The organism is Nocardia sp. NPDC059195, from assembly GCF_042754695.1.
GTDB lineage: Bacteria > Actinomycetota > Actinomycetes > Mycobacteriales > Mycobacteriaceae > Nocardia.
Window position 1 is genome coordinate 57,672 of sequence record NZ_JBHZBG010000001.1, and the last position, 113,454, is coordinate 171,125.

Genomic DNA, 113,454 nt, shown 5'->3' on the forward strand with positions numbered 1-113,454 from the left:
CGACCCGCAGACTCCCGCCGACCTCACATTCGAGGCCGCGACCGAGCTACTGCACCGGCGCGGCGGACTCTTCACCGTCCTCACACCCGAGCATCTCGCAATCCTGCACCGCGATTACACCCGGCTCGTCGATCTCACCTGGAAACACCGATCCGCCCTCTTCGACGGTGACCTGCTCTTGTTCACCGCCGCCGCACAGGAAGGCGAACGCCCTGCCGATACCGCCGCGTTGCGCAACCATATTACCGGCCACATCACCAACCACCACATTCCCACCCGGCACGAGCACATGACCGATCCCGAGGCACTACGCGAGATCGGACTGGCCATCACCGAGCACCTCCATTCCACTCATCGCGGCCGACCTTTCGATCTCACCTCGGCACAGAGGCGGCGATCATGAGCAACGGAATTGTCGGGACACGCTCCGGCATGCGGCCGACCAACCTGTTCTCCACCGATCCGGCAATTCGTGGCGCCGAACATCCCCGCGCCGCCGAATTGCGCCGATGGATTCGCGAATACCTCTGCCGAACCCATCGTGACCTAGGCCGATCCGGCCCGGTCTGCCCCTATATCGGCCGCGGTATCGCACTACAAAACCTCTGGGTCTCATTCGTCGAAGGCCGCCACATCGGCACTCAGTGCATAACCGCAGTCGTCGACGACTTGAACGACCTGTTTTCGACCATGCCACCCCACCGCGAACCCGACAACAAACACAAGGCCATCCTCGCGGTCTTCCCCGACCTCACCGAATACGCAGACCTCGACGCTGTCCAAGACGAGCAGAAATCCCGGTTCGTCGACAATGGGCTGATGCTCGGCCAATTCTATCCGGGCTGCACCGCCGCCGGGTTGCACAATCCGAGATTCCCCGCACTCGATGCGCCCCTGCCCAGCCTCGCCGTGCGCAACATGGTTCCCACCGACTTTCCATTCCTCAATTCCCGCCACGAATGGATCGATACCTACCTCGGACTCTTCGCTCCCACCATCCCCGGCTTCATCAGCAATTCCATCGCCGCCAAGCTCGTCGAGACCCCGGCCACCCGCAACACCTCGGCGGAAAGGATCGACAGCTCCACGTCATAGTCAGGGACGACCACGCACGAGTTGGGATCCAGTCACAGGCCGGATTCCGCCAGGTCAGCAATAGCAGAGGCGGTATCGAGGTCGGCGTAAGCGGCTGAATAGCGTTGGGCCAGCGCCAGCGCAATATCGGGGCGTTGCCAGAATTCGCCCGCGCTGGCGGTGCACAGCCACAGTGTCAGACCGTGTGCGACCGAGGCGCGGTAGCCGTGACGGATCTGTTCGGGAGTCGGCTTCTCCCTGGCGGGGAGGTCCAGGGCATCGCGGTAGTCCCCCAAGAGGCGGTCCTCGGCTGCACGGCGGTCCTCGATCGTGAGTGCACCTTGCAGGAAGTAGCCCAGGTCCAGTGACCAGTGTCCGCGGCGGGCGACCTGCCAATCCAGGAAGCCGATGTGGGTGTCGTCGATGAGGTAGGTGTTGCCGATATGGGCGTCTCCGTGCAGCAGTGTTTGCGGTCCGGAGGTGAGGCTGTGAATGTAGGGCTTCCAGATATCATTGATCAGCTCACCGATGCTCAGCCTGGTCACCGCGGGTGGGCACTCCGGTCCGAGGCGGTCCAACGCGGCTTGGAGTGGGGCGATCTCCATTCCGTCCCATGGCACGAACGGTTCCAGCCATCCCAGAGCGGGGTGACTATCGAGTCGTTCGCCCCAGAAGCTGCTGTGCAGGCGCGCCAGTGCGCGGACTCCGCTCGCGGCCTGTTCGATCGTGAGGGGGCGGGTGGCGTCGCGCGGGTCGGCGTCGCGGAGGGTGAGGTCCTCCATGACCAGTAGGAAGTTCTCGGCTTCCTCGTCGATGAGTGCGGCGAAGACGGCGGGATGCTCTACGGGCAGGGCCACGCCACTGCGGAAGAGGCGTGGTTCGTGGAACATGCCGCTGGTGAGTGTGATGAGTTCCTTGTGGGCTGGGTCGGCGGCCTTGACGAATACCGAGGCCGGGCCCTGCTCCGCGCTGTCGTAGGTGAGGGCGAGTCGTGCCCGCCGATTTGTGCCGTCGTCGCGCAGTGCGATGTCGACCGTGGCGACCCGGACTCCTGGGTGGTGGCTGTTCAGTGCGGTGGTCATCCATTGCGGGGTGATGTGGTCCCAGTCGCGGGGGATCGGCAGATGCTCGACGGTCAACAGGGATCCTCCACTCGAAGCGTAAGTAAGATTCTCTGGTGGGAGAAGCAGATTCTCAGGCTACTCGCACATGTAGACCAACGTCCAGAAGTTCTCGCTGTCGCGACGACAGTCGCCGCCGGGCTCGGGTGGAGTTGAAGGGGGCTGAGGTTTCTACCAGGTTGCTAGAACAGAGATCCTGTCGAGAATCCTGAACCACCCCCACCGCTGCTGGGCGGGGGTACGTAGCCGATGGGTCGGTTGGGCGTCGACCGAGAAATCGGTGATGGGGGTGAACGTTCGGGCTCTGGCTGTCCGGCGCCGGTGGGCTGCTCGGGCTGCCGAAGTGCGCTGCTGGTCCCGCTGCGGAGTTTCCTTCGCAATGCCGAGCGGACGACGATGTGAACGAGCACGATCATCGGCAGGACGATTGCGACGAGATAAAACAAGATCGCGACGGCGGTACCGAACACGTTCTGCTCCAGTGCATTCGAGCTCATTGTCAAATTGTAGTCGCGTGCACCGACGTGTTCCAGCAGGTGGGCTTTTGCGGTCTCCTCCGCGATTGGCCGGCAGCTAATGCCTAGCCGTTAGTGTCACCGGCGGATGCCGAGCAGGCCGAGGGCGAAGTCGGCGTAGTCGGTGGCGATCTGCTCCGGTGTGGCCGGGCCGTCGAGACGGAACCACTGCGGCAGGGCGGTGCACATCGTCGCGATCGCGCGTCCGGCGGCCCTCGCGTGCTCGGTGCTGCTTTTCGCCTCGATGAGCGCCGTGTCGATGTCTTCGTCGAGGAGGTGCTGGAGTTCGTTTCGGGACACGGTGATTCGCTGTCGATTGCCGGGGTTGAGGCTGCGCATTTCGCTGGCGCCGATGAAGGCGAGTGCGTGGCGATGAGTGTGGAACAGGGCGAGTGCTTCGACTACTCGGGTCACCCGGTCGCGGCCGGTGCCCGCCTCGCGCCGGGCTGCGCCGACCCGCCAGTGCAGCTCGTCCATGGTCAGGTCGAGTGCCTGCACCAGCAGGTCCTGTTTGTCGCGGTAGTGGTGGTAGACCCCCGGCACGCTCATGCCGGCTCGCTGTGCGATCGACCGCATGGTGGCGCCGTGGTAGCCGGTTTCGACGAAGGAGTCGATCGCGGCGGCCAGTACGGGATCGATATCCAGTGGCGGGAACTCGCGCCACACGCGAGCCGCCTCGCCGACCGGATCGACGGCGCCGCGCTGCCGGGGCGGTGGCGTCCGGGCCGGTAGCTCGCCGATCAGCCACTGCGTCGTGGTGCCGAGTTCGGTGGCAAGCAGTCGGAGTCGGGGCACCGAGACGCCCGTCTTGCCGGTCTCGACGGCGCTGAGCGTGGCCGGGCTGACATCGATGCGACGCGCGGTCTCCCGCAACGACAGACCTGCCGCGAGCCTCGCCTGTCGCAGGCGTGCACCCAGATTGGCCGGTTCACCGTCTGGGATGTTCACAGTGTTCAGAATATCTGAACACCATTGCTGCCGCAATTCGGGCGCTTGACAGGAGTTATCGTCTCGTGTCAGTGTCATTTCTGTTCCATGCCGAACGAACGCTCGGCCTGCGATTATAGGAGTGGATCCGTGGCGATCGATCTATCCCATACGCCCGAGGTGCAGCGCCTGGCTGAGCGCACCGCTCACTTCATTCGTGACCGGGTTATCCCGCTCGACGACACGCACGACGGCGACATCGCCGCTGCGGGCGGCGACGCATTGCGTATCGACCTGCAAAAAGCTGCGCGCGAGGCCGGTGTGTTCGCACCGCATGCGCCGGTCGAATACGGTGGCCACGGCCTGGGGATGGCGGACCGCGCCCCGATCTTCGAGGAAGCGGGCTATTCCCTGTTCGGCCCGACGGCACTGAACATCGCCGCACCGGACGAGGGCAATGTGCACATGCTCGCCCATATCGCTGATCCCGCGCAGAAGGAGCAGTTCCTCGCACCGCTCGCACGCGGTGAGGTGCGCTCGGCCTTCGCGATGACCGAACCGGCGCCGGGAGCGGGCTCGGACCCCTCGGCACTGGCCACTCGTGCGGTGCGCGCCGAGGGCGGCTGGCGGATCACCGGCCACAAGTGGTTCATCACCGGCGCCGACGGTGCGGGGTTCTTCATCATCATGGCCCGCACCTCCGGTGAGCCCGGCGAGCGCGGCGGCGCGACCATGTTCCTCGCCCCCGCCGACAGTCCCGGTATCCGGGTGGGCAGGCATATCGACACCCTGGACCGGTCGATGGTGGGCGGTCACTGCGAGGTGTTCTTCGACGACCTGCTCGTCCCGGATTCCGCGGTGCTCGGCGCGGTCGACCGCGGCTTCGAGTACGCCCAGGTGCGACTGGGTCCTGCCCGCATGACGCACGTGATGCGCTGGCTCGGCGCCGCGCGGCGGGGCCACGATGTGGCGGTGGCGCAGGTGGCGCAGCGGCGCGGATTCGGCTCGCGGCTCGGCGATCTCGGCATGATCCAGAAGATGATCGCCGACAACGAGATCGACATCGCCGCCACCCGGGCACTGCTGATGCGCGCCTGCTGGGAACTCGACCGCGGCGAATCGGCGGCGAATGCCACCTCGATCGCGAAAACCTTTGCCGCCGAGGCGATCTTCCGGATCATCGACCGCAGCATGCAGATGTGCGGTGGCCTCGGCGTCTCCGCCGACCTGCCGCTGGCCCGGCTCTCGCGCGAGGTCCGTCCGTTCCGGATCTACGACGGTCCGTCCGAGGTACATCGGTGGGCCATCGCCAAGCGCGCGGTGAGCGCGGCCAAGCGCGCCCAGCAGGACGCCGGATGAGCCTGCCCGGTATGGATATCCCCGCACTGCAACGATTCCTGCGCGAAAGCGGCGTGCCGGTCCGGGGTGAGCTGCGGGTGGAACTGATCAGCGGCGGGCGCTCGAATCTGACCTACACCGCCGCCGACGACGACTCGACCTGGGTGGTGCGCCGTCCGCCCGTCGCCGGGCTCACCCCGTCCGCGCACGACATGTCCCGCGAATTCACCGTCACCGACGCACTCCAGGGCTCGGCGGTGCCGGTCGCGAAGACCGTCGCATTCGATGCGCACGGCACCGCACTCGGGGCCCCGATGACCGTGGTCGAATACGTCGACGGGCTGGTGATCCGCGACCAGGACGACCTCGCAACCCTGACCGACGACCAGGTCGAGGCGAGTGTGGCCGAGTTGGTGCGTGTTCTGGCCCGGCTGCACGAGGTCGACCCGCACGTGGTGGGGCTCGACAATTTCGGGCGCCCCACGGGTTTCGTCCAACGCCAGGTGAATCTGTGGGCGTCGCAATGGGATCGGGTGAAGACCCGGGAACTCGCCGATGTCGCGGCGCTCCACGCGGCACTGTCGGAGGCGGTGCCGCGTGAATCGGCGGCCTCGATCGTGCACGGAGACTTCCGCATCGACAACACGATTCTGGACGCGGCCGACCCGGGTAAGGTGCGCGCCGTCATCGACTGGGAGATGTCGACTCTCGGAGATCCGCTCACCGATGTCGCCCTGATGTGCGTGTACCGCTCGCCGGCGTTCGACCGCGTCCTCGGCTCGTCTGCGGCGTGGACCAGCGAGCGGATGCCGACCGCCGACATCTTGGCGCAGGCTTACGCGATGGCCTCCGGACGTGACCTCGGCGACTGGGGCTTCTACCTCGCGCTCGCCAACTTCAAACTCGGCGTGATCGGCGAAGGCATCACCCACCGCGCGCTACAAGGCTCCGGTGCTGGTGCCGCCGCCGAACGCGCGGCCGAGGCGACCCCGGAATTCATGGCGGCCGGACTGCGTGCGATGAAAGGACACCGGAGATGACCAAGTCCGCGCTGATCAGCGGCGCTTCCCGGGGCATCGGCCTCGGCATCGCGAATCGGCTTGCCCAGCAGGGTTATTCGCTGACCATCACCGCGCGCGATGCCGACCGACTGGACACCGTCGCCGCGGACCTGCGTGCCCGCGGCGCAGCCGAGGTGATCGCGGTCGCCGCCGACATGTCCGATGAGGAAGGCGTCGCGCGGGTACTCACCGCGCACATGGACCGGCACTCGACGATTGAGGCGGTCCAAGGGATTCAGGCGACGGATCAACCATCCGCCGGGCAAGGTGGATCCGAGCCATCTGATCAATGGGCCAGGGCGGTGCCCGGGGTGCCCCAGCGCTGATCCGGAAAGTGTTGAGTCACTGTTGAATTCGAACGGTAGCCACGCTACTTCGTCAAGGTTCGGACAGATCGGAATGTGGGCTTCCACCAGTTGGCTCTCCCCATCAGGACGACGGTCGCGGGTACCAGGAGCATGCGAATCGCTGTCGCGTCGAGCGCGATCGCCAACGCCATGCCGAGACCGGCGATTTCATCGAGCTCATGTGCGAGAGTGCCGCAGCCCCGGTAACGATGAGCAATACAAATGCGGCAGCGGTGATGATGCGACCGGTTTCGGCGATCGACTCTCTGATCGCCTGTGCTGTGTCGGTGCCCCTGTCGTGGGCTTCGATCATCCGGGACACCAGGAATAGTTCAAGCACGGCCTGTCTGTGCACTCCAGCCGGGGCACCGGCGTGATCGCGAGTTGGTGTGACGTAGATTGCCTCAGTACAGTCTGCCCGCTGTGGTGACCTCGTGGTTCGATCCGATGAGGGGTATTGGAATGCGATGTGCGATAACAGGTGCCACCGGGTTCCTCGGCATACACCTGATGCGGGAGTTGCTTTCCGGTGATGGCGGATTCACATTTCTGACCCGCCGCGATCCTGTGGCGACCATGGTCTCGTTGACGGAATCGCTGAATGCGATTGGAACGCCGGCTGAGCTTGTTGAGCAGCTGCCGGAGCGCTGCTCGGTGGTTCGCGTGGAGCTGACGAGCCCGCATTTCGGGCTGAGCAGCAGCCGATTTCATGAGCTGGCCGACAGCGTCGACGCGGTGTGGCATGTGGCGGCGTCGACGGAGCTTGCCTCCACACTCGAGGACATGCGCGCGGTCAATGTGACCGGCACCGCGCGTGTCCTCGAATTCGTCAGCGTGGGTCGGCGGCGCCCGGACCTCTTTCATATCGGTACGGCTTTCGTTGCCGGGCGTCGCGCGTTGCACGGCCGGGTCTTCGAGGAGGAACTCGACGACAGCGCCGGATTCGAAACCACGTACGAGCACTCGAAATATGAGGGCGAGGTCCTGGTGCGGGAATTCGCGCGCAGCAGCGGTCGACGGGTCGTGGTCATGCGGCCGAGCATCCTGATCACGGATCGCGCCCCGCATCCGGCGATTCCCGTGCACACCCTGTTGCAGCTGAACAGCAGCGCCGAGGCCGGCAAGCGGCTGCGCGGATTGTCCGGCAGTCGATCGCGCGCCAGCTTGCCGCCGCTGCGCTTGGTAGGCGACCGTCGCGGGCATTTGAACTTCATGCCGGTCGAAGAGGCAGCGAGCGCCATGGTCGGCCTTAGTCGCACCGCGCCATCCGGGCTCACTACCTGCAACATCGTGCATCATCACGACGTAGCAGTGCCCGTGGTGACGGAGCTGCTGCAGCGTATGTCACCGCTCCCGCTGACTCTGGTCTCCGAACCGCTGACGAATCCGAACCTGTACGAGCGCAGTGTCATTCGTAGCCCTGCTCGCGTCGTCATCCCCTATTTGGCACACCGCCGGACATTCGACGACACCACGTCTCGCCGGTTGATCGGCCCACCGACTCGTGAGACCACAGTCGACCTGAACTACCTGCTCTCCGGTATCGGGTTCGACCGCGAAATCGCGGAGACAGGCGCAAACGAGCCAGCGCCGGACCGCATCGCTGCCCGCACGATCCCAGCCCCGCAACCGATCCCGGCACCGCCACTGATTCGGGACGTTACGGCCGTCCGGGGGCTGACATTCGTGGTCACCACAGGCCGCAGCGGATCCACCGCCGTCTCACGCATTCTGCGCGCGCATCCAGATGTGTTGAGTCTCAATGAGTTCTTTCTGTCGGTACGGACCTCGACAACTCCCGACACCATCCTGACCGCCGAACAATTCTGGCAGGTCCTGGCCGATCCGCATCCGTTGTTCGACCCGATGATTCGCGGCGGTTCCGGCATACCCGAACTGCTCTACCCCCATCTGTCCGGCACTCGGTTCGACGCAGACTCCACAGGCATCCCCGCGATCAGTCTGATGACACTGCCCCACCTGTCCGACACACCCGATATGGCCTTCGACGAACTGTCCGTCGAGGTCTCCGGGTGGCCCGAACAGCGTGTCGCACAACACTTCCGCTCACTGTTCGGGTGGCTTGCGGCACGCTTCGGCGGATCGGTCGTCGTCGAACGCTCCGGCATGTCACTGGGCTGGGCCACCTGGTTGCGCCACAGCTTCCCCGACGCGCGCTTTGTCCACCTCTACCGAAACGGTCCCGATACCGCGCTGTCCATGAGCCGCCAGACCGGCTACCGCATGATGGCCCTCATCCAAGACGGGCTCGACCTACTTGCCCTCGGTGATGCCGGGACTGAACGGTACTGGCAGTTCGACCCAGCGGCTATCCCGGCCGAGGCCGCCGAACTGCTCGGCGACCGCATCGACTCCGATTACCTCGCCGACCTCGACATACCCCTGAGCCGATTCGGACGGATGTGGTCACAACTCGTCCACATCGGCACCACCGCCCTCGCAGACCTGCCACCAGACCGGCATCTCCCGCTGTCCTTCGAGCGCCTGCTCACCAGACCGACCGAAGAACTGACGCAGCTGGCCGCATTCCTCGATATCGACCCCGATCCCACTTGGCTTGCCCGTAGCGCCGCCACCCTCGATACCACCCGCATCGGTACCGCCCATCAGCTCACTGCCGACGACTACCGTGCATTGATCGAAACCTGCGATCCCGGAACACAACTCCTGTCCCTCTGAGTTCCGCGGACGTGCTGAACTCGCGGCTGATCTGTTCTCGCCGCTTCGCATGATCATGTCCTTGGCTCGGGTAGGCCAGGCTGAGGTACCGGACCGGGGTTGTCTCAGCCGAGCTGGATGGAGCGTTTGGACAAACCCAGCCAGAAGTCGTCGATGACGGTGCGCTGGGTGGTGATGTCGTCGGCGCCCGCGCCGAGTGTGACGAAGAGTGGGGCGAAGTGTTCGGTGCGCGGATGCGCCAATCGTGACGCGGGGGCTTTGTCTTCGAAGTCGAGCAGCGTGTCGATGTCGCCCGCGGCAAGAGCGCGGTGGCCCCAGTCGTCGAACTCGGTCATCACCGGATGCACCGAGCCGTCATGGGTCAGCGCGCGCAGATTGTGGGTGAAGAACCCGCTTCCGATGATCAGTACGCCTTCTTCTCGCAGTGGTGCCAGTTTCCGGCCGATTTCCATGAGTCCGACAGGGTCCAGTGTCGGCATCGACATCTGCAGGACCGGTACCTGTGCGTCCGGGTACATCTCCACCAGTGGCACGTAGGCGCCGTGATCGAGTCCTCGGTGCGCGGCATCCTGCACCGATCGCCCGGGTCCGCGGAGGAGTTTGCGTACCTTCTCGGCCAGTTCCGGCGCTCCGGGTGCGGGGTAGGTGACCTCGTAGTAGTGCTGCGGGAAGCCGCCGAAGTCGTACACCAGAGGCACGGTGGTCGTCGCGCCGAGAGTGATCGGAGCGTCCTCCCAGTGGGCCGAGATCATGAGGATTGCGGTGGGTTCGGGTAGCTCGGCGGACCAGGCGGCGAGCTGGCCCGGCCAGATCGGATCGTCGGCCAGCGGTGGCGCACCGTGGGAGAGGTAGAGCACCGGCATCGGGGCGGTGTTGTCTGCGTTCATGTTCTTCTCTCACCCTCCGGTCATGTTGTTCGAATTTGAACTACATAGTCGAAGGTACATCATTATTCGAATTTGAACAATGTGCGTTAAGCTGGGGTAATGGATCAACCGAGGTGGCTGAACGAGGACGAGAGCCGCGCCTGGCATGCCCTCATCGCCGGGTGGTCGTTGCTGAACCGGCAGATCGAGGCTCAGCTCAAGAACGACGCCGGGCTCTCCCACGTCCAGTACGAGGTGCTCGTCCGTCTCGACGCGGCACCGGGCCGGCGACTGCGGATGACCGAGCTCGCCGACGCGCTGTTCAACTCCAAGAGCGGGCTGACCTATCAGATCGGCCAGCTGGAGAAGGCCGGGCTGGTCCAGCGCGAGTTGTGTCCCACCGATGTCCGGGGCGTCAACGCCAGGCTCACCGATGCCGGTCGCGATGCCCTGCGTCAGGCGGCCCCTGGCCATGTCGGCCTCGTCCGCGAGGCCTTCATCGATGTGCTGACACCCGAGCAGCTCACCGCCATCGCGGAGGGTCTGGGGAAGGTAGCTCACCGCATGCAATCACCCACTGCCGAACGCCCGGGGCGTGATGGCCGGTCGAGGTGATGATCCTGATCAGCGGCGCCCGCGCGTAGCGTCTAGCGACATGGCCGCGCGACCCGAACACACCCCGCCCCCGGCGGGCACCAGGCAGTTGGTGGCCGCGTGCCGAACCGAGATTCCTGGGCTGACCCGGCAGCTGATCGCCGCGATCTTCACCGACATCCCGGAGTGGACCGACTACTCGCCGGTCAGCCGGGACGACCTGCGCCATGCGTGCTGCCGCTATCTGACCAGGGTGCTCGATCTTGTCGCCGGCGACGTGACCGGCCCGGACCGCGACGATGTCGCCGCGGCCATCGGCCGCAATCGCGCGGCGCAGGGCGTGCCACTGGAGGTCATGTTGCGGACGTTCCGGCTCGGCGGTCAGATCGTGTGGGAGGCGCTACTCGACAGGGCGGGCGAACTCCCGCCCGGCGAGGTCCGCAAGATCGGGGTGGCCACCTGGTCGGCCATCGACGGCATGTCGTCGGCGTTGGTCACCTCCTATCGCAGCACCGAACTGGAGCAGGTACGTCGCGACGAGCGTCGTCGACACGGGTTGATCGAGGAGCTGCTGGCGGGCAGCGCGCGCGACGCGACGTTCGCCGCGCGTGCGGCGCGCGAGCTGAACCTGCCCGCCCACGGCGGGTACCTGGTGGTCGCGGTGCGCGGCGACCGGCCGAATGTGGAGATCGGGACCGAGACCGCGTTGGCGGCCTTGGGGATTCGGTCGGTGTGGCACGATCGCGTCGACACCGTGGTGGGGCTGGTCTCGCTCGAGCAGCGGGATGGTTCGGCTGTGCTGGACCAGGTGCGGAATCGGATCCGGGGCCGGGCAGCGGCTTCGCCCGTGGTGCAGGGATTGGCGCACATCGAGACGGGGCATGCGCTGGCGATGCTCGGCTTGGAGACCGTGCCCGCGGCGGCGGGGGGTTTGGTGTCGTTGGAGGAGCGCTACCCGGAAGCGCTGTTGCTGCGCTCGCCCGACCTGACCGCGCTGATGATCGCTCGCACCCTCGGCCCGGTGCTGGCACTGCCGGCGAAGGAGCACGAGATCTTGTTGCGCACGCTGGCGATCTGGCTGGAGGAGAACTGCTCGGCGGCGAATGCCGCGCCCCGGCTGCACTGCCATCGCAACACCGTGATCAACCGGCTCCAGCGGATCTCCTCGCTGTTGGGTCGGCGACTGGAAGGACAACGGTCCTACCTGGAGCTTTCCCTCGCCTTGGCCGCACTGGAGATGGGCGTGAACACACCCGGCTGAGTGCCACGCCGCTGCGACCGATTGGGCGCTGCGCCCATTCTCTAGCCCCGAATTCTGGGCTGTCGGTAGATTGTTTGTGCATTTGTGGACCACAAGACTCGACAGATGACCCGAGCCGCAACCGCGGAGGGGTTGATCGTTCGAGCTGAGGAGCACCACGAGTGCCGGAATTCGATCTATTGGTGATCGGTGGTGGACCGGGCGGATACGTGGCCGCGATCCGCGCCGCGCAACGCGGCCTGAAGGTCTGTGTTGTGGAGAAGGAGCGCCCCGGCGGTGTATGCCTGAACTGGGGTTGCATCCCAACCAAAGCGATGCTGCGCTCGGCAGAGGTGTTCCAGACCCTCGCCACCGCAGCGGAATTCGGCGTTTACGCCGATAATGTGCGCTACGACTTCGCCGCGGTGCGGCAACGCAAAGACGGCATCGTCAAAGAGCTGACCGACGGTGTCGCGGGCCTGTTGAAGGCCAACGGGGTCACGGTGATCGAGGGCCATGCCCGGTTCGTCGAATCGACCGTCGTGGAGGTACACGAGGTCGGCGCCTCGCCGATCTTCGACGGCGGCCCCCGCTACGCCGCCGCCGCGGGAAACGCTGTGCGCCGGGTGAGCGCGCGCGACGTGATCGTCGCGACCGGCTCGGTGCCCGCACAGCTGCCCATCCCGGGCGCGGGATTGCCCGGCGTCGTCACCTCCGATGGCGCGTTCGGGCTGACCGAGGTGCCGCAGCGGTTGGTGATCATCGGCGGCAGCGCGGTCGGGGCGGAATGGGCCAGCCTGTTCGCCACGTTCGGTAGCCAGGTGACGGTCGTGGAGATGCAGGACCGCCTGGTTCCGTTGGAGGACAAGGAGATCGGTGACGCGCTCGGCCGGTCGTTCCGCAAGCGCGGCATCACCGTCCTGACCGGCGCCACGGTCACCGCCATCACCGAGGGCGACGCGCTGCGGGTGTCGGTCGGCGGTTCGGCGGCACAGGACCTCGACGCCGACGTCGTGCTGGTCGGCGTCGGGCGACGTCCGAACACTTCTGAGCTAGGCCTCGACGTGGCCGGAATCGCCACGGACGCACGCGGTTTCATCGAGGTCGACGATCAACTACGCACCGGGGTCGAGCACGTGTACGCGATCGGCGATGTGACCGGGCGGGCCCTGCTCGCCCACGTCGCCTCACACCAGGGCATCACCGCGGCCGAGGTGATCGCCGGCCACGACGCCCACATCGACTACTCGGTCATCCCGGCTGCGACGTTCACCCACCCGGAGATCGCGAGCGTCGGTCTCACCGAAGAAGCCGCCCGCGCCGCCGGCCACGAGGTGATCACCGCGAAGTTCCCGTTCGCGGCGCTGGGCCGGGCCAAGACTTTCGGCGAGACCGAGGGGTTCATCAAAATCGTTGCGGGGCAGGCACATCAGGAAGTGCTCGGCGTGCACATCATCGGTCCCTCTGCCAGCGATCTGATCGCCGAGGGCGCACTCGCGATCTCGCTGGAAGCCACACTCGACGAGCTGGCCGACACCATTCACGCCCACCCCACTCTCGGCGAGATCGGTATGGAGGCGGCCATGGCCGGACTCGGACTGCCGGTACACATCGCGCCACGCAAGCGTTGAGGAGCTCGACCATGACCACGACCACCGTGCGGAGTAAGCCAACCCGCAAGCCGACGAAAACCGATCCCGTGACGGACGTCGAATCCGCTGTCGCGGTAGAAGATCCCGAGACCCTTCGTGGCCTCTACCGCGACATGCTGTTCGTGCGACGCTTCGAGGAGCGCACCGCACAGAGCTACCAGCAGGCCAAGATCGGCGGCTACTGCCATCTCAATCTCGGTGAAGAAGCCACCGTGGTCGGCCTGGGTGCCGCGATGCGCCCCACCGACTACCTGTTCACCAACTATCGCGAACACGGATACGCACTGGCCAAGGGCATCGAGCCCGGTCGAGTGATGGCTGAGCTCTACGGCCGCACCACCGGCACCTCGAAGGGCTGGGGTGGCTCGATGCACATGTACGACACCGCGACCCGTCTGCTCGGCGGCTACGCCATTGTGGGCGGACAGGTTCCCCTGGCCATCGGCGCCGCACTGGCCATCGACTACAACGACGGCGACGACGTCGTGGTGTGCCAGATGGGGGAGGGCACCACCAACATCGGCGCGTTCCACGAGTCGCTCAATATCGCGGCGCTGTGGCGGCTGCCGGTGGTGTTCCTGGTGATCAACAACCAGACCGGCATGGGCACCACGGTCGAGAAGTCCTCGGCCGAACCGGATCTGTGGAAGCGCGCCGCCGCCTATCGCATGCGTGGTGAGCGGGTCGACGGCACCGATGTGCTGGCCGTGCGCGACCTGGCGAGCGAACTCATCGAAGACGCCCGCCGCGAAGGCAAACCCGCACTGCTCGAAGCGGTGAGCTATCGCCTCAAAGGCCACTCGGTCGTCGACCCGGCCAAGTACCGCAGCACCGACACGGTCGCCACGGCCCGCGAGCACGATCCGATCGTGCTGTGGGAGCAGCGTCTGCTCGCCGCCGGGGTGCTCACCGAACAGTCGCTGGCCGATCTCGACCGCGAGGTGGCCGACGGGGTCGCCGCCGCCGTCGAATTCGCCGACTCGAGCCCACATCCGGAGCCGTCGAGCTTGTTCGACTACACCTACGCCACCCCGGTGCCGGGCGATTCCCGCCGTCTGCCCGCCGATCCGCTCTTCACCCACTGAGGACTCCACTGTGCCTGTCATGACCTATCGCGAAGCGCTGCGCGAAACCCTGCGCGAAGAGATGCGACGCGATGACGACGTTTTTCTGATCGGTGAGGAGATCGGCGTCTTCGAAGGCTCCTACAAGATCACCGCCGGTTTGCTCGAGGAGTTCGGCGAGAAGCGGGTGCGCGACACCCCCATTGCCGAGGAAGGTTTCGTCGGTGCGGCGATCGGCGCCGCGATGCTGGGGTTGCGTCCGGTCGTGGAGATCATGACGATCAACTTCTCGCTGCTGGCGCTGGATCAGATCGTCAACCATGCCGCGAAGATCTACGGCATGTTCGGCGGGCAGACCAACGTGCCCATGGTGATCCGGACTCCCGGTGGCGGCGGCCAGCAACTCGGGGCGACCCATTCGCAGAATATCGAGCTGTACTACGCCTTCGTGCCCGGTCTCAAGGTCGTGGCACCCAGCACTCCCGCGGATGCGCGGGCATTGCTCAAGGCCGCGATCGAGGACGACGATCCGGTGCTGTTCCTGGAGAACCTGTCGCTCTACAACACCAAAGGCGAAGTTCCCGAGGATCTTCCACCTGTCCAGATCGGCAAAGCCGCGGTCACCCGGGAAGGCACCGACATCACGCTGATCGGCTATTCCCGCATGGCCACCGTCGCCACCGAGGTCGCACAACGCCTTGCGGCCGAGGGTATTTCGGTGGAGGTGATCGATCTGCGCAGCCTGCGTCCGCTGGACCGCGACACCATCGTGGCCTCGGTCCGCAAGACCGGTTGCGCGGTCATCGGCGAGGACGACTGGCTCACCTACGGTATCGGCGCGGAAATCGCGGCATCGATTTCCGATGGCGCGTTCGACTATCTCGACGCGCCTGTTCGTCGCGTCGCGATGGCTGAGGTCCCGCTGCCCTATGCCAAGCCGTTGGAGAAGCTCGCCCTGCCGTCTGCGGAATCGCTCTATACCGCGGTGACGGAAACCCTGGCGGCCGTCGGCCGGCGGCGCTGAGAACCAGGAATAGGACGGACACAAGTCATGCCTGAAATCGTCATGCCCCGGCTCTCCGACACCATGGAGGACGGCGTCGTCTCCGCCTGGCTCAAGCAGGTCGGCGACCAGATCACCCGCGGCGAGATCGTCGCCGAGATCGAGACCGACAAAGCCCTGATGGAACTCGAGGCCTACGACGACGGAGTCCTCGAAAAGATCCTCGCCGAGCCGGGCGTTCGTGTCCCGATCGGCGAACCTATCGCGATCGTCGGAGATGGCACCACATCGACTGCGGATTCCGTGGTACGAGGCACCGCTCCTGCGGTCACGCAAACGAGCGTCGCACCCTCCGGCGTCGGCTCGACCGCCCAAGACACTGGGCCGCACCGTGATTCGCACAGTGAGACCGGCTCTGGCTCGCCCCGGACCGGCGTGGTCAAGTCCTCGCCCCTCGCCCGCAAAATCGCACGCGAGTTGCAGGTCGATATGGGCACTGTCGTGGGCACCGGTCCCGGCGGGCGGGTCACGAAACGAGACGTGGAGGCCGCTCACAGTGCCGGCGCCGCCACTCCCAGTGCCATCGCGACGCCGTCACGCGAAACGAGTGCGGTTGCTGTGCACCCTGTTCCGGTGTCAGGGGAGTTCGAGGAGGTCGCGCTGACGAACATTCAGCGCGTCTCGGCCATTCGGCTCACCGAGAGTAAGCAGCAGGCGCCGCACTTCTACGTGACCAGCGCGATCGACGTGACCGAGTTGTTCGCCTTCCGTGGCCGGATCAACGCGACGCTGGACGCGGCGGGCGAAGGCAAGGTCAGTGTGAACGATCTGCTTGTCAAGGCCGTAGCCGTCGCACTGCGAAAGAATCCCTCGATCAACGTCAGCTTCGCGGGTGACAAGCTGTTGCGTCACAAGGGAATCCATCTCGGCGTCGCCGTGGCGACCCCGGCCGGGCTGCTCGTTCCGGTGATCCGTGACGCGGACCGCAAGAGTGTGTCCGAGATCGCGACCGAGAGCCGTGACAAAGCGACCCGCGCCCGCGATCGCAAGCTCCGCGCAGACGAGATGTCGGGCGGCACGTTCACGATCTCCAACCTCGGCATGTTCGGCATCGAGCAATTCACCGCGGTCATCAACTCGCCCGAGTCCGCGATCCTCGCGGTCGGAGCGGCGGCCGACGAGCTACGCCTGGATGGCGACAATGTGGTCGCCCGCAAGATCCTTCGCGTGACTCTGTCAGCGGACCACCGCGCTATCGACGGCGCGGTCGCAGCCCAATTCCTGGCAAATCTGAAAGAACTGGTCGAAAACCCGCTGCGGATTGTGGCGTAACGACGGGCGACTGGCAACGTCGACCTGATCGACGACTTCGGGTGGGGCCGGCCAACAGTGTGTGGGTTGGTCGGTGTCGCCGCCGGTGGCGCGGTTCAGTCGTGGATGGGGGTTCGTTTCCGGCGCGGTGTCGTCTGTTCGATACGCGGATCCTCGGTTACCGCAAAGTGTTTCACGTACTCGGACAGGAACGCCTGCAATGTCGCGGTAGCCGGGATGGCCAGGAGCGCACCGACCGCTCCGAGAAGCGCGCCACCGGCCAGCACGGACAGCAGGGCGATCGCGGCGTTGACGTCGACGGTGCGCGCGGTGATCCGAGGCTGCAGCAAGTAGTCCTGGAACCACTGGTAAACGACCGCGAACAACAGGATCCACACCGCGTCGAGCGGGTCGACCGTCAACGCCACGAACACCGGGACGATCGCGGCGATGTAAGTACCGATGGTCGGGATGAACGCGGAGATCACGCCGAACCACACACCAAGGGCGATGGGGTTGGGGATGTGGAGGATCGACAGGAACACCCCGTGCGCGACGGCGGAGATGATTGCCAGGATCAGCCGCGAGAACAGGTAGCCGCCGGTTTTGTCGATGGCGAGGTCCCAGGCGTGCAGAAAGGTCTGTTGACGGGCAGGCGGTAGGAGCGAACACACGGTGCGCCGCACCCGCGGGCCGGCCGCGGTGAGGTAGACGCTGAACAGTGCGATGGTCAGGATCTGGGCCAGGCCGCCCAAGACCGTTGTCGACACGCCCCAGGCGTTGTCGGCGGCGGCGTGAGCGTAGCCCTCGATCAGGTCGGACTCGTGGAGCAGCCGTTGGCTCAGGTCGTGCACCGTGAAGTGCTGACCGAAGGTGTGATTGACCCAGGCGACGCCCTCGTTGAGCAGGCGCGGCGTCTCATGGGCCAGGTTGGTCGCCGTCTCCACCAGCAGCGTCACCAGCGCGGCCAGAAAGGCCAGGACACAGGCGAAGGTGCCGACGAACACCAGGCCGGTGGCGAGTCCGCGCGGGACACCCCGTCGCACCAGCACCGCGACGGCCGGCTCCATCGCCAGGGAGACGAAGAATGCGACGAACAGGATGATCAGAAGGCCGGTCAGCCGGTGGAAGGCCCAGTCGGCGAGCAGGAACAGCCCGAAGAACACCAGAGCCAGCACCATCGCCCGGGGCACCCACTTCGGCATTCTGGTCCGTGCGGGCGCCTGCGGGGCGTTGTCCGGGGAGTCGATGTCCACGGCTCCCAGTGTCGCCCCGGATCGGCCCATTTCCCGGCACCAACGCGGGCTCGGCTCGCAAGGTAATGGCTCAGCCGTCGAGTAGGTGCGGTAGGCCGGCGCGGAAGCGATCGGCATCGATGGCTTTGGCGGCAGCGAACGCGGGCAGGGATACCAGCGGGAAGATCTGCGCGCGGGGACTCGGATCGTCGGCGGCATCGAGGATGGCGTTGGCAGCGGCGCGTCCGGATTCGTTGGCACCCTCCATGGTGGCCAGATCGATGTGGTTGCGGACGTGATCACCGCCGAAGTAGAGGTTGGGGATCGCGCAGTGCGCATCGGGGCGATTGTCGTAGGAGCCGACCGTATTGACCAGGAGTGGGGTTTCGTTGTGGATGCTGCCGCCGGACCAGGTGATACCGGGGTCGAGGTGCCAGGAATGGATGTCCTCGTCGCGTAGCCACTCGGTGCCGGTGTTGAGCCAGGCTTTGAGCTGAGCCCAGGTCTCGGTGGCGATCTCGTGCGCGGTGCACTCCTTGGCAGTGCGGCCGAAGCGGATTCCGGGTGTGTCCCAGTCGGAGATGTCCACCGACAGACATTCCAGCACCGAGCCGTCGCCGTAGGTCGCGGCGAAATCACCCACCCACATCGGAGCTTGGCGCAGGGCGGTGAGGGCCCAGGGGGAGCCGAGTGCGGCGATGTGTCCTTCGGGTATATCGGTCGTGCGGCGGAGGAAGAACTGGATGCCGACCATCCAGTCGGTGACGAGGTTTCGCATCCCGCCCAGGCGTGGATCGGCGTCGATGATCGCTTCGTCGAGGAGATCGACGGTGCGGTCGACGGGCATGGCGCACAGATAGTGGTCGGCGGTCACCGAAGTGCTCCCACTCGTGCCGGTGATCGTTGCCGATGCGATGCGGCCGCCCGCCATCTGGAGCGCGGCAACTCCATGACCCATCACGAAGCGGACCCCGAGTGATCGCAAGTACTCGACCCACGGATCGATCCACGCGATGCTGGTCGGGCGGTTGAGAATACGGTCGACACCACCGGCGAACTGCGGGACCGTGCCGGACGCGGCGAGGACGAGTGCCTCGCCGATAGTGCCGATGGTGCGTGCCGAGCTGGTCTGTGGTTTCGCGGCGACGGTGATCCGGGTGAGCGCGTTCACCAGATACTTCCGGTAGGCGGGCGACTTCCCCTCGGCATGCATGATCTGTTCCCAGGTCACGTATTCCCACTGGCCGAAGCGCCGTTCGGTGCTGGAGGTGAACCACACGAGCATCTGTTTGGCGAAGAACGCCAGCTCGTGTGCCGGTAGGTCGGGGATGAAGCCGAGCGCGCCGATGATGCTGTTGCGCACCAGTTCCGGCGTCAGTTGACTCAGTCCACCGATCTCGACCGGGGCGAAGATCGGCGGGAGATCCTGGAATCCGGCGACGGTCCCCTCGACCCGCACCAGGTTGTCGAGCACGCCGTTCGGGTTGCCGGGGAACGGGATTCGGCGCATCGTGTCGGGAACGTGCTGATAGCAGCCGGGGAAGAAGCGAAAACCGTGCTCACCCGGCAGTTCCTGTCGACCGGGCGACGCCGTCCCCGGCACACCCATGCTGCGCGCTTTGCCGCCGAGGAACGCGGGTTCGTAGACGGTGATGTCGTATCCGCGCTCGGCCAGTTCGTGAGCCGCGCTCAGCCCGGCCATGCCGCCACCGAATATCGCCACCGTCTTACCGACGGAGCGCAACAGTGGCGTGCGCCGGGCGCTCGGCGCGGCGGCGACCGGGGGAGCGACGGCGAGTGCGGCGCCGGCGACGAGACCGGCGCGCAACGCGGTGCGGCGGGTGATCGGTGCTGACAACGGTATCGGCTGATCAGGCATGGTGTTCTCCTGGACCTGCGATGGTGAGGGTAGCGCGCGGCGTGGATGGTGCCGCGGAGTGCGGTGCGTTGCCGCGCAGGGTCGTTCGTGTGGTGCGCCATTCGCGGGTCGAGTCGCGGATCTCGCGCGCCATGTCGGTGAGGACGGCGGGCAGGTGCGCTCGCTGATGGCGCAACGCGCGGACCGCGAGACCGAGCGCGCGTGCCGGGGTGTAGAGCTCGGCGGGCCGGTGGGTACGAGAGAAGATGCCCACGGTGATCTCCGCCAGCTCCGGATTACCGACGGCGCTGCGGTAGAGCTCGATCTCCAAGGGCCGCATGTTCTCACCACGGGCCAGCCGGTTGGTCCAGTGGAAGATCTCGCGGCACTCGATGACGCGACGGCGCTCCCACTCCGACAGCGCCGCGTCGAGTGCACGCGGGTCGTCGAGAGCTTCGACGACGGACTCGGCGAGCGTGCGTCCGTAGTGCAGTGCGTCGCGGATGCCCTGCGCGGTGACGGGATCCTTGAAATGTCCGGAGTCGCCGGGCAGGGCCCAACCGGGGCCCGCGGAACGACGGAAATACGAGGAGATGCCGGTGGCGGAGCGAACCCGGCTCACCCGCTCACAGCCGCTCAGTCGGGTGGTCAGGTCCGGAATCCGGGCGAGGGCCTCGGCATAGCGGCGTTCCGCCGAGCCGGGACCGCGTCCGTGTTCGCTGACGGAGGGTGGCTGCACCAGGCTGAGCACCAGGCCGTCATCGCAGGGGAAGGCCGTGCCGAGGTCGGCGCCCGCACGCCACTGGGCGGCGAGGTGGCGTGGGGCGTCGGCGGTGTCACGCCAGTACGCGAAGTAGCAGTCGCGCCCGCTGGGCACGGTCAGGAACGGCTGCTCGGCGCCCACCGCCCTGGCGATGGTGCTGCGCCGCCCGTCCGCGCCGACGACGAGCGCGGCGCGAAGTTCCACGATCTGGCCCGCGGCGTCGAGATAACGCACACCGGCGCAACGGTTTCCGTCCCACACCACCGAGGTCACCCGACAGCGTGGCCGCACCTCGGCGCCCGCGGCCTCCGCCGTGCGCAGCAGCGCGGCGTCGAGTCCGGTGCGGCGCACGCACATCGCGTAGTCGATGCCGTCGACCGGCGGAAAGCCGGAACCGACACCGTATCCGGCGCCCTGTGCGTAGGCCCGCGTCAGCCGTGGCGCACCGAGTGCCTCGACGGCGGCCAACGCGTCGAGGCGCTGGAGTTCGGCCAGGCCGGCCGGCCAGAGCAGATGGGTGGACAGTGTGTCCGACGGCAAGGTGGCGGCGTCGAGCACGACGACGTCGCGGCCCGCCCCCGCCAGTGTCGCCGCGGTCGCCGATCCCGCGCAGCGCGCGCCGACCACGACGACGTCGACCCGTTCGACCGCGGTGGCAAGGGCATCGACCATGGGAACCGCCTCGGTCACTAAGTCTCGGACAGTGTGTCCGATTGATGATGAGACGGGCCGCGCACAGGTGTCAATAGCCAACCAGGACAGGGGGATTGCCGCGGCGCGTACCCCGCCGCCACGGCGGCCCGCTGCGCTACGGGCACAATGGGGCCATGGTCAATGCCAGCGCACCGGGTGCTGCCACGGCGACGGTTCGCCGATGTCTTCGCTGACCCGTGTCCCGCGAGCAGCGCGCAAACCCACCGACGACCGGCGGGCCGAATTCGAGCGTCGTGTACTGGCCGCGGTCGAAGACCTGCTCGCCGACGGAACGCCGTTCACCGAGATCGCCGTGCAGAAGATCGCCGCGGCCTCCGGGTCGGCCAGGTCAACCTTCTATCGCTACTTTCCGGACAAGAGCAGATTGCTGATCCGGATGGCCGAATTGGCGACCACCGATCTGTTCGCGGCGGCGGAATTATGGTGGAGTGCCGAGCACACCGATCAGCAGGCCGGCGTCGTGCGCGCGATGCGCGCGATGATCGGCGGATTCCGCGACCATCGCTATCTGCTGCTCGCGCTCAGCGAAGTCGGCTCCTACGACCGGGAAGTCGGTGCCTACTGGCGTTCCAGGGTGGCGACCTTCGCCGAACTGGTGCGCGCGCGGCTGGAGGCCGAACAGGCAGCGGGCCACGTTGCCCAGCAACTCGATCCCCGGGCCACCGCGCTGGTGCTCACCTCGATGGTAGAACGCACGATCTCCGTCGCCTTCGCCGCCGAAACCGGTATCGGCGAGGAGGAATTGGCCGAATCGCTCGGGCGCGCGATCTGGCTCGTCATCTATGGGGACGCGCCTTAGTGCTCGATTCCGATCAGCCGAGCGCCTCGAGTTCTCGTTCGATAGCTGCTGCCGCATAGTGCATTCCGGTGCCGCGCAGGTGCTCGATCCTGATGTGTACTTTGTCGATCCCGTACGACCGGACGACCTCGGCGATCCCGACCCTGCCGCACGGATCGGCGACGAATCCCGCGGTCATATCACTCATTCTCATTGCAAGCCCCTCCCAACCGATCCCCTCCGAGTCTACTGGTATGCACGTGCATCTGCACGTGCAGGGAGTTGAGTATCGGCGTGTAAGAGGTTGTGGCACACTCAGGTTCGCGAAGCTTGTTGCCGACAGGAGTGGTCGTGAGTGAGGATTTGAGCGCTGTCGTCGGCGCCTGCACGGGTCCGGATCCGGATGAAGATCCCGCTCTGCTGCGCCGGGTGCTCGGGGTGCGTTTGCGGCGCTTGCGTGAGGCCGCCGGCATCAGCGGGGACGCTGCCGGTCGGATGATCCGCGCCTCGCACTCGAAGATCAGCCGGCTCGAAGCCGGCCGAGTCGGCTTCCGTGTCGCGGACGTCGACGATCTGCTGACGGCGTACGGAGTCCGTGATGCCGAACTGCGCGACGAATACCGGCGACTTGTGCAGCGGGCCAATCGGACCGGACGATGGCAAGCCGGTGCGGATCTGACGGTCGCGCGACCGGATACCTATCTGGCACTCGAGGATGCCGCCGCGATGATCCGTTGCTACGCGCCGAACTTGCTGCCCGATGTGGTGTGGACGCCCTCGTACGCGCACACGGTCTTCGCGATCGCCGATCGGCAACCGGCCACCGACATCCAGCGCCGCATCGAATTGCTGGCCCGGCGGCAACGACTGCTCACCCGTACCGATCCACCCCGGGCGTGGTTTGTCATCGAGGAAGCCGCGCTGCGCCGCCCGATCGGCGGGGCCGAGATCTGGCGGGGACAAATGGAACATCTCGCCGAGTTGTCGGAGCGTCCCAACATCACTGTGCAGGTGCTCCCCGATTACATCGGCGGCCCCGCCATCAGCGGCACCCCGTTCACCATGCTGCGGTTCGCGGCACCCGAGTTGAGCGATATCGCGCACTTTCTGCACCTGTCCGGCCCCCAGTTCCTCGAGAAGCCCAGCGAACTGGACCGATTCAATGCGGTCTGGGATCGGCTGTGTGTCTGCGCCCTTCCGCCCGAGCAGACCACTGCGCTCCTGGACACGCTCCGGACGGCCCCCTCTACTGTCGACCTCTCCTCGTAAACACCGATCAGAACAGAGATCCAATGTCCGACAACGCCTTCGGTGCATCACTGTCCACCGATGTCGATACCACCATCGCCCACGAAGCACGCGTCTACGACTACTGGCTCGGGGGCAAGGACAACTACCCCGCGGACCGGGCACTCGGCGATGTCATCGCTGAGCATGTCCCTGCCATCAAGACGATGGCGCGCGCCAACCGCGCCTTCCTGAGCCGAGCGGTCCGGCACCTGGTCAGTGAAGCGGGGATCACCCAATTCCTCGATATCGGTACCGGAATACCCACGGCCGGAAACACGCACGAGGTCGCCCAGCAGCTCGACCCCAATGCGCGGGTCGTCTACGTCGACAAAGATCCGATCGTGCTCGCCCACGCCCGAGCGTTGATGAGCAGCACCGAGCAGGGCAGCACCCGATTCATCCACGCGGACCTGCACGACCCGCGGTCCATCCTCGACCACCCCGACCTCGCCAGCACCCTCGACCTCGACCAGCCGGTTGCCATCATGCTCGTCGCGATCATGATGTATTTCGCGGACAGCGACCGCCCCCAGGACGTCATCGCCGAGCTGCTCGACGCGGTCCCCGCCGGCAGCTACGTCGTCATCACCCACCCCACCGGGGATTTCGCACCCGAGGCGATGGCCGGAGTCAAGGCGGCCGCGGAAGCCTCGGGCATCTCCTTTCACCCCCGCAGCAACTCCGAAACCAGCGAGCTGTTCGCCGGAACCACCCTCATCGAGCCGGGGCTGGTCCCCGTCGCCGCCTGGCGACCCGAACTCGTCGACCGTCCCGTCGCCGTCGCCGAGGCCGACAGTGCTTGGTACTGGGCAGGTATCGGTCGCAAATCCTGATTCCTGGTAGGCGCTCTCGAGCGACAGCGACGATCCCGGAACGCGCGGCGGTCTATCCCCAGATGCGCCGTGTCGCGGGCATATCGGCGTTTCCCGTTGCTTCCGGGACGACGCCGAGTACCTGGTGAATTCCGAGTCCGCCGTCCTCGAAGCCCAAAGCGGAGGCGGCCATATAGAGCCGCCATATTCGTGCACGCCCTTCGCCGACGAGTGAAACCGCTTGTTCCCAAGCGGTTTCCAGATTCGCGACCCAATGGCGAAGGGTCCGCGCGTAGTGCTCGCGCAGGGCCTCGACATCGCGAACCTCGAATCCGGCGCGTTCCATGGCCAGGACGACTTCGCCCACATCGACGAGTTCACCGTCCGGGAAGACATAGCGTCCGACGAAGGAACTGTTGCGCATGACGGAGCCGCCCGGCGAGGAGATGGCGTGGTTGAGCAGCCGTCCGCGCGGGCGCAGCAATGCGCGCAGGGTGTCGAAGTACTCCGCGGCGCGCTTGGAGCCGACGTGTTCGAACATGCCGATCGAGGAGATGGCGTCGAACTCTTCGCCGCGCAGGTCCCGATAATCGGTCAGCCTGATCTCGACACTGCCCGACAGCCCCGCGTCGGCGACTCGTCGGCGGGCGAGCTCGACCTGAGCACTGCTGATCGTGACGCCGACAACCTTCGCCCCATAGGTCGACGCCGCGTGCATGGCCATGGACCCCCAGCCGCATCCCACGTCGAGCAGTCGCATACCCGACTGCTCGGCCAAGCCCAATTTGCGGCAGATCAGGTCGTGCTTGGCGCGCTGGGCGTCCGCCAATGAGCTGTCGTCGTCCGGCACGAACCGGGCGCAGGAATAAGTCATGCTCGGTCCGAGCACCAGCCGGTAGAAGTCGTTGCCGACGTCGTAGTGATGACTGATCGCCGCCGCGTCGCGATGTTTGGTGTGCAGGGGTCCGCGTGCTGGTCGCGCTTCCTCCGGTGGTCGTGGCGGGCGGCGACCGAGCGCCCCGAGTTGCCGGGCCGCGCCGATGGCCTGCCAGGCGGCGCCGAGACCGAGGCGGGCGTCGTTCGGCGCGGTCGACTGGAGTGCTCGGAGCATCAGGAAGATGTCGCCGTCGAGATCCACTGTGCCGGAGACGAATGCACGCGCCAAGCCGAGTTCGCCGGGCGCCCAGACCAGGTGGCGCAGCGCATCCTCGGATCGCACACGCATCGTGCCGGGGCTGTCACCATCGGGTTGGATCGTGCTGCCGTCCCAGAATTCGAACCCCACCGCGGGGTGTGGGCCCAAGGAGGCTCGCAGCAGAGGTTCGAACGCGGCGGCGATCGTGGCCTGATTACCCATCCGACCACTATGGTCCGCGTCGCGTTGCTGGTGTGGCAACGACGCGGCGCCATCCGCTGGATCAGCGTCCGATCAGGGCGAGTCCAGCACGCTCACCGGTACGCCGTAGGGGAGAAACCGCACCCGACGGCGGTCGTCGGTGTTGTCGCGGTGGGCGCGTAAGGCTTCGAGCTCGTTCGGGAACACCTGGTCGATCCTGGCCTGACCGGCATCATCGACGGTGTAGATCGCCCACACTCCGCTGCCGGTCTCACCGGTGGTTTCGCCCTCGGGTGCCGTTGAACGTGGGCGTTGCGGCTGGACGAACTGGCCGAGCAGCGACGACAGCGCACCGACGCCGACCTGATCCACGCGATCCAGGTATCCGGCGGCTTTCCCGAACAGTTCGTTGAGTTCGGCTCCCGTCCCACGTAGTGCGCGTTCGAAGTCTTCCGGATCGATGCCGAATGGCCCGGTGTTTGCCATCGTGTGTCCTCCTGCGGACGAGTTGGCTTGTCTCTCCACAGTGTGCTCGCCGAATGGCGGATTCGCCACGATGTCGCTGGCCGGTCCGCGGGTCGGTGCCAGGGATATGTCCGTTTTACTCGTAGGTTGATCACAGCCGTACTACTTCCACTTCGAGAAGGGGCTCACACGTGTCGACTCACAAGATCGCGGTCGCCACCGGCATCGTCACCGCTTTCCTGACCGCGGGCACTGTCTCCGCTCAGCCATCGGCACCCGTCCCACACCAGCAACACAGTGAGGTCGCCGGGAACGAGAATGGTGGCAAGGCCGGCAACGCGGACGATCCCGGGAGCGAAGCCGACGAGAAGGGCAAAGGTAAGGGGAAGGGCAAGGGCAAAGGCCAGGCGGATCGATGACCGCGATCGGATTGGTCTTCACCGGCGTGGCGGTGCTGCTGCACGGCTACATCTTCGTGATGGAGTCGCTGCAGTGGACGGCGGCGCGGACGCGAGCGACGTTCGGGATATCCGCGGCGGATGCGGAGGCCACCAAGGAGATGGCCTTCAATCAGGGGTTCTACAACCTCTTCCTGGCCGTTGTGGCGGCGTTCGGGATGGGGTTCACCGCGTTCGGCGACAAGGGAATCGGGCTCGCGCTGGTACTGGCCGGTGCAGGTTCGATGGTGGCGGCCGGCGTGGTACTGCTGGCGTCGTCACCAGGCAAGGCGCGTCCGGCCCTGATCCAGTTGGTCCCGCCGCTGATCGGTTGTGTCGCTGTGGTGATCGCCCGGCTCTGAGCATATCCGCGGCGAACGGCTGACCAGGCTATGCGCTGAGGTCGGGTGATGTGGCTGAGTCGGGTGATGGGGGGCCCACGGCTTCACCGATATCGGGTTCGTCTGTTTCTGGTCGTGAACCGGTGGCAGCGTCGATCTGCTCGCCGATGTAGCGGATCACCACCGCGACCATCGCGACCACCGGTACCGCGAGGAAGGCGCCGGTGATGCCGTAGAGCGAGCCGCCCGCGGCGACGGCGAGCAGCACGATAACGGCGTGCAATTCCATGCTGCGACTCTGGAGGACCGGTTGCAGCACATTGCCTTCCAGTTGTTGCACCGCGATGACGACGCCGAGCACGATCAGCGCTGTGGTGAGCCCGTTGCCGACCAGCGCGACGAGGACCGCGAGTGCACCGGCGACGAAAGCTCCGACCATCGGGACGAATCCACCGATGAAGGTGATCACCGACAGCACCAGCGCCAGCGGAACGTCGAGGATGAACAGCGCCGCGCCGATGAGTACGGCGTCGACCATGCTGACGATCGCCTGCGTACGGATGAATCCGCCCAGGGTCGCCCAGACTCGTTCCAGGACGGCTTCGACGTGGCGGCCACTGCGGTTGCCGAACACCCGATGCATCCAGGGCAGAAAACGTATGCCGTCCTTCAGGAAGAAGAACACCAGCACCAAGACCAGGAACACGGTGATCAGGACCGAGGTGGCCGTAGACACGCCGGTGAACACACCGTTGGCGATCTGCGCGCCGCTGGACTGGAGTCGTCCCACGATCGCTTCGACCGCGGAATCGAGTTGCTCGTCGCGAATGCGCAGCGGTGGTCCCTGAATCCAGTTGCGTACTTGGTTGACTCCGGCGGTCGCCTTGTCGGCGAGTTGGGGTGCCTGATCGGCCACCGAGGGCACGATCAGCGCGATGACCCCGGCCAGCAGTGCTACGAACGACAGCAGGGTGATCGACGCGGCCAGCGCGGGCCGCAGCTTGTGCTGGGTCAGCCAGCGGGTCGGCGGCCACAGAATGGTGGTCACCACGATCGCGAGTGCGACGGGCAGGATCACCACCCAGAGCCGGGCGGTGACGGTACCGAGTACCCACGCGCCCGCCGCGATCGCCACGATGCACAGTGACCATTTGGCCAGCCACAGGATCCCGCCGCCGATCGCGTCGCCGCGGTCACGCGACGGCTTTCCGTTCGGTTGTGCCCCACTGGTTTTCTGCACCGGCCCGCTCACGTTGCTAGTCTGGCACGCTCGCCGGATCAGTGCGTCGTCGACGGCGGCTCGTCCTCGACCCGATCGAGTTCTTCGTCGAGCGCGATGGCCGCGGTGATCAGGGCCAGGTGGGTGAAGGCCTGAGGGAAGTTGCCCAGCTGCTCGCCGGAGGGACCGATCTCCTCGGCGAACAGGCCGACGTGGTTGGCGTAGGTGAGCATCTTGTCGAAGGCGTAGCGGGCCTGTTGCAGGCGCCCGGTCCGGGCGAGGGCTTCGACATAGAGGAAGCTGCACAGGTTGAAGGTGCCTTCGGCGCCGCGCAGGCCGTCGGGTGATGCCGCGGGGTCGTATCGGTAGACCAGGCTGTCACTGACCAGCTCCTTGTCCATCGCGTCGAGCGTGCTCAGCCACATCGGGTCGGTGGGGGAGAGGAACCCCATTCGGGGCATGAGCAGCAGCGAGGCGTCCAGTACGTCGGTGGCGTAGTGCTGCACGAATGCCTGGCGTTTGTCGCTCCAGCCCCGTTCGACGATCTGCCGGAAGACCGCGTCGCGTTCGGCTGTCCAGCGGGTCACGTCGGCGGGTCTGGCGTGCTCGGTCGCCATGCGGATGCTGCGGTCGAAGGCCACCCAGGTCATCAGTCGGCTGTAGGTGAATTCCTGGCGACCGCCACGGGTTTCCCAGATACCTTCATCGGGGCGGTCCCAGTTGTCCGCGAGCCAGTCGATGAGGCCGGTGAATGTCCGCCAGCCGGCAATGGCGGCCATATCCGATGCCTGCGCCAGCGCGTCGGCTGCCTCGCCGTAGATATCGAGCTGGATCTGGTCAGCTGCCCCATTGCCCACCCGCACCGGCGCCGAGCGCTGATATCCCTCCAGATGGGTCAGGGCCACTTCGTCCAGGTGGGGGTCGCCGTCGACGCGGTACATGATCTGCAAGGGTTCGCCGGAGGCGGTGCCGCCTGCTTCGGCCCGTTCGCGCAGCCAGCGACGGAAGGCATAGGCCTCTTCCGTGAAACCGAGGTCGACCAGCGCGCGCACCGACAGCGAGGCGTCCCGGATCCAGGTGTAGCGATAGTCCCAATTGCGTTCGCCCCCGATCTGTTCGGGCAATCCCATGGTGGCTGCGGCGATCGGCGCGCCGGTCGGGGCGTAGGTGAGCAGTTTGAGGGTGATCGCGGAACGGTTGACCATGTCGCGCCAGCGCCCGCGGTAGGTGGACGAGCGCAACCAGGTCTGCCAGAACAGACGGCACTGGTCGAATTCGTGGGCGATCGATGTCCACGCCGGTGCCGACGAGACTCCCGCGCCGGCCGAGCTGGTGGTCAGCACCACCGCCGCTCGCTCACCAGCGGACAGTGTGAATCGCGCGGTGATGTCCGCGCCGTCGGCGTGCAGGGTGATCGGGTCGGTGGACTGTAGGTGCAGATCGGCGGTGGCGGAACGGAAGACGGCGGTTCGTTCGTCGACTAGATCGAGGGTGTGGGTGGCGCGTGCGTAGTCGAACCGGGGGCGGCACGCGAGGGTGAACGTCAGACTGCCGCGTACCACTCGCACGACCCGTACCAGCCTGTGCCGTGCGGCGGGTTCGGTGCCGCGAATCGGTTCCATGAAATCGGCGACCTCGCCCACGCCGTCGGGTCCGGAGAACCGCGTCAACAGGATGGCGGTATCCGGAAGGTAGAGCTGCCGGACGGTCACCGCACTGGTTGGTTCGACGGCGAGCGAACAATGTCCGCCCTTCTCGCTGTCGAGCAGCGAGGCGAACACGCTCGGTGAATCGAATCGGGGAGCGCACCACCAGTCGATCGTCCCGGCGGCCGACACCAGCGCCGCGGTCTGCAAATCGCCGACGATGCCGTGCTCGTCGATCGGCGGGTACGTGTTCACGAACGCTCCTCGCCTCGGACCGCCCGTCCGTGCGGGCGGCGAGATTCAGCAAACCAGCCGACGTCGGCGACGCCCTCACCCGGAACGGGTGAATCCCCGCGCCAGGTCCGTGGACGACGGCTCGACGAGGTTGGCGCGTTCGGCACGAGATTGGCGCATTCTGTCCTTGTCGTGGCCCCGATGGAATTCGACACTTGCTTTCGTATTGTCGGTCTGCGAACGATGGGAGTGCGCGGTGTCGGTTACGAGGGAGAGCGCCACCGCCTATGTGATCTCCGCGCTGGAAGCAAAAGGAACCGCGACCCGTGACGATTTCGACGTCGCCGGGATAGTCACTGCGTTCCGGGACATCATCGATGGGTGGGATTTCCGGCTGTTGGAACGGGATACGTTCTGGCGGATCGCCTCGACCTACCTCAGGACGTGATGGCCCGGACCGGATGGGCACCCGCCGACCAGCGTCGGGCCGCCCTGCGCAGCGAGCCCGCATCGGAGTACCCGAGTAGCTCGGCTTGCCTGGTGCCGCTGAGCGACACCGCTTGCGATAACCGGGCGCTGCGGGCGCGGTCCAGTTCGGCCCGCCAAGTCGTGCCCGATTCGGTCAGCCGTCGTTGCAACGTTCGGGGGCTGACGTTGAGGATCCGGGCGACAGTATCGAGGGAGACCACCCCGGCCTCGATCGCTTCGTCCAAGGCGTCGGCCACCCGTTCGGGCCAGGCCGAGGCCAGGGTTGGTGGGGGTGCCAGCGCGGCGGCCAGCGGCTGCAGGACGGCGGCAAGTACTGGATCCGCGGTGGTCAGTGGCAGATCCAGGTCAGTCGCGCGGAAGGTCATGGAATCGGCTGGTGCGTCGAATTCCAGCGTGGCGGAACCGAAGACGGCGCGAAACCCGCCGACGCGCGCGGGAGCGGCCTGGCGCAGCGAGATGCGCACCGGGTTCAACGGATCGTCGACGACCCGGCGCGCGCGGCTCAGGACGGCCGACAATCCCCACAGTTGGGTGTGGTCCCTTCCACGACCTTCACCATCGAGCATCTCGAGGTACAGGGTGGACTCGCCCTCGGCCTCGGACACCAGGTCGAACCGGTGATTGGTGGTGACCGCGGTGATGTAGGGACCGCAGGTGGCGAGCCCGGCGCCCAGCGTCGGCGCGGACGCGAACAGGTAGTCGTACAGGCCCAGGCTGGACAGCTTGTAGCGCCGGGCGACCTGCAGGGCGACGTCCGGGCCGAGACGATGTTCGCCGATCTCCCACAGCCGGGAGAACGTCGCACTGGGTAGATGCACGTCGTGGCCGGTCATCGACCAATCCGGGACCCCGGTGTCGCGAATCAGCTGCGCGCGATCCAGCCCGGCAGCGTCGAACTGGGAGATGACGAAACGATGCAGCAAACTCTGGTCGGTAGCCATGACGTCTCCTCGTGGCAGCATGCCGATCGGCGAACGGGTCGCGGCTGCAGACGTCGACCGATAGGGGAGAGTCCGTCGGTCAACGTCTGTCGTTTCGAGATCGGCACCTTTGGTGTGATCCGGTTCTACAGTATTCGACCGTGTCATGTTCGTAGAGGGCCGGATATTCTTGGTCCCGAGTAGCCTGTGCCCGCAAAACGCGTGACGCATCGGCACCGGCCCCTCGTCCAGAAAGCTGGCTTATGACCGCTGAACTGTGCTGCCTGACCGTCCGCATAGACACCGGTCGATGGAGCGAAACCGTGCTCACGGAGGTCGACCTTGTTGTGCCTGTCGGTGAGATCACCGCCGTGCTCGGCGCGCCCGGTGCCGGCAAAACAATGGTTGGTTCGGCTCTCACAGGACGATTGCCCGCCACGGCGCGATCGCAGGGGCGTGTCGTGATCAATGGTGAGACCGTGACCGGTGAGCGATGGCCGGCTCTGCGTGAGCGTGTCGTCGGCTACGTGCCTCAAGAGGGTGTGACCGCCTTCGACACCGACAAGACGGTGGGCGCCCAGTTGCGAATTCTGGAGCGACGGCACCGAGCGTGGACTGTCGAGCGAGCATGCGCCGCGGCGCACTATCCCACCGACACCTTGGACCTTCTCCCGCATCAACATTCAGGAGGCCAGATCCAACGAGCCGCACTGGCCGCCGCGCTGCTACCCGCTCCGTCCATCCTCATCGCGGATGGACCTACCAATTCCCTCGATAGGGGAACGGCGTACGGGGTGTGGAGATCTTTGCGCGACTACGCTGACTCCGGCGCGGCGGTACTCGTGGTCAGCAACGAGGTGCGGATGCTGACTCAGGGCGGCTTCGCCGACCGAATGGTGATTCTGCACGCGGGCCGAGTCCTTGCCGCAGGGACGACCGCGGAGCTGACCAACTCGACCGATACGTTCGTGCGGGCCCTTCTCGGATCAAGCCTCTGATTCTGCTGGCCGGCACGAACCGCGGGTGACGAAAACGCGTTCCAGCAGGGCGTAGAGACAGTCCCGGTCTCGGTCGGTGAGTCTCGTCAGGCCTTCTTGGGTGGCGCGCATCTTCGCCCGGATCGAATCGGTGACCTGCTCGCCCTCGGGCGTGATGACGAGATGGGTGACGCGGCGGTCGGAGGCGCTGGCCTCGCGGCGCACGAGGCCACGCTTCTCCAGCCGGTTGATGATTCCGGTGACATTGGACGCGTCGCAGCCCAAGGTGTCGGCCAGGGCACGCATCGCGACGGGGCCTCGGCGCAGCACGGTCAGCGTTTTGCCCTGGCTCGCGGTGAGGTTCTCACTCGCGGCCGCGGCGGTGAAGTCCCCGTAATAGACCCCGAGCGACACCGAGAGCAGCTCCATGAGCTGGGCCGAATCGATGCGCGGAGCGTCTTCCATGAGGGTCAGCTTATCCGCAGAAACTTGACTATCTCAAATATTTGCCTCTAGCGTGTGGGCATTGCTTGAAGTTCTCAACCATCGATGTTGTCAAGTAGCTCTGAGGAGTAGCCAGTGATCGTCACCCCGTCCGAGGTCTCCCGCACGGCCGAGATCCTGTCACGGCCCGTCGCGCTGAACGGTCTGACCGTCCCGAACCGCATCGTGATGGCGCCGATGACGCGAATGTTCTCGCCGGGCGGCGTTCCCGGTGACGACGTGCGGTCGTACTACGCCCGCCGCGCCGCCGCCGGCGTTGGCCTGATCGTCACCGAGGGGACCTATGTCGGCCACGATTCGGCCGGGCAGAGCGATCGTGTGCCGCGGTTCCACGGCGAGGAGCAGTTGGCGGGGTGGGCCAAGGTCGTCGAGGACGTACACGCGGCGGGTGGCACGATCGTGCCGCAGCTGTGGCACATCGGCATGGTCCGCAACCAGGGCGAACCGCCCTATGTCGACGCGCCTGCCGTCGGCCCCTCCGGCATTCGCGTCGATGGCACCGAGGGCACCGGCAAGGCGATGACCCAGCGTGACCTGGACGACGTCATCGGCGCGTTCGCCGAGGCCGCCGCGGCCGCCGAGCGCATCGGCTTCGACGGCGTCGAACTGCACGGTGCCCACGGCTATCTCCTCGACCAGTTCCTCTGGGCGCGGACGAACCGTCGTGACGATGTCTACGGCGGTGACGCGGTGGCCCGGACGAGGTTCGCGGCCGAGATCGTGGCCGCCGTCCGGTCGGTGGTCTCGCCCGAGTTCCCGGTGATCTTCCGCTACTCGCAGTGGAAGCAGGAGGCCTACGACGCGCGGCTCGCCGAGTCCCCGCAGGAGCTGGAGGCGATCCTGGCCCCGCTCGCGGCGGCCGGTGTCGACGCCTTCCACGCCTCCACCCGCCGCTACTGGCTCCCGGAGTTCGATGGCTCGGACCTGAACCTGGCCGGCTGGACCAAGAAGCTCACCGGCAGGCCGACCATCACCGTCGGTTCGGTCGGCCTCGACGGTGACTTCCTCCGTGCGTTCTCGGGCCAAGGCGCCGAGCTCGGCAGCCTGGACAACCTCCTCGACCGCATGGAGCGCGACGAATTCGACATGGTCGCCGTCGGCCGCGCCCTTCTCCAGGACCCGGAGTGGGCGTCCAAGGTCCTGGCGGGGCGGATCGACGAGGTGAAGGCGTACCACGGAGCGGCGCTCAACACACTGAGCTGAGCGACCATCGACGCCCTGATCCCCGCGCGGTGGCCGTGGGGATCAGGGTCGCGGGTCAGCCGGTGACGGCGCCGTGCGCGGCCGAGCTGACGAGCTTGCGGTACTTCGCCAGCACGCCCGAGGTGTACTTGGGTGGGAGCGGTTCCCAGCCGACCTTGCGCGCGGCGAGTTCGCTCTCGTCGATCTCGACGTCGAGGATGCGGTTGGCGACGTCGAGGACGATCGGGTCGCCGTCGCGGACGAAGGCGATCGGACCGCCGTCCACGGCCTCGGGCGCGACATGGCCCACGCACAATCCGGTTGTGCCGCCGGAGAATCGGCCGTCGGTGAGCAGCAGGACGTCCTTGCCGAGGCCGGCACCTTTGATCGCGCCAGTGATGGCGAGCATCTCGCGCATGCCGGGTCCGCCCTTCGGCCCTTCATTACGGATGACCACCACATCACCGGCCACGATCGTGCCGTCCTCGAGCGCGTTCATCGCCCCACGTTCCCCGTCGAACACCCGAGCCGTGCCGCGGAAGACATCGGAGTCGAATCCGGCGCTCTTCACGACGGCACCTTCGGGTGCGAGCGAGCCGTGCAGGATGGTGAGTCCGCCCGTCCGGTGGATCGGCCGATCGAGGCGCCGAATGACATCACCGTCGAGGCCGAGTTCGATATGGGCGAGGTTCTCGGCCATGGTCGCGCCGGTGACGGTCATGACGTCGCCGTGCATGAGACCCGCGTCCAAGAGGGCTTTCATCACGACGGGAATGCCGCCGACCCGGTCGACATCGTTCATGACGTAACGACCGAAGGGCTTGAGATCGCCCAGATGCGGCACCTTGTCACCGACGCGGTTGAAGTCGGCGAGGGTGAGGTCGACACCGGCCTCACGGGCGATGGCCAGCAGGTGCAGCACCGCGTTGGTCGACCCGCCGAGCGCCATGACAACCGTGATGGCGTTCTCGAACGCCTCCATCGTCATGATGTCGCGTGCGGTGATCCCCTTGCGCAGCAACCCGACGACGGCTTCTCCTGACTTCTCTGCGTAGTCGTCACGACGACGGTCGGGGGCGGGCGGGGCGGCCGACCCGGGCAGGCTCATCCCGAGTGCCTCGGCCGCCGAGGCCATGGTGTTGGCCGTGTACATGCCGCCGCACGCGCCTTCACCCGGACAGATCGCCCGCTCGATGCGATCGACCTCCGCACGGGTGATCAGCCCTTTGATGCACGCGCCGACAGCCTCGAAAGCGTCGATGATCGTGACGTCCTTGCCATCGATATTGCCGGGCAACGTCGAACCCGCGTAGAGGAAGACACTGGCCAGATCCAGACGCGCGGCGGCCATCAGCATGCCCGGCAGGCTCTTGTCGCAGCCCGCGAGCAGAACCGAACCGTCGAGGCGCTCGGCCATCATCACGGTCTCGACGGAGTCGGCGATGATCTCGCGGCTGACCAGCGAGAAATGCATCCCCTCGTGCCCCATCGAGATGCCGTCGGACACCGATATCGTGCCGAACTCGAGCGGATAACCACCCCCGGCGTGCACGCCGCGCTTGACCGCCTTGGCCAGCCGGTCGAGCGAGAGGTTGCACGGGGTGATCTCGTTCCAGCTGGAGGCCACACCGATCTGTGGTTTGACCCAGTCCTCGTCACCCATGCCGACAGCGCGAAGCATGCCGCGGGCGGCAGTTTTCTCGAGTCCGTCCGTGACATCGCGCGAGCGTGGCTTGATGTCGACGGGCTGTTCGGTGTCGTGTGCCATAGCGCAAGCCTACGATCCCGGGTCGCGAAATCGCCACGATGGCGCAGCGACGAACGGTGCGGTCTACCCGATGGCAACCGAGGACGATGACGTCCCGATAGCGCCCAGGTCCGCGGGACCTCGGGCATCGGCGATGGAACTGACTGTCGCGGTACCGAATACGCCTTTGCGGTCATACATCGCCGCAGTGCCGACCGCGATACCGTCCTGGGATATCCGGTCGAGGCCGACCAGGCCTGCTTCGTCCCCTTCGGGAAGCCGGGTCAACGTGAGCGTGGTGTCGGCGTTGATGTATTCCAGGCCGCTGCTGCCGAGGTTGGTGACCACATTGGTCACATCGGCCAGCCCTGCGACGAACTGGAAAGGAGTCGGTTGCTCACCGACCACGACCGCGATCGGATGCTGCCAGATGCCCCCGGTCTGAGAGTCGGCGATACGTCAATGATGCGCCCACCGGAAGTGGGCGGCCACTCGGCCGCCGAAGATCACACGGATGAACTGTGCGGGAACAACTCTCGGGGTTAGGCTCGGATATGGCCCGCCGATCCGATGTTCTCGGTGCGATGCTCATCGCGGTGTCGTTGCTCAGTGCGTGCACTGTGTTCGGGCGGGGAGAGAACGATCCGCCCGCCGCGCGTGACGCGGACGTGTTGGTGTCGATCGCGGAGTCGCCGGGGTTCCTGCACACCGAACGAGTGGGGAGCCGACGCGTACCCTTCTTCGAATTGCGGCGCGACGGTACGGTTTTCACCAACGTGGACGACGGCGCCGAGCAGAGCGCGTTCGGCGTGTACTGGGCCCGGCTCACCGAGGAAGGTATCGAGCAGGTTCGGGCGTGGTTCGACGAACTCTCCTTCAACGATGACCACTACCGCGAACTCTCACCGTCCACGGACCAGCCCACAACATCGGTGTACGCGAACTTCGATGGGCCGGTCGGTGTGTCGGTCTACGGCTTGGACACCGAGCCCGGTGCGCGATCGGGCAATGGTGAGGTGCGCCGGTTGGGGGGCGTGATCGATCGCTTGCGAGCTCTGCCCGACGACGAACAGCTCACGGTGCAGCGACGTGCGCCGTACACCCCGACCGCCCTCGATGTGGCGTTCCAGCCCGCGGTCCCCGAGGACGACGAGCAGTTGCCCGCACCGATCAGCTGGCCGTTCGCGATCCCGCTGACGCAGCGCCCGCTGGGTGTCGGCGGCTATGGGACGGTGCTGTGCGCCACGATCGATGGCGACGAAGCGGCCACGGTCATCGAGCTCATGGCAGACAACGACCAAGACAGCCCACCGCACTGGTCGACCGGGGCGGCACCGGGATCCGGACAACCCACCTCGGTCTTGGTCACCCTTAATGCGCTTCTGCGCGGTCAATCCGGTTGCAGCGCGGCGAAATCCGCCCCGACGGCGTCGAACCGCGTTGTCGTCGAGCCGCTCCAGGACGTGGTACTCGCCGATCCGGCAGCTTGGAACGGCCCGTATCCGGCGGACCGGTTCACGACCGCGGCCAGCCTGGAACTCTATGCGGCGGTGCCGATTCTGGTCCGCGAACTCGAGACCAGGGAAGCGATCGAGGACGCCAACGGCACCAGTGACAGTACCGAACTCCATGTGCCGACCGGATCGGACCTCACCTGGTACGACTACCGATTCGTGGCCGCCGAAGTGGACGGCGCCCGCTATATCGACCTCGAGGCCCGCTATCAGGGGATGGCCCCCGATCCGTGGGAGCCGCCGACCTGGCATGCCCGTATCGCTCTCGACCCCGAGACCGTCACCGACCTCGACCTGCGTTGACAAACTGGGTGGCGCCGATTATCAACGCCAGCACGATAAGTCGGACATTCGTCAGGTCGCTGCCGATTGTTCGCGGCACATCGGAGGGGCGCGGGGTGCGAGTTCGATTCAGGTGTTCACCCACAATTCAGAATGGCTGCTGATCGGGTTCGATATCGAGATGGAACGGGAACAGGCTCACGGTCCAGGCGGCCACCGCGGTCGACGCCAGTACGTGGAGCAGGTAGACCGAGCCGACCAGGCCGATGCCGTAGTCGCGCATCCAGGCGCCGAGCGGAATCAACGCCACCAGGTCGAGGCCGAGCATCAGCATCGAGAACAGTAGGGCGGGCGCTGCCCACGACGGCGGCCCCGGTTCGGCCGGCGAGTCACGCTCGGTCGAAGTCTGGGCGGGTGTGGCATCACAGGGGTTCTCGGTGACCATGTTGTCCTCACAAGCAAGCCGGTGTTGCGGGTGGAGTGGTCGACACCTCATCGTGCGTCCGATGGCGGGATGCTGCGTACTTGCTGATCTGTCAGGTATTCGGGGTCGCGGACGGCCTGGATCGGCGGGCGAGGTGAAAATCTCGGCATCCGCAATCGATCGGCAACATGGACACGAAGGCGTGCCATGCGGGCAGCATCCGGCTCCGAGTGTTCGATGGGACCCGTTGTCTCACAAGGCGGCAACCTTGACGAATCGGCACCGATCGGAACTGCGGTCGATCGGAAGATGGGTTGGTCCCGGATTTGCCGCCCGTGTCAGGCGCGCGAGCCCCCTCGCTGCTTCCCCCTTCTACTGTATACACGATTCCGGGCCCTCATGAGGCGCTGATTCCTGGTCCATAATCGCTCGCGAAAGACCGAAACCACCAGGTGAGGAGTAGCGGGGATGGCCTTTGTGCTCGGGTTCAGCGAGATCGATCGGACGCAGGTCGCGATCGTCGGCGGTAAGGGTGCGAACCTCGGTGAATTGTCGCGAATCGACGGTGTCGAGGTACCGGACGGCTTCTGCGTCACGACCGATGCCTTCGCACGGACGGTGGCGGGGGCGATGTCGCTCGACGATCGGCTCGACGAGTTGTCGCGCGTCGAGCCGGGGGATCGGGCGGCGATTTCCGCGCTGAGCGCCCAGCTCCGGCGCTCGGTCGAGGAACTGGTCGTGCCCGCCGAGGTAGCGGAGGCGATCCTCGCCGCGCATGCTCGGCTCGGAATCGACGGCGCCTACGCCGTGCGATCCAGTGCCACGGCCGAGGACCTGCCCACCGCGTCGTTCGCCGGTCAGCAGGACACCTTTCTGAATGTGATGGGATCGGCGGCGATCCTCGAGCATGTGCGCCGGTGCTGGGGTTCGCTGTTCACCGAGCGGGCCGTCACCTATCGACTGCGAAATGGCTTCGACCAGAAGAAGAGTCAGATGGGCGTCGTTGTGCAGCGGATGGTATTCGCGCGCGCCGCGGGCATCCTGATGACGGCCGACCCTGTCACCTCCGACCGGACCGTCGTGTCCATCGACGCCGGTTTCGGTCTCGGTGAGGCGCTCGTATCAGGGCTCGTGAACGCCGACGTCTATCAGGTTCGCGACGACCACATCATCGGCAAGGCGATCGCGACCGAGAAGGTCGCCGTGGAGCCGGTGCCGACGGGCGGAACGCAGGTGAGCGAGATCGCGCGGGAGCGCCGAAACGAGCCGGTGCTCTCCGATGTCGAGGTGCTGCGACTCGCACAGCTCGGCCGCCGTGTCGAAGCGCATTTCGGGAGTCCCCAGGACATCGAATGGTGTTCGGACGGTGATGATTTCCGCATCGTGCAGAGCAGGCCGATCACGACGCTGTTCCCGATCCCTGCCGCCGCCGACGGGGAGAACCACGTCTACGTGTCGGTCGGCCATCAGCAGATGATGACCGACGCGATGAAGCCGCTGGGGATCTCGGTGTGGCAGCTGACGAGCAATGCGCCGATGCGCGACGCGGGCGGCCGGTTGTTCGTCGACGTCACCGCGATGGTGTCGTCACCCGCGAAAGGCGCCGCCTTGGCAGCGCGCCTCGGCAAATCCGACCCGTTGATGGGGGACGCGCTACGGGCGGTGCTCGAACGCGGCGATTTCGTTCGTCAAGTCCCAGAAGAGGATTCCGGCACACCAGCCGCGCCGTTCGGTATTGCCCCCGCACCGATCGAGACCGATCCCGATATCGTCACCGGACTGATCGCCGAGAGTGAGGCGTCTCTCGCGGCCATGAAGCGCGACATCGGGGACCTGTCCGGACCCGCGCTGCTCGACTTCATCCGGTCCGATATCCAGGAGGAACTGCGCCGGGTCCTGTTCGCGCCGAGGGGTTTACAGGTGATCATGGCCGCGATGGATGCCACGGAGTGGCTCAACGATCGGTTGCGAGAATGGCTGGGTGAGAAGAGCGCCGCCGACGCCCTCACCCAGTCGGTTCCCGGGAACGTGACATCGGAAATGGGTCTGGCACTGCTGGAGGTCGCCGACGTGATCCGACCGCACCCGGAAGTGGTGGCGTATCTGGAGCAGATCGGGGGCGACGATTTCCTGATCGGTCTGGCCGACTATCCGGGCGGCGACGAGGCGCGGGCCTCGATCGAGGACTTCCTCGACACGTATGGCATGCGCTGCACCGGCGAAATCGACATCACCAGGCCGCGATGGAGCGAGAGCCCCGCCACGTTGGTGCCGACAATCCTCGGCAATATCAAGAACTTCGGACCGGGCGCGGGTAGACAGCGTTTCGAGGACGGCTTGCGCGACGCCGAGCAGAAGGGACAACAGATCCTGCGACGCCTGCGCGCCCTACCCGACGGGGAGCAGAAATCCGTCGAGACCGAGCAGATGATCGAGCGTGTCCGCATCTTCGCCGGATATCGGGAGTACCCGAAGTACGGCATGGTCAGCCGCTACTTCGTCTACAAGCAGACGCTGTTGCGCGAGGCCGAACGACTCGTGGAGTCCGGGGTACTACGCGAGTCCGACGACATCTTCTACCTCGGATTCGATGAGCTGCACGAGGTAGTTCGCACGCAGCGAGCCGACCTCGAACTCATCGACGCACGAAAAGACGCGTTCCGTTCGTATGAGTCCCTCACCGCGCCAAGAGTGCTCACCTCCGACGGCGAAGCGCTCACCGGGGCGTATCGGCGTGAAGACCTACCCGTCGGCGCACTGGCCGGCTTGGCCGTGTCGGCCGGGACGATCGAGGGCCGCGCCCGCGTCATCTCCGATATCGCACAGGCCGACCTCGAATCGGGTGACATCCTGGTCACCGCCTACACCGATCCGAGCTGGACCCCGCTGTTCGTCGCGATCGCGGGACTGGTCACCGAAGTGGGCGGCCTGATGACCCACGGTGCGGTGATCGCCCGCGAATACGGCCTGCCCGCTGTTGTCGGCGTGGAACACGCCACCGAGCGGATCCGCGACGGGCAGCGGATCCGGGTGAACGGCACCGACGGCTACGTCGAGATCCTCTCGCAGCCGTAGTTATGGGAGCTTTGAACGATGGCGGACATGCGCGTAGGTGTGGCTGATCAGTTTCTCGGCGGTCGTCGCGCCGCCGGACGGGCTTGTTCGATGCGGGCGGCCAGGTCGACGAGGTCGGCCGCGGGGCCCGATGGTGGCGTGCGGCGGTGCCAGATGGCGCGGAATTTTCGGGTCAGAACTATCGAGTCGGCCAGGTCCACCTCGTGCAGGGTGCCCGCGCGTAGCTCGTGGGCGACGATCAGACGGCTGACCACCGCGGGGGCGAGGCCGCTGCGGGTGGTCGCGAGAATTGCTGCGGCGGAACCGAGTTCGGCCGCAGGTCGCGCGGGGGTACCGTGAATTTCGAGCGCCGCCCAGACCGTGTCCCTGGTTCCGGAGCCCTTCTCGCGCCACACCAGGGGCGTGTCGGCGAGTTCGCGCGGACTCACCGGGCGAGCGCGGGTCGCCCACGGATGGGTCGGTGCGACAACGACGACGAGCTCGTCGGCCACAAGTACCCGGCTACCCAATCCCGAGGGCGCCTGCGGTCCCTCGACGAACCCGAGCACGACCTCGCGATCGCGGACCGCCGTGGTCACCTGGAGAGAATTCGCCACATCCAGTTCGACGGCAAGCTCGGGTCGAAGCTTCCGCAATGCCGCGAGCCACTGCGGAATCCGGTGGTCGGCAATGGTTTTCGAGGCGATCACATGCAGTTGTGGTGCCAGCTCACGGTGCAGGTTCGCGACGCCGTCCATCAAGGCAAGGCTCGCGGCCAGCACCGGGCGACCCAATTCGACCACCGCTGAACCGGCATCGGTCAATGCCGAACCGGTGGGTCCGCGATCGAGCAGCCGCAGACGCAGTCGCCGTTCCAACGCGCTGATCCGCATGCCGACCGCGGGTTGGCTGATGCCGTGTCTGCGCGCGGCGGCACCGAGGCTGCCCAGCTCCGCCACCGACACCAGGAGCTCGAGCACCTCCAGATCAGGTGTTCCCGGCGGCAAGCTCATAAGGAAACCTTACGAGGTGGTGGGGATCGGGGTCTACCGGGCGGTGCGCACTCGCACCAGGATCAGCATTACCGCAAGTCGCGGGTCACTACAGCTGAGGAGAACACCGTGACGTTCGTGATCGGCGCCGCCTGCGTGGACATCCTGGATCGGGCCTGCATCGAGGAGTGCCCGATCGACTGCATCTTCATCGGCAATCGGATGGCCTACATCCAGCCCGACGAGTGCATCGACTGCGGGGCGTGCGAACCGGCTTGCCCGGTCGAAGCGATCTATTACGAAGACGATCTGCCGCCGGGCCAAGAACAGTTCATCACTGAGAACGCCCGCTTCTTCCACGAACCACTGCCCGGCCGAGCCGAGCCACTCGGTCAGCCGGGTGGCGCGACATCGGTCGGGGTACTCGGCGTCGATACGGCCTTTGTGCGGGAGTTCGAGGTGTAGTTCTGCGAATCGAGGCGGTAAATCCCGCAGGTCGGTCTAGTTGTGCGCCAGAATGTCGCCATGCGGACATTCGCCAAGGTGTTGCACGCCGTCACTGTCGGAGTTCTGATCGTCGCCGCTGGTCACGGCGTTGCGGCCGCTGCACCCTCCGGGAGTGCCGACGGTCTGCTGCCGTGGCCGGCGGCCGGGCCGGACGGTGTGCAGGCGTCAGGTGCGGCGCTGGCGGACGGGCTCACCGGGACGGTCGTGTGGTCGCGCGAGGCGAACACCCCGGTTCCGATCGCCAGTATCGCGAAGGTGATGACGGCGGTGGTCGTGATCCTCAGCGGGGACCTCGAACGGCCGGTGACGGTGCCGCAGGAAGCGGGTGCCTACTGTGCCAGGGAAAACGGAAGCACCGCGGGGTTGGTGCCCGGCGAGGTGCTCACCGCGCGCCAGCTCTTGTACGCGCTGCTGCTGCCGTCCGGCTGCGACGCCGCCTACACCGTCGCCGAGTCGTTCGGTCCCGGCCAGGGCGGTTTCCTGGCCAGGATGAACGACACCGCGCGGGTGATGGGTTTGGCGGGAACATTTTTCAGCGACCCGGCCGGCATGCCGTACCCCACCGACCACTCCACCTATTCCACACCGGCGGATCTCGTGGCGCTGGGTGTCCGTGCGATGAACCTGCCGCTGTTCCGCGAGATCGTCGGTTCGCGGCACTTCCATGTTCCCGCCGGACCCGCCAACCGCGAGCACCACTGGGAAACGACGAACCGCATGCTCGATGAATATCCCGGCACCATCGGCCTCAAGACCGGCAACACCAACGCTGCGGGACACTGCCTGTTGTTCGAGACGGTCCGGGCGGGAATACCGCTGATCGGTGTGGTTCTCCACAGCTCGGACCACAGCAGCGCCGCGGCGAGACAGGACGCCGAGCGCATGCTGAACTGGGCCTACGACCCGATCCTGCGCGTTCTGCAGCCAGTCGGCGGCTGACGACCGGCGAGATCCGCGTCGCTGAGCTCATCGCCCTCCAGGTCGACCTGCAAATCCACCGAGAAGTTGTCGATCGGTAGCGGATTCCCCGACTCGGTCATCGTCAGTTTCTCGGAGCCGAGCCCGACCCGGTGCAGGAACACCGTGGTGACGGTGGCGGCTGCCCGTGCCTGATCGCGCTCGGTCGGCCACATCCGCGTGGAGCTGCCGTCACCGCAGTCCACGAAGCCGAGCTGGTCGAGGTGTGGGCGGGTGGACTCGGTGGTGAACGCGCGCAGGCGGATCTCGGTGGGGGACAACTCGAGTTGGGCGTAGCGATCCGGCGTCTTGTCGCGGTCGAAGAAGTGCAGGACGAGGGGCTCGGGGCCGGGACCGAGCGCGCGCATGGCCAAGTGCACGCTGTGCAGCAGGTCGGTCAGTAGGCCTCGCAGGTGGCCGAGGGTGTAGACGCTCCAGATCTCGGCGCCGCGGCCACCCGAACCGGCGGACCAGGTGAAGCTGACCTCGTAATCGTCGGCGCTGTTGTGCTCGATGTCGTGTTCATCGGCCGGAATGCGGTCGTCCGCGTCGACGAAATCGGGGTAGCGGTACTGGGTTTTCCAGTTCCACCACCGGCTGTTGGCATCGGAATCGGTGGACTCGACCCGCACGAACAGGCCTCCCCAGTCGGAAAGCCCGAGTGTGCGCAGTGTTTTGCCGTCGACCCAGCCGACACCGAGATCCGACAGACCGCAATACCAGGTGGGCGAACCCCACGTCGCCACCGCGACGTTCAGGTAGCGGCGGAACTGTTCGGGCTCGATCGTGGCGACGGCGATGGTCAGCTGCGTCCGTTGCTCGCCGTCGGGATACGGATCGCGGTCGTCGCGGATGCGGCCACCGGTGGGTGTGTGCGGGATGTCGACCGCACCGTCGTATGTCAGCGTCCAGCCCGCGGTGCGGCATACCTGTTCGATGTCGGCTCGGACGAACGTGCGGAAGTCGCTCGCACGCAACTGCGTCAGCAAGTCGGCGAAACGTCCATCGGGCATCGAGTCCATACCCGAGCACGCTAGCGATGACCACTGACACCAATCCGTACCGGTTTTGGTGGACCGGTCAACGGAAGCTGCTGTCGCGCTTGACTATCCGGTACACATTCGGTGAGCGCCTCAGCTGATCGCGGGTACCTGCTCAGCGGGCACCGGTGGCGCCGGCGGGGTGCCGTCGCCGAAGGGGCGTCCACCCAGTTCCTCGCGGTGGTGCGGGGTCAGCCAATTCGACAGATCCGGCCCCGCGGGGACGATTCCGGTGGGGTTGATGTCGCGGTGCACGACGTAGTAGTGCTCCTTGATCTGCCCGAAGTCGATGGTGTCGCCGAAACCGGGGGTCTGGAACAGGTCACGGGCATAGGCCCACAGCACCGGCATCTCAGTGAGTTTGGTGCGGTTGCACTTGAAATGGCCGTGATAGACGGGGTCGAAACGGGCCAGCGTGGTGAACAGCCGCACGTCGGCCTCGGTGATCGTGTCGCCGACCAGGTAGCGCTGGGTGCTCAGCCGCTCCGTGAGCCGGTCGAGCGCGACGAAGAGCCGGTCATAGGCAGCGTCGTAGGCCTCCTGATCACCGGCGAAACCGCAGCGGTAGACACCATTGTTGATGTCGCGGAACACTTCTCGGTTGATCTCGTCGATCTGCGCGCGTAGCGGTTCGGGATAGAGCTGCGGTGCGCCCGGCCGGTGGTAGGCGATCCATTCGGTCGAGAAATCGAGGGTCATCTGTGCGTAGTCGTTGGTGACGACCTGCCCGGTCGCGATGTCGACCACGGCGGGCACGGTGATCCCACGGGGATAGTCCGGGAACCGGGCCAGATAGGCGTCGCGCAGGCGGTGGATGCCGAGGACCGGATCGACCTCGCCCGGATCCAGGTCGAAGGTCCAGCTGAGCTTGTCGTGCGTGGGTCCGCACAGGCCGAGCGACAGCACCGGCTCGAGCCCGAGCAGCCTGCGCACGATCAGCGTGCGATTGGCCCACGGACAGGCCCTGGCCGCGACGAGCCGGTACCGACCCGGTTCGACGCGGTAACCATCACCTCCGTCGGCGGTGATCCGCGTGGTGATGTAGTTGGTGTCGCGACGGAACTCGCCCGCCTCGACGTAGGTGCCCGCACCGGCATCGCTCACCGCCCCAGTCTCGCACACCTACACGGGTGGGTGAGGCGGCCGATTACGCAACGCTGGTCGCCGATGTGAGGGCCGGTGGTAGCTCACGCTCGACGGATAAGGAAGCGACGTGTGCGGTGCGCGAATCTTCGATGAAATCGCGGGGCGTACCTCGTCGAACTGTTCCCGGCATGCTCGCCGAACGTGCGCGGAGCAGAGCCGAAGAATCAGCAGGTGGCATCGGGAATTCCGCTGGCTTCCCGGCACACTCGGTCCGTCACCGCGACGGGGCCTACCGGCGACGTGGCCGACCGTCGGCTCGCACACGGACGAACCCGCCAGTAACCTGTGGCCCGTGATACAGATGGGCAAAGCGCCGGGCGGGGCGGCGCGACCGCGCATCGCGCTGACAGCAGTCGCTGTAGTGGTGTTCGTGACGTTCCTCGACACCACGGTCGTGAGTGTCGCGCTGGGGGACATCCGGCGCGATCTGAGTGCCGACGTGACGATGTTGCAATGGGTGGTCAACTCCTACACCGTGGTGTTCGCCGGGTTGATGTTGGCGGGTGGGTCGCTCGGGGACCGGTGGGGGCGCAAGCGGGTGATGATCGTCGGTTTGGTCATCTTCTGCGCCGGGTCGGTGGTCTCCGCACTCGCCAGCAGTGTCGCGGTGCTCATCGCAGGCCGCGCGATCATGGGCCTGGGTGCTGCGGCGTCGGAGCCGGGGACGCTGTCGGTACTGCGCCACGTCTTTCCGGACGATCGGACTCGCGCCAAGGCGATCGGTGTGTGGGCGGCGGTGTCGGGGCTGGCGTTGGCGGCGGGACCGGTGCTGGGCGGCGTGCTGGTCCACGCGTACGGGTGGCGCTCGATCTTCTGGTTCAACCTGGTGATCGCGGCGGTGGCGCTCGTCGTCGCGCTGTGGTCGGTTCCGGAAAGCGCTGACCCGAGCCCCGAGCCCATCGACTGGGCCGGCGCTCTGCTCGGCGCGACAGCGTTCGGGTCGGTGATCTATGCCGCGATCTCCGGTCAGGACCGGGGCTACACCGCGCCGTCGGTGCTCGCGTTCTTCGCGATAGGTGGGCTCGCGTTCCTCGGGTTCATCGCCGTCGAAACACGAGCGCGCGCACCCATGCTCAACCTGCACTACCTGCGCTTCCCGGCCGTGCGCAGCGCGCTGTTGGTCGCCTTCGCCGTCTACTTCGGTATCTTCTCGATCTTCTTCTTCACCGCGCTGTATCTGCAAGTGATGCAGTCGTATTCGGGAGCGCGCACGGCCACGGTCTTCGCGCCGATGGCCGCCGCGATCGTGGTCGGGTCGCTGGTCGCGGGATTCTGGGTGGCGAGGCGGGGTGCGCGCACCCCGATGATTCTCGGCTGTGTCATCGGCGCAGGCGGGATTCTGTTGACCCGGCACATGCTGTCGGGGGAAATCCATGATCCTTCGCTGTCGGCAGCGATGGCGGTGGCGGGCTTCGGATTCGGGATCGCGGTCGTGCCGTTGACGTCGGCGGTGATGTCGGGCGTCCCGCCGGAACACTCGGGAATGGCCGCCGCGGTGACCAATACGATGCGCCAGGTCGGCTCAGCGTTCGGTGTCGCGGTCCTCGGAGCGCTGGTGAGCGGATTCCTGTCTTCGGACCTGAAGGCGCGCATGAACGAACTGGGTTTGCCGACGTCGCTACAGCCCGACGCCATTCAAGCCGTGGAACTCGGGAAAATCCCCGAGGGCGTCGATATCGGACCGTATCTGAAGTATCTGTCGAAGGTTTCCGAAGTGCTCAACGCAGGCAAGGCGGCCTTCCATCACGGACTCGACGTGGCTTTGCTGGTTTCGGCGCTGATGATCCTCGCTGCGGCGGCATTCACCGCGCTCGATGCGGCACGCCACCGCGAGAACATCACCTAGATAGTCGGTCCCGAATTCCGTACCGCGATTCTGATCGACGGATTCCGGCCGACGCGCGCTGCGTCGGCCGGAACCGGTGTCAGGCGCTGACCGAGGCTGTCACTTCACGGGTCAGTCGCGACGACCACGGGCACCAGAAACAGCCGGGCAGGAATGCGCCACACGCTTCGTCGAGGTGGTCCTCGGTGTACACGATGCTCGAGTCGCAGACCTCGATAGCCATGGTGAAGAAGGTGATGGTGTCGGGATCCAGGTGAAAACTCCACCCGGGGTTGTAGCTCTGCGCGGTCTTACGGATCCTGCCCATGACGTGGATGGACATCGTCTCGTCGCCGGACAGGATCCGTCGCGCCTCCGCGATCGACAGTCCGAAGGCCCCGGCCAGTACCAATCGCGAACCCCACACTCCGTATTCGATCAGCATTCCCGCACCATCCCACACGCAGCGGGTCTGAAAGACGATTTGCTGGAACAGCTTTCGCCACGCGATCCCGCGATGCGATGGGTGCGTGCCGGCGGGGATCGACAGGACGTGCTCGGGATGCGCGAGGGCGAGCGGTACTGCTGCCGCGCTCTTCGTCCGCGAATCGTGGGGCAGCCGGGTGGCGGGATTCGAGCCCGACAGTAACCGTGTTACTCTCTGTCGGCGCTGGTGTGACAGGCATCATGATCTGGCTCCACCGGCGACCTGAGTCACTGGGGCGACGATGCCGGTCAGTGGTGTTCGACTGAAAGGTTCTCGATGAAGCGACAGGATCTGCGACGGGTGTGGCCGCGGGCCGGGCGCATCGCCGCGGTGTTGGTCTTGGCTGGTGCGACGGCGGTGGCCGGTGTGGTGACCCAGACGCGGGAGGTCTCGGCCGAGCCGATCAGCTCGTTCTACACCCCGCTGGACCGGATTCCGCAGGAGCCGGGCGCGATCATCAAGACTGCGCCCATGACCTTGTTCGTGACGCCGCCCACCGAGCAGGGGTGGCCGGGCCGTGCGCAGCACGTGATGTATACGTCTCGGCAGCAGGACGGGTCCGCGGTCGCGGTGAGCGGGACGTTCATCGAGCCGACCGGTCCGTGGCGGGGAGCGGGACCGCGTCCGACGGTGGTCATCGGCCCCGGTACGTCGGGTCAGGCCGACCGTTGCGCGATGTCGATGGCGTTCTCGACGGGGGTCGCGGTGTCCACGGCGCCGCTCGGGTTGTCGGCGAACCAGGAGCTGCCGTCGTCGACGGTGTGGAGCGGTCTGGGTGCGCGAGTGCTGGTGACTGATTACATCGGTCTCGGCACACCCGGCATCCACACTTACGCCAACCGGTTCGACAGCGGGCACGCGATTCTCGATGGTGTGCGCGCGGCCAACAATCTGGGCGGTGTCGGCCCGGAGACGCCGGTGGTGCTCTGGGGTTACTCCCAGGGAGGTGGCGCCACCGCGGCCGCCGCGGAGATGGCGCCGACCTACGCGCCGGAGCTGAATCTCAAAGGCACCTGGGCCGGGGGGCCGGTCGCTGACCTGAGCGCGATCCTGGAAAAGATCGATGGTGCGCTGATCGGGGGTGCGATCGGGTTCGCCGTCAACGGCATGCTCGCGCGCTACCCCGAACTGCAGCGTGCGGTCGACCAGGTCACCAGCCCGTCCGGGCGCGCCATGCTCGAGACATTGAGCGACTCCTGCATCGCGGACGTGATCACCCACCACCCCTTCCTGAAAACCGAGACGCTGACCAAAGACGGCAGGCCGCTGTCGGCCCATCTCGCCGAATTGCCCGAAGCCGCACCGGTGCTGGCGGAACTGCGCATCGGCAACTCCACTCCGGCCGCGCCGGTCCTGATCACCAGCGGCCTCAACGACGACACCGTCCCGTACGGGCAGGCCCGTCGACTCGCCGAAGACTGGTGCGGCAAGGGAGCGACGGTCACCTTCCGCACGAATGACCTTCCGCCGATCCTGCCCGGAACCACCATTCCGAATCATTTCGGTCCGGAGATCATCGACGGTTTCGGTCCCGACAACGCGTTCACCTATCTTCTCGATCGTCTCGCGGACAAGCCGGTCGCCGGCTGCAGCATCGACTGAACAAGGATCTGCGTGTGAAGAACATTTCACGCCGCTCCATGCTGGTTGCCGCGGCAACAGCGGGCGGCATGCTTCTCGGTGCCCGTTCGACGGGCACGCCGACTCCGATCGCGCTGCGGGCCAACGCTGTTCCGCTGACCTTTGAAGACCATCGTGTGGTGGTGATCGGGTCGGGTTTCGGCGGCGGCGTCAGCGCGCTGCGCCTTGCGCAGGCCGGTGTCACGGTGACGGTTCTGGAACGAGGTCTGCGCTGGCCCAGTGGGCCGAACGCCGAGACCTTCCCGCGTGCGTCCGCCCCCGACAAGCGATTGCTGTGGTATCGGTCGAGTCCGAACCTCTTCGGGAAACCGCTCGTGTTCGACCCGTACGCCGGGTTGATCGAGGCCATCCCCGGCGTGAATATGACCGCGCTGTGCGCGGCCGGTGTCGGTGGCGGTTCGCTGGTCTACCAGGGCATGACGCTGCAGCCCGCCGAATCGGTGTTCAACGCGCACTTTCCGCAGGAGCTGGACTGGGCGACGATGGACCGGGTGCACTATCCGCGAGTGGCGCGCATGCTGGGCCTGGCCGAAGCGCCGGACGAACTGATCGCCAGCGAAAACTACCGGGCCGCACGGATTTTCGCGGAACGCGTGCGCGGGGCCGGGATGCCGCTGTCGAAGATCCCGATGCCCATCGACTGGAATTTCGCGATGGCCGAGCTACGCGGGGAGATGAAGGCCTCCTACACCAACGGTGACGGTGCGATGGGTGTCAACAACGGCGGCAAACACTCCGTCGATGTCACCTATATCGCCGCCGCCGAGGCGACCGGCCGGTGTCAGGTGCACACGCTGCACGAGGTGACCGATCTCGAACGCGCCCGCGATGGCCGCTGGACCGTGCACGTGCAGCGCCTCGACAGCTCGGGCGTCGTGGTCGAGAACAAGGTGCTCACCGCGGGAGCCGTGATCATGGCGGCGGGCAGCATGAACACCACCCGACTGCTCATGCGCGCCGGTGCCAAGGGCATGATTCCCGACCTGCCCGATGGCCTCGGTCAGGAGTGGGGCACGAACGCCGACCGCATCTACGTCTGGAGCGATCCGACCGCGGAATTCGGTGCGCCGCAAGGTGGTCCGGTGATCTACGGCAGCAAGAACTGGGACGATCCACGGGCGGCGCACACCGTGATCCAGGCATCCATCCCGCCGATGGCGGTGGATCCGGCCAGCACGATGCTCGTCGGCTACGGCGTCAGCGACAGTCGCGGTGCGTTCGCCTACGACGCTGCTCGCGACGACGCGATCCTGCACTGGCCCCACGACGGCGACCGGGTCATCCAGGACAACCACATCGGCCCCGCGGTCCATCGCATCGCGGGCCCCACCGGCATGCTGCTCGACACCAACGCGCTGTTTCCCTCGACCTGGCATCCGCTCGGTGGGGCGAGCATGGGCTCGGTGTGCGACCTGGACGGCCGCGTCCACGACCAGCCGGGGCTCTACGTTCTCGACGGTGCGCTGTTGCCGGGCAACGCCGCTGCGTGCAATCCGTCGATGACCATCGCGGCGGTCGCGGAGCGGGCCATGGACAATCTCGTCGCCGTGGACGTGGGAACCCGGATCTGAGTCGAATCGCTTCGGTGACAGGCCGAGCCGATGGACTACTGTGGCGTGGTGGCTAGAAAGGGCGAAGGTGATCCCGCGCGCAAGATCACCGAGACCACCTTGTCGCTGCTCGAATCGGAAGGTTACGACGCGGTGCAGTTGCGCCGGGTGGCGCGCGTCGCCCAGGTGTCGCTGACCACGGTCTACAAGCTGTACCCCACCCGGGACGAACTCGTCCTCGCCGCGGTGGCCCAGTGGATGGCCACCAACACCTATACCGAACTCGACCCGCCGCGCGTCGGCGAATCACTCGCCGACCTGCTGAATCGGGTGACCCGCTACGTGTTCGAACCGTGGGAGCGTCACCCCCGGATGCTGGCCGCCTACTCGCATGCTCGTTCCGGTCCCGGCGGGCAGCGACTCGACGCCCAAGGCTTCGCCGCGGTGTTGCCCGCCGTCGGCACGATGTTCGCCAGTCTCGACGAGGACTACGCCGCCGATCTCGCACTCGTCCTGACCAACATGGTCTATGCCCTGCTGGGACGTTTCGCGCACGGCGATCTCGCGATCACCGAGATCCTGCCCGCACTCGAACGCGCCATCCTCCGATTGACCCAGAACAACGCTCCATTCGCCGCGGCCGCCGAGCAGACCGCCGATTCGGGTGTCACGCCATTCGAATGGGTCGCCGGCTTCAGCTCGCCGTACTCCCCGGGAACCGAGGCCGACGAATCGTAGCCCGGGTACCGCCCGGTGGGTGATAGCCCAGGTGGGTTCCGCCGGCGGTTGCGCAAACGTTTCCGCGGCTCACCGGAGCAGTTCAAGCTCTGGCAATCCCGACACGGAATCCTGGAGATTCGGCGCCGACGCCGATGTCGAAGAGGAGGAGCCCGAGCGGATGAATCGCCGCAACCACGAGTTCACTCGGCGCAGGGTGCTGTATGCGGCGGGGGCGGCGATCGTGCTGGCGACTGTGGCGCCGCCGACACCGGCGGGGACGATCACCCGGGGCTGCTCGCGCGACCCCGATGCGGGGGAGCGGGCCGAGCTGGCGGAACAGGCGATCGTGGAGCGACATGTGCGCTCGCTCTGGGGGCTGCCACAGCGTCGGTTGGGCGTGCTCGTGTGGCCCGCGGATCTGGCGGAGCGGGCATTCGGACGATGGTGCTATTGGTGGCAAGCGCACTTGCTCGACTGTGCCGTGGATGCCGCGCACCGCGCACGCACCCCCGAACGCATCGATCGGGTCGTCGCACTCGCGCAGGGTATCCGAACCCGCAATGTCACCGGTTGGACCAATCGGTATTACGACGATATGGCGTGGCTGGTGCTGGCGCTCGAACGTGCCGACCGGCTGCTCGATATCCGGTTCGCCGACGCGATAGGGGGTTTGCGGACCGCTTTGATCGATGGCTGGAACCCGGATGTGGGCGCGGTGCCATGGCGGTCCGGCGACGATTTCTACAACACCGCGGCGATCGGTCCGACCGGAATCGCGATGGCTCGACTCGGCGAACTTTCCCGCGCCGGTGAACTCGCCGATTTCCTCAACACTCGATTGCGTGACACCGACAGCGGCCTGATCCACGATGGTGTCCACGAGCCCGGCGGCCGGGTGGATCGCACCGTCCACACCTACTGCCAAGGCGTGGCCGTCGGGCTGGAAACCGAACTGGCGCTGCGCACAGGCGAATCGGGTCATCGCCACCGTGCGGCAGCACTCGTGACCGCAGTCGAGCACCGGCTCACCGACACCGGGGTGATCGCCGGGGCAGCCGGAAACGACTCCGGGCTCTTCATGGGAATCCTCGCGCGATATCTCGCCGAAACCGCACTGTCGCTGGGTAATGCGGCCGCCGCGAATATCGTGCACGCCTCCGCCGAGGCGGCCTGGGCACACCGCGCCGAGGTCGACGGCCTGCCACTGTTCGGTGCGGACTGGAACCGTCCGGTCGAGGTCCCGGAACATCCGGGAATCTTCCTCCAGCTCGCGGACGCGTCCGCTGCTTCGGCGGCGAACCTGAGCCGCGATCTGTCGGTGCAGCTGAGCGCATGGATGCTGCTCGAAGCCGACTACCGGCTCACCGCCGCAGGCCGCTGAGCCCAGTCAGCAGTTCATCAGTCGCGCAAGACATCTCGACGGTGGGACGCCTCGTTCGAACCGCGCGCTACGGGGAAGCGGCACCGCGCAGAGCGCGTCAGGGCATTTCGATCGTTTCAGCCCGGGCGATCTCGTTGATGGCGCGTCGAATGGATTCGTGCGGCGGGGTCCGGGCCGGCTCGGCGAGGTACTCGACCAGCAGTACCGCCGCGGGTTGGGGGTTCGTCCATGTGCGGTCCGGTGCTGCCGACTCGTCGACCCCGAGCGCCCCGGTGAGCGCGCTGACGACCGCGGCGGCATCGAGTCGAGGCAGCCACGCCGCTGATCGCCGCACCACTGATTCCAGCACGGCACGGACATCGTCACCGGTGAGACCGTCCGGATGCGCGGTCTCGAGCAGCTCTCGAACGATGGCCGCCAGCACCGAGGTGACCTGATCGGCGGGCAGTTCGGACAGGTCGGCGGTGGTCGCGCTGAACCCGGATTCGTCGGCCGCCTTCGCCGCGGTGACGGCGGCCTCGATGGCGGTCGCGATCGCGCGGGCGGACGAGGGCCAATCGGCAGGCCACATGGGTAGGTCTCCTCGCGGGTCGGCGCACGTGCCGCGCATACCTCGTATGCGGGCTGCTGTCAGCGTAGTCAGTGGCGACGCGTGTGCTGCGCAGGTGTCATAAGTTACTGGCAATTTCTGTACGAACTTTGTTGTAAACGGCAGTTGATCGATTGTTCGAAGCGAATACAGCGCGCTCTCAAGGCTGTTAAGTTACTGCTCATTCCGGTCCTGATGCTGCTAGATGCGCCACCTGCGTTCCGAGCGGTCGGGGTCAGCTAGCGCTCGACGAGGAGTGAGGTCATGGATGGATTCGACAGACGTAGTGTGCTGAAAGCCGGTGGGATCGTGGGGGCGCTCGGTGCGTTGTCGATGGTGACGCCCGCTCGGGCGCAGCCGTGGACCTGGTCGCCGCAGGGGTCGGTGGCCGGAACCGGGTCCGGCGTCGACCCGATGACGGTGTGGGACGCCGAAGCCGATGAGCTCGTCGCCGGACTGATCGATCGCGGGGAAGTGCCCAGGGTCAACGAGTTGTTGCGTACCTGGACCAGAAATGGTCAACCGTTGCCGGACGGCCTGCCCGTGCAGCTACGGGATTTCATGGAATACGCCCGTCAGCTGCCGCCATGGGCCGATCGGGGCGCGCTGGGCACCGCGATCGAGTTCAACAAGAAGCGCGGGCTATATCTGGGCGTGCTCTACGGATTCGCCAGCGGCATGATGAGCACCGTCATTCCCAAGGAAGCGCGGGCGGTCTACTACTCCAAGGGTGGTCACGACCTCAAGGACCGCATCTCCAAGACCGCCAAGCTCGGCTACGACATCGGCAGCGCGAATGCCTATGCCACCGACGGGGAAATGATCGTCACCTGCGTCAAGACCCGCCTCGTTCATGCCGCGGTGCGGCACTTGCTGCCGCAGTCGCCGCACTGGGTGCACTCGGCCACCGAAGACATCCCGATCAGCCAGAACGACATCATGGTCACCTGGCACAGCCTGCCCACGACCGTCATGAAGCACTTGACCGCCTGGAATGTGCCGATCCCAGCGCACGAATCGACAGCATTCCTGCACTCCTGGCAGGTGGCCGCGCACCTGCTCGGCGTTCGCGACGAATACATCCCCACAACGTGGCCCGACGCGAATTCCCAAGCGGCACAGGTCCTCGACCCCATCATCGAGGCAACCCCCGAAGGCGCCGCGCTCGCCGATCGGCTCCTCGGATTGGGCGCCAACATCGACTTCGCACTGCTCAGCAAGCCGATCCTCGGCGCGTTCACCCGCTTCTTGCTCGGTGACACCATCGCCGACGGCCTGGCGATCCCGAGGGAACCGGTCTGGGACCCGCTGCTGCGAATCAGCTGGGGCCCTTTCATCGCTGTGCGCGAAGGCCTGCTCACGGCCGCGCCTCCGCTGGCGGATCCCTACTGGCTGCTCGACGAATTCCTGCGCAAGGCCGCCCTGGTCTACCTGGCCGAACTACGGATGCCGATCAGCATCGAACTTCCGACGACGAACCGCGACATGAACCAGCCACCACGCTGAATCAGCTGACATCACCTGAGAAATGGAGCGCGCAATGCGTACCACCCTTCGCCTCGCCGCGGGCTCGGTCCTGGCGGCAAGCCTTGTCGCCACCGCCGCGACGGTAACCGCCGAACCCGTGCCGGTCGCCGCAACCGGCTCGTCGGCGCTGGACTACGGATCGGCGGCCGCGGACTCGGCCGCGGGATTCCTCCAACGCGGCGACATCATCGGCTTCATCGTGCTGATGGGCGTCGCCCCCATTCAGATGCTGACCAGCGGCATCTGCGACCTCGCCACGATGTCGGCATTGGCGAATCCGTGCACCTCGCAGTCTCGATATCGGTAGGAGAGACCCTCGGCTACCCGGTCGCGCCGGCGCGTGACCGGGTAGCGCGGTGAAAGTCGAGTGGTCCACTACTCGTGATCGGCACCGCACCCGCGCCCACGCTGAATACCCCAGTACAAATTCTCCGGGCGAGGTGACCCATGGGTACCGAAAGTGAAGCACGCACCGCCGCATGGCACGAGCAGATGGACGCCGCATCGCGGCGATTCGACGACACCGAGGCGCAACGCGACGAGGTGGCCCGCCGCCGTGAGGTGAGCGATTCCGATGTCGTCGACACCGAGGAACAGATCCTCGCCCGGGCCGACCGCCTGCTCGTCACCGGCGAAGTTCCCGCGCAGGCGGTGATCGAACTGGGCAGGCAGGACCCGGTCGACAGCATCCGTTCGCTCGAGCGGGTGATCGGCTTCGCCAACGAGTTGCAGGCCGCCAACTTCCTGACCCGCGGTGCCAGGGCCGCCGCCGCGGTAGCCCGAATCTCGTTGGCCGACAACGGACGTGAAGTGCCGATGGGTACCGGTTCGTTGGTGTCACCGCAACTGCTGCTCACCAACAATCATGTGCTGCCGACGCCAGGGGCGGCCGAATCGGTCGTGATCGAGTTCCGCGCGGAGGTCGGCATCGACAATGACCCGAGTCCAACGGCGCGCTTCCGGCTCGCACCGGCCGACTTCTTCGTCACCGATAAGCACCTCGACTACACCGTGGTCCGCGTGGCGCCGGGACCCGACGGCGTGGCGCCCGGTACTACGTTCGGCTGGAATCCGTTGATCGCCAAGCCGGGCAAGATCGTGATCGGCGAGGCGATGAACGTCGTCGGGCACCCCTCGGGACGGCTCAAGGAGATCTCGATCCGGCACAACCGCCTGGACCTGCAACTCGACGATTTCCTGCACTACGCCTCCGACACCGAGCCGGGTAATTCGGGCTCGCCGGTCTTCAACGACCAGTGGGAGATCGTCGCGCTGCACCACGCCGGAGTCCCGAAGAAGGATGACAAAGGCCGGGTGCTGCGCAAGGACGGCAAATTGTGGCAGTCCGGGGACGGCGACGACGCGATCGACTGGATCGCCAACGAGGGCGCGCGGGTGAGCGTGCTGCTGCACGATCTGGGAGCGCGACAGTTCGATCCGGCTCAGCGCGCCCTGCTCGACGAACTCGGGTTCGCGGCGATCTCGCCACAGGAAGCAGCGGCGACAATGCCGGTGCCGCATCGGGTCTCGGCCGCCGAAAGTCTGGTGCGCGGCTTGCGCGGCAGGACGACCGCGTTCGGTGGTCGTCGCAGCGCGCTGTTCCTGCACGGGCGCGGACAACAGGGTCGCGACCCGGTCGAGCTGCGCCGTAACTGGACAGCCGGCTTGAACAAGGGACTCACCCTCGCCGGTCTGAGCCCCATCGACCCAGCCGATGTGTATTTCCCCTTCTATGGTGACCGCCTCGTCGAGAGTATGGACACCCGCGAGGCCGTCGACACCGGTCCGGCACTGTACGAAGACCTGATCGCCGAGGCGGCACGCCGGGCGGGGATGCCGACTGCCGACGAACTGCCGGTCGATCCGCAAGCGCGCGAGCTCTTCGGCGGAATCGGCGCGGTGGTGCTGGGGCGACTGCACGATCAGCTCAGCTGGATCGCCGCTCGCAGCGGCCTCGACTCCGCGCTCATCGGCGCCATCTTCAAAGATGTCGCCTCCTATCTCGACGACGAGCGAGTCCGCAAAGGTGTGCTGGACACGGTGCTCACCGATGCGCCCGCCGCCGGCGAACTGATCCTGGTCAGCCACAGCCTCGGCACGGTGGTGGCGATGGATCTGCTCACCCAGCTGCCCCGCGAAGTGAACGTGAGCCTGCTGGTGACGGCGGGTAGCCCGCTCGGAATGGACGGGGTATATCGCAAGCTGCAAAGCGGCGGCGCGAATCGGCCGGAGCGGGTCGGCGAATGGCTCAACACCTGGTACGCCGGTGACCCGATCGCTATCGGCTGCCCGCTGCGTCAGGCCTGGGGGCCCCAGCTGCGCGAGCTTCCGGTCGAGAACCCCAAGGAACGGGCGCACGACATCGCCGAATACCTCGCCCATGCCGCAGTGGCCGCCATCATCGGGCACACACTGTCCGCCTGAACGACAACAATTCACGCCGTCGTCGCGATCGTCCACCCGCGACGACGGCCGGTTCGTCGTCTGCCTGTTCGGCCTTGTCGAGGATCGCTGCCCGTGCGGAGATGATCGGCACCGCACCCGCGTAGTGGGGTAGTCGATTACGCATTCGGGCCGGCCTATCCGCGCGCGACGATAGCTCCACACATTGTTTCGCCGAGAAAGGGCAGCGAAATGTTGGCGACGGATACGGAGGACGCGGTCGTGGCAGCGAGCGCGGATACCGAAGAAGAAGACGCGTTCGAGTCGGCGAAAATCGGCAATGGTGCCGAAGAGGCAGGAGTGCGGGCGATCGGCCGGACGAATATCACGTCGATCTTCTGGGCACGCAAGATTCTGCGCACACACGGAACGGGTGCCTGGGTATTCGGCTTCCCGAGTGTCGACGTGCGGGCCGACAGTCAGGTCTCGGTGAGCATGACCGAGATCGACACCGACAACACCCCGTTCCTCGGGCCGGCCACCACTCAGGTCCTGAACGTGGTTCCGCACGCCGACGGGACCATGACGGTGCGGTATCACGTCGGCTGGAGCAGCAATATCAGGGTGCTGTTCAACTTCATCATCGCCAATTGAGCCGCCGCGGTGGCAGTGCCACGGGTGTACTCGGTTGGCGAGCTCGGGTCGACAGCGTGGTCGATTCGGGATCCAAGGCCCGTGACAGTCGCAGGGCAGGTCCGCGTCGCCGACGAAGTCGATCAGGACCGGCCATCGACCCTCTGCCGAGAGTTACCCGGGCCTGCGGGCTGCCGTCAGGGCGGTGAGCACCTGCTCGGTCTTGGTATCGCCCGTCGCGATCATCAGGCCGAGCCTGCGCAAGGCGGCTTCGAGCGCACGCTGGGCTTCGAGCGCGCGCAGATGCACATCGACGGGCGAATCACCTTGTCGGGGTGCGACTTTGAGCGACAGCTCGACCAGATCGAGACCGGCGGCGGTCCATCGTTCGATGTCGGCGCGCAGATTCCCCACCGCGACCCCCGACCACCGCGCCGAAGTGACCGGGCCCATCGCGCACAAGTGGTCGACCGCGACGCCGGGGGGTGTGCAGCTCACCAAGAACTGCCGCTGGGCCGAGTTCAATGTGTCGGTGACATCGACGCCCCGGGCCACGGCAGCGCGCAGGGAACCGGGGGACCGCAGGCTGATCGCCGATGCCGACAGCATTCGCCGTTCGCCCGACCAATCGCTTTCGATGCGGTACCCGATCCCGGGCTCGGTGAAGGGCGCCGCCCAGCGGCCCGTCAGCTGGGAGCTCAGGCACGGTCGCAGTTTGACGGTGAGGTCGTCTTCGTCACCGCTGCGCAACCGGATGACGATGCGGCTCGACAGCAGAGTGGGCGCGCCCGTGGGACCGGGGTGCACAGGCTCGGCGAACCAGATGTCGCGGTAGGCCGCGGCGGTATCGGTACATCGGAGCCGGTGCAGTGCGCCCGCGACATCTCCGTCGAGGTTCACTTTGATCTCGATCGGCGTGATCACCCGGGCCCCCTTTCTGTCGCTGTTACGGGTACTGCCCGCGGTGCGCGGGCGCCCTGGATGTCAGATTCGCCCATCGGCGGGCCGCAGCGCGCGCGTAGTGCGCTACCCGATCAGGTCGGGTGTCCGGTTCGCGGGAGGACCATCGCCGACGGCAGCCCCGGTTCGGCGATGCTGGGCGGCCCGTCCCGGTTCGCGCGTAGTCGACTACTCGTGACAGACCTGACCGGTGTCACCAGACTGGATTCGATCGGTCCGGTGGGCGCCGAGTCGGCGCCGTCCCGTGGAGGTTCTCGATGGTCGACGCACAGCAACAGACACTGGTCACCCGCGCACTTGTCGCCGCGGCCGAGGCGCTCGACCGGCGCGTCGGGTGGTTCCGGTTGCCGACCCCACTGGGATTGGCCGTGCTGGTCGGCCTGCGCAGCAGACTGCGCTCGCGCAACCTCTTCGACACCGGCCCGCACCCTGCCGGACCACTGCCACCGGACGTCTCCGGCGAACACCGGAACGCGCGCACTGTCGATGGCACCTACAACAGCCCCGACGACCCGCGCGCGGGGTCGATCGGCTGCCGGTTCGGCCGCAATTTCCCGCTGGATCGCACCTACCCCGAGGATCCGGCGCGGATCATGGAACCCAACCCGCGCACGGTCAGCAGGCAACTGCTCACCCGCGACCGATTCCAGCCGGCCACCACCCTGAATCTGCTGGCGGCGGCCTGGATCCAGTTCGAGGTGCACGACTGGTTGGTGCACGACCCGGCCGAGCACGACCCCTTCACCGTCACCCTGGCGGACGGCGATCCGTGGCCGTACCCCTCGATGACGATCCCACGAACGGCGACGGCGGCCGCCCCCGATCCGGCCGCCCCGCCGACCTACCTCACCGGCGAGACCCACTGGTGGGACGCCTCCCAGATCTACGGCAGCACCGCCGAATTCGCCGCGTCCCTGCGCTCGGGCAAGCATGGTCAGCTGGTGATCGACGAACTCGGACTCCCGCCGCTGGACGCCGAACGGCTGGTCGCGCTCGACCCCGCGGCAGCCAACGCCTGGGTCGGCCTCGCGCTGCTGCACTCGTTGTTCCTGCGTGAACACAATGCGATCTGTGCCCGGCTGGCCCGGCGCTACCCCGACATGAACGACCAGCAGCTCTACGACACCGCGCGACTGGTCAATTCGGCGCTGATCGCCAAGATCCACACCGTCGACTGGACACCGGCGGTGATCGCCCATCCCACCACTGTCGCCGCCATGCGCGCCAACTGGTTCGGCGTGCTGGGGGAGCGAGCATCGCGTCGGTTGGGCGATCTCATCGGCAACGAAGTGCTGTGTGGCATACCGGGTTCCGAGCGTGCGGACAGCGGAGTGCCGTACTCGCTCACCGAGGAGTTCGTCGCGGTATATCGCATGCATCCACTGATCCCCGACGAACTCGTCATCCGCAGCATCGCCGACGACACCGTGCTGGCCGAGCATCCCCTCCCCGAACTCGGTGTCGCCCACATCCGCGAGCGCCTCGCCGAGACATCGATGGACACCCTGCTCTACTCCTTCGGCCGAGCCAATCCCGGCGCGTTGACGCTGCACAACTACCCCGCACACCTGCAAAAGCTCGAACGCCCCGGCCAGCCGCTGCTCGATCTCGCGACCGCGGACATCCTGCGGGTCCGCGAGCGAGGTGTGCCGCGCTACAACGAATTCCGGCGCCAACTTCGGCTGCCACCGGTCACCTCGTTCGACGAGCTCACCGATGACCCGCGGTGGGCGCGCGAACTCGAACAGGTCTACGGCGACGTGGACGACGTCGACCTCATGATCGGCCTCTACGCCGAACCCAAGCCGCCCGGTTTCGGCTTCAGCGACACCGCCTTTCGCGTGTTCGTGCTGATGGCGTCGCGGCGGCTGTCGGCCGACCGGTTCTTCACCACCGACTTCCGGGCCGAGGTCTACACCGAGGCGGGCCTGGCCTGGGTGCGCGACAACACCATGCGCAGCGTGCTGCTGCGCCATTTCCCCACCCTGGCCCCCGCGCTCGACGGCATCGGGAATCCGTTCGCCCCGTGGAGGAGTCCGCGATGAGCTACCTGCGCTACCGCGACGACCTGGAACAACCGCGGATCGACGAAGAGCAGATCATCGACAAGATCATCGCGGTGCTGCGCGACAACAACGAACGCGCCTACCGCAAGTACAAGCGCGGAATGCGCGACGCGCACGCCAAGAGCCACGGCATCCTGCGCGGCGAACTGACCGTGCCGCCCGGCCTGCCTGCCGAACTGGCGCAGGGCATGTTCGCCACCCCGGCCACCTACCCGGTGATCGCGAGGCTGTCGAGCACGTCCGGGGTGATCCGCAGCGATCAACTGCGCGGCGTACGCGGACTCGGAATCAAGGTGCTCGGTGTGCACGGGCCGCGCGCGATGCCCGAGGACGAGGCGACCACGCAGGATTTCGTCATGGTGACCCATCGCGAATTCCTCTTCGCCGACGCGCACGCCTACCTCACCAAGGGCATGCCGACCGCCTGGGTGCTGGCCCGGCTGCCCGACGCCGCCCTGCGTGCGGGCAGCGACCTCGTCGCCGCGCTGAACACCCACGTCCTGCGCCGGATCGGGCGCAGCGTGCCACCGAATCTCGGTGTCTTCGTCGCCCCCAACACCCACATCCTCGGCGAGACCTTCTTCACTTCGGCACCGCTTCGGTACGGGGACTACGTGGCCAAGCTGCTCTACGCGCCGGTGTCACCGGAAGTCGTTGCGCTGCAAGGGCAACCGGTCGACCCCGACGCGGGTGTCAACGTGCACCAGGAACTGATCGTCGACTTCTTCGCCGGGCACAGCGCCACCTACGAACTGCGCGCGCAACTGTGCACGAATGCCACCACCATGCCGATCGAGGACGCGACCGTTGCGTGGCCCGAGGCCGAGTCGCCGCACCGCACCGTGGCGACCATCCGCTTCGACGTGCAGGATCCCTACACCCCACAGCGACGTGCCTACGGCGACGATGTGCTCTCGTTCAACTCCTGGCGTGGCCTGGACGCGCACCGTCCGCTCGGATCGATCAACCGGCTCAAGAAGCGGGTCTACGAGGCATCGAGCAACTACCGTCACGACGTCAACAACGCGCCACGCGTCGAGCCGCGCGACGCCACCGAGCTCCCACCATGACCACCACGCCACTGGCACGTCCGCCGCGCGCGCTCGCCGCGCCGGTCCACCCGCGCGCTGTCCGTGTCGCGGGGCCGATTCGTTGTGACGGCGCCGGACGAGAACTACACTTTTCATGCATAAACGGAATCTGGCAACTGCTCGATCGCCCCACCGAATACGACGCCGTCCGTAGGGCTTTGACGAACCCCGGCACCGGCGGCGTGATCTTGGTCGGCGCCGCAGGCGTCGGCAAGACCACGCTGGCCCGGCTGGTCACCGCGGTGCTGTCCGAGCCGGTGCGCTGGGTGGCCTGTACCGCGTCGTCACAAGCCATTCCGCTCGGTGCGTTCGCGCCCTGGATCGCCGCATCGGCGTCGCGTGACCCGCTCGCGCTGCTGCATTCAGCCAGAGAGAACGTGCTCGCCCAGCCCGGCACGGTCATCGGCGTCGACGACGCGCACCTGCTCGACACCCTCTCCGCGACGCTGGTGCACCAGATCGCCGTCGACCGCCGGGCCCGCATCATCGCCACCGTCCGCACCGGGGAATCGCTGCCCGACGCGGTCACCTCACTGTGGAAGGACGGATACCTCGAGCGGATCGAGCTGGCGCCGTTCACCAAAACCCAGTGCACCGAAATCGTCGAGACCGTGCTCGGCGGGACCTTGGAGGGGCTCAGCGCCGACGTGATGTGGGAATCCTCGGGTGGCAACCCGCTGTTCCTGCGCAACATGGTCGAGGGCGGTGTGGAGGCGAGCACCCTGACCGACGTCAACGGCGTCTGGCAGTTGCGCGGGCCCACCGCGGTGCCCTCGGGGCTGGTCGAGCTGCTCGGCGAGCGGTTGAGCAGGGCGGGTGCGCCCGTGCTCGACGTGCTGGAGACGCTGGCCGTGCACGAGCCGCTCGATATCGACATCCTCAGCGAGCTCGTCGGTGCCGATGCCGTCGACGCCGCCGAAGCCACCGGCTTGATCCGGGTCACGAGCCACAACGGTGTCGTCGATGTCCGGTTCAGTCATCCCCTGCTCGGTGAGGTCGTGCGCTGCCGGGTCGGCACCGCCGCCGCGCGCACCCGGCGCGGACGCCTCGTCGAGACGCTCCAGGATCGGGACCTGAGCACGCCGGCCCACCGGATCCGGCTGGCACAGCTGTGTGTCGACAGTGATCGGCCGATCGACATCGTCTTGCTGATCGACGCGGCCAAGGACGCGGTGGCGCTGACCAATCTGCCACTGGGTGAACGGCTCGCGCGCGCCGCGTGGGAGCGGGGCGGCGGGCTACGCGCGGCCGAACTGCTCTCCCGTGCGCTGCTGTGGCAGGGCAGGCCGCAGCACGCCGACGAGATCCTGGCCCGGTTCGATCCCGACCGCCTCGATCCGCTGCAACTGGTCCAGTGGGGTGTGGTGCGGGCCAGCTTGCGGTTCTGGTCGTTGGGCGATGTCGAACATGCCCGTGACTTGGTCGAGATGCTGCGCGCCCGCGTCGAGCATCCGGCACTGCGCCTCACGGTCGAGGCGGCGGCAGCGGCGATGGCGGTGCACGAAAACCACCTTGCCGCGGGCATCGAGGCGGCCGAGCAGGTGATCGCCGACCCGAACTCGCCCCGCCAGGCCATCGATTTCGCCGCATTCGCCCTTGGCTTGGCGATGCCGGTGGCCGGGCGCGGCGCCGACTTCGCGCCGATCGCGGCCCGGAGCCGAGCACAGCAGAAGTCCACCGACGGGCTCATCCGGGTGATGGTCCGTTACGGCGACGTCCTCGCGCTGACCACCATCGGCGACCTCGATCTCGCCGAGCGTCGCGCCACCGAATACCGCGAGTTCTCCTCGGCGGGCCAGTTCGTCGGCTGGGCGATCGCGCGGATCGCCGACGGGGTGGTCGCCACCCATCGCGGTCGGTTCCGCGAAGCGATCGCCGCCTTCGAGCAGGCGCTGGCCGCGCTCAACGCCGAATCCTCGCTGCCGTGGAAACTGCCGGCGCGTTTGCTGCTGGCCCGCGCTTACGCGGCGCTGGGCGAGGTCGAACAAGCCGAACGGGTCCTCGGCGACGCCGACGAACACAGCGGCCCACACATGGCCCTGCACGAACCGCAGCGGATGATCGCGCGCGCCTGGGTGGCCGCCGCCGAACACAGCGCTCACTCGGCGGTTGACCAGGCCCGCAAGGCCGCCGACCTGGCCCACAGCGCCGGTCAATACGCCATGGAAGCCGAAGCGCTGCATCATGCCACCCGATTCGGTGACCGCACTCTCGCCGCCCGGCTCACTGCCCTCGCCGACCGCGTACAGGGACCGGTGGCGGCGATCTACGCCCGCCACGCCGCGGCGCTCGCCGCTGCCGACCCCTGCGCGCTCGCGGCGGTCAGCCGCGAGTTCGAGTCCGCGGGCCTGTTGCTGTCCGCCGCCGACGCCGAGGCGCAGACGGTGCCGATCTACGACCACGCCGGGCAGCGCAGGCCCAGCGCCCAGGCGGCCGCCCGCACGATGGCCCTGGCGGCCCGCTGTGGCGGCGCGGGCACCCCCGCCATCACCGCGGCCGCCCGCCCACTGCCGATCACCGAACGCGAACGTGAGATCGCCGCGCTCATCGGCCGCGGCCTGTCCAACCGCGCGATCGCCGAACGCCTCTGCGTCTCGGTGCGCACCGTCGAAGGCCACATCTACCGAGCCTGCATCAAACTCGACGCCACCGACCGCGACCAACTCGCCGAACTCATCTAAAAGCGCGGTGGCGTCGGCATCCGATCTCGCGTCAGCTCACGGGCTCGGCTCCGGCAACTGACATTCGGCGACCCTCGGGTTCATCCCCAGGTAGTTGAGCGGACCCGCGAGCACGGTGAGGCCGATCGTGCCCAGATCGCCGCAGTTGACCGGGGTGTTCGTGAAATAGTCTCGTTGCATCGCGGCCGCCAGCCCGGACCCGAACCAGACCAGCATCAGCACCGATAGTAGGAATTTCGCGGTCTGGTGGGCCGGGCTGGCCCGGATTTCCCGTACTTCGCGAATTTCTCGGTCACGTCGATTCCGTCGACTGCGCATCGTCATCGCACCCTTCCCGCCGGCGAGCACCACACTGATACACCATGTGAACAGCGCCGACCTGGTGGGCGCCGCCACGACACGCGCGAGATTCTGCTTCATCAACTGTGCAGCCCAGTAGACGCAGAGTCAATGCGCGGTGTCCGTGGAAGCATGCACCCTTGCCGCCCCGTCACGGCTGCGGCGGGCCGGAGTTCAGGCGGCGGGCACCGATTGGTCGTCGGCGGCCTTGGCCCGCAGATCGCCCAACAACCGGGTGAGCTTGCGGGAGACGCTCATCTGGGAGACACCGAGGCGTTCGGCGATCTCACCCTGCGAGAGCGTGTCGTAGAACCGCCAGATCAGCAATTGCCGCTCTTCCGGTGGCAGTTGCGCCAGCAGCGGCGCGACGGTGATCGTGTCTTCGGTGAGCCGGTAGCTCGGGTCTTCGGCGCCGAAGGACTCGGCGACGGTCATGCCGGGGTCGCCGTCGTTGTCGCGGGCGGGGGTGTCGAGGCTTCGCGTCTGGAATGCGTTGGCCGCCACCAGGGTTCGGGCGACGTCGGTGACCGGCACATCGAGCTCGGCGGCGAGTTCGTCGGCGGTGGGGGAGCGCTGGAGTCGACGGCTCAATTCTTCGGTCGCCACCCGCACTTTGCCCTGGAGTTCCTTCTCGCGGCGCGGCACGTGCAATGGCCAGATGTGGTCGCGGAAATGGCGGCGCACCTCACCCATGATGGTGGGCACCGCGAACCCGAGAAACGGTGAACCGGTGGTTACGTCGTAGCGGTCGACCGCCATGACCATGCCGAGTCGCGCGGTCTGGAGCAGGTCGTCGAAGGCCTCGCCGCGGCCGGCGTATTTGCGAGCGATGTGGTCGGCGAGTGGTAGGCAGATCTCGATGATCCGGTCCCGCAAGGCGGCGTGTTCGGGGCTGCGGGGATCGGTCAGCGTCAAGTGCGCGAACATGGGTTCGGCGTGTTCATAGGTCCGGTGGTCGGTGGTTTCGGGCATGTGGATCAGCTCCTGGCCTTCGAATGCTCTCCGGTTCGACGACAGGTGAACCTAAAGTCGGTGCAGGCCGAGCATTCTGAAGGTCATGATCATTCCCGCGCCCAGGCTGACGGCGCCGAAGATCGCGGCGGGCAGCGATCCGGTGAGCGCTGTCAGGCCGAAGAGGAAGAACACGCAGGTGGCCAACATGATGGTGGTGCTGGTCAGATCCATGCTCGGCGTACTCGTTGTCCGATTACGTGAGGTGGTCATAGATCAAGGGTTCACCAACGCGGTGGTTATTAAACCGTTATTGGTTGACAGGGGTTGACAGAGAGACGTTTTCGAATTGGATGTTTAAACCGCCGGATAATGGGAAATATCAATTCACCCCACGCACGCGCAAGTCCCGGGCGAGGTGGTCACGCTGTTCGATGATCAAGCGGCGCAACGCGTGTGGTGCGTCCGCGTTCGTCGCGAGCCACCGGTCCACCCCGTCGAGCGAATCGGCGGCGGGAAAGAGCCCGACCACGATGCGGCGGGCGATCTCGATGCTGCGCTGATCCCACACCGCGCGCAGCGCCGCGAAGTACTCGCTGTCATAGCGCGCGATCAGGTCGCGGTGCCGGCCGGCGCGGAATCCGTCGATGGTGGCGTCGAGGTGGTCGTTGGTCAGGGTGGTGTCACCGAGCGCTGAATCCCATGCCGAGGCTTTGACTTCCGCTTCCGGGCGGGCCGCGAGTGCGCACCGGTGAGCGGTTCGCCCCGACGCGGTGTCGTCTCGTGCCAGTTCGGCGTCCAGTTCGGCGACCGCGGCCGCGCCGGTGGCAGCCAGCGCCGTCCACAGCGCCCAGCGCAGATCGGGATCAAGGGCCAGCCCTTCCGGTGCCCGGTCGAGGAGGATCGCCGCGATGTCGGTGGCACGGCGACCCTCGACTGTGGCGGCGGTCGCCGTCGCACGCGCCCAAGCCAGCTGCGCACCGGAACCCGGTGCTGACGAATGCAGTGTGGCCCAGCATGATTCAAGCCACTCACCGCGCCACCGATCCCGCGCCGGATCGGGCAGATAATGGCCGATGGTGAACGAGGCGTTCGCCAGCACGGCGGTGAGCAGCGCCATGTTCGTTTCGGCGGGTGCGAAATCGCGGGCCATGGACAGGTAGCGTTCGGCGTCGAGTTCCCCGTCGCGGGTGGCATTCCACAGCGCCGACCAGATCAGTCCGCGCGCCAGCGGGTCGGTCACCCGATCCAGCGAACGCTCCACGGTGGCAAGCGAATCCGTGTCGAGGCGAACCTTCGCGTAGGTGAGATCGCCGTCGTTGAGCAGACGCAGCGCAGCCGGTGCGAGAGCGACCTGGGTGTGTTCGTCGATGATGTCGAGTTCCACGCGTTCGCGGATCACCAAATCGCCTGCGGGATCGAAGTCGTAGAGCCCGACAGCGAGCCGGTGTGGGCGCGGATCGGTTTGCACGATTTCGCCGTCTTCGATGGTCAGCGTGGACACCCCGGATGTCTGCAACCAGGCTCGCGCCCAGCCGGCCAAGTCGCGGCCGGAATCGGCCGACAATTCTGTCAGCAGATCGTCGAGGGTGGTATTGCCGAAGGCGTGCGTCCGGAAATAACGGCGCACACCCGAGAAGAATTCCTCCCGGCCGACATAGGCGACCAATTGTTTGAGCACGCTGGCGCCCTTGGCGTAGGTGATGCCGTCGAAATTGAGTTTGGCGGCCTCGAGGTCGGTGATGTCGGCGACGATCGGATGCGTGGTGGGCAGCTGATCCTGCAAGTACGCCCAGGCCTTGCGTCGGTTCGCGAATGCCACCCAGGCGTCGGCCCATTCGGTGGCCTCGGAGCTCGCCAGCGCACCCATATAGTCGGCGAACGATTCCTTGAGCCACAGGTCGTCCCACCACACCATCGTGACCAGATCGCCGAACCACATGTGCGCCATCTCGTGCAGGATCGTGTTCGCCCGGCCCTCGTACTGCGCGGCGGTGGCGGCACCACGGAACACATAGGCCTCGGTGAACGTGACCAGCCCGGGATTCTCCATCGCGCCCAGGTTGTATTCGGGCACGAACACCTGGTCGTACTTGCCCCAGGGGTACGGGTAGTCGAAGTGTTCGGCGAAGAAGTCCAGACCCTGCGACGTCACCTCGAAGATCGTGTCCGCGTCCAGGTAGCGGGCCAGCGAGGCTCGGCAGTAGATTCCGAGTGGAATCGTGAGTTCGCCTCGCGTCCAGGAGGATTCGACGCGATGATACGGGCCTGCCGCCACCGCGGTGATATACGTCGAGATCGGCAGCGTGGCGGAGAATTCGACGTTCTGGATCACCCCGTTGTTCTGGATCGCCGCGAAAGGCCGATTCGACATCACCTGCCAACCGGCCGGGGCCGTCACCGCGAACGTGAACGGCGCCTTCATATCCGGCTGTTCGAAGCACGCGAAAACGCGCCGCGCGTCCGCGGGCTCGTACTGGGTGTAGAGGTAGGTTTCGCCGTCGACCGGATCGAGGAACCGGTGCAGCCCCTCGCCCGACCGGCTGTACGCACCGGTGCCACGGACGACGACGACATTCGTCGCGGTCAAGCCGCCGACAGTGAGCCGGGCCCCGTCGTACTCGACGGCCACGTCCGCACCGTTCACCGTCACCGATTCCACCGAAAGGCCGATGAAGTCGAGCCAGGTCTGCTCGACGGTGGCGTCGAACACGACGGTCGTCGTCGTGACGAAACCGGCCCGGGTCTGGTCCGGGGCCGCGGACAGATCGAGTTCGACACGATAGTCGCCGACGGTGACCGCCGCTGATCGCGCGGCGGTCTCGGAACGGGTCAGGTTCGCGGTATGCACACCTAGATCCTGCCAGCCGCACCGTCGGCTACGGGAGTTCTTATTCCACGGTGACGCTCTTGGCGAGGTTGCGTGGCTTGTCGACATCGCGGCCGAGGGCGATGGCGCTGTGATAGGCCAGCAGCTGCAGCGGGATCGTCAGCAGCATGGGATCCAATTCCGGTGCGACCCTGGGGACCCGGATCACTTCGTCGGCCGTGTTCGGCGGCAGGTCGGCGTTCGTGACGGCGATGACCGGTCCACCGCGCGCCTTGATCTGTTCGATGGTGCTGAGGTTCTTGGCCAGCAGTTCGTCGTCGGGGACTATCACCACGCTCGGCATCTCCTGGTCGATCAGGGCGAGCGGACCATGTTTGAGTTCGGAGGCCTGGTAGGCCTCGGCATGCACGTAGGAGACCTCCTTGAGCTTCTGCGCGCCTTCGCGGGCGACCGGCCACGCCCGCACCCGGCCGATGAAGAACATGCTGCGGGCCTTGGCGTATCGGTGCGCGATCTCGGCGATGGCGTCTTCATCGGTGAGGACCTGGTCGATGGCGTCGGGCAGCGCGCGTAGCCCGTCGACGATCCGGTGCCCGTCGGCCGCCGAGAGGTCGCGTACCCGGCCGAGCAGCAGGGCGAGCATCGTGAACGACACGGTCATGTTGGTCAATGCCTTGGTCGAGGCGACGGAGATCTCCGGGCCCGCGTGCAGGAACACCCCCGCACCGCACTGGCGCGCGATCGCGCTGCCCACCGCATTGACGGCACCGATGACCCGGCCGCCCTTGCGCTGCAGCTCCTGCACCGCGGCGAGGGTATCGAGGGTTTCGCCGGACTGGCTGATCGCGACATACAGCGCGTCGGGGTCGACGACCGGATTGCGGTAGCGGAACTCCGACGCGGGCTCCGCGGTGGCCGGGATTCGGGCCAGTTCCTCGATCAGCTGGGCGCCCAGCTGGCCGGCGTAGTAGGCCGAGCCGCAACCGAGGAAAACGACCTTGCTGATGCTGCGCAGTTCGCGGGCGTCCATGTTCAACCCGCCGAGGTGGGCGGTGGCGAAGCGGTCGTCGAGGCGGCCACGCAGCGCTCGGCGTACCGCCTCGCCCTGTTCGGCGATTTCCTTGCGCATGAAGTCGGGGAATCCGCCGAGCGCGTAGTCCTCGGCCACCATATCGATGGTGGTCGGGGTCTTGTCGGTCTGCTCGGACTCGACGCCCAGTGTGCTGGTGCGGAATTCGCCGTCGCGGATCGTCGCGAGCTCGCCGTCGTCGAGGAAAACCACGCGCTGGGTGTGGTGCACCAGGGCGGCGACGTCGGAGGCAACGAACATCTCGCCGTCGCCGACGCCGAGCACGATGGGGCTGCCGTTGCGGGCCACCACCAGTTCGGTCGGACGGCGCGCGTCGAGCACCAGCAGTCCGTAGGTGCCGCGGACCCGGTGCAGCGCGACCCGAACGGCGTCCTCGAGGGATTCGGATTCGTCCAGCTCCCGGGCGACGAGGTGGGCGATCACCTCGGTGTCGGTATCGGAGACCAGCTCGATGCCTAGTGCGGTGAGCTCGGCCCGCAGCTGTTCGGCGTTCTCGACGATTCCGTTGTGCACTACGGCGATTCGCCCGCTGACATCGGTGTGCGGGTGCGCGTTGGCATCGCTGGGCTCGCCGTGGGTGGCCCAGCGGGTATGCGCGATGCCGACGGTTCCGCGCAGGGGAGTGGTGTCGGCCTTGTCGCGCAGATCCTGCACCCGGCCCCGGGTCTTGCACACGCGCGACTTCCCGCGATGGGGCAGCGCCAGGCCGGCCGAGTCGTAGCCGCGGTACTCGAGCCGATGCAGACCCTCCAGCAGCACGGGAACAGCCTGCCGGTGACCGATATATCCGACGATTCCACACATGGCGTGATGAACCCCTTACCCGTAGACGATGCGACGTAGTTGCCGTTCGGTGAATGTCGGGGCCGCGACCGGACGCTCGGCGAGTTCGGCTTCGAGCTGTCGCCAGATCTCGGCGTTGCGCATCTCCCGCGACTGCATCTCGGCGTGCCTGCGCCGGACGAACTGCTCGGCCGTCTCGTCGAAGTAGCCGATGATGTCGGCGACAACCCGGGCGGCCACGCGTTCGGGTAGGCCGGTGGACGCCACTACGTAGCGGACCAGCTCGGTGGGTACCCCGTCATTCACTCGCACGATCTTGCCTCGCTCCACCCGGTTCGCCAACATCCCTGCCCGAATTCGGGCAAATAGTGTCTCGGCAGGGTCTCGATGGGGTGCGCTGTGCGCGTCGGCGACCCGGTCGATGCGCGCGGAGCGCATGCCGTTATCGCCTTGTGAGGTGTGAGCCGCGACTTGCGAACAATTTGCTGGAAGGCTGTCAAGGGAACGGCATACTGCGCATCCGAGTGGAGGTTGTGGTGAGGCGACGAATGGGCGACGCATTCAGTGATCGGCTTTATTTCGCGGGCCCCGCGTCGGCCTCCGACGACGCGGGCGGTAGACCCGAATATGTCGTCGACGCGGCAATAGTGACGATTGCCGAAGAGATTGTGCGGACGGGGTTCGATGCCGAAGATACCGTGCATCAGCGGCTGCGGAGATTCTGCGCGCACGCGAAAGCTGAAGGGGCCATGGTGAATTGCCTCCTCGGTGCGGCGACCGCCGTGGAAGACGGCGGGGTGGTGCCCTTTGTCGGCCGGGTCGTCGGCAGGCTCGGGCACGCGGAGTTGTTGTTCGATCTCGCCCTGGGTGAATCAGGTTTCGACCCGTTCGACGGTAATCCCGTCCTGAATTCTGTCGGGCCGGGCACGATGACCGAGCTGGATTTCGAATTCGTCATCGCTCAGGTGAGTGAGCTGGTGGATAGCTTGTTGCTGCCGAACTATCTGGCATTGCTGGAATGGCGTGACCTCACCGGGGAGGCGCCGCGATCTCGTCGGCCGGAGCAGTCGGCCGCGTTGCTGTACGAGCTGAACGAACGGCTCGCGCCGGTTCTCGGCGAGATGCCGCTGGCCTGGCTTCTGCTGCACTACGCGGAGTTCGGCGTCGCTCCGCTGGCGGACTCGATCCATCGCGCGCTGCTGCGCACCAATGCCGCCGACGCCGTGTCGGCCGCGCGGATGGCGGCCGCGGCGCTCACCGCGATGTCGTTCGTCTCCTCGTCGGCCCGGCTGGGTGATCTGCCGGTGGTGTCGCGCCGTCCACGTCATCAGCCGACGCTGGTCACCGGCAATCACGTCATGGCCGATCTCGTCTGCGCGCTGTCGCGGTGCGATACCGCGAACGGCTGGCAGGCCGACGCGAAACTGCTGCGAACCGCCGACGCGCAGACGGTCGGCTGGCTGCTGGTCGAGGATCGCCGGCTGCAACGCGAATCCCGCGGCAGCCGAAGCGATCTCATGGCATCGGCGATCGGGCTGGAAATCATGCTCGGTGTCGATCACACGTCGGGTTCGTCTCCGGCGGCGGTGCAGGCACCGACAGCGAGCGCGATCACCGCCGACCTGCTGCACGTGCTGCGCCTGCCCTGGGATCAGATCCCGGAATCTGCCCGCTACACCCCGCGACATCTGGACGGCGCCCTGCGTTTGGCCTGTTGCGCGGTGGAGTCCATGGCCCCGGGTGCCACGGATACCTCCGATATCCTGCGCCGCGCGGCCGACCGCGCGATCCCCGCGCTGAGCGCCCGACCGGAACCACCGGTCTACCTCCAGGGTGCCATGGCCCTGCTCGAGGCGTGGCATCGCGGCGGAGCGCCCCGGACCCGACCCCTACTCGAGGCAACCGAGCCCATCGCACCCGTGGTCTTCACCACCCTCTTGCTGATCGGCGCGGCACTACTCGAAATGCTGGCCGAGGAGTTCGACGCGGACGTGACGCACGTACTCGACGCGCTCGAGACCCGACTACGAGCACGCGACCGCCTGTCGGAGTAACGACAGACAGATCGTCGGACCTCAGTGGAGGTAGCCCGTGAGTTGGGGGACCGCGTCGACAACATGCTGGGCATTGATCGGTTGGCCGACAACCGTGAAGGCCCAATCCTGGTGGGGGCGGTGCAGTGTGCCGACGACGATACCGGTGTGGGCGCCCACACTGTCGAGATCGATGCGGACCAATTCGATGCCGGTGACGTTGTCGACGACGCGGCAGAAGCCGTTGGCGATCTGGTCGAATCGTTGGCCGGTGTAGCAGGTTACGAGGAACACGATCGTGGTGACGGCGGGATCGAGACCGGTCAGGTCGGCCACGATGACTTCGTTGTCGCCGTCTCCATCGCCGGTGACGCTGTCGCCGAGGTGGCGCAGCGCGCCGTCGCGCGAGGTCAGTTGATCGTGGAAGGCGACATCGACGAAATCGGCACCCGCGAACGAGAGCGCCGCGGCGTTGAGATCGATGTCCTTGCGGCGGGGGTGGGTTCCGTTGGCGTGGGCGGGGTCCCAACCGAGGCCCATGCTGAGGTGGGTGATGGGGTGCGTCATGCGGTACTCCTGATCGAACCCCACTCGACGGAGCTCCAGCAGGGTCGCCGACCAGGCTTCCCCGCTCGCCTACCCGTAAACATGCCGTAAAGACCACGCCCACCACAAATCTGAGGGCGCCGCCGGGCCCGTTGCCGCCCGGATTCTGGTTATCGCAGGACTACCGTGACGGCGATGAGCGCACGCTTCGAAGAACTCGGCTGGCGGCAGACCCCGATCGGAGAGATCAGTTTGCGTCGGCGGTTCGATCCGACGGTTCGATCCGATGTCTACGAGGTCAAGCTCGGCGACGAGTTTCTGATGTCGAGCTTGTTCACCGTCGCCGAACGTGAGCTGTCGCGGCTGGGGCTGGCACGGACACCGGGCGACCGGCTGGATGTGCTCGTCGGCGGGCTCGGGTTGGGGTACACCGCGCGAGAAGCGTTGATGGACCCACGAATTCGTGGGCTCACCGTTGTCGAGTATTCCGACGCGGTCATCGACTGGCATCGACGTGATCTGCTCCCCGACACCGCCGGGTTGGCCGCCGATCGCAGAGTCGAGCTCGTCTGCGCGGACTTCTTCGCCGCGGCGGCGGGGCCGGTGGGATTCGATCCGGCATGCCCCGGCCGGAGGTACGACGCGCTGCTGCTCGATATCGATCACTCGCCACGCCATGTCCTGCACGGCCCGAATGCCGCGCTCTACACCGGCGAGGGCATGCGCGCGGTCGCGGATTTCCTGGTCGCCGGCGGCACCTTCGCCATGTGGTCCGACGACGCGCCGGATGACGAGTTCTGCGCAGCTCTCGAATCCGCGTTCGTCGATGTCGAGGCACAGCGGATCGTGTTCGACAACCCGCTCACCCGCGGGCAATCCAGCGCGACGATCTATCTCGCGACGCGGTCCGGCCGCTCCCGGGGCACAGGTCACGACCAGGCAATATGTGACTAGGAACAAGAATGCGGCGAAGTGATTGCCGTCGGCGTCGGCGCGGTCGATCGTAGGTATGTGGGAGTAGTCGTCCCACACACCGAACCGCTGGCGATCGCCTCATGACCGGCCGGTTCGGGATCGAGCTTTTCGTATTCGACATCGGAGTCAGATGAACAGCTTGCTCGAAAACCATCGCGGATGGGTTGCCGATATCTTCGCGGATGGGTTGCACGGACGCAGCGACGCTCCCGACCCGCGCGCGACGGTCGCGATCGATGCCCTGCCGCTGTCCTTCGAAGATCAGCACGCGCGCCGACCGGAGGAGGTGATCGGGTGGCGCGCACTGTGTTCTTGCGCAGGCTGGCGCGGGCGAACCTGGCTACGCGCCGACCGATTCGCCGACCACGCCCCCTCCGCGCGGGTACTGCATTGCTCGACCGGCCGACTCGACACGGACCTCGCCCGATTGGTGCTCGGGGAATGGGACTACCACCAGCTCGAGATGCAGGCGCTGATCCCGGTGCGGCTGGCATTCGAGGACACGGCGTCGGCGCAGCAGCGGCTCGTCGAAGCCGTCCGGTTCGTGCGGGCGTCGGGAGCGTCATGGGAAGCGGTCGCCCGGGTGATCAGCGCACCGTCGGCTGAAGCCGCCGAAAAGCGATTCGGTAATTGGTCCTCGCCCGGACACAACGCGGCGGAATTGCGCATACCGTAATTTCGCATCTCGCCTTTTCTTCCGCTCAGCCTGAATTCAATGCTGGTGGCGGCCAGTTCCTGGTGGTTTCGTGTGACCAGATCGTCCGGGTTCGAGCGAAAGGCCTCCGTATGTCCGTCGATGACGCAGCTGTCCCAGGCCATCATCGACCGCCACGACATAACGCGCGTCCCCGGACGAACACCCGGTATCGACTATTCTTCGACGGCACATTCGACCGTTGATCACGCGCGAACAGGTACCCGCTGGCCCAGTCCGACGATCGGAATGCCGTGAATTTGTGGAGCTATGTCCGGGGGCGGGGCGAGGTCTTGACCTTCCTCACCTATCAGCACGCATCGCTGGCGTTTCAGACGGTGCTGGTCGGAACCGTGGTCGCGATCCTGATCGCCGTGGCGGTGTACCGGTTACCGCTGGCGTCGGCGCTGACGGTCACCTCGAGCCGGGTGGCGCTGACGATTCCCTCGCTGGCGCTGCTGGCGTTGCTGCTCGTCCCATTCGGCCTCGGTGTCGTGCCGTCGTTCATCATGCTGGCGTTCTTCGCGGCCCTGCCGGTGATCGGTAACGCGATCGTCGGCCTGCGATCGGTGCCCGCCACGGTCGTCGAATCCGCGCGCGGCATCGGGCTCTCGCGGTGGCGGATCCTGCTGACCGTCGAACTGCCGATCGCCTGGCCGGTGATTCTCACCGGGATAAGGGTCTCGACCCAGATGATCGTCGGTGTCGCCGCGATCGTGGCCTACGTCCTCGGACCCGGCCTCGGCTCGCTGATCTTCAATGGCCTGTCCCGCCTCGGCGGCGCCAATGCCCTCGAAATGGCACTCACCGGAACCATTCTCATCGTTGCCATCGCGTTGGTCTTCGACGCGCTCCTCGTCCTGCTCGGACGCCTCACGATTGCCAAGGGACTGTGATGACCGATGTGACCAGCCAGGCGGCGCCGATGACGCCGCAACGCAATGTGACCGGTGATTCCATCACCTTGGACGGGGTCGTCAAGCGATACAAGGGCCAGGACACCCCCGCCGTCGAGCGCCTCGACCTCGAGATCGACGCAGGGAACATCGTCGCGTTCGTCGGACCGTCGGGGTGCGGAAAGACGACCACGCTCAAGATGATCAACCGGCTGATCGAGCCGACCGAGGGGCGGATCTTCATCGGTGGCCGCGACGTGACCCGGGAGGATCCCGACAAGCTGCGCCAGTCGATCGGCTATGTCATCCAGTCCGGTGGCCTGTTCCCGCACTGGTCGGTCGCCAAGAACATCGGCGCGATCCCGCGGGTGCTCGGCTGGGACAACAAGCGGATCGCCGAGCGCACCGAATATCTGCTCGACCTGGTCGGTCTCGACCCGGCGACGTTCGCCGATCGGCTGCCCAAGGACATGTCCGGTGGCCAGCAGCAGCGCGTCGGCGTCGCCCGCGCGCTCGCGGCCGACCCGCCGGTGCTGCTGATGGACGAACCGTTCGGCGCGGTCGATCCCATCACCCGGGTTCGCCTGCAGGACAGTCTGATCGCGATCCAGCACGAACTCGGCAAGACCATCGTGATCGTCACCCACGACTTCGAGGAAGCCACCAAACTCGGCGACAACGTGCTCATTCTGTCCGAGGGCGGACACGTCGAGCAGTACGCGACACCGGAGGAGATCCTCACCGATCCGGCGACGCCGTTCGTGGAGGAATTCGTCGGATCCGGCGCGAAACTGGCCTATCTCACGGTGTCGCGGGTGCGCGACGTGGCGGTCGACCCGGTGACGACCGCCCGGATCGGGGAATCGTCGCAGGTCGTGATCGGGCGGGCGAAGGCCGCGGGGCACACCTGGGTGGTGGTCGTCGACGAGGCCGGGCGGCCGCGGTCGTGGCCCTCGCTGACGGAAGTGGCGAGCAAGCCGGAGGTCTCGGACTATCTGGATCGCCGTCTGCCCGTGGTGGCCAAGTCCTCGACGCTCAACGACGCGCTCGACGCCATGCTCGCGGCGAGTCAGGGCGCCACCCTGGTCACCGACGGTCGCGGCGCTGTCGTCGGCTCGCTGAACATCGGCTCGGTGACCGATGTGATCCAGACCAAGCTCGCCGAGGGCCATGCCGCCGTCGAGGACCCGTCCTACGAAACCTATATCGACGGTTCCGATCCCACGCCCACTCCGGTCGTCGCCGCCGACGACGAACCCGGATCGGCCGGACCGGCATGAACCGGCTGCGCCGGGTCCCGATCGACGTCTGGTTCGAACCGCTCATCATCGTGGTGATCGGCATCGGGTACGTGCTCTGGTATCGGTCGTCGACGTTCACCGCGACCGAACAGGCCTCGCTCGGCTGGGCCAATCTGCAGACCACGATCCTCGAGCACATCCGGCTCACAGTGGTCGCCACGCTGATCGTGGTGGTCGTCGCGATTCCCCTCGGAATCGCGTTGACCAGGCCCGCGTTGCAGCGGTTCGAGCCGATCGCCGTGAACGTCGCCAATATCGGTCAGGCCGCGCCCGCCGTGGGTTTGCTGGTGCTGTTCACCTTCTGGCTCGGCACCGGATTCCGCACGGCGGTCGTAGGTCTCGTCGTCTACGCGATCCTGCCGATCCTGCAGAACACGATCGTCGGGCTGCGGCAGGTGGATCATCGCACCATCGAGGCCGCCCGCGGTATCGGCTTCTCGGCCGCCCGGACCCTGGTTCAGGTCGAATTGCCGCTCGCGGTGCCGGTGATCCTCAACGGCGTACGCACCGCGCTGGTCATCCTGGTCGGCACCGCGACGCTGAGTACCTTCATCGGCGCGACCAGCCTCGGCACGCTGATCACGACCGGTGTCACCCTGTTCCTGCCCAAGCTGCTCATCTCCGGCGCCGTGCTCGTCGGGCTGCTGGCGTTGATCATCGATTGGCTCGGCCGACTCGTCGAACTGGCCGCGACCCCACGAGGTGTCTCATGAGGCGAGTCCCGTTGATTTCCGTGCTGGTCGCGACGATCTCGTTGCTCGCCGGGTGTGGGCTGGTGAGTTCGTCGGGCACCTTCCACGACGCGACGCTGCCCGGTGGTGAGCGTCCTCTCGACGGCGCGGAGCTGACCGTCACCTCGAAGAGCTTCACCGAGGGTGTGCTGCTCGGCAAGATCACCGCGACCTACCTGGCCGCGGCGGGTGCTTCGATCACCGACCTGACCGGCGCGCCGGGGTCGGCCTCGTCGCGGCAGGCCCAGCTCAACGGCGACGCCGACGTGTTGTGGGAATACACCGGCACCGGCTGGGTCAATTACCACAACGAGACCGAGACGATCGTGGACCCGCAGGAGCTCTGGCAGCGTGTCCACGATGTCGAAAAACGTGATTACGACCTGGAATGGCTCGCCCCGGCCAACTTCAACGACACCTACGCGTTCGGTGCGTCGACACCGACCGCGCAGCGACTCGGTGTGAAGACGCTCTCGGACGTGGCCGCACTCCCGGTCGCCGAACGAACCTTCTGCGTCGACGACGAATTCTTCAGCCGCTCAGATGGTTTCATTCCGATGCTGCAGAAATACGGTATTCCCTACAACGATCCCAACGGTGTCCCCGCGGGCAACGTCACGCGCATGGACGCAGGCGTCGTCTACACCGCGACCGCCAAAGGCAGCCCGTGCCATTTCGGCATGGTCTACACCACCGACGGCCGCGTCAAGAACCTCAAACTGCTCGTCCTGGACGACGACAAGAAATTCTTCCTCCCCTACAGCGGCACCGCGGTCGTCCGCGCCGCCGTCCTCGAAGCCCACCCCGCACTGCGCGACCTGCTCGACACGATCTCCGAACGGCTGACCGACGACCTGATGCGAGAACTCAACGGCCGCGTCGACATCGACGGCGAAGATCCCGCCGACGTCGCCTACGACTGGTTGAAAAGCGCGAATCTGATCGACTAGTAGGTCACCCGCGGCGAGTACTGGGGCCGGACAGTCTATTTCGCGAGTGGCAGGCCGGTCGGTGCGGGAATGTGGTCGACGGTGAGCCGTTTGCGGAAGACCCAGTAGGTCCAGCCCTGGTAGATCAGGACCACCGGGGTGGCGAGTACGGCCGCCCAGCTCATCACCTGGAGGGTGTAGTGGCTGGACGAGGCGTTGTGGATGTTCAGGTCGAAGGCGGGGCTGATGGTGGAGGGCATCACGTTCGGGTACAGGGAGCCGACCAGCAGGATGGTGGCCGAGGCGATCGTGAGCGTGGTGCCGATGAAGGCCCAGCCGTCGCGGCCCGCGGCGGTGGCGCCACCGGCGACGACCAAGCCGAGTACCGCGGCACCGAGGGCGACCCAGGTCCAGCCGGAGCCGTAGGCGAGCTGGGTCCACAGACCGAAACCGCCGACGATCACCACCGTGGGAACGAACAGGATCCGGACGCATGTGCGGGCATCGTCGCGGACTTCACCACCGGTCTTGAGCGCCAGGAAGATCGCGCCGTGTAGTGCGAACAGGATGGCCGTGGTCGCCGCGCCGAGCAGTGCGTAGGGGCTGAGAAGTTCCCACGCCGAGCCGACGATCTGCCGCTTCTCGTTCAACGGCACGCCGCGCACCAGGTTGGCGAACACCCAGCCCCACGCCAGCGCCGGAATCCAGGAGCCGATGCCGATCCCGATGTCACACCAGGCCCGCCACTTCGGCGAGTTGATCTTGGACCGCCATTCGATCGCACAGATCCGCAGGATCAACGCCACCAGCAACAGCAGCAGTGCCAGATAGAACCCGGAGAACAGGCTCGCGTACCACTCGGGGAACGCCGCGAACATCGCACCACCCGCGGTGATCAGCCAGACCTCGTTGCCGTCCCAGACCGGGCCGATGGTGTTGAGCACCACGCGTCTGCGTACATCGGAACCCTTGCCGAGGATCGGCATCAGCATGCCGACACCGAAGTCGAATCCCTCGAGAATGAAGTAGCCGGTGAACAGCACGCCGACCAGCACGAACCAGAATTGCTGCAGGCTCATCGTCGTCTCCTAGTACGCGAAGGACAGCGGCTCGACGGGTTCGGCACGGTGTCTGCCGCCGCCACCGTCGTCATCGGGACCGGACTTGTCATCGGAAGCCGTCGATTCGGGGCCGGCCACGGTGTAGCGGTGCATCAGATAGAACCAGACCACGGCCAGCGCGCCGTAGAGCAGCGTGAAGACCACCAGGGAGAACACGACGGTGGCGGTCGCGTGCTCCGAGACGCCCTGGGCCACCGTCATCCGAATGGTCTTGTCGCCGGTGGGGTTCGGAACCACCACCCACGGCTGGCGACCCATTTCGGTGAAGACCCAGCCCGCGCTGTTGGCCAGGAACGGAGTCGGGATGGCGATCAGGCTCAGCCAGGAGAACCAGCGTTTGTCGGGCACGCGACCGCCGCGGGTCAGCCAGAAACCGGCCAGCAGCAACAGCACCGAGCCGGCCAGCAGGCCGATCATGGCGCGAAAGCTCCAGTAGGTGACGAAGAGGTTGGGTCGATAGTTGCCCGGCCCGTAGTCCTCCACATAGGACCGTTGCAGATCCTCCACGCCCTGCAGGGTCACCCCGCTGAACTGGCCTTCGGCCAGGAACGGCAGCACGTAGGGGACCTCGAGCACGTGTTCGACGCTGTCGCAATTGTTGTGCGTGCCGACAGTCAGAATCGAGAATTCCGGGTCGGTCTCGGTGTGGCACAGTGATTCCGCCGACGCCATCTTCATCGGCTGCTGCTCGAACATCAGCTTGCCCTGGATATCGCCGGTGATCGCGACCACGACGATCGACGCGGCGACGACCCAGAGGCCGAGCCGGGCCACCGGCCGCCACATCACCTTGGCCTCGTCGAGTTTCGCCGCGTCGCCGCTGCGCGCGTTGCGCACCATGAACCAGCCCGCGATGCCCGCGACGAAGGTGCCCGCGGTCAGGAATGCGCCGGCGACCACGTGGGGAAACGCCGCCACCGTGGTGTTGTTGGTGAGCAGCGTCCAGATGCTGTCCAGCTCCGCGCGGTTGGTCTCGGGGTTGAATTTCGCACCGACCGGGTGCTGCATGAACGAGTTGGCCGCGATAATGAAATAGGCGGACAGGTTGACACCGATCGCGACGATCCAGATCGTCGCGAGGTGAACGAGTTTGGGCAATCGAGTCCAGCCGAAAATCCACAGACCGATGAAGGTGGACTCCAGGAAGAAGGCGATCAACGCTTCCAAAGCCAGTGGGGCGCCGAAGATGTCGCCGACGAATCGGGAGTACTCACTCCAGTTCATCCCGAACTGGAACTCTTGCACGATGCCGGTGGCCACACCGATGGCGAAGTTGATCAGGAACAGTTTTCCGAAGAACTTGGTGAGCCGATACCAGTGTTCTTTTCCAGTGATCACCCACGCCGTCTGCATGATCGCGATGAGCGGTGCCAGGCCGATGGTGAGCGGCACGAAGATGAAGTGGTAGACCGTGGTGATGCCGAATTGCCATCTCGAGACATCCAGTGTGCTCATTGCCAGCGAACTCATCTTCGGATCTCCTGCCATCGCAGTGAACTTTTGCCGAAAGAATTCGTCTGGATTTTAGGTGACGAAGTCGCGAATTCCGGTCAGGACTCGGCGATCGTCTTCGCGCGCAGCAGGATGTCTTCGATCATCGCGGGGTTCACCCGGCCGGTGGCGGTATTGCGCTGGCTCACGTGGTAACTCCCGAGCACGGTGACCGATCGGCCGTCGGGATGGGTGATCACGACTTGGGCGCCGTGGGTGAATCGGGGACGTGGGCGTGGCACCTGCCAGCCGCCTGCCAGCAGGACGGCGAACAGCGCCTGCCAGCCGAAGGCGCCGAGGACGACGATCACCCGAAGCGTCGGGCTGAGTAGTTCCAATTCCCGGCTGAGGAAAGGCGAGCAGCGTCGCCGCTCCTCGGGTGTCGGCTTGTTCTGCGGCGGGGCGCAGTGCACGGGTGCGGTGAGCCGGGTGCCAACCAGTTCGATGCCGTCGTCACGGCTGACCGGATGCGCGCCGGTCGCCAGCCCGACCGCGTGCAATGCGCCGAACAACACGTTGCCGCTCGGGTCGCCGGTGAACATCCGGCCGGTCCGGTTGCCGCCATGGGCGGCGGGGGCGAGGCCGACCACGAGAATTCGGGCGTCGGCGGGCCCGAAGCCGGGTACCGGCCGACCCCAATACGCTTCGTCGCGGAACGCGGCCCGTTTGACGACGGCGACGTCTTCGCGCCAGGCGACGAGTCGGGGGCAGGCGCGGCAGGTACATACCAAGCGATCCACTGCGGCGATATCGGGGGAGTCCTGCGCCGCCTGCGGGGCTGTTTCCGGATCCTCGCCGGTCATCGCCACAGTCTAGTCTGCGGCATGGATGCGACTTCGAGACAGTTCGCCAATCGAACCAGCTGCGCGGTACCGTCGGTACCACGTACATTCGAGGGATGTTGTCCACCGAGATCGTGAGCGCCGACGGAGTCGTGCGCGGTCGCGCGGGTCGTCGAATCGCCCGTTGGCGTGCCCTGCCCTACGCGGCCCCACCCATCGGAGCGCTGCGGTTGCGTGCTCCCCAGCCCGTTCGACCGTGGACGGGGGTGCGGTCGGCGACCGAGTTCGGCTTCGCCGCCGTGCAGAACCCGAACGGTGCCCGCGTCGGCCCACGAACCTGGCAACCCACCGGGGAAGACTGTCTGACGCTCAATGTCACCGCACCGGTGACGCCCTCGGCGACACCGCGCCCGGTGATGGTGTTCTTCCACGGTGGTGGCTACCTCATCGGCACATCGAGTATGTATTCCGGCGCGCGGTTGGCCGCGCGGGGTGACGTGATTGTGGTGTCGGTGAACTACCGCCTCGGCGCGCTCGGGTACGTCGACTTCAGTGAATTCTCCACCCCGGAAAGACCTTTCGAGTCGAACCTCGGCCTTCGCGATCAGGTCGCGGCGCTCGAATGGGTGCGCCGCAATATCGCCGCGTTCGGCGGTGACCCGGACAACGTCACGATCTTCGGTGAATCGGCCGGTGCGCACGCGGTGGTCAGCCTGCTGGCCACCCCCGCCGCGCGCGGCCTGTTCCATCGGGCGATCGCGCAGAGCGCCCCCGCTGACTGGACCTCGACACCGGAGCAGGCGCGCCGCTTCGCCCGCCGCTGCCTTGACCGGCTCGGCGCCACCCCGGCCGACGCCGCGACCGTTCTGAGCACCGTGTCCGCGAAGGAGCTGTGCCGGGCGGGCGACCGTGGGCTCGGCCGGTCGCTGCACGAGGAGCCCGGCAGCTTTCCCTACGCCCCTGTCGCCGACGGCGACTTCCTGCCGGAAACACCCTTGGACGCGATGGCGGCGGGCCGCGCGCATCCGGTGCCGCTGATCATCGGCACCAACCGCGACGAGGCGACGCTGTTCCAGCGCTTCGCCAAGTCGGTGCCGCACACCCCCGAACAGCTCAGGACCATCTTCGAACGCTACGAACCGGGCACCGAACAGCGGGTGACCAGCCGCTACCCCGGCTACCCGGCCGCGCGGACCGCAGTGCGCATCGGCGGCGACCACCTGTTCCTGCGCCCGACACTGGCCGTCCTCGAAGGCCACAGCCGATACGCCCCCACCTACGCGTACCGGTACGACTACGCCCCGCGCGCACTGCACCTGGCCGGCTTCGGTGCCACCCACGCACTCGACCTCGTCCCCGTCTTCGGGTGGGTCGACGGACCGGTCGGCCGCGCGATGACAGCAGCCGGCGGCAGGCGGGCGTTCCTCGCGGTCCAGGACTACATCCAGGACAACTGGCTCAGCTTCGCCCGCACCGGCCGACCGCTGCCGCCGTGGACGCCCTACACCGCCGAACGCCGGACCACTTGCATCATCGACAATCCACCGCGCGTACTGGTCGACCCCGAGTCCGCGCAACGTGAAGCGTGGCAAGGTATCCGGAAGTGTGAAGCATGACGGTAGAGCTCGCAGCGGGCTTGCTGGCTGACCGGATCAAGGCGCTCTACACCGAAGACGAGCAGGTCCGTGCCGCGCGGCCCGCCGAGGACGTTCACGCCGTCGTGACGACTCCCGGACTTCCGACGGCACGCATCATCGAAACCGTCATGACCGCCTATGCCGACCGTCCGGCGCTCGGCACCCGGCGCACCGAGCTGGTCGAGACGGGCGGTCGGTCGACACGGAAGCTGTTGCCGGAGTTCGAGTTACTGACCTACGGGCAGGTGTGGGAGCGCACTCGCGCGCTCGCCGCGGCCTGGCATCGTGAGGCCGTCGTCGCGGGGGATTTCGTCGCGGTGCTCGGGTTCACCAGCGCCGACTACACCGTGCTCGATCTCGCGACGATCCACCTCGGCGGGGTCGCGGTGCCGTTGCAGGCGGGCGCGGGTCTCGAACAGTTGCGATCGATTCTCGACGAGACCGAGCCGACGGTGTTCGCGGTCGATACCGCGCACCTCGACATCGCCGTCGACGCGGTGCTGGCCGGCGCCACGCCACGTTCGCTGATCGTGTTCGACCATCACGCCGACGACGACGATCACCGGGATGCCCTCGACGCGGCCCGCGCCCGTCTGCGGGCCGGGGGATCGGCACTCGTGCTCAGCACTCTCGACGACACCATCGAACAGGGCCGACTCGCCGACTCGGCGCCACTGCACGTGCCCGCCGACGGCGAGGATCCCCTCGCCCTGCTGATCTACACCTCGGGCAGCACCGGCACACCGAAAGGCGCGATGTACACCCAGCGCCTGGTCGCGGTGGGCTGGCAGCCCGCACGGCCGGTGACCGCGATCAATGTCAATTTCCTGCCGATGAGCCATATCGCCGCGCGGCTCACTCTCAACAGCGTGCTCGCCCGTGGCGGCACGGCGTATTTCACGGCGTCGCCGGACCTGTCTACCTTGTTCACCGACATCACGCTGGTGCGGCCCACCGAGGTCTTCCTGGTGCCGAGAGTGTGCGACATGATCCTGCAGCGCTTCCGCCGTGCGGTCGCCGAGCGCGGCGACGCCGCGAGCGACGCGGTGAAAACCGAACTGCGCGAACAGTTCCTCGGTGGCAGGCTGATGTCGGCGATGTGCGGCAGCGCGCCGATCGCACCCGAGTTGCGTGCCTTCGTCGAATCGGTGCTGCAGCTGTGCCTGCACGACGGTTACGGCTCCACCGAGACCGGCGGCGGGGTGATCTTCGATACGAAGGTGATGCGCCCGCCGGTGCTGGATTACAAACTCGTCGACGTGCCCGAGCTCGGCTACTTCGGCACCGACAAGCCCTATCCGCGCGGTGAGTTGCTGCTCAAGACCACCACCATGATCGCGGGGTACTACCGTCGCCCCGAGGTGACGGCCGAGGTCTTCGATGCCGACGGGTTCTGCCGCACCGGTGACGTGGTGGCCGAGCTGGCGCCCGACCGGTTGGCCTATGTCGACCGCCGCAACAATGTCCTCAAACTCTCCCAGGGCGAGTTCGTGACGGTGTCGCGGCTGGAAGCGGTATTCGCCGGCGCGGATCTGGTGCGCCAGATCTACGTGTACGGCAGCAGCGAACGGTCCTATCTGCTGGCGGTCGTGGTGCCTACCGAGGCTGCGCTCGCGGGGCCTGCCGCGCAGTTGCGCGCCGCGATGACTTCGTCACTGCACCGCGCCGCCGTCGCGGCCGAGCTCGAGCCGTACGAGATTCCGCGTGACTTCATTGTCGAGGCCGAACCGTTCTCGGTGGCCGACGGGATGCTGTCCGGAGTAGGGAAACTGTTGCGGCCCAAGCTGAAACAACGCTACGGGGAGCGTCTCGAGCAGCTCTACGCCGACCTCGCGCGGGGTCAGGAAGACGAACTGCAGCGGTTGCGTCGCGATGCGCCCGGACTGCCGGTGTACGACACCGTCGCCCGTGCCGCTCGCGCGGTGCTCGGTGGGGATCTGGCGGATCTGCGTCCGGACGCACGGTTCGGTGATCTCGGCGGTGATTCGCTGGCGGCACTGTCGTATTCGACCCTGCTGCGGGAACTGCTCGCGGTGGACGTGCCGGTGAATGTGCTGCTCGGACCGGACAGCGACTTGGCCCACATCGCCGACTACGTACGCCGTGAACGCGAACCCGGCACGCACAGAACTGATTCCGATGCGGTGCACGGCCTTGGCGCTACCGAGATTCGCGCCGCGGATCTGACACTCGAGAAGTTCTTGGATGTCACAGCCACGGCGGCCGTGCCTGCCACCGCGCCGGCGAAGACGGTATTGATCACCGGCGCGAACGGTTATCTCGGACGTTTCCTACTCCTGACCTGGCTGGAACGGCTCGCCCCGCAGGGCGGCAAGGTGATCTGTGTGGTCCGGGGCGGTAACGCGGTCGCCGCCCGCGAGCGCCTCGACGCGGCGTTCGACACCGGCGACAGCGTGCTCGCCACCCACTTCCAGGCTCTCGCGAAGGACACCCTGGAAGTACTGCCCGGTGATATCGGTGAACCGAACCTCGGTCTGCCACAGCCGACATGGGACCGGTTGGCCGCCGAGGTGGAGCTGATCGTGCACTCCGCGGCACTGGTGAACCATGTGCTTCCGTATACGCAATTGTTCGGCCCGAATGTGGTCGGCACGGCCGAGATCATCCGGCTGGCGCTGACCACCACGCGCAAGCCGGTGAGCTATCTGTCGACGGTGGCCGTCGCGGCACAGGGGGAGTCCTTCACCGAAGACGGTGATGTGCGAACCATGAGTCCGGTCCGTCGGCTGGATGGCTCCTATGCCAACGGCTACGGCAACAGCAAATGGGCGGGCGAAGTGCTGTTACGTGAGGCGGCCGAGCGGTTCGGACTGCCCGTCGCGGTATTCCGCTCGGACATGATCCTGGCGCACAGTCACTTCCGCGGTCAGCTCAATGTGCCCGATGTCTTCACCCGGCTCGTGCTGAGTGTGCTCGTCACCGGGGTCGCGCCGAAGTCGTTCTACCGCACCGATTCTCACGGGGGACGACAGCGCGCCCACTACGACGGACTGCCTGCCGACTTCGTCGCCACGGCGATCACCGAACTCGGCGCCGCCGCGACGAGCGGTTACCGCACCTACGACGTCCTCAACCCGCACGACGACGGCATCTCGCTCGATGTCTTCGTCGACTGGTTGATCGAAGCAGGCCACCACATCGATCGCATCGACAACTACGACGCATGGTTCGCCCGCTTCGAAACCGCGCTGCGCGCCCTCCCCGAACCCCAGCGCAAACACACCCTGCTCCCGCTACTCGACGCCTACCGTAAGCCGGGTCGTCCACTGCCCGGCTCTGCCCTGCCCGCTGACGGATTCCGCGCCGCCGTCCGCGCCGCACAGATCGGCCCCGACAACGACATCCCGCACCTGCCGACAGATCTCATCGCCAAATATGTCCGCGACCTGACCCATCTCGGCCTCCTGGAGTAGCTCTCACCGGCTGGGTCGCGCGATCCAGGAGTGCCACCGACTGTCGAGGATCAGGTCGGCCAAGCTCTGGTAGCCGCCACTACCAGGGTGCGCGCCGTCGCCCGCCGTAGCTTCGCGAATCCAGAGGGGATCTTCGGCCAATTGCCGTGTGGTGGCGACGAATGGCACATCCCGCGAGTCGCACAGGTCTGCCATGTCGTCGGCGAGTTCCGCTGTGCGTCGCAGATGGTCCGCACCACCGTCGATGACGGGTGGCGGGCCGATGACCAGCGGCTGGATCGCGCGCTCTCGGCTTTCGGTCAGGATGGTCGCGAGGTTGTCGAGGCACTGGGCCTTACCCACCCGGACGCTGCCGTCCTCCACGATCGCGTCATTGCTGCCGAAGGAGATCACCAGGCGATTGTCGGTGTCGGGCAGGATGCGCGGCTCGACCTCGCGCCAGCAGCGGCGCAGGACGTCGGCTGAGGTGTTGCGCCGGATGCCGAGATTGAACGCGGTGATGCCGGGGCCGCTCGCGGCGAGTACACGCCCGACCCAGCCGCGGTACTCCGGGTCACCGATGCCCTGGACGAAGGAGTCACCGATGAAGCAGATACGCAGATCCTCGTTCATTCCGGCAACTGTACGAGGCGGGGGAGTGGGGTCGCGGCTCGGTCTGACCGACGGCGGGGAGCGGACGAACGAAGGGGCAGTTGGGGTTTGAATCGTGCAGGTGGAGCCATGGGTGGCAGCGCGTCAGCGATCTTCAGCTGATGCACGCCTAATTAATCGCGATACTGAGATATATGCATCTATTTATGTGTTCCCATCAAACCTCATCGCCACCTCGGCAAACAGGCAATATCCAAAAGACACAAGGAGGCTAGGGCACTCACTGAGAGCGCTTGTCGCGGTGGGGGATCGTGGGCGAGTTGTGGACAGTGAGGGGCCGACTGCTACGGAGGGGCCACCATGCGCGCGACGGCCGACACCGTCGCCGCGCGCTGCTCCGCCACGCGATCACGGCCGGCGGCGACGTGGCGGAGCAGTGCATGGGTGGCCGCCGTGCGGGCCAGGTCGGTGAGCATGCGGAGCAGGATCGGGGCCGGGATATCGGTGGTGATGAGCCCCTCGTCCTGGCCGCGGCGGAGTTCGATGATCTTCATGTCGATGGTGCGGCGCAGAACCTGGGGAATATCGCCGGACGGTTCGAGTTCGGACCAGGCTTGTAGGCGGGCGTTGTCGGGGTGGGCGATGAAGTGGTCGAACAGGCGGCCGACATAGGCGGGAAGGTCGTCGGCCGACATCGCGGCTTCGATGCTGGTCTCGCTGGTCCAGCGTTCGGTGACGGCCGCGTAGAGCTCGTTCTTGCCGGGAAAGTAGGCGTAGAGCCGATCCTTGCTGGCGTGTGCGGCGGCCGCGATGCGGTTGATCCGGGCACCGGCGATACCGAATTCGGCGAACTCCGCTTTCGCCGCGGTGAGTATTCGCTCCCGTGTCGCCTGACCTGCCGCCCGCATGCGGCGCATCGTACCTCTTGCCGAACCATCTGGTTCGGAACTATGGTCCCATGTGGAACCGGACGGTTCTGAACTTTGTGAGACGAGGGCTTGATGAGCGCGGACAAACCACGGTGGCAGCAGCTCAGGGAGCAGGCCGACGGTGTCGCGACCGCCGATCTGGACCAGCTGTGGACCCGGCTGCGCCCGGCCCGCGCCGAGGAGATCCTCGGCGAATGGCGCGGCGACGCTTTCCAGACCGGTCACCCGCTGTGCCGCGCGCTGCCTGCCAGCCGGTGGTACGGAAAGACCTTCCTCGCCCTCGACGACGCGAAGCCGCTGATCTGCCGAGCCGAAGACGGCACGCTGTTCTCGAATGTCGAACTGGGACAGGGTGAAGCGACCCTGTGGAATATCGAGTTCCGCGGTGAGGTCACCGCGACCATGGTCTACGACGGCCGCGCGGTGTTCGATCACTTCAAGTGGCTCGACGACACCACCCTGATGGGCATCATGAACGGACGCCCCGAACTGGTTCTCGCCCGCGGCGAGTACTTCTATTTCCTCTTGGAACGGGTCTCCTGATGCGCACCTCGGCGGTGCTGTCGCGCGATCCGGCCGCGGAGTTCTCGATCGAGCCGATCGAGGTCGACGAGCCGCGCGCCGGGGAGATCCTGGTGCGGATCGTCGCCGCGGGGATCTGCCACACCGATCTGGTAACCCGGCGCGCGGGTGCCGCGGATCGTCCGATCCTGCTCGGACACGAGGGCGCCGGCGTCGTCGCGGCGGTCGGGTCCGACGTGCGTACGGTCCGGCCCGGCGATCATGTCGTGCTGACCTTCCGGCACTGCGGTGCCTGCCGCAACTGTTCGGCTGGGCGCCCTGCCTACTGCGTCCGCGCGACCGCCCTCAATCAGTTCGGCCGACGCGCGCACGACACGCCCCGGGTCCTGGTCGACGGTTCCCCGATACTGGACGGATTCTTCGGCCAGTCGAGCTTCGCCGGTTACGCGCTGACCACCGAGGACAACACGATCGTGATCGACCCGGCGATCGACCTGGCGGTGGCGGCGCCGTTCGGCTGCGGATTCCAGACCGGCGCTGGCGCTGTGCTCACTGTGTTGCGGCCGGAGTCGGGGGCGTGGGTCACCGTGTACGGTGCGGGCGCGGTCGGGATGGCGGGTCTGCTCGCTGCCCGGACGATTCCCGGCGTCCGCGTGGTCGTCGTCGAAACATCGGCTGCGCGGCGGGAACTGGCTGTGTCGCTGGGCGCTGACGCCGCGCTTGACCCCGCCGACGGGCCCACCGCACCGCGTATCCGCGAACTCACCGATGGTGGCGCGACCCACGCGCTCGACACGACCGGCATCGCCGCCGTCCTCGCCGATGCCGTCGCCGCGCTCGCTGTCGGTGCCACAGTGGTAGCCGTCGGTCTCGGCCGTGGCACGCCGCCGATCGATATCAGCGATCTCGTGCTGCACGGCAAGGCGATTCGCGGCTGCCTCGAAGGCGACAGTGTGCCTGCCACCTTCATTCCCCACCTGCTCGATCTGTACGCGGCCGGTCGTTTTCCGGTCGAGCGACTGATCGCCCGGTACCCGCACACCGAGGTCGGCACCGCGCTGGCCGACCAGCGCGCGGGTGCTGTCATCAAGCCGGTGCTCACATGGTGAGCACCCTCGAATCCCCGGACGTCCCATGACACTTCTCTACAACGACATCCCGACCATCGAGAGCGCCGAGACGGCTGCCCGCACCCAGCGGCGACTCGCGGTGCTCAGCGCCGCGCGTGCGGTCTTCGTCGCCCATGGTTACCACGGGGCGAGCATGGACGACATCGGTGTCAGGGCCGGGATGAGCAAGCCGGTGCTGTACACGCACTACGCGAGCAAGCTCGATCTCTATCTCGCTGTGCTGCAGGGCTATCTGGACCGGATGGTCGACGGTATCCGGGACGCGCTGGCCGACGCGCACGGCCAAGAGGACAAGGTGCGCCGCGCGGTGCTGGCCTATTTCGATTTCGTCGACGAGGACGCAGGCGGGCACACCCTGGTCTTCGAGTCGCCGGTGCCGAGCGAACCGTGTGTGCGGTGGCGGGTGCGCAATGCGATGGGCGAATGCGCGGTGTTGGTCAGCGCCGAGCTGCGTGCCGCGGGTATGGATGACGTCCGTGCTTACGGGTGTGCGTTCGGGGTGGTCGGCGCCAGCCACCTCGCGGCCCGTCAGTGGCTCGACGCGGGTTGTCCGATTCCGAAGGGCGAGGCTGTCGACACGGTTGTCGCGCTGTGCTGGAACGGATTGTCCGGAGTGGAGACCACGGGCGACTAGGGCGACCCCGTCGGCGAGGAATGTGTTCAGTGCGGCGCGACGGGCAGTGGACTTCCGTCGAGCAGTTCATCGCTGGGTAGCTGTCCGATGAGCACGGCGAGGGCACGCTTCCAGCGGCGCAGCACGGCCTCGCGTTCGCCGAGTGTGCCGGTGAGCATGGCGGTCATCGAGAGCCCGGTGAGCAGGTCGATGGTGAACTCGATCAGGACCTCGGCGCGCGGATCCGAGGCATACGGTTCGCCGAGTACTTCCAGGTAGAGCCTGCGCATTTCGGTGAACACGCGACGTTCCTCGGTGACGAGCTGGTCGCGGAGTTCGGCGTCGGTGCGCGCGGCGACCCACAGGTCGAGTGCGGTGAAGAAGGCGGGACTGTTCAGGTCGCGCCAGGCCAGGTCGACGACGGATTGCAGTCGGTCGCGGCCGGGCCGGAGGAGTTCGGCTTCGCGCCGGAACTTCTCGAGGCGGGTGTCGACCACCTGGGTGGTGGCGGCGATGAGGAGTTCGGCTCTGGTGGGGAAGTGGTGCTGCACGGTGCCGCGGGCGAGGCCGGCGCGTTCCTGGACCGCGCTGACGGTGGTCGCCGCGTAGCCGCGTTCGAGCAGGCATTCGGCGGTGCAGGCCAGGATCCTGGCGCGGGTGGATGCCCGACGTTGCGCCTGGGTGCGGCGTAGTGGTTGCACGGTCACCTAAGAAATCGTACGTGCTGCCGACAAGATTCGATAGATTGGTCGAAAAGTGTCGGCCGTCACCTCTTGACGACGGCGTATCGAGCTGATGCAATCAAGAAACCGTACGTAGTAACTGTTTATCTGGATGAAGGGCTGCGATGACGCAGATCTCTCACCTCCGCCGGGGTAGTGGTTCGCCGATTGTGCTTGTGCACGGTCTCGGCAGTCGCCGGCAGGTTTTCGCGCCGATCATCGATCTGCTGGCCGAACAGCATGAGGTCATCGCGATCGATCTACCCGGCTTCGGTGACTCACCCGCGCTGGACTCGGTGCGGCCGGGTCCGCGCGGGTACGCCACCTGGCTCGCGCAATGGCTGGCGGACAACGGGATTCGACGCCCGCACGTGGCAGGCAGTTCCATGGGCGGCGGTATCGCCCTCGAACTGGGTCGCGCCGGGGTGGCGTCCGGGGTCACCGCGTTCGCGCCGGTGGGCTTCTACGGGCCCGTCGGACGGCGCTGGACCCAGTGCTTGCTCACCAGCATGCGTGGTGCCGCCCGGGTCGCCGGGCCGACGTTGGACCGGCTGGTCGAGTATCCCGCGGGCCGCATGGCCCTGCTCTCGGCCATGTTCGGTCACCCGGTCCGCGTCGACCCCGATGCCGCTCGTACCGACTTGGCTGGGCTGGCCGGGGCTACTTCGTTCACGGCCGCGCGCGATGACTTCGGCGATTACGTCCTCGAACCCGGCGACGACCGTGGATCGTTGGGGGAGATCCCGGTGACGATCGCGTGGGGCACTCGCGACATCGTGCTCGTGCACCGCCCCCAGAGCGCCCGTGCCCGCGTGGTGCTGCCGTTCGCGCGTCACATCGACCTCCACGGCTGCGGGCACCTCCCGTTCAGCGACGACCCCGATACCTGCGCTCGTATCGTTCTCGAAGGGACCTCATGACACCGTCCATTGCCGTCATCGGCACCGGGTTCGGCGGCCTGGCGGCCGTTATCGAACTGAAGAAGCGCGGCTTCGACGACATCGTCGTGTTCGAGAAGGCCGACGATGTCGGCGGCGTCTGGCGGGAGAACACCTATCCCGGTGCCGCCTGTGATGTGCCGTCCCCGTTCTACTCCTATTCCTTCGAACCGAATCCGCGCTGGCCGCACCGGTTCTCGCGGCAGCCGGTGATTCTCGACTACATCAGGCACGTCGCCGAGAAATACGATGTGCGCCGCCACATCCGCTTCGGCACCGAGGTGCTCGGCGCCGCGTTCGACGACGCGAGCGGGAAGTGGACGGTCCGGCTCAGCAGCGGGGACTCCGTGGTGGTCGATGTGCTGGTGTCGGCGGTCGGCCAGCTCTCCCGACCGTCTGTGCCCGCGATCGATGGCCGGGACAGTTTCGGCGGCAGCAGTTTCCACTCCGCCGAGTGGGATCACGACATCGACCTGACGGGCAAGCGCGTCGCGGTCATCGGCACCGGGGCGAGCGCGATCCAGTTCGTCCCTGAGATCCAGCAGCAGGTCGAGAAGCTGACGCTGTTCCAGCGGACAGCGCCCTACATCATCCCGCGCCCCGACCGCGAGTTCTCGGCACGCCATCAGCGGGTGTTCGAGAAGTTTCCGGTGACCGAGCTCGCCGAACGTGGCACCTGGTACGGCGTGGTCGAAGGGCTCAGCGTCGCATGGGTGTACGCCAAACCGCTCGCCGCCGCGATCAAGGCCATCTCGAAGTGGCATATGCGCAGGCAGACCAAGGCCAAACCGGGTCTTTTCGAGAAGGTGTGGCCGGGCTATCCGGTCGGTTGCAAGCGAATCCTGTTCTCCGACAATTATCTTCCGGCGCTCACCGAAGCGAATGTGGAGGTGACCACCGAGCGGATCGCCGAGATCACCTCCTCGGGGGTGCGCACCGCGGACGGGCGCGACCACGAGGTCGACGTCATCATCTGGGGGACCGGTTTCACCAGCACCGAGTTCCTCGCCCCGATGACCATCACGGGCGCACACGGCAGGGAACTGACGCAGGAGTGGGACAGCGGCGCGCATGCCTACTACGGCATGACCGTGCCGCGGTTTCCGAACCTGTGCATCATGTACGGCCCCAACACCAATACCGGTGGCGGCTCGATCATCTACTTCCTCGAGGCGCAGGCGAAGTACCTCGGCGACTATGTCGCCCATCTGGCGGCGTCGGGTCGCGCGCTGACGGTCCGTCCGGACGTGGAGCAGGTCTACGACGAGCGGATCCAGGCCCAGCTCACCGGGAGCGTGTGGAGCCGGTGCTCGTCCTGGTATCGCCAGGCCGATGGCCGGATCACGACCAACTGGCCACTGCTCGGAATCCAATACAAGAATCAGGCGCGGTTCGACCCCGCCGACTACGAGGTGGTGTCGCGATGAGTGACTACGACTACGACGTGATCGTCGTCGGTTCCGGTTTCGGTGGCAGTGTGACCGCGCTGCGGCTGACCGAAAAGGGTTACCGGGTGGGTGTTCTCGAATCCGGTAGGCGCTGGAATGCCGAGGACTACCCGAAGACCAACTGGAACATCCCCAAGGCCATCTGGGCGCCGCGCCTTGGCCTGACCGGACCGCAGCGGATCAGCGCGCTCGGTAAGTGCCTGGTTTTCAGCGGTTCGGGTGTGGGTGGCGGGTCGCTGATCTATGGCAATACGCTCTACGAACCGTTGCCGGAGTTCTATGGCGATCGCGCGTGGGCGCATATCACCGACTGGAAGTCCGAGCTCGCACCGTATTACGACCAGGCCGCGCGGATGCTGGGTGTGGTCGAGAATCCGCGGGTCGGGCCGAAGGACGACGTGCTGTTGCAGGTCGCGCGTGATCTGAAGGTGGCCGATACCTTCCATCGGACCCATGTCGGTGTCTTCTTCAACGAGGGTTCCGAAGGCGTCGAGGTCGATGACCCGTACTTCGGTGGCGCGGGTCCGCGCCGGGCGGGCTGTATCCACTGCTCGGAGTGCTTCACTGGTTGCAAGCACAATGCCAAGAACACCACAACGCTGAATTATCTGCACCTGGCTGAAAGCAATGGCGCGCAGGTGCATCCGTTGACCACGGTGACCTCGGTGGCGCCCGACGGTCGGGGTGGCTACCGCGTCGAGACGGTCGCGTCGAACGGCTGGCTGCGCAAGGAACGACGCACCTTCACCGCCCAGCAGGTGGTGTTCGCGGCGGCGGCGCTGGGCACCCAGAAGTTGCTGCACAAGTTGCGTGGCGACGGCACGCTGCCCGAGTTGTCTTCGCGGGTCGGTGAGCTGACTCGCAGTAACTCCGAGGCGATCATCGGGGTAACCAGTAAGTCCCGGCGTGACTTCGCCCAGGGCGTGGCGATCACGTCTTCGATCCACCCGGAGCCGCAGACGCACGTGGAGGTGTGCACCTACGGCAAGGGGCAGAACGCGCTGTTCTTGCAGACGGTGCCGATGATCGACGGTGGGGCGTTCCGGTTCCTGCGGCTGTTGCTGACGATGGTTTTGCATCCGGTGCAATTTCTGCGTTCGCAGAACGCGCACGGCGCGTCGGAGCGGTCGGTGATCTTGCTGGTCATGCAGTCGCTGGACAACTCGCTGACCTCATATTTGAAGGGCAAGCGGTTGGTGACCAAACAGGGCAGCGGGGAGCCGAATCCGGAGTGGATTCCGATGGCGCACGATATCGCCCGTCGATACGCGGCTGAAACCGATGGCATCACCGGCAATATCGCCACCGATATCTTCAATATCCCCGCGACCGCGCACTACATCGGCGGCTGCACGATCGGCGATTCGCGCGATACCGGCGTGATCGACCCCTACCAGCGCGTCTACGGCCATCCCGGCTTGCACATCGCCGATGGCAGCGCGATCACCGCGAACCTTGGCGTCAACCCGTCGCTCACCATTACCGCGCAGGCCGAGCGGGCGATGGCGTTCTGGCCCAACAAGGGTGAGCCGGATCCGCGTCCTGATCTCGGTGGCGCCTACCAGCGGATCCGTCCGGTCGCCCCGGAGCGGCCCGCTGTGCCCGCTTCCGCGCCCGGTGCGCTGCGACTGCCTGTCTGAGACGAGAGGAACTTCATGACGATCGACCAACTCACCGCGCTCGAACCCGCCTGTTCCCGGGAGGCGGCGCTGGCGCTGTTCGACAGTCTCGCGCCGGTGCCCGCGACTCAGCTCGGTGGCCGGTGGCACGGTCGCGAGCTGGCGACCGGACACCAACTGGACGGCCTGCTCGTCGCGTCAGGGTGGTATGGCAAGCAGTTCGACGGGCTCGACAGCGTGCATCCGCTGCTGTTCCGCGGTCCCGCGGGCGATATTTTCGCTGTTGATCCGCGACGAGTGCCGTTGGGCCTGGTCGGCAAGGTGCCGAGCAAGGTTGTCGACCAGGGTCGAGGCCTGCTCGGAGTGTTGAAACCGGCGTTGCGCGCCCGCGGGTACCGGGCGCGGTTGCGGGCGGTGGAGCATCGTGGGGTTGTCACCACGGCGATGGCGTACGACCATCTGCCGATCATCGATGTGTTCCGCCGGGTCGACGAAAACACGGTGTTGGGTCTGATGGACTACCGCAATTTCCCCGAGCCGTATTTCTTCGTTCTGGTTCGCGATAACCCGCACGACGGTGCCCGTTTGCCCGATTGAATCGGGGGTACGCGCCGAATACGGAGAACTCTCGTCGGAAGGAGGCCGTGCCATGACTGACTACGTTGATCCCCATCAACACAAGTTTCCCGACACCGAGCGCACGACGCGCTCGCACGCGGGTGAGTTGGTTCAGGACTCGCTCAATTGGCCGGGCCTGTTGCTCGTCGGAATCGGCATCGTGATGCTCGCGGCCACCCTGACGGCCGCCGGTTCCGGATTTGTCGGGTGGGCGGTGATCGCCGGAATCCTCAGCGGTGTCTGTTTGCTGGTCGGGTTGGGGATCGTGCTCGCCGAGCATCGCCGGATCAAGGTCGGCGAGGGGCTGCACCTCACCGATCCGTGTGGTCACTGAGGTAAGAGCTCGGAAAGGACGTCGATGACGGAACGCGCCGAGCCTGGACGGATCATCGTCGACCATTCGCATCTGTTCCCCGGTGTGGTGGTGCGCGCCGATCGCATGGCTGACGAGTTCGATGTGGTGTTCTCCGATGGGGTGCACACCGAGGCCGGCATCCTCCAGGACGACGAGGGGGTCGCGGCACTCGACGTCGTCGGTTATGCCACGGCTGCGGGCACGATGCAGCCCGGGCGGGTGTGGCCGATCACGTCGATCGAGGAGGCAGGCTCCGAGGTGAATATCAAGCTGGGGCCGTACTTGCGCTAGTGGGAAGAGGCCGGTTCGTCGTCGCTGGACCTTTCTGTGCCCAACGACTGGACCGGCGTCCATCTTTGCCGCGATGATGACGTTCATGAGCGAGCATCCCGCGCAACGGCGCACTCTGGCCGTGTTGGTCGCGGCGCAGATTTTCAGTGGCGCGGGGCTTGCCGCGGGTATCACCGTCGGTGCTCTGCTGGCGCAGGACATGCTCGGATCGACCGGATTGGCGGGGTTGCCCGCGGCGATGTTCACGGTCGGGTCGGCCGCGGCGGCGGTCGGGGTGGGTCGGATTTCGCAGCGGGCGGGTCGACGAGCGGGGCTCACCCTGGGCTATCTGACCGGTGCGCTCGGCAGTTTCGGGGTGGTGGCGGCCGCGGTGACCGGGAGCTTGCCGCTGCTGTTCGTGTCGCTGATCGTGTACGGGGCAGGCACCGCGACGAGCCTGCAAGCGCGATACGCCGGTGCCGATCTGGCGCAGCCCGCACATCGGGCGCGTGCGATCAGCACGGTGCTGGTGGCGACGACGGTCGGTGCGGTCGTCGGGCCGAACCTGACGACACCGATGTCGAATATGGCTGTGGGCTGGGGTATTCCGGCGCTTTCCGGTCCGTTCGTGCTGTCCGGGGTGGCGTATGTGCTGGCGGCGCTGGTGCTGTGGGCGATGTTGCGTCCGGATCCGCTCGTGCTCGCCCGCGCGATCGCGGAGCCCCCTGGCGAGGTTGTCGTGACGAACGCTCCGACCCGGTGGTCGGCGCCGATCGTGGCGGGGACGACGGTGATGGTCGTGACGCAGTTGGTGATGGCCGCGGTCATGACGATGACGCCGATCCATATGCAGCATCACGGGCACGGTGTCGGCGCGGCGGGGTTCGTGATCGCGGTGCATGTCGCGGGGATGTATCTGCCGTCGTTGCTGTCGGGGATGTTCGTTGATCGGTTCGGGCCGGGGTTGGTCGCCGTGGCGGCCGCGGGCACCCTGGTCGCGGCCGGTTCGGCCGCGGCGCTCGCCCCGCCGACCTCGGTGGTAGCGCTGGCGGTGGCGCTCGGGCTGCTCGGGGTCGGCTGGAATCTGGGGTTGGTCGCGGGGACGACGATGATCGCGGATGCGACGCCGGTCGCCACCCGTGCCCGCACGCAGGGCACGGTCGATGTGGGCATTGCTATCGCGGGTGCAGGCGGTGGGCTGGGATCCGGCGTCATCGTGGCATTCGCCGACTACCCAGGGTTGGCGTTCCTCGGTGCGGGGATCGCGCTGTTGATCGTGCCCGCGCTTGCCTGGGCCACTCGCCGCCCACGCATCCGCGACGAGAGTCCGATCGTGCGTATCGAGAGCTGACTGTGGGCGTGGCGATGACCGCGGATCTGCGGCGACGACGCTGCCGACCGTCAGCGCGGATCACGGCGAGTGCGGCCGCCCGCGATGGCTCATCGCGGCAGACGGTCGGACGTGGGATGATCTGGCGATGAAAGGTCAGACGAGTACCGGCCGGCTGTTGACACTGTTCGGCGGCGTGGCCCTCGTGATGCTGATGGTCAACTGGAGCCTGATGCGCGCGATCGCTTTCGCGGTGATCTGGGCGGTCGCGGCGGGTGTGCTGGTCTTGCGCGACCGGCGCCGTGGGGCCGAGGACATCGATGAGACCTCGGCCGACGCAGGCGCCTCAGACTCCGGCGAGCGCTGAGGCCAGATCCGGCACATCCAGGGCCTGCACGGCCTGCTCGCGCACATCAGGGCAACGCTGCTGAGTGACGGCATCGATCACCTCACGATTGCGGCCACCGCGACATTGATGCCGCCGTTACGCACCGCCCAGTTCTGCACCGTGGCATTGAACGACACCCGCGCGACAGTCACCCCCTGCGCACGCCAGTTATCGAGATCCGGGGCCATCATCTCGCACAGGTGCATGGCAGCCTCATCGGAGATTTCAGGTGCGCCCTCGACCGACGGTGGCAAACCGGGATCGGGTGCCTCTGTGCTGGTAGCGCAGCTGGCGACAACCAGCAGCCCGATCAACACGGACCCTCGGAGATGTCTGAACACGACGCTGTCCCTCCGGTAGAGGTCTGTCCTTGTTCAGTGCGCATGCCCGCCTCGCGACGGTCAAACAGCGGTCGACGGTCGGAAATCGCTGGGGGAGGTAGTGATTCGGGCAGGCTGGTGAGGAATAACCTCGAAAACCGGTGGAACGACACCGCTGTGTGTCATTACGATGCAGCCGAACCCAGCCATTTAGCCAAGGACGTGCCGTTGTACATCCGGTGAGACCTCCCGAGCAGTGAATTTCGCGCGCCGCGCATCTGCGCCGCGCTGCTCTTCGCTGCGGACTTCTCACCGAAAAGGGTGTACCTCTATGCTCAAAATCTGGGTGGTCGTGCCCACCTGTCTGCCCCTCATCCGCCGCCGTTGCCATGCATGCGCGTCTGCGCGTTTCCGGGCCAGCAAGAAATTTCGCGTCAACGCAAACCACAAGCTCCTCGATGCGTGGCTCCTCGCGCGCTGTATCACCTGCGGGGACACTACAAAACTCACGATCATGGAGCGGGTGAATGTGCGTTCGGTGCGTTCTGAACTGCTGGACCGGATGCATGACAACGACCCCAGCCTGACAGCTGAGTTACTCGAGGATCCGTTTGTGCAACGCCGCAATCGCATCGCTCTGGATTGGGACAATGCTTGGCGTCTCGACACCGGCGGGTCGGACCACCTCGACAGTGACCTGGTCGAGGTGTCGGTTCGCTTCGCGGCGCGGATCCCTATCCGGCCGACCCGGCTGATCGCTGACGGTTTCGGGTTTTCCCGAGGTGAGACCGAGAGATTGATCGTCGAGGGAAGTCTCGTTTCAGCAGTCCGCCTGAGCGGCAAGGTTTCCGGCGACTTCGGATTCACGCTGAAGCGCTGAGCCTTTCGTGGCCTGGTTGTCCGTTCGGCAGACCCGCCGGATGGGCAACTAGGCCAGCGATCGGCCCAAGTGCGAATCAGCCCCCCGGGACCGCACTTGCGGTCACCGGCGATCTACTCGACGGTGCCGATCGAAAGACCGTCAGATGATGGGCGCCATGCTGGTTCGCCTGAAACCTCATGCACACGAACTAATCCCATCGCGACCAACTGTTCGAGGTACATCTCGGTGCGGCCTACCGAGTGGCTCAACTTGGAGGCAAGGTCAGGAGTCGTGATCGGCGCTGTCGGGGAGAAATAGCACAAGCTGGTCAAAATCCAGTCCTGGCAATGGGTCAGGTGGTCCTCGCTCATCACGAGCCCCTGACCTGTTGTGCGCGTTCGTCGAGGACCATGCGGTTCTGTTCCACCAGGGTGGTTCGGGCACGCCGCCGACACCGACACGTGTCGACCTCACATTCCAAATGGACTTGCATCGCCCAATGGGCCTGCGCAGCCGTGAGTGGGCCGGGGTCACGACCACACAACAGGAGAGCGTTCACCGGGTCGCCGCCGTCCGGCCAGCGGGCGTGATCTGCCATTCGTCGTGCCGGTTCTTGAACGCGAAGTCCTTGCGCTGCAGCTTGATTGCGGCGCGTCGCACTTGCCATTCGGTGACCTTCACATTGAGGGCGATCGTGGAAATCGTGAGCATGCCGCCTGATTTCAGCGCGGCCAAAATCTCAGTTTCGAGCGTGATACTCAAGGGCCACCTCGGATGTGTCGGAGCGTAGAGGCTCCAAACTACGAAGCGACGCGACGATGACACCACGAACTTGCGTGAACTTGCGCCAACTTTGTCAATGGCTGGTATCTAATTGCCAGTTCATGGATGCTGAAGAGAGGGTGCGCAAGTTTGCGCACATGACTCGACTCGACAGGACGGTACGTCATGCAGTTGAAGTTCCTCGGCAATGGTGGAAGCGGCGGCGGCGGGTGCCCTGCTCTGCTCGCGACCGACACAGGTGCCTACATCGTGCAAGGGTGGGAGACCAGCGACTCAGCTGTCATCGAGATCCCGCACCTGCTCCTCGGATTCGCTGAGCCCGACACCTTCGTCGGTGCGACGATGACCGACACCGGACGGGGAACCTTCACCCTGACCGGCCGACCGGTGATCGACCGTGCCACGCTGGACCAATTGGATCTCGCTCCCGGAGAGACCGCGATCGAGGTCCCGAAGTGCGAGAGGAAGTTCTACGGTGCTCCTGCTGGAAGGTGAAGCGTTCGACAGCCTCCTCCGGTCCGCCCACCAGGAGGCATTTCATCTGGAGGTGCAAGACACCTACAGCACTCCCGACGAGACGCAACCGTTCCGCGACTTCCTTAACGGCGGTCCCGCTGATGACTATTCGTGGCTGCGGGGATGGCTGGACTTGGTCGAGGAGACCACGGTGCGTGGGGTGGCCGTTCGACGGGCGCGCGTGGTCACGGTTCCGCACACCGACTACACCCGCTGGCTTCTCGAGGTCTCCCACCAGAACGCCGCCGCGGGGGAACAAATTCGGTACCTGTCCCGCCACGAGGTAGACACCGAGCAACTGACCGTCGACGACTGGTGGCTGTTCGACCGGAACTCGGTGGCGTTCACCGTGTTCGAACCCGACGGGCGATGGCGTGGCGGTGCGTTGACCGCCGACCCGCGAATCGTGGCGGACTGCGTGCGGGTGCGGGACCTCGTCTGGGAAGCGGCAGTTCCGCACTCCGAATACCTCACCCTCGGTGCGCGGTGACCAACTCGGCCGATGAAGCGCGCGAAGCTCTCGGACTTCGGCTCCGGGAGCTTCGTCGCGACGCCGGCATCACAGCACGCCTGCTCGCACAGCTTGCTGGATGGCACGAATCCAAAGTTTCGCGCACCGAGTACGGCAAACAAACTCCGTCCGAGGCTGACTTGCACGCCTGGTGCGAACATACCGGTCGTCCCGACCAACTCCCTGACCTCATCGCGACCGTGCGCAACATCGAGGCGGCCTACATGGAGTGGAAACGCCTGCTCGGCGCCGGGACGCGACGCCGCCAGAAGATGTCGGTGAAACTCGAAGGCGGCACCCGGTCGATGCGCTGGTACGAGCCGACGATCGTGCCCGGCCTGTTGCAGACCGCCGAGTACGCCGAAGGGATCCTGTCGAAGATCATCAGCTTCTACGGCATCCCCGATGACCTCGCTGAGGGTGTTGCAGCGCGGGTTGAACGTCAACGGGTGCTGTACCGAGGTGACCGCCGGTTTTCGTTCATCATCGCCGAGCAGGTGCTTCATACGACAGTTGTCGACGATCAGGTGATGCTGGGGCAGTTGGATCGGTTGCTGACGTTGATGTCCCTGCCACGTGTCGTGCTGGGTGTCGTGCCGATGAACTCACCGTACGAGGGTCCAGCGACGAACGGGTTCGCGATCTTCGATCAGCGGCTCGTTCAGGTCGAGACGGTCACCGCGGAGCTGTCGGTGACGCAGCCGCGTGAGATCGCCCTGTACGAGCGGATGTTCGCGGTGTTGAACGACCGGGCTGTGTTCGGTGCCGGTGCCCGTGAGTTGATCGGTGAGGCTGTCCGGGCGCGCCGTTAGCGAGCTCGGCCCCATGCGCGGACCGTGGGCGGGGCATAGAACCATCGCTGCTCGTCCGCCAACTCGGCCTGCGCGGCGGCAATGACCTTGGGTGAGACGTCGAGCGCTATCAGGGTTTCGTGGACCTGCGCCCAGGTGAGGTTCCACATGCGCGCCATCGGCGAACCACCGCGAAACATCGGAATCTCCGCCTCTACTTGAACGTCGACGAGCCCCACTGCTCCCAGGTATGCGGGCAAATCCCGAGCCCAGGCTTGGTTCGCACCTGCGGTCTCGGTCGAACGTGCAAAGGCTCGCCAGACCTCCCCGAACGCGCCGGGCAGTTCATCGAGAACGCCGAGGCCATCGCCTTCCTCGAGCAAGATAACGCCGCCTGGTGCCAGCGCCCGGACCAGGCGCTGCAGAACAATGTCTCGTTGGGCAATGTGGAGCAGCACGAATCGTGTGTGGACGAAATCGAATGCGCCTTCGGGGAGTTCGTCGGTGACGAGGTCCATCCGGGCGACTTCGCCGCCTCGGTGGGGCAGATCCGTCAGGTGGCGTGGGTCAGCGTCCACTGCGAGCACGCGACCACCTGGCAATGTGACACTGCATAACCAGTGCGCGAACGACCCGCCGCCGGCCCCAGCTTCCAGACACCGCCATCCCGCCTCCACACCCAGTCGCTGCGCAAGCGCGATGCTTTCTGGGTCGTAGGCGGCGCCCAGCAGAGTGAGGCGTTCGTTTGCGAAACCCCATTTGTTGGGGAGGGTGTAATGCGGATTCCGTGGCGATGAGGTCGGCGGTAGTCCGGTCATGATCAGACGCTAATTCGAGTGATCTGGGCTGACGTCGGAACTAAGCCGTTTCGCGTGGCCGAGTGATCGAATACACAATGACGTCAGCCCGGTTCGCGTTCGGGCGCGGTCTCAACGGCCGCTTCGAGCCTCGAGACTTCGGGCGAGGCGATCCAAACTCTGCAGCACTGTTGGGCGGTCGTGATCCAGGTCGGCCAGGAGTTGCGTATGGGCCTCTATCTCATGAGGGAAGACCTCATCGATCAAAGTGATTCCGGCTGTAGTGAGGTGGATCAAGGTCGATCGTCGATCGGCCGGATTCTGGGCACGGGCGATCAGTCCCCGCCGCTCGAGCTTGGCGAGCGTCTTTCCGACACCTGCCCTGGACATTCCGAGATGCTCCGCGAGTCGGATCGCGGTGAGCGGCGGGTCGGCATATCGCAATGGAACCAGTAGCCCGACCTCTGCGGTGCTGATACCTGCCTCGGCGTAGATGTCCTCCACGGCCCGGTCGAGCAGAGTGGAGATGCGCTTGATCTGGGCTACCACCACCATGGCGGAGGTATCGAGCTCAGGATTTCGGACACGCCAGAGATCGCATGTCCGGTCTCGCAGTGATTGCTCGGCCATCGGCGCTCCTTTTGTAAACTAGTTAACAATTCGGTACGTTCAGAAGCGTACCCGGACGGCGACACTGCCGTGAGGAGGGAGCTGATCGAGGGGGATCCATGGGTTATGACGTTGCGGTGATCGGCGGGGGTGCAGCAGGTCTCAGCGCTGCACTGGTCTTGGCCCGATCCCGTCGCCAGGTAGTTATCATCGACTCCGGTGAACCTCGAAACATGGCTGCCGAGACCACGCATGGGTTCTTGACCCGCGACGGCGCGACACCGGCGGAGATGCTGACCCTCGGCACGACAGAAGCGCTCCGATACGGTGCACAGTTGCTGACCGGTCGAGTCGTTGACATAGACGTGGCGGACGGCGGCTTCGCGGTCGAAACCGCGACTGGACAAGTCATTACGGCGCGGTCCGTTGTCCTGGCGACCGGCTTACGCGATGAGCTGCCTACGATCCCCGGAGTTCGAGAGCAATGGGGCAAGGGAGTCCTGCACTGCCCGTACTGCCACGGATATGAGGTGCGAGGCGAACCGCTTGCAGTTCTGGGTGGTGCGAACAGGATGTTCTCCGTGCATCAAGCCTCGCTGGTGCGTCAATGGTCCGACGATGTCACCTTCTTTCCGCGAGAGATCGACCTGTCCGGCGATGAGCGTCGCCGTCTGTCCGCGCGTGGCATTCGAGTCGTCGAGGAAGATGTCGTGCAGGTTGTCGTGCGTGACGGTGAACTGCGCGGAGTGGAAGTCGAATCGGGACAGGTCATTCCACGAAGAGTGATCTTTGTTGGGCCGTGTTTCAGCCCCCGTGACGAGTTGCTGACCCGGCTGCGGTGCGCGGTAGGCGACGATGGCTGGGTGGCTGTCGATGCCACCGGCCGCACTAGTGTGCCGGGCGTCTGGGCGGCGGGCAATGTCGTTGATTCGCCCGCGCAACTGATCCACGCTGCGGCCGCGGGATCCAAAGCTGCGGTGGCCGTGAATCACTATCTGCTCGAACAAGACATCGAGAGTTCACTCATGATCGCTGGCTAGTCGGGGTCCCGCCGTGGCCACCAGATATCCGAATGTAGCGACGACTCGTTGCATGTGCAGTTCGTAGGCGGAAGGATCGGCGCAGGTATCGGTCTGGTGAGAGGGGTGGGCCCATGACGTCGGAGTTGGATCCTGCGGCTATCGAGATCGGGAGTTTCTTCGCGCAGCCGCCTGGGGTGGTGTGGCGGGCGTTGACGGAGCCGGGGTTGCTCGAGTTGTGGTTGATGCGGTCGGTCGGGTTTTCGCCCACTGTCGGAACGCATTTCATTTTTGTGGTTCCCTCCACGCCGTCGGCGGAGATCGCGTGTGAGGTGTTGGTGGTGCGCGACGGGGAGCAGTTGGCGTTCAGCTGGGTCGATCTTCGGGCGGAGCGGCCGGCGCGATGGGTGCTGGATTGGACGATTCAGGCGCAGGGGCGGGGGACTCGGTTGTTGTTGACGCAGACGGGGTTCGATATCGGGAACAAACGGCAGAAGATGGCGCGCAACGCGTTGGAGCGGGGGTGGCGGCGGACGGCGATGGGACGGTTGCGGGATGTGCTCGAGGCCGAGGCGTCGGAATCGTGGTGAGTGCAACCGGTGACCGGTGATCGTGGGTTCGGTTAGCGTTCGGCGGTCGGGTTCGGTGGTTAGGAGGGTGTGTTGACGGTCGACGTCGATATCGCGGTGCATCCGCTGGATGATCCGGTGCGGGCTTCGTTGCGGGGGGAGCACAGTCGGTTCGCGCAGTGGGCGGGGCGGATCGGGCGTTATGAGCCGGAGGTGGCGCGGTTCGTCGGGCATCCGGTGGTTTTGGACGGGCAGGATTGGGCGGATCTGGGGGCCGTGCTCGGGTCGGGCGGAAGTGCTGGGATACGTGGGGCTGGGCATGTTCTGCCGGCGGGATGGGCGGTGCTTGCCGAGTTCGACACGGTGCAGATGGAGGGTGCGGGGTTGCGGGTCGCTGTGGATTCCGAGCTCGAGATACTCACTGCCGCTGAAGTTCCCGAGATCCTGGAGTTGATCGCGCGCACCGAACCGGGGCCGTACGCGCCGCGCACCATCGAGATGGGGACCTATCTGGGGTTGCGGGTCGAGGGGCGGTTGGTGGCGATGGCGGGGGAGCGGCTGCATCCGCCGGGGTGGACCGAGATCAGTGCGGTGTGCACCGATGCCGAATTCCGGGGTCGGGGGATCGCGTCGCGGTTGATTCGGGCGGTCGGGGCGGGAATTCGGGTGCGGGGTGAGACGCCGTTTCTGCATGCGGTCGCGCACAACACGTCGGCGATCAGTTTGTACGCGACATTGGGGTTCACCGTGCGAAAGAAGTCGAAGCTGACGCTGGTGCAAGCGCCGTAGATCAACGGGTGTCGGCCAGCGTTGCCAGCAGGGCGGGCAGGGCGGTGCCGATGGGTTGGCGGATGACCTCGTCGGCGAGGTTGTCGTAGGGGGTGGGTTCGGCGTTGATGATGATCAGGCGGGCGCCGTGTTCGGCGGCGACACCTGCCAGCGACGCGGCGGGTTGGACCTGCAGGCTGGTGCCGACGGCGATGAAAACGGTGCAGGCCTGCGCGATCGCCATGGCGTGCCCGAGCACCTCGGGGTCGAGTGCCTGGCCGAACATGACCGTCGCGGTTTTGAGGATGCCGCCGCAGCGCAGGCAGGCGGGGTCGGGTTCGCCCGCGGCGATGCGGTCGAGGGCCTGTTCGGTGGTGGTGCGGTCATCGCAGGACGTGCACAGCACGGTGCGGGCGTTGCCGTGCAGTTCGAGGACTTTGCGGTCGGGCAGGCCGGCGAGCTGGTGCAGCCCGTCGACGTTCTGGGTGATCACGCGCACCGCCGTTCCGGTCGCGGCCAGCGTGGTGACGGCCTGGTGCGCGGGGTTGGGCTGTGCGCGCCAGGCGGGGTGTTCGCCGCGCATGAGCCAGGAACGGCGGCGGATGTCGGGATCGGTCATGTAGTAGTCGTAGGTGACCAGTTTCTGGGCGTCGGGGTCGCGCTGCCACAGGCCCGCCGGGCCACGGTAGTCCGGGATTCCGCTGTCGGTGGAGACACCGGCGCCGGACAGGATCGCGACGAGCTGCTTGGTCATGGGATCCAGCGTAGGGCCGGTCGAACACCGCGGTCGACGGGATTCAGGTCGTTGGACTGTCCTATCTGACTATTGGACGCTAAAGTCTGCCTGGAGTGGACTACAGCGAAAGGTGGCGGACGAATGACGTCGGCAACGGTCAAACAGCAGGTACTCGAACTCGGTGGGGCGTTCATGATCTCGCGCGAGGCCAGGGCGTTCGGGGAGACGACCGGGGTGGCCGGATTCCACGGCGCCTACACGCGGGGCCGTGGCGGGGTGCTCGGTGATGTCGACGCCGATGTGGTGAGCGCGGCGTTCGGCTTCTTCGAACCCGGATGTGTCCGTGCCGCTTGGGAATCGGTGCAGATGCCCGCCGCCGAGGCAGCGGTGGACTACCTGGGCGCGTGTCGCGACTTCGGGCAGCGCAAGCTCGTCGCGTTCGAACAGTCCGACCGGCTCGCCGAGTTGCTGCGACGCGTGGTCGATGCCGCACCCTCGACCGGGTTGCCGTTGTTCGCCGGGTGGCGGGCGATGCCGGTGCCCGAGGACGGGCGGGCCGCGGTGCTGCAGCTGACGCACGTGCTGCGCGAACTCCGCGGCGGGCTGCACCTGGTCGCGGTGATGGCCAACGGGCTCACCCCGCTGCAGGCGATCCTGGTCGCGGGGTCGCCGATCCTCGACGGTCCCGGCCACGCGAAATTTCTCGGCTGGGCCGAACCGTTCGAGACGGTCACCGACGATATGCGGATGCGCTGGGAGGCGGCGGAGACACTGACCGACGAACTGATCGCCCCCTGCTTCGACATCCTCGACGAGACCGAGCGCGAGGACCTCGCCGCGCTCATGCTCGAAGCGCACCGAGTCGCCTTGAGCCGCTAGGACATTCAAGAACCGATGACGTCGCGCCCGCGGCCCACGATCAGTGGGTCGGCGGTGCCGACGATCTCGAGATCCTTGTTGTCGTAGTCGAACCCGCTCAACACGTGCCGCATCGCGTTGAGCCTGGCGCGCTTCTTGTCGTTGCTCTTGACCACGATCCACGGCGCGTGGTCGGTGTCGGTGTGTTCGAAGTTCTCTTCCTTGGCCTCGGTGTAGGAGTCCCACTTGTCGAGCGAGGCCAGATCCATCGGCGAGAGCTTCCAGTGCCGCACCGGGTCGACCTGGCGGATGGCGAAGCGGGTGCGCTGCTCCAGTGGCGAGACCGAGAACCAGAACTTGACCAGGTCGATGCCGTCGTCGACGAGCATCCGTTCGAACAGCGGCACCTGCGACAGGAAACGGCGATGCTGTTCGGGTGTGCAGAAATCCATCACCCGTTCGACACCCGCGCGGTTGTACCAGGAGCGGTCGAACAGCACGATCTCGCCCGCGGCGGGCAGGTGCTCGACGTAGCGCTGGAAATACCACTGGGTGGACTCGCGCGCGGAAGGCTTTTCCAGTGCCACCACCCGGGCCCCGCGCGGATTGAGATGCTCCATGAACCGTTTGATGGTGCCGCCCTTGCCCGCGGCGTCGCGACCCTCGAACACGATGACGACGCGGCGCCCGGTCGCCTTCACCCAGTTCTGCAATTTCAGCAGTTCGATCTGCAGTAGTCGCTTGTCGAGGTCGTACTGCAGGCGGGAGAGGCGCTCGCCGTACGGGTAGCCCTCGCGCCAGGTGTCGACGACGAGGCCGCCGGGTTCGGTGAGCAGAATCGGATCGTCGTCGTCGCTGTCGTCGACGGTGAATCCGGTGGTGTCGGCCAGGTTCACGACGGTCGCGAGATCGGCGATCTCGCTGACATCACGGGGGATCGGACGAATCTCGACATCGGTCATCCCTGCGACGCTAAGTGATGTGCGTGTCGCCCAGATGAACGCGTGGTGCCAGGCCGGGCGAAGCCCTCATGCGAACCCGGCCGCACCACGAATGGGCAAGGTGCACAATCGAAAGATGTTCGACTCAGCAACTCGTTCGGCGGCACCATGACCGGGCGCAATGGTCGACGCCCCGGTTCACCGACGGCGCTGCGAGACCAGAACCGGGTGCGCGTGGTCGAGGAGCTGCGCAGACAGGGGCAGGCCACCCAGGCCGACCTCGCCAGGGCGACCGGCCTCGCCCCCGCGACGATCTCCAACATCGTGCGTGATCTCGCGGGCGCGGGCAGTCTGCGCATCGAAAAGCGCAGTGGCAAACGCAATTCCGTGCGGTTGACCGGGGGATCGGGGTTCGTTGTCGGCCTGGATCTCGGGTACCGCCACCTCACCGTCGGCATCAGCGATCTGACCCATCACGTGGTGGCGCAGGCACGCACCGAACTGCCTGTCGGTCTGTCGGCGGACCACGCGATGGACCAGGCCCGTGGACTACTCGACACCGCGCTCGACGACGCGGGCATCGAGCGTGACGCCGTGGTCGGTGCCGCGATGGGACTGCCCGCACCGGTCGACCCCACGACGGGTCGCGTCGGCGCACCGTCGATCCTGCCCGGCTGGGTGGGGGTCGATGCGAGCGCGCTGGCCGCAACGGCTTTGGCGTTGCCGGTGCGCGTCGTCGTCGACAACGACGCGAATCTCGGTGCGCTCGCCGAACATCAGTGGGGGGCCGGGTCGGGCACGACCGACATGGTCTATCTGAAGCTGTCGGCGGGCATCGGCGCCGGGCTGATCGTGGGCGGGCGCCTGTACTGCGGGTTCGGCGGCACCGCGGGCGAGGTCGGCCACACCACGGTCGACGAATTCGGTGCGGTGTGCCGGTGCGGCAATCGCGGGTGTCTGGAAACGCTGGTGTCGGCACGTCATGTGCTCTCGTTGCTGGCCCCGACCGAGGGTGATCTCTCGATCGAGGAGGTCGTGGGCCGGGCGGTCGCCGGTGATCGCGCGTTCGTGCGCGTACTCGACGACGTCGGCAGGCAGGTCGGCACCGCCGTCGCCGGGATGTGCGGCGTCCTCAATCCCGAACTGCTCGTCCTCGGTGGCGAACTCGCCCAGGCCGCCCAGATCCTGATCCCCTCGATCCAGCAGGTGGTCGATCGCTGCGGGGTGCCCTCAGCGGCGGCCGCGCTGCGTATCCGCCCCGCGGCGCTCGGCTCCCGAGCCCATCTGCTCGGCGCGATCGCGCGGGCGATCGCCGACGCGGACCATTCGGTGTTCATTTCCTGAACACCCAACACGGCGATCTGGGCTCGATACCGTGAATTCCTGCAGATGACACCTCATTCGGGGCACACTGTGATCTGATTCACGCCGCTACTCGTGAGGCCATGCTGCCTCGCCGTGGAGAGGACGATGCCGATGCATGATGGAGGCTCCTTCACCGACCAGTCCGCCCTTCCCGACGGCGAAGGATCGTCGGGTAGTCGGGTGATCCGGATCGCATCGGTCGCGGCGCTCGGCGGATTGTTGTTCGGCTTCGACAGTGCCGTGATCAACGGCGCGGTCTCGGCGATCCAATCCGAATTCGATGTCGCCGACGCGGTTCTCGGCTTCGCGGTGGCCTCGGCCCTGCTCGGTGCGGCCGCGGGTGCGATGACCGCGGGCCGGATCGCCGATCGCATCGGCAGGCTCAAGGTGATGAAGATCGCCGCGGTCCTGTTCTTCATCAGCGCCGTGGTCACCGCCTTCGCTCCCGACGTCTGGGTTCTGGTCGTCGGCCGGGTGATCGGCGGTGTCGGTGTCGGCGTGGCCTCGGTCATCGCCCCGGCCTACATCGCCGAGACCTCGCCCGCGCGCATCCGCGGCAGGCTCGGATCATTGCAGCAGCTCGCGATCGTGCTCGGCATCTTCCTGGCGCTGCTGGTGGACTATGTGCTCGCCCACCTCGCGGGCGGTGCGAGCGAGACGCTGTGGTTCGGGCTGGACGCGTGGCGCTGGATGTTCTTGTCCATGGTGGTGCCCGCCGTGGTCTACGGCATGCTGGCCTCGACGATTCCCGAGTCGCCGCGCTACCTGGTGGCCACGCACAAGATCGGCGAGGCGCGGCGCGTGTTGTCGATGCTGTTCGGTGCGAAGAACCTCGAGATCACCATCGGCCGCATCGAGGAGAGCCTGCGCAGCGATACCAAGCCATCGTGGCAGGACCTGCGCCGTTCGGGGGGCGGGCTCTACCCGGTCGTGTGGGTGGGCCTGATGCTGTCGGTGTTCCAGCAGGCGGTGGGCATCAACGTGATCTTCTACTACTCGAACGTGCTGTGGGAGGCCGTCGGCTTCGAGGAATCCCAGTCGTTCCAGATCAGCGTGTTCACCTCGGTGGTCAACATCGCCACCACCATCGTCGCGATCATGCTCATCGACAAGGTCGGACGCAAACCGCTGCTGCTGACCGGCTCGATCGGCATGACCGTCACGCTGGCCACGATGGCGATCTGCTTCGGCGCCGCCGACCAGGTGCCCGACGCCGAGGGGGTCATGGAGCCGCACCTGACCGGTGCGCTCGGCCCGATCGCGCTGGTCGCGGCCAACCTGTTCGTCGTCTTCTTCGGCATGAGCTGGGGCCCGGTCGTGTGGGTGCTGCTCGGTGAGATGTTCCCGAACCGGATCCGTGGTGCGGCGTTGTCGCTGGCCGCGGCGGGGCAGTGGGCGGCGAACTGGGCGATCACCGTCTCGTTCCCCAGTCTGAAGACCTTCTCGCTCGGTTTCGCCTACGGGATGTACGCGGTGTTCGCGCTGCTGTCGCTGGGTTTCGTGGCCAAGTTCGTGCCCGAGACCAAGGGGATGTCGCTCGAGGACATGGACGAGGCCGCCGGTTTCGAACGCCCTACCGCCAGCGCCTGATCATCACCCGCTCGACCAGTGACCGTGGCGGGTCACCATCGACGACGAGGAAGGCTGCGCGATGTACCTTGCGGTGTACCGGTCGCCGGCGGAGACGAGCCGGCTGGTGAAGGCATACGGCGCCGAGGTGGTGGGGCCGTGAACGCACCAACCCGGACGAGCGGCATCGAGACCTGGTCGGTGGTCGAGGACGGCTGGAACCCGCAGCGCGCCAACTACTTCGAGACGATCTTCACCGTCGGCAACGGGCGCCTCGGTACCCGTGGGTCGCTCGAGGAACGGCACACGGGGGCGTTGACCGGCACGTTCATCGCCGGTGTCTACGACGCGTACGACTCGCCGGTCATCGATCTGGTGAACGCGCCGGATTGGCTCGACAGCGAGGTCTTCGTCGACGGTGCGCGCCTGGACACCGAGTCCGCGCAGGTACTCGAGCATCGTCGTGAACTGGACCTGCGCAGTGGAGTTCTGCACCGCGATACCGTGTTCGGGCTGCCCGACGGCGCGCGGGTCCGGCTGCGGACTCAGCGGTTCGCCAGTACCGCCGATCGGGACCTGTGCTGTCTGCGGATCGAAGTGAGCTGCCTGGATCGGGCCGGAGAGGTGACGCTGCGGACCGGTATCGATGCCAACCGGCGCAATCTCGAACGATTGCCGACCTATCGCGAGCAGACCGCGTTCGGCTATGAACGCAAGTGGGACAAGTGGGCCAAGTCCACGCACCTGGTATCGGTCGCTGCGGGATTCGACGGTGAGGTCGGTGTGATCGAGAGCCGCACCATCGACAGCGGGGTCGATCTCGCTTACGCCTTCACCTGCTCGGCCGACGGCGGGCGGCGTCAGCACCGTTCGCGGCACGACGCCATCGAAGTGGAGTTTCGATTCGACACGGGCGCAGGCGAATCCGTGCGGGTCGACAAAATGGTCGGGATCGCCACCAGTCGCGACTATCGGTCGGTGAACCCGCCACGGGAGCGCGCGGTCGACACCGTCGCCCGGGCAGGTTCCTTCGATACCGCCGCGGCGGCGAACCGGGCGGCGTGGGATCGGCTGTGGGCCGACGCCGATTGCGAAGTGGTCGGCAACGACCGGGTGACCCAGGCGCTGCGGTTCGCGATCTATCACCTGCTCATCGCCGCTGACCCCGATGACCCGACCGTGAGCATCGGCGCGA

General features: G+C 66.4%; 110 protein-coding genes (2 of these 110 running past the window's edge). 67 read left to right on the top strand and 43 right to left on the bottom strand.

What is annotated here, in order from left to right; all coding sequences use genetic code 11:
- Positions 1–403: the 3' end of an amino acid adenylation domain-containing protein gene (locus tag ACFXKN_RS00215; RefSeq protein ID WP_379432053.1), read on the top strand. It extends 13,145 nt beyond the left edge of the window; 403 of the gene's 13,548 nt are visible here — the last part of the coding sequence; the start codon falls outside the window, past its left edge; it ends in the stop codon at positions 401–403.
- Positions 400–1,095, top strand: a complete 696-nt coding sequence (locus ACFXKN_RS00220) for a DUF6875 domain-containing protein (RefSeq protein ID WP_378973396.1) — start codon at positions 400–402, stop codon at positions 1,093–1,095. The genes ACFXKN_RS00215 and ACFXKN_RS00220 overlap by 4 nt, the downstream gene beginning before the upstream one ends.
- A gap of 32 nt (positions 1,096–1,127) precedes the next feature.
- Here ACFXKN_RS00220 and ACFXKN_RS00225 read toward each other — a convergent pair whose 3' ends face one another.
- Both ACFXKN_RS00225 and ACFXKN_RS00230 read right to left on the bottom strand, forming a co-directional pair.
- Positions 1,128–2,156, bottom strand: a complete 1,029-nt coding sequence (locus ACFXKN_RS00225) for a phosphotransferase (protein ID WP_379432249.1) — start codon at positions 2,154–2,156, stop codon at positions 1,128–1,130.
- A 632-nt stretch (positions 2,157–2,788) separates the two neighbouring features.
- Positions 2,789–3,658, bottom strand: a complete 870-nt coding sequence (locus ACFXKN_RS00230) for a TetR family transcriptional regulator (RefSeq protein WP_379432054.1) — start codon at positions 3,656–3,658, stop codon at positions 2,789–2,791.
- 129 nt (positions 3,659–3,787) lie between these two features.
- On the opposite strand from ACFXKN_RS00230, the gene ACFXKN_RS00235 reads away from it, so the two are divergent.
- The 3 genes from ACFXKN_RS00235 to ACFXKN_RS00245 are packed head-to-tail and all read left to right on the top strand — an operon-like array spanning position 3,788 to position 6,362.
- Positions 3,788–4,996 carry an acyl-CoA dehydrogenase family protein gene (locus tag ACFXKN_RS00235; protein ID WP_378973414.1) on the top strand — a complete coding sequence of 403 codons (1,209 nt, stop codon included), beginning with the start codon at positions 3,788–3,790 and terminating at the stop codon, positions 4,994–4,996.
- A complete protein-coding gene (locus tag ACFXKN_RS00240; RefSeq protein ID WP_378973419.1) occupies positions 4,993–6,015 on the top strand; it encodes a phosphotransferase family protein in 1,023 nt (340 codons plus the stop codon). The genes ACFXKN_RS00235 and ACFXKN_RS00240 overlap by 4 nt, the downstream gene beginning before the upstream one ends.
- Positions 6,012–6,362, top strand: a complete 351-nt coding sequence (locus ACFXKN_RS00245; protein ID WP_378973423.1) for an SDR family NAD(P)-dependent oxidoreductase — start codon at positions 6,012–6,014, stop codon at positions 6,360–6,362. Before ACFXKN_RS00240 ends, ACFXKN_RS00245 begins: the two co-directional genes overlap by 4 nt.
- Positions 6,363–6,465: 103 nt before the next feature.
- Here the strand turns inward: ACFXKN_RS00245 and ACFXKN_RS00250 are convergent, their stop codons facing one another.
- Positions 6,466–6,696, bottom strand: coding sequence for a hypothetical protein (locus ACFXKN_RS00250; protein WP_378973448.1), 231 nt, complete (start codon positions 6,694–6,696; stop codon positions 6,466–6,468).
- A 149-nt stretch (positions 6,697–6,845) separates the two neighbouring features.
- On the opposite strand from ACFXKN_RS00250, the gene ACFXKN_RS00255 reads away from it, so the two are divergent.
- On the top strand, positions 6,846–9,083 hold the full coding sequence (locus ACFXKN_RS00255; RefSeq protein WP_379432055.1) for an SDR family oxidoreductase: 2,238 nt from the start codon (positions 6,846–6,848) through the stop codon (positions 9,081–9,083).
- Positions 9,084–9,187: 104 nt separating this feature from the next.
- Here the strand turns inward: ACFXKN_RS00255 and ACFXKN_RS00260 are convergent, their stop codons facing one another.
- A complete protein-coding gene (locus ACFXKN_RS00260; protein WP_379432056.1) occupies positions 9,188–9,970 on the bottom strand; it encodes a dioxygenase in 783 nt (260 codons plus the stop codon).
- A gap of 99 nt (positions 9,971–10,069) precedes the next feature.
- Between ACFXKN_RS00260 and ACFXKN_RS00265 the strand changes: the two genes are divergently transcribed.
- From ACFXKN_RS00265 to ACFXKN_RS00290, 6 genes are all read left to right on the top strand, one after another.
- On the top strand, positions 10,070–10,564 hold the full coding sequence (locus ACFXKN_RS00265) for a MarR family winged helix-turn-helix transcriptional regulator (protein WP_379432057.1): 495 nt from the start codon (positions 10,070–10,072) through the stop codon (positions 10,562–10,564).
- A 40-nt stretch (positions 10,565–10,604) separates the two neighbouring features.
- Positions 10,605–11,804, top strand: a complete 1,200-nt coding sequence (locus tag ACFXKN_RS00270) for a PucR family transcriptional regulator (RefSeq protein WP_379432058.1) — start codon at positions 10,605–10,607, stop codon at positions 11,802–11,804.
- A gap of 161 nt (positions 11,805–11,965) precedes the next feature.
- Positions 11,966–13,414, top strand: coding sequence for a dihydrolipoyl dehydrogenase (gene lpdA / locus ACFXKN_RS00275; protein ID WP_379432059.1), 1,449 nt, complete (start codon positions 11,966–11,968; stop codon positions 13,412–13,414).
- A gap of 11 nt (positions 13,415–13,425) precedes the next feature.
- On the top strand, positions 13,426–14,520 hold the full coding sequence (gene pdhA / locus ACFXKN_RS00280; protein WP_379432060.1) for a pyruvate dehydrogenase (acetyl-transferring) E1 component subunit alpha: 1,095 nt from the start codon (positions 13,426–13,428) through the stop codon (positions 14,518–14,520).
- Between the two features lie 19 nt (positions 14,521–14,539).
- Complete coding sequence (locus tag ACFXKN_RS00285) at positions 14,540–15,523, top strand: alpha-ketoacid dehydrogenase subunit beta (RefSeq protein WP_378948346.1); 984 nt, start codon at positions 14,540–14,542, stop codon at positions 15,521–15,523.
- Positions 15,524–15,550: 27 nt separating this feature from the next.
- Complete coding sequence (locus ACFXKN_RS00290) at positions 15,551–16,834, top strand: dihydrolipoamide acetyltransferase family protein (RefSeq protein WP_379432061.1); 1,284 nt, start codon at positions 15,551–15,553, stop codon at positions 16,832–16,834.
- 95 nt (positions 16,835–16,929) lie between these two features.
- Here ACFXKN_RS00290 and ACFXKN_RS00295 read toward each other — a convergent pair whose 3' ends face one another.
- From ACFXKN_RS00295 to ACFXKN_RS00305, 3 genes are all read right to left on the bottom strand, one after another.
- Positions 16,930–18,069: an AI-2E family transporter gene (locus ACFXKN_RS00295; protein ID WP_379432062.1), complete on the bottom strand. Its 1,140-nt coding sequence runs from the start codon at positions 18,067–18,069 to the stop codon at positions 16,930–16,932.
- 70 nt (positions 18,070–18,139) lie between these two features.
- A complete protein-coding gene (locus tag ACFXKN_RS00300) occupies positions 18,140–19,927 on the bottom strand; it encodes an FAD-dependent oxidoreductase (protein ID WP_379432063.1) in 1,788 nt (595 codons plus the stop codon).
- Positions 19,920–21,341 carry an NAD(P)/FAD-dependent oxidoreductase gene (locus ACFXKN_RS00305; RefSeq protein WP_379432064.1) on the bottom strand — a complete coding sequence of 474 codons (1,422 nt, stop codon included), beginning with the start codon at positions 21,339–21,341 and terminating at the stop codon, positions 19,920–19,922. Before ACFXKN_RS00305 ends, ACFXKN_RS00300 begins: the two co-directional genes overlap by 8 nt.
- 202 nt (positions 21,342–21,543) lie before the next feature.
- Between ACFXKN_RS00305 and ACFXKN_RS00310 the strand changes: the two genes are divergently transcribed.
- Positions 21,544–22,182 (top strand): TetR/AcrR family transcriptional regulator, encoded by a 639-nt coding sequence (locus ACFXKN_RS00310; RefSeq protein WP_379432065.1) that lies wholly within the window; start codon positions 21,544–21,546, stop codon positions 22,180–22,182.
- Positions 22,183–22,195: 13 nt separating this feature from the next.
- Here the strand turns inward: ACFXKN_RS00310 and ACFXKN_RS00315 are convergent, their stop codons facing one another.
- A complete protein-coding gene (locus ACFXKN_RS00315) occupies positions 22,196–22,360 on the bottom strand; it encodes a hypothetical protein (RefSeq protein ID WP_378948366.1) in 165 nt (54 codons plus the stop codon).
- Positions 22,361–22,512: 152 nt separating this feature from the next.
- Here ACFXKN_RS00315 and ACFXKN_RS00320 point away from each other — a divergent pair, with 152 nt between their 5' ends.
- Together ACFXKN_RS00320 and ACFXKN_RS00325 are read left to right on the top strand one after the other, a co-directional pair.
- Positions 22,513–23,430, top strand: a complete 918-nt coding sequence (locus tag ACFXKN_RS00320; RefSeq protein WP_379432066.1) for a helix-turn-helix domain-containing protein — start codon at positions 22,513–22,515, stop codon at positions 23,428–23,430.
- Positions 23,431–23,453: 23 nt separating this feature from the next.
- Complete coding sequence (locus tag ACFXKN_RS00325) at positions 23,454–24,284, top strand: SAM-dependent methyltransferase (RefSeq protein ID WP_378948372.1); 831 nt, start codon at positions 23,454–23,456, stop codon at positions 24,282–24,284.
- A gap of 52 nt (positions 24,285–24,336) precedes the next feature.
- On the opposite strand, the gene ACFXKN_RS00330 is transcribed toward ACFXKN_RS00325, so the two are convergent.
- Positions 24,337–25,620 carry a class I SAM-dependent methyltransferase gene (locus ACFXKN_RS00330; protein ID WP_379432067.1) on the bottom strand — a complete coding sequence of 428 codons (1,284 nt, stop codon included), beginning with the start codon at positions 25,618–25,620 and terminating at the stop codon, positions 24,337–24,339.
- Positions 25,621–25,692: 72 nt separating this feature from the next.
- On the bottom strand, positions 25,693–26,085 hold the full coding sequence (locus tag ACFXKN_RS00335; RefSeq protein WP_378948378.1) for a hypothetical protein: 393 nt from the start codon (positions 26,083–26,085) through the stop codon (positions 25,693–25,695).
- A 170-nt stretch (positions 26,086–26,255) separates the two neighbouring features.
- Here ACFXKN_RS00335 and ACFXKN_RS00340 point away from each other — a divergent pair, with 170 nt between their 5' ends.
- Both ACFXKN_RS00340 and ACFXKN_RS00345 read left to right on the top strand, forming a co-directional pair.
- Positions 26,256–26,483, top strand: coding sequence for a hypothetical protein (locus ACFXKN_RS00340; protein WP_378948381.1), 228 nt, complete (start codon positions 26,256–26,258; stop codon positions 26,481–26,483).
- The gene (locus ACFXKN_RS00345) at positions 26,480–26,863 is read left to right on the top strand and encodes a DUF1304 domain-containing protein (RefSeq protein ID WP_378948384.1); all 384 of its coding nucleotides are present in this window, start codon (positions 26,480–26,482) and stop codon (positions 26,861–26,863) included. Before ACFXKN_RS00340 ends, ACFXKN_RS00345 begins: the two co-directional genes overlap by 4 nt.
- Before the next feature lie 28 nt (positions 26,864–26,891).
- On the opposite strand, the gene ACFXKN_RS00350 is transcribed toward ACFXKN_RS00345, so the two are convergent.
- Together ACFXKN_RS00350 and ACFXKN_RS00355 are read right to left on the bottom strand one after the other, a co-directional pair.
- Positions 26,892–28,094, bottom strand: a complete 1,203-nt coding sequence (locus tag ACFXKN_RS00350) for an AI-2E family transporter (protein ID WP_379432068.1) — start codon at positions 28,092–28,094, stop codon at positions 26,892–26,894.
- 26 nt (positions 28,095–28,120) lie between these two features.
- Positions 28,121–29,962, bottom strand: a complete 1,842-nt coding sequence (locus ACFXKN_RS00355; protein WP_379432069.1) for a glycoside hydrolase family 15 protein — start codon at positions 29,960–29,962, stop codon at positions 28,121–28,123.
- Positions 29,963–30,197: 235 nt separating this feature from the next.
- Here ACFXKN_RS00355 and ACFXKN_RS00360 point away from each other — a divergent pair, with 235 nt between their 5' ends.
- Positions 30,198–30,389: a hypothetical protein gene (locus ACFXKN_RS00360; protein WP_378948393.1), complete on the top strand. Its 192-nt coding sequence runs from the start codon at positions 30,198–30,200 to the stop codon at positions 30,387–30,389.
- On the opposite strand, the gene ACFXKN_RS00365 is transcribed toward ACFXKN_RS00360, so the two are convergent.
- Entirely contained in the window at positions 30,379–31,371 is a 993-nt protein-coding gene (locus tag ACFXKN_RS00365; RefSeq protein WP_379432070.1) for an AraC family transcriptional regulator ligand-binding domain-containing protein, read from the bottom strand. The genes ACFXKN_RS00360 and ACFXKN_RS00365 overlap by 11 nt on opposite strands.
- A 242-nt stretch (positions 31,372–31,613) precedes the next feature.
- Between ACFXKN_RS00365 and ACFXKN_RS00370 the strand changes: the two genes are divergently transcribed.
- Entirely contained in the window at positions 31,614–32,348 is a 735-nt protein-coding gene (locus ACFXKN_RS00370) for an ATP-binding cassette domain-containing protein (protein WP_378948399.1), read from the top strand.
- On the opposite strand, the gene ACFXKN_RS00375 is transcribed toward ACFXKN_RS00370, so the two are convergent.
- Positions 32,337–32,792 (bottom strand): MarR family winged helix-turn-helix transcriptional regulator, encoded by a 456-nt coding sequence (locus tag ACFXKN_RS00375; RefSeq protein WP_379432071.1) that lies wholly within the window; start codon positions 32,790–32,792, stop codon positions 32,337–32,339. The two genes, ACFXKN_RS00370 and ACFXKN_RS00375, sit on opposite strands and share 12 nt — an antisense overlap.
- A 114-nt stretch (positions 32,793–32,906) precedes the next feature.
- On the opposite strand from ACFXKN_RS00375, the gene ACFXKN_RS00380 reads away from it, so the two are divergent.
- A complete protein-coding gene (locus tag ACFXKN_RS00380) occupies positions 32,907–34,034 on the top strand; it encodes an NADH:flavin oxidoreductase (protein WP_379432072.1) in 1,128 nt (375 codons plus the stop codon).
- 55 nt (positions 34,035–34,089) lie between these two features.
- Here ACFXKN_RS00380 and ilvD read toward each other — a convergent pair whose 3' ends face one another.
- Positions 34,090–35,781 (bottom strand): dihydroxy-acid dehydratase, encoded by a 1,692-nt coding sequence (ilvD, locus tag ACFXKN_RS00385; protein WP_378948408.1) that lies wholly within the window; start codon positions 35,779–35,781, stop codon positions 34,090–34,092.
- Between the two features lie 63 nt (positions 35,782–35,844).
- A complete protein-coding gene (locus tag ACFXKN_RS00390; protein ID WP_379432073.1) occupies positions 35,845–36,168 on the bottom strand; it encodes a hypothetical protein in 324 nt (107 codons plus the stop codon).
- 146 nt (positions 36,169–36,314) lie between these two features.
- Here ACFXKN_RS00390 and ACFXKN_RS00395 point away from each other — a divergent pair, with 146 nt between their 5' ends.
- Positions 36,315–37,577, top strand: coding sequence for a hypothetical protein (locus ACFXKN_RS00395; protein ID WP_379432074.1), 1,263 nt, complete (start codon positions 36,315–36,317; stop codon positions 37,575–37,577).
- 127 nt (positions 37,578–37,704) lie between these two features.
- Here ACFXKN_RS00395 and ACFXKN_RS00400 read toward each other — a convergent pair whose 3' ends face one another.
- Positions 37,705–38,001 carry a hypothetical protein gene (locus ACFXKN_RS00400; protein WP_379432075.1) on the bottom strand — a complete coding sequence of 99 codons (297 nt, stop codon included), beginning with the start codon at positions 37,999–38,001 and terminating at the stop codon, positions 37,705–37,707.
- Positions 38,002–38,448: 447 nt separating this feature from the next.
- On the opposite strand from ACFXKN_RS00400, the gene rph reads away from it, so the two are divergent.
- Entirely contained in the window at positions 38,449–41,055 is a 2,607-nt protein-coding gene (gene rph / locus ACFXKN_RS00405) for a rifamycin-inactivating phosphotransferase (protein WP_379432076.1), read from the top strand.
- Positions 41,056–41,102: 47 nt separating this feature from the next.
- Here rph and ACFXKN_RS00410 read toward each other — a convergent pair whose 3' ends face one another.
- On the bottom strand, positions 41,103–42,047 hold the full coding sequence (locus tag ACFXKN_RS00410; protein ID WP_378948424.1) for a LysR family transcriptional regulator: 945 nt from the start codon (positions 42,045–42,047) through the stop codon (positions 41,103–41,105).
- A 108-nt stretch (positions 42,048–42,155) separates the two neighbouring features.
- On the opposite strand from ACFXKN_RS00410, the gene fdxA reads away from it, so the two are divergent.
- Both fdxA and ACFXKN_RS00420 read left to right on the top strand, forming a co-directional pair.
- Positions 42,156–42,491 (top strand): ferredoxin, encoded by a 336-nt coding sequence (gene fdxA / locus ACFXKN_RS00415; protein ID WP_378948427.1) that lies wholly within the window; start codon positions 42,156–42,158, stop codon positions 42,489–42,491.
- Positions 42,492–42,551: 60 nt separating this feature from the next.
- Positions 42,552–43,472, top strand: a complete 921-nt coding sequence (locus ACFXKN_RS00420) for a D-alanyl-D-alanine carboxypeptidase family protein (protein ID WP_379432077.1) — start codon at positions 42,552–42,554, stop codon at positions 43,470–43,472.
- On the opposite strand, the gene ACFXKN_RS00425 is transcribed toward ACFXKN_RS00420, so the two are convergent.
- Positions 43,430–44,512 carry a hypothetical protein gene (locus ACFXKN_RS00425; RefSeq protein WP_379432078.1) on the bottom strand — a complete coding sequence of 361 codons (1,083 nt, stop codon included), beginning with the start codon at positions 44,510–44,512 and terminating at the stop codon, positions 43,430–43,432. The genes ACFXKN_RS00420 and ACFXKN_RS00425 overlap by 43 nt on opposite strands.
- A gap of 111 nt (positions 44,513–44,623) precedes the next feature.
- Complete coding sequence (locus ACFXKN_RS00430; RefSeq protein WP_379432079.1) at positions 44,624–45,634, bottom strand: glutathione S-transferase family protein; 1,011 nt, start codon at positions 45,632–45,634, stop codon at positions 44,624–44,626.
- A gap of 343 nt (positions 45,635–45,977) precedes the next feature.
- Between ACFXKN_RS00430 and ACFXKN_RS00435 the strand changes: the two genes are divergently transcribed.
- Positions 45,978–47,522: an MFS transporter gene (locus tag ACFXKN_RS00435; RefSeq protein ID WP_379432250.1), complete on the top strand. Its 1,545-nt coding sequence runs from the start codon at positions 45,978–45,980 to the stop codon at positions 47,520–47,522.
- A gap of 79 nt (positions 47,523–47,601) precedes the next feature.
- On the opposite strand, the gene ACFXKN_RS00440 is transcribed toward ACFXKN_RS00435, so the two are convergent.
- Complete coding sequence (locus ACFXKN_RS00440) at positions 47,602–47,946, bottom strand: calmodulin (protein WP_379432080.1); 345 nt, start codon at positions 47,944–47,946, stop codon at positions 47,602–47,604.
- A 318-nt stretch (positions 47,947–48,264) separates the two neighbouring features.
- On the opposite strand from ACFXKN_RS00440, the gene ACFXKN_RS00445 reads away from it, so the two are divergent.
- The 4 genes from ACFXKN_RS00445 (at position 48,265) to ACFXKN_RS00460 (ending at position 53,280) form a co-directional block, all read left to right on the top strand.
- On the top strand, positions 48,265–49,590 hold the full coding sequence (locus tag ACFXKN_RS00445) for a lipase family protein (protein ID WP_379432081.1): 1,326 nt from the start codon (positions 48,265–48,267) through the stop codon (positions 49,588–49,590).
- Positions 49,591–49,658: 68 nt separating this feature from the next.
- A complete protein-coding gene (locus ACFXKN_RS00450; RefSeq protein ID WP_379432251.1) occupies positions 49,659–51,200 on the top strand; it encodes a GMC oxidoreductase in 1,542 nt (513 codons plus the stop codon).
- 48 nt (positions 51,201–51,248) lie between these two features.
- Positions 51,249–51,917, top strand: a complete 669-nt coding sequence (locus ACFXKN_RS00455; protein WP_378948445.1) for a TetR family transcriptional regulator — start codon at positions 51,249–51,251, stop codon at positions 51,915–51,917.
- Positions 51,918–52,077: 160 nt separating this feature from the next.
- Entirely contained in the window at positions 52,078–53,280 is a 1,203-nt protein-coding gene (locus tag ACFXKN_RS00460) for a glycoside hydrolase family 76 protein (RefSeq protein ID WP_379432082.1), read from the top strand.
- Between the two features lie 97 nt (positions 53,281–53,377).
- On the opposite strand, the gene ACFXKN_RS00465 is transcribed toward ACFXKN_RS00460, so the two are convergent.
- Positions 53,378–53,851, bottom strand: a complete 474-nt coding sequence (locus ACFXKN_RS00465) for a hypothetical protein (RefSeq protein WP_379432083.1) — start codon at positions 53,849–53,851, stop codon at positions 53,378–53,380.
- Positions 53,852–54,133: 282 nt separating this feature from the next.
- Here ACFXKN_RS00465 and ACFXKN_RS00470 point away from each other — a divergent pair, with 282 nt between their 5' ends.
- The 4 genes from ACFXKN_RS00470 to ACFXKN_RS00485 all read left to right on the top strand — a co-directional run bounded on the left by ACFXKN_RS00470 (position 54,134) and on the right by ACFXKN_RS00485 (position 58,432).
- Complete coding sequence (locus ACFXKN_RS00470; protein WP_379432084.1) at positions 54,134–55,375, top strand: oxygenase MpaB family protein; 1,242 nt, start codon at positions 54,134–54,136, stop codon at positions 55,373–55,375.
- Between the two features lie 34 nt (positions 55,376–55,409).
- Complete coding sequence (locus ACFXKN_RS00475) at positions 55,410–55,703, top strand: hypothetical protein (protein ID WP_378948457.1); 294 nt, start codon at positions 55,410–55,412, stop codon at positions 55,701–55,703.
- Positions 55,704–55,843: 140 nt separating this feature from the next.
- On the top strand, positions 55,844–57,820 hold the full coding sequence (locus tag ACFXKN_RS00480) for a trypsin-like serine peptidase (RefSeq protein WP_379432085.1): 1,977 nt from the start codon (positions 55,844–55,846) through the stop codon (positions 57,818–57,820).
- 240 nt (positions 57,821–58,060) lie between these two features.
- On the top strand, positions 58,061–58,432 hold the full coding sequence (locus ACFXKN_RS00485; protein WP_378948463.1) for a hypothetical protein: 372 nt from the start codon (positions 58,061–58,063) through the stop codon (positions 58,430–58,432).
- A 153-nt stretch (positions 58,433–58,585) separates the two neighbouring features.
- Here ACFXKN_RS00485 and ACFXKN_RS00490 read toward each other — a convergent pair whose 3' ends face one another.
- Positions 58,586–59,335, bottom strand: coding sequence for a hypothetical protein (locus ACFXKN_RS00490; RefSeq protein WP_379432086.1), 750 nt, complete (start codon positions 59,333–59,335; stop codon positions 58,586–58,588).
- A gap of 293 nt (positions 59,336–59,628) precedes the next feature.
- On the opposite strand from ACFXKN_RS00490, the gene ACFXKN_RS00495 reads away from it, so the two are divergent.
- From ACFXKN_RS00495 to ACFXKN_RS00505, 3 genes are all read left to right on the top strand, one after another.
- Positions 59,629–61,416 (top strand): peroxidase family protein, encoded by a 1,788-nt coding sequence (locus ACFXKN_RS00495; RefSeq protein WP_379432087.1) that lies wholly within the window; start codon positions 59,629–59,631, stop codon positions 61,414–61,416.
- On the top strand, positions 61,413–62,507 hold the full coding sequence (locus ACFXKN_RS00500; protein ID WP_379432088.1) for a catalase family protein: 1,095 nt from the start codon (positions 61,413–61,415) through the stop codon (positions 62,505–62,507). Before ACFXKN_RS00495 ends, ACFXKN_RS00500 begins: the two co-directional genes overlap by 4 nt.
- Positions 62,508–62,626: 119 nt before the next feature.
- On the top strand, positions 62,627–65,209 hold the full coding sequence (locus tag ACFXKN_RS00505) for a LuxR C-terminal-related transcriptional regulator (protein WP_379432252.1): 2,583 nt from the start codon (positions 62,627–62,629) through the stop codon (positions 65,207–65,209).
- Between the two features lie 36 nt (positions 65,210–65,245).
- Here the strand turns inward: ACFXKN_RS00505 and ACFXKN_RS00510 are convergent, their stop codons facing one another.
- The 6 genes from ACFXKN_RS00510 to ACFXKN_RS00535 form a co-directional block, all read right to left on the bottom strand.
- Positions 65,246–65,425, bottom strand: coding sequence for a hypothetical protein (locus ACFXKN_RS00510; protein WP_378948475.1), 180 nt, complete (start codon positions 65,423–65,425; stop codon positions 65,246–65,248).
- Positions 65,426–65,722: 297 nt separating this feature from the next.
- A complete protein-coding gene (locus ACFXKN_RS00515; RefSeq protein ID WP_379432089.1) occupies positions 65,723–66,520 on the bottom strand; it encodes a SigB/SigF/SigG family RNA polymerase sigma factor in 798 nt (265 codons plus the stop codon).
- 51 nt (positions 66,521–66,571) lie between these two features.
- Positions 66,572–66,772, bottom strand: a complete 201-nt coding sequence (locus tag ACFXKN_RS00520) for a hypothetical protein (protein ID WP_378948481.1) — start codon at positions 66,770–66,772, stop codon at positions 66,572–66,574.
- 109 nt (positions 66,773–66,881) lie between these two features.
- Positions 66,882–69,350, bottom strand: coding sequence for an aminopeptidase N (pepN, locus tag ACFXKN_RS00525; RefSeq protein ID WP_379432090.1), 2,469 nt, complete (start codon positions 69,348–69,350; stop codon positions 66,882–66,884).
- A gap of 40 nt (positions 69,351–69,390) precedes the next feature.
- Positions 69,391–71,223: a glutamine--fructose-6-phosphate transaminase (isomerizing) gene (gene glmS / locus ACFXKN_RS00530; protein ID WP_378948486.1), complete on the bottom strand. Its 1,833-nt coding sequence runs from the start codon at positions 71,221–71,223 to the stop codon at positions 69,391–69,393.
- A gap of 15 nt (positions 71,224–71,238) precedes the next feature.
- Positions 71,239–71,508 carry a hypothetical protein gene (locus tag ACFXKN_RS00535; RefSeq protein ID WP_379432091.1) on the bottom strand — a complete coding sequence of 90 codons (270 nt, stop codon included), beginning with the start codon at positions 71,506–71,508 and terminating at the stop codon, positions 71,239–71,241.
- A gap of 242 nt (positions 71,509–71,750) precedes the next feature.
- Between ACFXKN_RS00535 and ACFXKN_RS00540 the strand changes: the two genes are divergently transcribed.
- Positions 71,751–73,256 (top strand): hypothetical protein, encoded by a 1,506-nt coding sequence (locus ACFXKN_RS00540; RefSeq protein ID WP_378948491.1) that lies wholly within the window; start codon positions 71,751–71,753, stop codon positions 73,254–73,256.
- 21 nt (positions 73,257–73,277) lie between these two features.
- Here ACFXKN_RS00540 and ACFXKN_RS00545 read toward each other — a convergent pair whose 3' ends face one another.
- Entirely contained in the window at positions 73,278–73,802 is a 525-nt protein-coding gene (locus ACFXKN_RS00545; protein ID WP_378948493.1) for a TerD family protein, read from the bottom strand.
- Between the two features lie 174 nt (positions 73,803–73,976).
- Here ACFXKN_RS00545 and ACFXKN_RS00550 point away from each other — a divergent pair, with 174 nt between their 5' ends.
- The 6 genes from ACFXKN_RS00550 to ACFXKN_RS00575 all read left to right on the top strand — a co-directional run bounded on the left by ACFXKN_RS00550 (position 73,977) and on the right by ACFXKN_RS00575 (position 79,328).
- On the top strand, positions 73,977–74,735 hold the full coding sequence (locus ACFXKN_RS00550; RefSeq protein WP_378948495.1) for a spermidine synthase: 759 nt from the start codon (positions 73,977–73,979) through the stop codon (positions 74,733–74,735).
- Positions 74,736–74,886: 151 nt separating this feature from the next.
- Positions 74,887–75,432, top strand: coding sequence for a hypothetical protein (locus ACFXKN_RS00555; RefSeq protein ID WP_378948498.1), 546 nt, complete (start codon positions 74,887–74,889; stop codon positions 75,430–75,432).
- Between the two features lie 272 nt (positions 75,433–75,704).
- Positions 75,705–76,346, top strand: coding sequence for an ABC transporter permease (locus ACFXKN_RS00560; protein ID WP_378948500.1), 642 nt, complete (start codon positions 75,705–75,707; stop codon positions 76,344–76,346).
- Complete coding sequence (locus tag ACFXKN_RS00565) at positions 76,346–77,626, top strand: ATP-binding cassette domain-containing protein (protein ID WP_379432092.1); 1,281 nt, start codon at positions 76,346–76,348, stop codon at positions 77,624–77,626. The genes ACFXKN_RS00560 and ACFXKN_RS00565 overlap by 1 nt, the downstream gene beginning before the upstream one ends.
- On the top strand, positions 77,623–78,360 hold the full coding sequence (locus tag ACFXKN_RS00570; protein WP_379432093.1) for an ABC transporter permease: 738 nt from the start codon (positions 77,623–77,625) through the stop codon (positions 78,358–78,360). The genes ACFXKN_RS00565 and ACFXKN_RS00570 overlap by 4 nt, the downstream gene beginning before the upstream one ends.
- Positions 78,357–79,328, top strand: coding sequence for a glycine betaine ABC transporter substrate-binding protein (locus ACFXKN_RS00575; protein WP_378948505.1), 972 nt, complete (start codon positions 78,357–78,359; stop codon positions 79,326–79,328). Before ACFXKN_RS00570 ends, ACFXKN_RS00575 begins: the two co-directional genes overlap by 4 nt.
- A 35-nt stretch (positions 79,329–79,363) precedes the next feature.
- Here the strand turns inward: ACFXKN_RS00575 and cydB are convergent, their stop codons facing one another.
- From cydB to ACFXKN_RS00590, 3 genes are all read right to left on the bottom strand, one after another.
- Complete coding sequence (cydB, locus tag ACFXKN_RS00580; RefSeq protein ID WP_378948507.1) at positions 79,364–80,386, bottom strand: cytochrome d ubiquinol oxidase subunit II; 1,023 nt, start codon at positions 80,384–80,386, stop codon at positions 79,364–79,366.
- 9 nt (positions 80,387–80,395) lie between these two features.
- Complete coding sequence (locus tag ACFXKN_RS00585) at positions 80,396–81,883, bottom strand: cytochrome ubiquinol oxidase subunit I (RefSeq protein ID WP_378949752.1); 1,488 nt, start codon at positions 81,881–81,883, stop codon at positions 80,396–80,398.
- Between the two features lie 95 nt (positions 81,884–81,978).
- Complete coding sequence (locus ACFXKN_RS00590) at positions 81,979–82,722, bottom strand: uracil-DNA glycosylase (RefSeq protein ID WP_378948510.1); 744 nt, start codon at positions 82,720–82,722, stop codon at positions 81,979–81,981.
- A 95-nt stretch (positions 82,723–82,817) separates the two neighbouring features.
- Here ACFXKN_RS00590 and ACFXKN_RS00595 point away from each other — a divergent pair, with 95 nt between their 5' ends.
- Together ACFXKN_RS00595 and car are read left to right on the top strand one after the other, a co-directional pair.
- Positions 82,818–84,317 carry a carboxylesterase/lipase family protein gene (locus ACFXKN_RS00595; RefSeq protein ID WP_378948513.1) on the top strand — a complete coding sequence of 500 codons (1,500 nt, stop codon included), beginning with the start codon at positions 82,818–82,820 and terminating at the stop codon, positions 84,315–84,317.
- On the top strand, positions 84,314–87,772 hold the full coding sequence (gene car / locus ACFXKN_RS00600; protein ID WP_378948516.1) for a carboxylic acid reductase: 3,459 nt from the start codon (positions 84,314–84,316) through the stop codon (positions 87,770–87,772). The genes ACFXKN_RS00595 and car overlap by 4 nt, the downstream gene beginning before the upstream one ends.
- A 3-nt stretch (positions 87,773–87,775) precedes the next feature.
- Here car and ACFXKN_RS00605 read toward each other — a convergent pair whose 3' ends face one another.
- Together ACFXKN_RS00605 and ACFXKN_RS00610 are read right to left on the bottom strand one after the other, a co-directional pair.
- Positions 87,776–88,384 carry a GDSL-type esterase/lipase family protein gene (locus ACFXKN_RS00605; protein WP_378948519.1) on the bottom strand — a complete coding sequence of 203 codons (609 nt, stop codon included), beginning with the start codon at positions 88,382–88,384 and terminating at the stop codon, positions 87,776–87,778.
- A gap of 323 nt (positions 88,385–88,707) precedes the next feature.
- Positions 88,708–89,271, bottom strand: coding sequence for a TetR family transcriptional regulator (locus ACFXKN_RS00610; protein WP_378948522.1), 564 nt, complete (start codon positions 89,269–89,271; stop codon positions 88,708–88,710).
- A 93-nt stretch (positions 89,272–89,364) separates the two neighbouring features.
- Here ACFXKN_RS00610 and ACFXKN_RS00615 point away from each other — a divergent pair, with 93 nt between their 5' ends.
- Genes ACFXKN_RS00615 through ACFXKN_RS00625 form a run of 3 tightly spaced genes read left to right on the top strand, consistent with a single transcriptional unit; the run spans position 89,365 to position 91,578 of the window.
- Positions 89,365–89,835 (top strand): DUF4334 domain-containing protein, encoded by a 471-nt coding sequence (locus ACFXKN_RS00615; protein ID WP_378948524.1) that lies wholly within the window; start codon positions 89,365–89,367, stop codon positions 89,833–89,835.
- A complete protein-coding gene (locus tag ACFXKN_RS00620; protein ID WP_378948527.1) occupies positions 89,835–90,923 on the top strand; it encodes an NAD(P)-dependent alcohol dehydrogenase in 1,089 nt (362 codons plus the stop codon). Before ACFXKN_RS00615 ends, ACFXKN_RS00620 begins: the two co-directional genes overlap by 1 nt.
- A gap of 25 nt (positions 90,924–90,948) precedes the next feature.
- A complete protein-coding gene (locus ACFXKN_RS00625; RefSeq protein WP_378948529.1) occupies positions 90,949–91,578 on the top strand; it encodes a TetR/AcrR family transcriptional regulator in 630 nt (209 codons plus the stop codon).
- 26 nt (positions 91,579–91,604) lie between these two features.
- Here ACFXKN_RS00625 and ACFXKN_RS00630 read toward each other — a convergent pair whose 3' ends face one another.
- Positions 91,605–92,264 carry a TetR/AcrR family transcriptional regulator gene (locus ACFXKN_RS00630; protein WP_378948532.1) on the bottom strand — a complete coding sequence of 220 codons (660 nt, stop codon included), beginning with the start codon at positions 92,262–92,264 and terminating at the stop codon, positions 91,605–91,607.
- Between the two features lie 140 nt (positions 92,265–92,404).
- Between ACFXKN_RS00630 and ACFXKN_RS00635 the strand changes: the two genes are divergently transcribed.
- The 8 genes from ACFXKN_RS00635 (at position 92,405) to ACFXKN_RS00670 (ending at position 99,224) form a co-directional block, all read left to right on the top strand.
- A complete protein-coding gene (locus tag ACFXKN_RS00635) occupies positions 92,405–93,199 on the top strand; it encodes an alpha/beta fold hydrolase (protein ID WP_378948535.1) in 795 nt (264 codons plus the stop codon).
- Positions 93,196–94,644, top strand: a complete 1,449-nt coding sequence (locus ACFXKN_RS00640; protein ID WP_378948538.1) for a flavin-containing monooxygenase — start codon at positions 93,196–93,198, stop codon at positions 94,642–94,644. Before ACFXKN_RS00635 ends, ACFXKN_RS00640 begins: the two co-directional genes overlap by 4 nt.
- Complete coding sequence (locus ACFXKN_RS00645) at positions 94,641–96,305, top strand: GMC oxidoreductase (RefSeq protein ID WP_378948541.1); 1,665 nt, start codon at positions 94,641–94,643, stop codon at positions 96,303–96,305. Before ACFXKN_RS00640 ends, ACFXKN_RS00645 begins: the two co-directional genes overlap by 4 nt.
- A gap of 15 nt (positions 96,306–96,320) precedes the next feature.
- Positions 96,321–96,881, top strand: a complete 561-nt coding sequence (locus tag ACFXKN_RS00650; RefSeq protein WP_378948544.1) for a DUF4334 domain-containing protein — start codon at positions 96,321–96,323, stop codon at positions 96,879–96,881.
- A gap of 52 nt (positions 96,882–96,933) precedes the next feature.
- The gene (locus tag ACFXKN_RS00655) at positions 96,934–97,236 is read left to right on the top strand and encodes a hypothetical protein (protein ID WP_378948547.1); all 303 of its coding nucleotides are present in this window, start codon (positions 96,934–96,936) and stop codon (positions 97,234–97,236) included.
- A 24-nt stretch (positions 97,237–97,260) separates the two neighbouring features.
- Positions 97,261–97,548, top strand: a complete 288-nt coding sequence (locus tag ACFXKN_RS00660; protein WP_378948550.1) for a hypothetical protein — start codon at positions 97,261–97,263, stop codon at positions 97,546–97,548.
- A 76-nt stretch (positions 97,549–97,624) separates the two neighbouring features.
- Positions 97,625–98,878: an MFS transporter gene (locus ACFXKN_RS00665; protein WP_378949755.1), complete on the top strand. Its 1,254-nt coding sequence runs from the start codon at positions 97,625–97,627 to the stop codon at positions 98,876–98,878.
- A 127-nt stretch (positions 98,879–99,005) separates the two neighbouring features.
- Complete coding sequence (locus ACFXKN_RS00670) at positions 99,006–99,224, top strand: hypothetical protein (protein ID WP_378948553.1); 219 nt, start codon at positions 99,006–99,008, stop codon at positions 99,222–99,224.
- Between the two features lie 77 nt (positions 99,225–99,301).
- Here ACFXKN_RS00670 and ACFXKN_RS00675 read toward each other — a convergent pair whose 3' ends face one another.
- Positions 99,302–99,559, bottom strand: coding sequence for a hypothetical protein (locus ACFXKN_RS00675; RefSeq protein WP_378948556.1), 258 nt, complete (start codon positions 99,557–99,559; stop codon positions 99,302–99,304).
- A gap of 337 nt (positions 99,560–99,896) precedes the next feature.
- On the opposite strand from ACFXKN_RS00675, the gene ACFXKN_RS00680 reads away from it, so the two are divergent.
- On the top strand, positions 99,897–100,445 hold the full coding sequence (locus tag ACFXKN_RS00680) for a DUF1062 domain-containing protein (RefSeq protein ID WP_378948559.1): 549 nt from the start codon (positions 99,897–99,899) through the stop codon (positions 100,443–100,445).
- Between the two features lie 113 nt (positions 100,446–100,558).
- Here the strand turns inward: ACFXKN_RS00680 and ACFXKN_RS00685 are convergent, their stop codons facing one another.
- On the bottom strand, positions 100,559–100,798 hold the full coding sequence (locus tag ACFXKN_RS00685) for a hypothetical protein (RefSeq protein WP_378948562.1): 240 nt from the start codon (positions 100,796–100,798) through the stop codon (positions 100,559–100,561).
- A 184-nt stretch (positions 100,799–100,982) separates the two neighbouring features.
- A complete protein-coding gene (locus ACFXKN_RS00690; RefSeq protein ID WP_378948565.1) occupies positions 100,983–101,189 on the bottom strand; it encodes a hypothetical protein in 207 nt (68 codons plus the stop codon).
- Between the two features lie 186 nt (positions 101,190–101,375).
- Here ACFXKN_RS00690 and ACFXKN_RS00695 point away from each other — a divergent pair, with 186 nt between their 5' ends.
- The 3 genes from ACFXKN_RS00695 to ACFXKN_RS00705 are packed head-to-tail and all read left to right on the top strand — an operon-like array spanning position 101,376 to position 103,049.
- Positions 101,376–101,705 (top strand): hypothetical protein, encoded by a 330-nt coding sequence (locus ACFXKN_RS00695; RefSeq protein WP_378948578.1) that lies wholly within the window; start codon positions 101,376–101,378, stop codon positions 101,703–101,705.
- Complete coding sequence (locus tag ACFXKN_RS00700) at positions 101,686–102,216, top strand: DUF6879 family protein (RefSeq protein ID WP_378948591.1); 531 nt, start codon at positions 101,686–101,688, stop codon at positions 102,214–102,216. Before ACFXKN_RS00695 ends, ACFXKN_RS00700 begins: the two co-directional genes overlap by 20 nt.
- Positions 102,213–103,049: a DUF5753 domain-containing protein gene (locus tag ACFXKN_RS00705; RefSeq protein WP_379432094.1), complete on the top strand. Its 837-nt coding sequence runs from the start codon at positions 102,213–102,215 to the stop codon at positions 103,047–103,049. Before ACFXKN_RS00700 ends, ACFXKN_RS00705 begins: the two co-directional genes overlap by 4 nt.
- Here ACFXKN_RS00705 and ACFXKN_RS00710 read toward each other — a convergent pair.
- Positions 103,046–103,846, bottom strand: coding sequence for a class I SAM-dependent methyltransferase (locus ACFXKN_RS00710; RefSeq protein ID WP_379432095.1), 801 nt, complete (start codon positions 103,844–103,846; stop codon positions 103,046–103,048). The genes ACFXKN_RS00705 and ACFXKN_RS00710 overlap by 4 nt on opposite strands.
- Positions 103,847–103,957: 111 nt before the next feature.
- Positions 103,958–104,455 (bottom strand): MarR family winged helix-turn-helix transcriptional regulator, encoded by a 498-nt coding sequence (locus tag ACFXKN_RS00715; protein WP_379432096.1) that lies wholly within the window; start codon positions 104,453–104,455, stop codon positions 103,958–103,960.
- A 98-nt stretch (positions 104,456–104,553) separates the two neighbouring features.
- On the opposite strand from ACFXKN_RS00715, the gene ACFXKN_RS00720 reads away from it, so the two are divergent.
- From ACFXKN_RS00720 to ACFXKN_RS00730, 3 genes are all read left to right on the top strand, one after another.
- Positions 104,554–105,474: an NAD(P)/FAD-dependent oxidoreductase gene (locus ACFXKN_RS00720; protein ID WP_379432097.1), complete on the top strand. Its 921-nt coding sequence runs from the start codon at positions 104,554–104,556 to the stop codon at positions 105,472–105,474.
- Between the two features lie 113 nt (positions 105,475–105,587).
- Positions 105,588–106,043, top strand: coding sequence for an SRPBCC domain-containing protein (locus ACFXKN_RS00725; RefSeq protein WP_379432098.1), 456 nt, complete (start codon positions 105,588–105,590; stop codon positions 106,041–106,043).
- A gap of 69 nt (positions 106,044–106,112) precedes the next feature.
- Complete coding sequence (locus ACFXKN_RS00730; RefSeq protein ID WP_378948609.1) at positions 106,113–106,811, top strand: GNAT family N-acetyltransferase; 699 nt, start codon at positions 106,113–106,115, stop codon at positions 106,809–106,811.
- A 1-nt stretch (position 106,812) separates the two neighbouring features.
- Here the strand turns inward: ACFXKN_RS00730 and ACFXKN_RS00735 are convergent, their stop codons facing one another.
- On the bottom strand, positions 106,813–107,544 hold the full coding sequence (locus tag ACFXKN_RS00735; protein WP_378948613.1) for an NAD-dependent deacetylase: 732 nt from the start codon (positions 107,542–107,544) through the stop codon (positions 106,813–106,815).
- Between the two features lie 123 nt (positions 107,545–107,667).
- On the opposite strand from ACFXKN_RS00735, the gene ACFXKN_RS00740 reads away from it, so the two are divergent.
- Positions 107,668–108,405: a hypothetical protein gene (locus ACFXKN_RS00740; protein ID WP_378948616.1), complete on the top strand. Its 738-nt coding sequence runs from the start codon at positions 107,668–107,670 to the stop codon at positions 108,403–108,405.
- Between the two features lie 5 nt (positions 108,406–108,410).
- Here ACFXKN_RS00740 and ppk2 read toward each other — a convergent pair whose 3' ends face one another.
- Entirely contained in the window at positions 108,411–109,346 is a 936-nt protein-coding gene (gene ppk2, locus ACFXKN_RS00745) for a polyphosphate kinase 2 (protein WP_378948621.1), read from the bottom strand.
- A gap of 147 nt (positions 109,347–109,493) precedes the next feature.
- Here ppk2 and ACFXKN_RS00750 point away from each other — a divergent pair, with 147 nt between their 5' ends.
- From ACFXKN_RS00750 to ACFXKN_RS00760, 3 genes are all read left to right on the top strand, one after another.
- Complete coding sequence (locus ACFXKN_RS00750) at positions 109,494–110,669, top strand: ROK family protein (protein WP_378948625.1); 1,176 nt, start codon at positions 109,494–109,496, stop codon at positions 110,667–110,669.
- A gap of 126 nt (positions 110,670–110,795) precedes the next feature.
- The gene (locus ACFXKN_RS00755; protein ID WP_378948628.1) at positions 110,796–112,280 is read left to right on the top strand and encodes a sugar porter family MFS transporter; all 1,485 of its coding nucleotides are present in this window, start codon (positions 110,796–110,798) and stop codon (positions 112,278–112,280) included.
- Positions 112,281–112,418: 138 nt separating this feature from the next.
- On the top strand, positions 112,419–113,454 hold the beginning of the coding sequence (locus ACFXKN_RS00760) for a glycoside hydrolase family 65 protein (RefSeq protein WP_378948631.1). It continues 1,298 nt past the right edge of the window; the window shows 1,036 of its 2,334 coding nt (coding positions 1–1,036); it begins with the start codon at positions 112,419–112,421; its stop codon lies beyond the right edge, outside the window.

Bases quoted from the DNA above. Each gene is read 5' to 3' on its own strand.
- ACFXKN_RS00220 (WP_378973396.1), top strand. From the start codon at position 400: ATGAGCAACGGAATTGTCGGGACACGCTCCGGCATGCGGCCGACCAAC.
- ACFXKN_RS00225 (WP_379432249.1), bottom strand. From the start codon at position 2,156: ATGACCACCGCACTGAACAGCCACCACCCAGGAGTCCGGGTCGCCACG.
- ACFXKN_RS00240 (WP_378973419.1), top strand. From the start codon at position 4,993: ATGAGCCTGCCCGGTATGGATATCCCCGCACTGCAACGATTCCTGCGC.
- ACFXKN_RS00245 (WP_378973423.1), top strand. From the start codon at position 6,012: ATGACCAAGTCCGCGCTGATCAGCGGCGCTTCCCGGGGCATCGGCCTC.
- ACFXKN_RS00250 (WP_378973448.1), bottom strand. From the start codon at position 6,696: ATGATCGAAGCCCACGACAGGGGCACCGACACAGCACAGGCGATCAGA.
- ACFXKN_RS00255 (WP_379432055.1), top strand. From the start codon at position 6,846: ATGCGATGTGCGATAACAGGTGCCACCGGGTTCCTCGGCATACACCTG.
- ACFXKN_RS00260 (WP_379432056.1), bottom strand. From the start codon at position 9,970: ATGAACGCAGACAACACCGCCCCGATGCCGGTGCTCTACCTCTCCCAC.
- ACFXKN_RS00265 (WP_379432057.1), top strand. From the start codon at position 10,070: ATGGATCAACCGAGGTGGCTGAACGAGGACGAGAGCCGCGCCTGGCAT.
- ACFXKN_RS00270 (WP_379432058.1), top strand. From the start codon at position 10,605: ATGGCCGCGCGACCCGAACACACCCCGCCCCCGGCGGGCACCAGGCAG.
- pdhA (WP_379432060.1), top strand. From the start codon at position 13,426: ATGACCACGACCACCGTGCGGAGTAAGCCAACCCGCAAGCCGACGAAA.
- ACFXKN_RS00285 (WP_378948346.1), top strand. From the start codon at position 14,540: ATGACCTATCGCGAAGCGCTGCGCGAAACCCTGCGCGAAGAGATGCGA.
- ACFXKN_RS00290 (WP_379432061.1), top strand. From the start codon at position 15,551: ATGCCTGAAATCGTCATGCCCCGGCTCTCCGACACCATGGAGGACGGC.
- ACFXKN_RS00300 (WP_379432063.1), bottom strand. From the start codon at position 19,927: ATGCCTGATCAGCCGATACCGTTGTCAGCACCGATCACCCGCCGCACC.
- ACFXKN_RS00305 (WP_379432064.1), bottom strand. From the start codon at position 21,341: ATGGTCGATGCCCTTGCCACCGCGGTCGAACGGGTCGACGTCGTCGTG.
- ACFXKN_RS00310 (WP_379432065.1), top strand. From the start codon at position 21,544: ATGTCTTCGCTGACCCGTGTCCCGCGAGCAGCGCGCAAACCCACCGAC.
- ACFXKN_RS00315 (WP_378948366.1), bottom strand. From the start codon at position 22,360: ATGACCGCGGGATTCGTCGCCGATCCGTGCGGCAGGGTCGGGATCGCC.
- ACFXKN_RS00325 (WP_378948372.1), top strand. From the start codon at position 23,454: ATGTCCGACAACGCCTTCGGTGCATCACTGTCCACCGATGTCGATACC.
- ACFXKN_RS00330 (WP_379432067.1), bottom strand. From the start codon at position 25,620: ATGGGTAATCAGGCCACGATCGCCGCCGCGTTCGAACCTCTGCTGCGA.
- ACFXKN_RS00335 (WP_378948378.1), bottom strand. From the start codon at position 26,085: ATGGCAAACACCGGGCCATTCGGCATCGATCCGGAAGACTTCGAACGC.
- ACFXKN_RS00345 (WP_378948384.1), top strand. From the start codon at position 26,480: ATGACCGCGATCGGATTGGTCTTCACCGGCGTGGCGGTGCTGCTGCAC.
- ACFXKN_RS00365 (WP_379432070.1), bottom strand. From the start codon at position 31,371: ATGGCTACCGACCAGAGTTTGCTGCATCGTTTCGTCATCTCCCAGTTC.
- ACFXKN_RS00370 (WP_378948399.1), top strand. From the start codon at position 31,614: ATGACCGCTGAACTGTGCTGCCTGACCGTCCGCATAGACACCGGTCGA.
- ACFXKN_RS00375 (WP_379432071.1), bottom strand. From the start codon at position 32,792: ATGGAAGACGCTCCGCGCATCGATTCGGCCCAGCTCATGGAGCTGCTC.
- ilvD (WP_378948408.1), bottom strand. From the start codon at position 35,781: ATGGCACACGACACCGAACAGCCCGTCGACATCAAGCCACGCTCGCGC.
- ACFXKN_RS00395 (WP_379432074.1), top strand. From the start codon at position 36,315: ATGGCCCGCCGATCCGATGTTCTCGGTGCGATGCTCATCGCGGTGTCG.
- ACFXKN_RS00400 (WP_379432075.1), bottom strand. From the start codon at position 38,001: ATGGTCACCGAGAACCCCTGTGATGCCACACCCGCCCAGACTTCGACC.
- rph (WP_379432076.1), top strand. From the start codon at position 38,449: ATGGCCTTTGTGCTCGGGTTCAGCGAGATCGATCGGACGCAGGTCGCG.
- ACFXKN_RS00410 (WP_378948424.1), bottom strand. From the start codon at position 42,047: ATGAGCTTGCCGCCGGGAACACCTGATCTGGAGGTGCTCGAGCTCCTG.
- ACFXKN_RS00420 (WP_379432077.1), top strand. From the start codon at position 42,552: ATGCGGACATTCGCCAAGGTGTTGCACGCCGTCACTGTCGGAGTTCTG.
- ACFXKN_RS00425 (WP_379432078.1), bottom strand. From the start codon at position 44,512: ATGGACTCGATGCCCGATGGACGTTTCGCCGACTTGCTGACGCAGTTG.
- ACFXKN_RS00435 (WP_379432250.1), top strand. From the start codon at position 45,978: ATGGGCAAAGCGCCGGGCGGGGCGGCGCGACCGCGCATCGCGCTGACA.
- ACFXKN_RS00440 (WP_379432080.1), bottom strand. From the start codon at position 47,946: ATGCTGATCGAATACGGAGTGTGGGGTTCGCGATTGGTACTGGCCGGG.
- ACFXKN_RS00445 (WP_379432081.1), top strand. From the start codon at position 48,265: ATGAAGCGACAGGATCTGCGACGGGTGTGGCCGCGGGCCGGGCGCATC.
- ACFXKN_RS00450 (WP_379432251.1), top strand. From the start codon at position 49,659: ATGCTTCTCGGTGCCCGTTCGACGGGCACGCCGACTCCGATCGCGCTG.
- ACFXKN_RS00460 (WP_379432082.1), top strand. From the start codon at position 52,078: ATGAATCGCCGCAACCACGAGTTCACTCGGCGCAGGGTGCTGTATGCG.
- ACFXKN_RS00465 (WP_379432083.1), bottom strand. From the start codon at position 53,851: ATGTGGCCTGCCGATTGGCCCTCGTCCGCCCGCGCGATCGCGACCGCC.
- ACFXKN_RS00470 (WP_379432084.1), top strand. From the start codon at position 54,134: ATGGATGGATTCGACAGACGTAGTGTGCTGAAAGCCGGTGGGATCGTG.
- ACFXKN_RS00475 (WP_378948457.1), top strand. From the start codon at position 55,410: ATGCGTACCACCCTTCGCCTCGCCGCGGGCTCGGTCCTGGCGGCAAGC.
- ACFXKN_RS00480 (WP_379432085.1), top strand. From the start codon at position 55,844: ATGGGTACCGAAAGTGAAGCACGCACCGCCGCATGGCACGAGCAGATG.
- ACFXKN_RS00495 (WP_379432087.1), top strand. From the start codon at position 59,629: ATGGTCGACGCACAGCAACAGACACTGGTCACCCGCGCACTTGTCGCC.
- ACFXKN_RS00500 (WP_379432088.1), top strand. From the start codon at position 61,413: ATGAGCTACCTGCGCTACCGCGACGACCTGGAACAACCGCGGATCGAC.
- ACFXKN_RS00510 (WP_378948475.1), bottom strand. From the start codon at position 65,425: ATGCTGGTCTGGTTCGGGTCCGGGCTGGCGGCCGCGATGCAACGAGAC.
- ACFXKN_RS00515 (WP_379432089.1), bottom strand. From the start codon at position 66,520: ATGCCCGAAACCACCGACCACCGGACCTATGAACACGCCGAACCCATG.
- ACFXKN_RS00520 (WP_378948481.1), bottom strand. From the start codon at position 66,772: ATGACCACCTCACGTAATCGGACAACGAGTACGCCGAGCATGGATCTG.
- glmS (WP_378948486.1), bottom strand. From the start codon at position 71,223: ATGTGTGGAATCGTCGGATATATCGGTCACCGGCAGGCTGTTCCCGTG.
- ACFXKN_RS00540 (WP_378948491.1), top strand. From the start codon at position 71,751: ATGGGCGACGCATTCAGTGATCGGCTTTATTTCGCGGGCCCCGCGTCG.
- ACFXKN_RS00545 (WP_378948493.1), bottom strand. From the start codon at position 73,802: ATGACGCACCCCATCACCCACCTCAGCATGGGCCTCGGTTGGGACCCC.
- ACFXKN_RS00550 (WP_378948495.1), top strand. From the start codon at position 73,977: ATGAGCGCACGCTTCGAAGAACTCGGCTGGCGGCAGACCCCGATCGGA.
- ACFXKN_RS00555 (WP_378948498.1), top strand. From the start codon at position 74,887: ATGAACAGCTTGCTCGAAAACCATCGCGGATGGGTTGCCGATATCTTC.
- ACFXKN_RS00565 (WP_379432092.1), top strand. From the start codon at position 76,346: ATGACCGATGTGACCAGCCAGGCGGCGCCGATGACGCCGCAACGCAAT.
- ACFXKN_RS00570 (WP_379432093.1), top strand. From the start codon at position 77,623: ATGAACCGGCTGCGCCGGGTCCCGATCGACGTCTGGTTCGAACCGCTC.
- ACFXKN_RS00575 (WP_378948505.1), top strand. From the start codon at position 78,357: ATGAGGCGAGTCCCGTTGATTTCCGTGCTGGTCGCGACGATCTCGTTG.
- cydB (WP_378948507.1), bottom strand. From the start codon at position 80,386: ATGAGCCTGCAGCAATTCTGGTTCGTGCTGGTCGGCGTGCTGTTCACC.
- ACFXKN_RS00585 (WP_378949752.1), bottom strand. From the start codon at position 81,883: ATGAGCACACTGGATGTCTCGAGATGGCAATTCGGCATCACCACGGTC.
- ACFXKN_RS00590 (WP_378948510.1), bottom strand. From the start codon at position 82,722: ATGACCGGCGAGGATCCGGAAACAGCCCCGCAGGCGGCGCAGGACTCC.
- ACFXKN_RS00595 (WP_378948513.1), top strand. From the start codon at position 82,818: ATGTTGTCCACCGAGATCGTGAGCGCCGACGGAGTCGTGCGCGGTCGC.
- car (WP_378948516.1), top strand. From the start codon at position 84,314: ATGACGGTAGAGCTCGCAGCGGGCTTGCTGGCTGACCGGATCAAGGCG.
- ACFXKN_RS00605 (WP_378948519.1), bottom strand. From the start codon at position 88,384: ATGAACGAGGATCTGCGTATCTGCTTCATCGGTGACTCCTTCGTCCAG.
- ACFXKN_RS00610 (WP_378948522.1), bottom strand. From the start codon at position 89,271: ATGCGGGCGGCAGGTCAGGCGACACGGGAGCGAATACTCACCGCGGCG.
- ACFXKN_RS00615 (WP_378948524.1), top strand. From the start codon at position 89,365: ATGAGCGCGGACAAACCACGGTGGCAGCAGCTCAGGGAGCAGGCCGAC.
- ACFXKN_RS00620 (WP_378948527.1), top strand. From the start codon at position 89,835: ATGCGCACCTCGGCGGTGCTGTCGCGCGATCCGGCCGCGGAGTTCTCG.
- ACFXKN_RS00625 (WP_378948529.1), top strand. From the start codon at position 90,949: ATGACACTTCTCTACAACGACATCCCGACCATCGAGAGCGCCGAGACG.
- ACFXKN_RS00635 (WP_378948535.1), top strand. From the start codon at position 92,405: ATGACGCAGATCTCTCACCTCCGCCGGGGTAGTGGTTCGCCGATTGTG.
- ACFXKN_RS00640 (WP_378948538.1), top strand. From the start codon at position 93,196: ATGACACCGTCCATTGCCGTCATCGGCACCGGGTTCGGCGGCCTGGCG.
- ACFXKN_RS00645 (WP_378948541.1), top strand. From the start codon at position 94,641: ATGAGTGACTACGACTACGACGTGATCGTCGTCGGTTCCGGTTTCGGT.
- ACFXKN_RS00650 (WP_378948544.1), top strand. From the start codon at position 96,321: ATGACGATCGACCAACTCACCGCGCTCGAACCCGCCTGTTCCCGGGAG.
- ACFXKN_RS00655 (WP_378948547.1), top strand. From the start codon at position 96,934: ATGACTGACTACGTTGATCCCCATCAACACAAGTTTCCCGACACCGAG.
- ACFXKN_RS00660 (WP_378948550.1), top strand. From the start codon at position 97,261: ATGACGGAACGCGCCGAGCCTGGACGGATCATCGTCGACCATTCGCAT.
- ACFXKN_RS00665 (WP_378949755.1), top strand. From the start codon at position 97,625: ATGACGTTCATGAGCGAGCATCCCGCGCAACGGCGCACTCTGGCCGTG.
- ACFXKN_RS00670 (WP_378948553.1), top strand. From the start codon at position 99,006: ATGAAAGGTCAGACGAGTACCGGCCGGCTGTTGACACTGTTCGGCGGC.
- ACFXKN_RS00680 (WP_378948559.1), top strand. From the start codon at position 99,897: ATGCTCAAAATCTGGGTGGTCGTGCCCACCTGTCTGCCCCTCATCCGC.
- ACFXKN_RS00685 (WP_378948562.1), bottom strand. From the start codon at position 100,798: ATGAGCGAGGACCACCTGACCCATTGCCAGGACTGGATTTTGACCAGC.
- ACFXKN_RS00695 (WP_378948578.1), top strand. From the start codon at position 101,376: ATGCAGTTGAAGTTCCTCGGCAATGGTGGAAGCGGCGGCGGCGGGTGC.
- ACFXKN_RS00710 (WP_379432095.1), bottom strand. From the start codon at position 103,846: ATGACCGGACTACCGCCGACCTCATCGCCACGGAATCCGCATTACACC.
- ACFXKN_RS00715 (WP_379432096.1), bottom strand. From the start codon at position 104,455: ATGGCCGAGCAATCACTGCGAGACCGGACATGCGATCTCTGGCGTGTC.
- ACFXKN_RS00720 (WP_379432097.1), top strand. From the start codon at position 104,554: ATGGGTTATGACGTTGCGGTGATCGGCGGGGGTGCAGCAGGTCTCAGC.
- ACFXKN_RS00725 (WP_379432098.1), top strand. From the start codon at position 105,588: ATGACGTCGGAGTTGGATCCTGCGGCTATCGAGATCGGGAGTTTCTTC.
- ACFXKN_RS00735 (WP_378948613.1), bottom strand. From the start codon at position 107,544: ATGACCAAGCAGCTCGTCGCGATCCTGTCCGGCGCCGGTGTCTCCACC.
- ACFXKN_RS00740 (WP_378948616.1), top strand. From the start codon at position 107,668: ATGACGTCGGCAACGGTCAAACAGCAGGTACTCGAACTCGGTGGGGCG.
- ppk2 (WP_378948621.1), bottom strand. From the start codon at position 109,346: ATGACCGATGTCGAGATTCGTCCGATCCCCCGTGATGTCAGCGAGATC.
- ACFXKN_RS00750 (WP_378948625.1), top strand. From the start codon at position 109,494: ATGACCGGGCGCAATGGTCGACGCCCCGGTTCACCGACGGCGCTGCGA.
- ACFXKN_RS00755 (WP_378948628.1), top strand. From the start codon at position 110,796: ATGCCGATGCATGATGGAGGCTCCTTCACCGACCAGTCCGCCCTTCCC.